Origin of the sequence: Pseudomonas sp. A-R-19 (genome assembly GCF_019956575.1) — a bacterium.
Taxonomy (GTDB): domain Bacteria; phylum Pseudomonadota; class Gammaproteobacteria; order Pseudomonadales; family Pseudomonadaceae; genus Aquipseudomonas.
Map to the genome: position 1 here is coordinate 1 of NZ_JAHBDR010000043.1, position 93,570 is coordinate 93,570.

Genomic DNA, 93,570 nt, shown 5'->3' on the forward strand with positions numbered 1-93,570 from the left:
AAGAAGACACGGATTGATCAAACGAACTATGATTTTTCATGGACTCGCCCTCGCTGTCGTTGGCTGTTTAGACTGCCACCGTGGCGCATTGACGCCTCGGCTTGGGCGAGTCCATCCAATTACAAGGTTATCCGTGGGGCCGGAATTGGCTGGGCGCCACACCACTCCAGCGCACAAACGCATGCCGAAAACTCGCGGTCTCGCTGAAGCCCAACGCTTCGGCAATCTGATAGATCGGCAGTTGATCTTCGCAGAGCATTTGCTTGGCCTGCTCGAAGCGCAGTTCGTCGAGCAGTTCCTGGTAGCTGCAGCCCATGTCCTTGAGATGCCGGCGCAAGGTCCGCGCCGAGCAATTCATCTGTTCGGCCAGGCCCTCCAGCCCAGGCGCGGCATTCAATTGCGCACTGAGCAATTGCCGGATTCGCCCCAGCCAGGCCTGGCGCCCGGTGAACTCAAGGTTCTGCTTGCGGCAACGCTCGGCCATGGCTTGATGGGTAATCGCGTCAGCGAGCGGCAACGGTTGATCGAGCCAGCGCCTGTCGAAGGCGAAGGCATTGTTCGGTGCGCCGAAGTGCAGCGGACAGTCGAAGTGCTGGGCGTAGCTCGCTTCGTAGTCGGGCGCGGCATGTTCGAAGCGTGCGGCAACCAGGGGCAAGGGATGGCCGAGCAGATCGTCACAGGTGACTTTCAGCGACACCAGGCAGAACTCGGCATTGAACACCGCCATGGCCGGGCTCTCGCGGTAGTCGGCGGCAGCGAACCAGACGCGCTCGCCGTCGTCCTCCAGGCTCAGCTCGAAAAGTGTTCCCAGCAGCGCCGGATAACGCATCGCCAGCCGCAAAGCGTCACCGAAGGTGGCACTGGTGAGCAGTGCGTAACCGAGGATGCCGTAGCAGGAAACGTGCATCCGCCGACCCAGCTCCAGGCCGATGTCGCGCTTGAGCGCAACGGCATTGGCGCAGACCTGCATTTCCTGGTTGGTGGTGATGCGCGTGTCGGCGCGGTTCAAATCTGCCGTACTGATGCCGCTGCCAGCCAGGAGCGCTTCGCTCGACAGGCCTTCATCCTTGAAGGCGTTGAGCACCAGGGAGACAGCGTTGAGGGTGGTGAGGTGGGAGTGGAGCATGAGGACTTCCAGCCTTGGGATGGCTGGAGCGCAGCAAGTTACATGCCGGGCGAGGGACCTGTAGGAGCGGGCCCGCGATAGCGGTTGTTCATTCAACATTTGCGTCGACTGACCTGACGCCTTCGCGAGCAAGCCCGCTCCCACAGGAGGTGTGTGGTGTCAGATGAGTTCGCCGCAGAGATCGAGTTCGATCAGGCGTCGAACCTCCGCGACATCAAGTCCTGCACCCAGCAACCCATGCAATTTGCCGAAAGCCGCTTCACGGGTCATGCCGCCACCGGACAACACGCCCTCACGGCGCAAGCGACTGCCAGCTTCGTAAACGTCCAGTTCAACGCCGCCTTCATGGCATTGCGTGACTGCCACCACCACAACGCCCTTGTCCCGCGCACGCCCGAGGCTGGCGAGAAACGCAGGGTTGTCGCTCGGGCCGGTGCCGCTGCCGTAACACTCCAACACCAGGCCCTGAATGCCACTGTCGAGCAGGCCATTGAGGATCCCGGCGCTGATGCCTGGAAATAGCGGCAGCACGGCGACATTCGCCAGTTGTCTAGGTTGGTTGTAATTCAGTTGCGTTGGAATCGAAGTCGCTTTCACGCCACCGCCCTGACGCTCCAGGCGCTTGAACGGATGCCGACCAAAACTGCGTACCTTCGCGCAACGAGTCGGGTCGAGCAATTCGCCGTGGAAGTACAAATGCACACCCGGCGCCAGTCCTTGTCCCAAGGCAACCAGCGCGCCGCCAAGGTTTTCCCAGGCATCGCTGTCGGTCACGCCGGCCGGCAGCATCGAACCGGTAAAACACACGCGGGCATGCAGCCCCAACAGTTGAAAACTCATGGCCGCGGCGCTGTAGGCCAGGGTGTCGGTGCCGTGCAGGATCAGCACGCTGTCGCAACCTTGCACTTCAATCGCATCAACGACGGCTTCACGCAGCTGCTGCCAGTACGCTGGGGTCATGTTGGCGCTGTCGATCAACGGCGACATCTCGCGAAAGCGCCACTGCGGCACCACCAGTTCGGGTTGGCTGTGCAGGTATTCGCGCATCCGCGCTTCGAAACCGGATGCCGGGGCCAGGCCATTGGCGCTGGCCTGCATGCCGATGGTGCCGCCGGTGTAGAGCACCATGACGTGCTGGGCGGCAGGGTAGGTCGGGGCATTCATGGGCGGTTCTCCAAAAAACTATGACGGCTTGTGTCCGAGCATGACGCCGGTTGCAAGTTGTGTCACGCCGGGCGCAGGGGATGCGCCCGGTTTTTACCGATCAGCGTTGCGCTGCGGTCACGCCTGCCGGGGCAGCTTCAGCCTTGGCGGCTGGTGCTGGCGGGTTCGCCGGCCAGGCTTTCAGGTCCAGATCAAGATCCGGGAATTTGCTCGAATCGAATACCGGTGTGGTGATGCCAGCGGCACGCTGGTCATCGTAGTCACGCAGGATGCGCATGCCGACCTTGAACAGCAGGAACAGCGCGATCAGGTTGACGAATGCGAGCATGGTCATGGTGATGTCGGCGAAGGCGAACACGGTGCCGAGGTTCTCGATGGCGCCCCAGAAAATCAGCACCAGTACCAGTGCGCGATAGCCCATCAGGGCCTTGCGGTTTTCACCGATCAGAAAGCGCAGGTTGCTCTCGCCCAGATAGTAGTTGTAGAGGATCGAGGTGAACACGAACAACGCCAGGGCCACGGAGATGAACATCCGCCCCCAGTCACCGACCACGGCGGCCAGCGAGTTCTGGGTCAGGGCAATGCCGTCGCCTTCGAAGCCAGGGGTGTAAAAGCCGGAGAGCAGGATCAGCAACGCGGTGCAGGTGCAGATCACGAAGGTGTCGAGGAACACGCTGAACGCCTGGACCACGCCTTGCGCCACCGGGTGTTCGACCGACGCTACCGCTGCCACGTTCGGCGCACTGCCCAGGCCCGCTTCGTTGGCAAACACGCCACGCTTCACGCCCATGACAATGGCGCTGCCGATCAGGCCACCGAAGGCCTGGTCCAGACCGAAGGCACTCTTGACGATGGTCATCAGCATGCCCGGCACATGGTCGAACTGCAGCACGATCACGTAGAGGGTCACGCCGATGTACACCAGGGTTTTCACCGGCACCAGCAGGTCAGCGACCTTGGCGATGCGCTTGATCCCGCCGATGAATACCAGGCCCAGCAACACGGCCAGACCGATGCCGGTGTAAGTGGTGTCGAGGCCGAACGCGTTGTTCAACGAGTGCGTCACAGCATGGGCTTGCAGGCCGTTGAAGGCGAAGCCGAACGTCACCAACAGAAGGAACGCCATCAGCATGCCCAGCCAGCGTTTTTGCAGGCCGTGCTGGATGTAATAGGACGGGCCGCCACGGAAGGTGCCGTCGGAATCGCAGCGCTTGTAAAGCTGGCCGAGGGAACATTCGAAGAAGCTGCTGGACATGCCGACCAGTGCGGTCACCCACATCCAGAACACTGCACCGGGGCCACCGAGGGTTACGGCAATACCAACGCCGGCAATGTTGCCTGCACCGACGCGGCCAGCGAGGCTGAGCATCAAGGCCTGGAACGAGCTCAGTTGCCCGGCACTGCTTTTGAGGCTGTCGCGGAACACCGCGAACATGTGGAAGAAGTGACGCAGTTGAACGAAACGCGAGCGGATCGTGAAGTAGCTACCGAGCCCGACAATGAGCACGATCAGTACTTTCCCTGAGAGGAAGTCGTTAATGACTTCGAGCATGGATTATTCCTCGCTGTTTTTTTATGTAGGCAAATGCTGGCCGGACAGACACATCGAGTTACACCCGCTGGCGCACGGCACAACAGGCGGATCGAAGTTCGTCCCGGTTTCATATCGCGGGTTTGTTATTAGTTCGGGTTTCGCATGGGTTGTGGTCTCGCTACCGACGACCGCTCACGCGAAGAGGGGCGGCACTATACCGATGACAGTACCGTCCGTCTGCACGATTGTGGTGCGTGCGGTGAAGCGAAGCCTTTGAAACACCTGACATTTTTGCTGTCAGGCTATGCGGGAACTGCTCTTGGTGGGAGCGGGCTTGCTCGCGAAAGCGGTGTATCAGACACATCATTGTTGAATGTGCCGCCGCCTTCGCGAGCAAGCCCGCTCCCACATTGGTCAGCCCCCAGACATACGGTTCTCAGGATCAAACAGTTAAAAAAAAGGGCCTGGAGAGTGATCTCCAAGCCCTCAAAAGGTGAGAGGTGTCTAGTCCCTCGACCTGGTGAGCGGTGCTACAAGTAACGCGTCGGGTTATGCCTTCAGAGGCACCAGGCGCGGAGCAATCATGTTTTCCGGGCGCAGGATGTCGGCGAGCATGGCTTCGTCGAGCAGACCTTCTTCGCGCACCAGTTCCAGCACACCGCGGCCGCTTTCAAGAGCGAGGCCGGCGATGCGGGTGGCGTTTTTGTAGCCGATGTACGGGTTCAGCGCGGTGACCAGGCCGATCGAGTGCTCGACCAGTTCACGGCAGCGTGCTTCGTTGGCAGTGATGCCGACGATGCAGTGCTCGCGCAGCATGTCCATGGCGCGTTGCAGCAGGCGGATCGAGTCGAAGATCTTGAAAGCGATCAGCGGCTCCATCACGTTCAACTGCAGTTGGCCGCCTTCGGCTGCCATGGTCAGCGCCAGGTCGTTACCGATGACCTGGAATGCAACCTGGTTAACAGCTTCCGGGATCACCGGGTTGACCTTGCCTGGCATGATCGAGCTGCCTGGCTGACGCGCCGGCAGGTTGATTTCGTTGATGCCGGTGCGTGGGCCGCTGGACAGCAGGCGCAGGTCGTTGCAGATCTTCGACAGCTTGACCGCGGTGCGCTTGAGCATGCCGGAGAACAGCACGAAGGCGCCCATGTCGGAAGTCGCTTCGATCAGGTCGGCCGCCGGTACCAGCGGTTGACCGCTGATCAGTGCCAGACGCTGTACCGCCAGCGCTTGATAACGCGGGTCGGCGTTGATGCCGGTACCGATCGCGGTGCCACCCAGGTTCACTTCAGTCAGCAGTTCCGGGGCCAGCGTCTTCAGGCGAGCCAGGTCTTCGCCCATGGTGGTGGCGAAGGCACGAAATTCCTGGCCGAGGGTCATCGGCACGGCGTCTTGAAGTTGGGTACGGCCCATTTTCAGGACGTGATCGAATTCTTTGCCCTTGGCCGCGAACGCTTGAATCAGGCTGTCGAGGCTGGCCAGCAGGGTGTCGTGACCGAGCAACAGACCCAGGCGGATCGCCGTCGGGTAGGCGTCGTTGGTCGACTGCGCCATGTTCACGTCGTCGTTCGGGTGCAGGTACTGGTACTCGCCTTTCTGGTGACCCATTGCTTCCAGAGCAACGTTGGCGATCACTTCGTTGGCGTTCATGTTGGTGGAGGTACCGGCGCCGCCTTGAATCATGTCGACCACGAACTCTTCGTGGAAGTCGCCGCGGATCAAACGCGCACAGGCTTCGCTGATGGCAGCGTGCTTGGCTTCGCTCAGGTGACCCAACTCACGGTTGGCGTCAGCGGCGGCCTGTTTAACCATGGCCAGGCCGACAACCAGTTTCGGGTAATGCGAAATCGGAACGCCCGAGAGGCGGAAGTTATTCACCGCTCGCAGGGTCTGGATACCGTAATACGCTTGAGCCGGTACTTCGAGGGCGCCAAGCAGGTCATTTTCTGTGCGGAATGATGCAGCGGAGGACATGATAGAAATCATCTCAATATGGACCCGGTCTGTGCCGGAAGGTTGTGAATGCTAGGCTTGTGCAGAATTTTGGGCCAATGCTGTTAAACACTAGGCTATGCACATTCGGCATAATGCCCGTGTGACGCCGGCCTGACGGCGAGCGTGTGACCTAAATTGGTGCGTGTCCGGGAGGACGTGATGAATCTGGAAAGCAAATGGCTCGAGGACTTCAGTGCCCTGGCCGCCACCCGCAGCTTCTCCCAGGCAGCGGAACGACGCTTTGTGACGCAACCGGCGTTCAGCCGGCGAATCCGCAGCCTGGAGGCGGCGCTGGGGCTGACCCTGGTCAATCGCTCGCGCACGCCGATCGAACTGACGGCGGCGGGACAATTGTTTCTGGTCACCGCACGCACCGTGGTCGAGCAGCTCGGCGAAGTGTTACGCCATCTGCATCACCTGGAAGGCGGCCAGGGCGAAGTGATGCAGGTCGCTGCGGCGCACTCCCTGGCGCTGGGTTTCTTTCCGCGCTGGATCGCGCAGTTGCGCAACGAAGGCTTGAATATTGCCACGCGACTGGTGGCGACCAACGTCGGCGACGCCGTGCATGCATTGCGTGAAGGCGGCTGTGATTTGATGCTGGCGTTCTATGACCCGGACGCGGCGATGCAAATGGACCCGGAAATCTTCCCCTCGCTGCACCTTGGCCACACTGAAATGCTCCCAGTGTGTGCCGCCGATGCCGACGGCAAGCCGTTGTTCGACCTGGAAGGCGAGGCCAGCGTGCCGCTGCTGGCCTACAGTGCCGGCGCGTTTCTCGGCCGTTCGGTGAACATGCTGTTGCGCCAACGGGCACTGCGCTTCACCACCATCTACGAAACCGCCATGGCCGACAGCCTGAAAAGCATGGCCCTGGAGGGGTTGGGCATCGCCTGGGTGCCGCAATTGAGCGTGCGTGCCGAACTGGCGCGTGGTGAGTTGGTGGTCTGCGGCGGCCCGCAATGGCATGTGCCGCTGGAGATTCGCCTGTATCGCTGTGCGTTGGTGCGCAAGGCGAACGTGCGGTTGTTGTGGCGCAAGCTCGAAGGGGGCGCAGCCCAAACGCCTACAGGACTGTAGGCGCCGGCTTGCTGGCTATCCAGACGCCGCCGGTCTGCCTGACACGGCACGTCGCCTGGTTCGCCAGCAAGCCGGCTCCTACGGGGATTTTGGGTGGATTTGATTGACCTTGCGGTCAATAAAACCGGCGCTTTGCGCCGTATGACAGATGGTCGCCACAGGGGCTGTTTATCTGCTTCTTTGAGGTATACTGCGCGGCCTTCGGCCGGTTACGACTGGCCATAATTCGTACAATCAAGCCACGCATCCTGCGTGGCTTGTTGTTTTTTGATGCGCCTGCGGGCGCCCAGAGAGAAGAGGCACGACGATGAGTGCACTGGTTGGCGTGATCATGGGCTCCAAGTCCGATTGGTCCACCCTTAGCCACACCGCCGATATGCTGGAAAAGCTCGGCATCCCCTACGAGGTGAAAGTGGTTTCTGCCCACCGCACCCCGGACCTGCTGTTCCAGTACGCCGAAGAGGCCGAGGCACGAGGCATCGAGGTGATCATCGCCGGTGCCGGTGGCGCGGCTCACCTGCCAGGCATGTGTGCAGCCAAGACCCACCTGCCGGTGCTGGGCGTACCGGTACAGTCGGCAATGCTTTCGGGCGTCGACTCGCTACTGTCTATTGTGCAGATGCCAGCAGGCATTCCGGTCGCCACCCTGGCCATCGGCAAGGCCGGCGCGATCAACGCAGCGCTGCTGTCGGCAAGTATCCTTGGCGCCAAGCACCCGCAGTTCCACGAGGTGCTGAAAACCTTCCGTGCCGAGCAGACAGACAGCGTCCTGGACAATCCAGACCCACGCATCGCCTGAGGTTGTTGACGATGAAGATCGGTGTAATCGGTGGCGGCCAACTGGGTCGCATGTTGGCGCTGGCGGGCACTCCGCTGGGCATGAACTTCGCTTTCCTGGACCCGGCACCGGATGCTTGCGCAGCCGCGTTGGGCGAACACCTGCGCGCCGATTACGGCGATCAGGATCACCTGCGTCAACTGGCCGATGAAGTCGATCTGGTGACCTTCGAGTTCGAAAGCGTTCCGGCGGAAACCGTCGCGTTCCTGTCGCAATTCGTTCCGGTCTACCCGAGCGCCGAAGCGCTGCGCATCGCCCGCGATCGCTGGTTCGAGAAGAGCATGTTCAAGGACCTGGGGATTCCTACCCCGGCGTTCGCGGATATCCAGTCCCAGGCTGACCTGGACGCCGCCGTGGCTTCCATCGGCCTGCCGGCAGTGCTCAAGACCCGTACCCTGGGTTACGACGGCAAGGGCCAGAAAGTCCTGCGCACCCCTGAAGATGTAGTCGGCACCTTCGCCGAGCTGGGCAGCGTGGCTTGCCTGCTGGAAGGCTTCGTGCCGTTCACCGGTGAAGTCTCGCTGATCGCCGTGCGTGCCCGCGACGGTGAAACCCGCTTCTATCCGTTGGTGCACAACACCCACGACAGCGGCATCCTCAAGCTGTCGGTGGCAAGCACCGATCACCCGTTGCAAGCCCTGGCTGAAGACTACTCCAGCCGTGTGCTCAAGCAGCTGGATTACGTCGGTGTGATGGCGTTCGAGTTCTTTGAAGTCGACGGTGGCCTGAAGGCCAACGAAATTGCCCCGCGCGTGCACAACTCCGGTCACTGGACCACTGAAGGCGCCGAGTGCAGCCAGTTCGAAAACCACCTGCGGGCGGTTGCCGGTCTGCCGTTGGGTTCGACGGCCAAGGTTGGTGAAAGCGCGATGCTCAACTTCATCGGCAAAGTGCCAGAGACCGAGAAGGTCCTGAACATCGCCGATTGCCATCTGCATCACTATGGCAAGGCGTTCAAGGTCGGCCGCAAGGTCGGTCACGCCAACCTTCGTTGTGCAGACCGCGAGACCCTGGCGGCCCAGATTCTCAAGGTTGAAGCACTGATCGCCGAATAGTTTTATCCGGCAACGGCGGAACCTTCGGGTTGCGCCGTTCTCTCATGGCAGGTTGCGAAAGTCTGACTAGGCTTTCAAATAGCTATTTCATTGAGAGGGGAATGCCATGGGAATTATCGGAACCATCTTTATTGGCTTGATCGTCGGCCTGCTGGCGCGGTTCCTGAAACCGGGCGATGACAGCATGGGCTGGATCATGACGATCCTGCTCGGTATCGGCGGTTCGCTGGCGGCCACTTACGGCGGTCAAGCCCTGGGCATCTACCAGGCTGGTCAAGGTGCTGGCTTCATCGGTGCGCTGGTAGGCGCGGTGGTGCTGCTGGTGATCTACGGCCTCGTCAAAAAGAACTGATTGAAGCGACAAAACCCTCTCTGCGCGGCGCGCGGGGAGGGCTAGAATGCTCGGCGTTTCCTGTTCTTCCCTTTACCGAGCACCTTCATGCGCCGTCTTTTGTTGACTCTTGTTTTACTGGGTACAGGCTTTGCCCATGCCGGCGAACTGCCGGAAACCGACTGGCTCGAATTGATGCCCAAGTCGGACCAGAAGGCCCTTGAGGCCATGCCTGAAATCGACCACAACTCCCCTGAGGCCAATGGCACTTTCACCGACAAAGGTGGGATGAAGCAGGCCAAAGGCTTGCCGGCGGTGATGTATTCGACCAAGACCGTTGCGTCGATGAACGACAGGAACATCCGCATTGGCGGTTACCCGGTGCCGCTGGAGTCCGACGCCAAGGGCCGCAGTACCTTGTTCTTCCTGGTGCCGTACCCGGGTGCCTGCATCCATGTGCCACCGCCGCCGCCTAACCAGCTGGTTCTGGTGCGCTATCCAAAGGGCCTGAAACTGAACGATATCTACACGCCGCTGTGGGTCACCGGCACGCTGAAAGTCGAGAAGGTCAGCAACGACCTGGCCGATGCGGCGTATGCACTGGATGCGCAGAAGGTGCGGGTGGTGAAAGAGTCAGACTTGTAGAGATGCAAATGTGGGAGCGGGCTTGCTCGCGAAGGCGGTGTAACAGCCAACGATGATGTTGAATGTTATGGCCCCTTCGCGAGCAAGCCCGCTCCCACATTGGTTTTGTGGCGTTGATTAGAGCGGCTTGCTACCGACGCTCACGCTCAGCGTATGGTTGGCACCTGGTTTCAGGTTCACCACATCACCCATCACGTTCGCCGTCTCGATGCACAGCATGCGCTGCCAACCGTCGTCCGCCATGTCGCTGAACGCGGCGGCGCGGTCGGTCCATGGGTTCCAGATAACCGCCGTACGCGAACCACTGCTGGTCAGTACGATGCGCCGTTCCCAAGCCGGATCGACGATGCTCAGTTGCGACGGGGCATCGAGGTAGATGCGGTCGGTCTCGCCGGTAAAACGCAGGTCACCGGTCTGGGTGACGGTTTTCCAGTTGTCCAGGGTTTCGATGTAGTTGAGACCGTCCACGCCTTCGACGTGCACATCGCGCACATCGCTGACGGCAAAATAACTGTGCAGCGCCTGGCTTATGCTGACGGCTTCAGCGCCCCGGTTGTGGCTGGTCAGGTGGATATGCAATTGCTCGTCGAGGCGAATGCTCAGCTTCAAATCCACCTGGTGCGGCCAGCCGGGAAAGCCGCCTTCGGGGTAGGGCAGGAGGAATTCGACCTTCAGGCTTTCGCCCTCGGCTTCGATGCCGCCCAGTTCCCAATCCATCGCTCGCACAAAACCGTGGGCCGACGGCGCTTCATTGCTGACGCGCATCGCCTGAACGCTTTGCGGATTGCGCTCAAACACGCCGAACCACGGCCAGCACACCGGCACGCCGGCACGGATGCTCTTGCCGGTCTTGAATACAGCCTCGTCGTTGAGCCAGATCAGCGGCGGCTGACCTGCCAATTGATAGCTGAGGATGTGCGCACCTTGCTGGGCCACCAGTAATTCGGCCTGACCGTGGCGGATACGCCAGCAGTTCAGTTCATCCAGTTTTACGGCTTCAACATTGGGCGTGCTCATGGGACAGCTCTCGATCAGTAACGTGGACGACTATCGACCACAAAACGGCTACCAGGTTTAAAAGCTTTTTATCGAGCCCGGGGCGGAACCGAGCGGGTGCGGCCACTGCCGTCGATGGCAACGAACACAAAGACCGCTTCGGTTACTTTACGCCACTCGCTGGACAGTGGATCGTCGCTCCAGACCTCGACCATCATCTTGATCGAGCTGCGGCCGATTTCCAGGGCCTGGGTATAAAAGGAAAGCTGAGCGCCCACTGCCACCGGAACCAGAAACGCCATGCGGTCGATCGCAACGGTGGCAACACGCCCACCGGCGACCTTGCTGGCCATCGCGGTGCCTGCCAAATCCATCTGCGCCACCAGCCAGCCGCCGAAAATATCGCCAAAGCCGTTGGTTTCGCGAGGGAGCGCGGTGATTTGCAGGGCCAGGTCGCCTTGCGGGATCGGATCTTCTTGTTCGAGCTCTATCATTCCGGGGGTGCCTCTGACCCGTGACTCTTCGTTGGTATTGCTGGTGGTAGCCGTCTTCGGGAAAAACGATTCAGCACCGAACATACTACGTTCGTCACGTTTTCCATCAGGCGCCTAAAGGGAAACTCTGCGAAATCGCCTATGAACCTGACAGGCGCTTTCGCACAGCAACCCCTCAAAAACCGGAGCAAGGTTTGAGTATATCGGTCGGTAGACTCCGCGACGACCGTCCGGTTCTCATTTTGACCGTCAAAAACGCACCTCTATGTGCTTTTTCGAACAATTTGCTATCGTGCCGGACCTGCCCAAACCTCCGCCAGCGTTGTTGAGGTTGCAGATCCGACTATAAGAGAAGCCCTTGCCATGACCACAGCGCCCTCGAGCATCGCGCAGCCAGACCAACCCGCACGTCCGCTGACCCGCAACGACTACAAGACTCTATCGCTGTCTGCCCTGGGCGGCGCGCTGGAGTTCTACGACTTCATCATCTTCGTGTTCTTCGCCACGGTGGTGGGCAAGCTGTTCTTCCCGGCGGACATGCCCGAGTGGCTACGCCTGATGCAGACCTTCGGCATCTTCGCTGCCGGCTACCTGGCGCGGCCGCTGGGGGGCATCGTAATGGCGCACTTCGGCGACCTGCTGGGCCGCAAGAAAATGTTCACCCTGAGCATTTTCATGATGGCGGTGCCGACCCTGATCATGGGCTTGCTGCCGACTTATGCGCAGATCGGCATGTGGGCCCCCATCCTGTTGCTGTTGATGCGGGTGATCCAGGGCGCCGCCATTGGGGGTGAAGTGCCGGGGGCGTGGGTCTTTGTTTCCGAACACGTGCCGCAGCGGCATGTCGGCTACGCCTGCGGCACCCTGACCAGCGGTCTGACGGCGGGTATCTTGCTCGGCTCTCTGGTCGCCACGGCGATCAACAGCCTCTATACCCCGGTGGAAGTAGCGGATTACGCCTGGCGGATTCCGTTCCTGCTGGGTGGCGTATTCGGTCTGTTCTCGGTGTACTTGCGTCGCTGGCTGCACGAAACCCCTGTGTTCGCCGAACTGCAACAGCGCAAGGCCCTGGCCGAAGAAGTGCCGCTGCGCGCGGTACTGCGTGACCATCGTGGTGCCATCGCCATTTCGATGCTGCTGACCTGGCTTCTGTCGGCCGCCATCGTGGTGCTGATCCTGATGACCCCGACCGTGTTGCAGACGGTCTATCACTTTTCGCCAACCACGGCCCTGCAGGCGAACAGCGTGGCGATTGTATTCCTGAGTTTTGGTTGCATCATTGCCGGCGCACTGGCCGATCGCTTCGGTGCGGGACGCGTCTTCGTGATCGGCTGTACCGCGTTGCTGGCCAGTTCCTGGACCTTCTATCACAGCCTGGCTGACCATCCTGACTGGCTGTTCCCGATGTATGCCCTGACCGGTCTGCTGGTCGGCACCATCGGCGCGGTGCCCTATGTGATGGTCAAGGCTTTCCCGCCGGTGGTGCGTTTCAGCGGGCTGTCGTTCTCCTACAACGTCGCCTACGCGATTTTCGGCGGCCTGACGCCGATGATCGTCAGCCTGTTGCTCAAGGAAAGTCCGATGGGGCCTGCCTATTATGTGGCGGTGCTGTGTGGAGTCGGGATTCTGGTGGGGGCTTATCTCTGGAAGAAGGGCCGTTGATCGAGTCCTGAGTCGATCGTACTGACGCTATCGCGAGCAAGCCCGCTCCCACATTCGACCGCAATCCAGCTTGAGTGTGGGAGCGGGCTTGCTCGCGAAGGACGCGCCGCGAAACATCTTGTAGAACGCGAATACTGGCCTTTCATCCAATTGTCATATTTCAGCCATAGAGTGTTCACACGGCCTGCTGATACTTGGCCCCGAATAACACACCCTATCTGCTAGGAGTAAGGCATGAAACTGAAGCGTTTGATGGCGGCAATGACTTTTGTCGCTGCTGGCGTTGCGACTGCCAACGCGGTTGCCGCTGTTGACCCTGCTATCCCGAGCTACACCAAGACCACTGGTGTGTCGGGCAACCTGTCCAGCGTTGGTTCCGACACCCTGGCCAACCTCATGACCCTCTGGGCCGAGAATTACAAGAAAGAATACCCGAACGTAAACATCCAGATTCAGGCCGCTGGCTCCGCCACCGCGCCACCTGCGCTGACTGAAGGCACCTCCAACCTGGGCCCGATGAGCCGCAAGATGAAGGACACCGAACTGGCTGCCTTCGAGCAGAAGTACGGCTACAAGCCAACCGCTATCCCGGTTGCCGTGGACGCCCTGGCCGTATTCGTACACAAGGACAACCCGATCCAGCACCTGACCATGGAACAGGTCGACGCGATCTTCTCCTCGACTCGTCTGTGCGGCGCCAAGACCGAAGTCAAAACCTGGGGTGACCTGGGCGTGACCGGTGACCTGGCCAATAAGCCGGTGCAACTGTTCGGTCGTAACTCGGTATCCGGCACCTACGGCTACTTCAAGGAAGAAGCCCTGTGCAAAGGCGACTACAAGCCAAACGTCAACGAACAACCAGGTTCGGCTTCGGTCGTGCAGTCGATCAGCTCCTCGCTGAACGGTATCGGTTACTCGGGCATCGGCTACAAGACCGCTAGCGTGAAAACCGTTGCTCTGTCGAAGAAAGGCAGCACCGAGTTCATCGAAGACACCGAAGAAAACGCCCTGAACGGCAAGTACCCGCTGTCCCGTTTCCTCTACGTTTACGTCAACAAAGCCCCGAACAAGCCTCTGGCCCCGCTGGAAGCCGAGTTCGTGAAGCTGGTTCTGTCGAAACAGGGTCAGGAAGTTGTAGTGAAAGACGGTTACATCCCACTGCCAGCCAAGGTTGCTGCAAAAGCACTGGCTGACCTGGGTCTGGCGGAAGGCGGCGCTGAAGTCGCAAAAAAGTAACAAATTGAGTCCGGGTTAATCCCGGACTCTGTAGGAGCCGGCTTGCCGGCGATGGCATCACCGCGGTGAACCTGTCGGACCGAGTCGACAGAATCGCCAGCAAGCCGGCTCCTACGCCCCCCAAATTTTCGCTCCGCTGCCGGTTCCACCGGGCGGCGGATTTGTTGCGTCACTGCACTGTCATCTTTCTGTCATACAGGATCGCTAGGGTGTGCGAATGAATGATCTGGCCAATTCCACAATGACTACTAATCCCCCCAAGCGAATTGACTTCAATACGCCTGAGCTACAACGCAAGCGTCGCATTCGCGCGCTCAAGGATCGCTTCACCCGCTGGTACGTCCTCATCGGCGGCCTGGCGGTGCTGGCAGCCATCACACTGATCTTCTTCTTCCTCGCCTACGTGGTTGCGCCGTTGTTCCAGGGTGCCAGCCTGACTGCGAAAGATGCGATCACTCCAGCCTGGATGCAGGATTCCGGCAAGCCGCTGATGATCTCCCTGGAAGAGCAAAACCAGGTGGCGATGCGGGTTTCCGACAAGGGCCAGGCTCTGTTCTTCGATATCGACAGTGGCGCCGAACTCAAGCGCGTCGATTTGCCTGTTCCGGCCGGCACCACCGTCACTTCCATCGGCGAAGACCAGCCAGGTCATCCGCTGGTGGCCGTGGGCCTGTCCAACGGTCAGGCGCTGGTGTTCCGTCACACCTATAAAGTCAGCTACCCGGAAGGCAAGAAAACCATCACCCCGGCCGTCGAGTACCCGTACGGCGAAGCGCCAATCGCGGTGAACGAAGCCGGTGGTGCGCTGGAGCACGTCAGCCTCAACGCCAACGATTCGACCTTGATGCTGGTCGGCTCCACCGGTTCGCAACTCAATGTTCTGTCGCTGACCAGCGAAGAGAACATGATGACCGGCGAAGTCACCAACGAGCAGAAGCGCATCGACCTGCCGCAAATGACCGAGCCGGTGAAGAACATCTTCGTCGACCCGCGCCAGCAGTGGCTGTATGTGGTCAACGGGCGTGCCCAGGCGGACGTGTTCAGCCTGCGCGACAAGAGCCTCAACGGTCGCTACAAATTGCTTGAAGACGGTGAAGCGCAAGTCACCGCCAGCACCCAACTGGTGGGCGGTATCTCGCTGATCATCGGCGACTCCAAAGGTGGTCTGGCCCAGTGGTTCATGGCTCGCGACCCCGATGGCGAGCAACGCCTGAAGCAGATCCGCACCTTCCAGATGGGCACCACGCCGATCGTTGAAATCACTGCCGAAGAACGCCGCAAGGGCTTCGTGGCCCTGGACGCTTCCGGCAAGCTTGGCGTGTTCCACAGCACTGCCCACCGCACCTTGCTGGTGGAGCCGGTTGCTGAAGGCCAAGGCGTTTTCGGTCTGTCGCCTCGCGCCAACCGCGTGATCGTGGAAGCCGGCGGCAAGCTGCACCCGCTGCTGCTCGACAACCCGCACCCGGAAGTTTCGTGGAGCGCGCTGTGGAGCAAGGTCTGGTACGAGAACTACGACGAGCCTAAATACGTCTGGCAATCGACCGCCGCCAACACCGACTTCGAACCCAAGCTGAGCCTGTCGCCGCTGACCTTCGGTACCCTGAAAGCCGCGTTCTACGCCATGCTGCTGGCCGCTCCACTGGCCGTTGCCGCGGCGATCTACACCGCGTACTTCATGGCCCCGGGCATGCGCCGCAAGGTCAAGCCGGTGATCGAGTTGATGGAAGCGATGCCAACGGTGATCCTCGGCTTCTTCGCCGGTCTGTTCCTTGCGCCGTATGTGGAAGGGCATTTGCCGGGCATCTTCAGCCTGTTGATGCTGCTGCCGATCGGCATTCTGGTGGCGGGTTTCGCCTTCAGTCGCCTGCCTGAATCGATCCGCCTGCGAGTGCCGGATGGCTGGGAAAGTGCGCTGCTGATTCCGGTGATCCTGTTCGTGGGCTGGCTGTCGCTGTACATGAGTCCGTTCATGGAGAACTGGTTCTTCGGCGGCGACATGCGCATGTGGATCTCCCACGACCTGGGCATCACCTACGACCAGCGCAACGCATTGGTAGTGGGTTTGGCCATGGGCTTCGCGGTCATCCCGAACATCTACTCCATCGCCGAAGACGCCGTGTTCAGCGTGCCACGCGGCCTGACCCTGGGCTCCCTGGCCCTCGGTGCCACGCCGTGGCAGACCATGACCCGCGTGGTGATCCTCACCGCCAGCCCGGGTATCTTCTCGGCGCTGATGATCGGCATGGGCCGTGCGGTCGGTGAAACCATGATCGTGTTGATGGCCACCGGTAACACCCCGGTCATGGAAATGAACCTGTTCGAAGGCCTGCGCACCTTGGCCGCCAACGTCGCGGTGGAAATGCCGGAGTCGGAAGTCGGCGGCAGCCACTACCGCGTGCTGTTCCTCTCGGCGCTGGTGCTGCTGCTGTTCACCTTCGTCATGAACACCCTCGCGGAACTGATTCGTCAGCGTCTGCGCAAGAAATACTCGTCGCTTTAAGAAAGGTAGAAGTCTGTGAAACAGAACTCCCTGAAAGGATGGTTCAAGAGCGGCGCCCCCGGCGTCTGGATCAGCGGTGGCGCGGTGTCCATCGCGGTCATCATGACCATTGGCCTGCTGGCAGTGATTGCCGTGCGCGGCCTGGGTCACTTCTGGCCGGCGGATCTGATCCACGCCAGCTACGACGTGCCGGGCCAGGCCAATCACCTGGTCATCGGCGAAGTGGTACAGAAAGAAGAAGTACCCCGTGCCCGCTTGAAGAGTGCCGGCTTGCCGGTACCTGAGCAGGGTCCGGAGTTCATGACCCGCGAGCTGATCAAGGTCGGCAACCGTGACCTGAACGGTAACGACTTCACCTGGATCGTCGGCGAGTGGCTGACCAACCAGACCACGCCGCCGGAGCTGATGGCCATCGAGCGTCGCGAGTGGGGCAACTTCTACGGCTACCTGGTCAACGTCAAACAGGACGGCAAGGTCATCGCCGAGGGCGAGGCTGCCTGGCCTGAGCTACAAGCGCGGATCAACCGTGTGAGCGGGCTCGCCGCCCAGCTCAAGTCGCTGGAAAAGACTGACATCGGTGCGATCAACGCCGGTCTGGAACGCATCCGCCTGCACGGTCGCAAACTGGAACTGGAAGGCAAGCTCGACGCCACCGCACAAGCGGACATGGAGTCCGAGCGCGCCGAACTCAATGCCCGTTATCAGGACGTCGAAGCGCGTCTGAGCGATCTGCATGCGCAGTTCAATCGCGATGCGCTGACTGCCCGCGACGCCAACGGCAAAGAGATTGAAATCGGTCTGGGCAAAGTGGTTCACGCCTACCAGCCGAACGCGATGAGCACTTTCACCAAAGTCGGTTTCTACTTCAGCAAGATCTGGGAATTCCTGTCGGACGACCCGCGTGAAGCGAACACCGAAGGCGGGATTTTCCCGGCGATCTTCGGCACCGTGATGATGACCCTGATCATGGCGATGATCGTCACCCCGTTCGGCGTGCTGGCAGCGGTGTACCTGCGTGAATACGCCAAGCAGAACACCCTGACGCGGATCATCCGTATCGCGGTGAACAACCTGGCGGGCGTTCCGGCGATTGTTTACGGCGTGTTCGGCCTGGGCTTCTTCGTCTACGTACTGGGTGGTTCGGTCGACCGCTTGTTCTTCCCGGAAGCGCTGCCCGCACCGACCTTCGGTACACCCGGTCTGCTCTGGGCCTCGCTGACTCTGGCGCTGCTGGCGGTGCCGGTGGTGATCGTGGCTACCGAAGAAGGCCTGGCGCGTATCCCGCGCACCGTACGTGAAGGTTCGTTGGCCCTCGGCGCGACCAAGGCTGAAACCTTGTGGAAGATCGTCATCCCGATGGCCAGCCCGGCGATGATGACCGGCATGATCCTCGCCGTGGCTCGCGCCGCTGGTGAAGTGGCGCCGCTGATGCTGGTGGGTGTGGTGAAGCTGGCGCCGTCGCTGCCGGTGGACGGTAACTACCCGTACCTGCACCTGGACCAGAAGATCATGCACCTGGGCTTCCACATCTATGACGTCGGCTTCCAGAGCCCGAACGTCGAGGCCGCGCGGCCGCTGGTGTACGCCACGGCGCTGCTGCTGGTGCTGGTGATCGCGACATTGAACCTGTCGGCGGTGTACATCCGTAACCACCTGCGCGAGAAGTACAAGGCGCTGGACAGCTGATCAACACCGAACTGTAGGAGCCGGCTTGCTGGCGAAGGCATCACCACGGTGAACCTGCGGGACCGAGTTGCCTGCATCGCCAGCAAGCCGGCTCCTACAAGGAAAGAATTGTGTAACCCGCAGGCTCGGCCTGTGGCAACCGAACCGAATTTGTTAGCACAGGGAGCCTCCCATGCAGCACGAAGCACATACCCACGGCATCAACATGTCCGCCCTGGGCCGCGACAAGCAGAGCCTGAGCCTCGAGCAGGAAACCGTGGCAATCGAAGTGCCGGGCCTGAGCCTGTTCTACGGCGAAAAACAAGCGCTGTACGACGTCAGCATGAACATCCCGAAACAGCGCGTGACGGCCTTCATCGGCCCGTCCGGCTGTGGCAAGTCGACGCTGCTGCGTACCTTCAACCGCATGAACGACCTGGTGGATGGCTGCCGTGTCGAAGGCGAGATCAACCTGTACGGCAACAACATCTACCGCAAGGGCGAGGATGTGGCCGAGCTGCGTCGTCGCGTCGGCATGGTTTTCCAGAAGCCGAACCCGTTCCCCAAGACCATCTACGAAAACGTGGTCTACGGTCTGCGTATCCAGGGCATCAACAAGAAGCGCGTCCTCGACGAAGCTGTCGAGTGGGCACTCAAAGGCGCGGCGCTGTGGGACGAGGTCAAGGACCGTCTGCACGAGTCGGCACTGGGCCTGTCCGGTGGTCAGCAGCAGCGTCTGGTGATCGCCCGCACCATCGCCGTCGAGCCGGAAGTGCTACTGCTCGACGAACCGTGCTCGGCACTCGACCCGATCTCCACGCTGAAAGTCGAAGAGTTGATCTACGAACTGAAATCGAAGTTCACCATCGTCATCGTGACCCACAACATGCAACAAGCCGCGCGGGTTTCCGACTACACGGCGTTCATGTACATGGGCAAACTGGTGGAGTTCGGCGACACCGATACCCTGTTCACCAATCCGGCGAAGAAGCAGACCGAAGACTACATCACTGGTCGCTACGGCTAGGAAGCTGTTGTTGCTCACTCAACTGACGCTGCGGTCCACCGCACCTTACCGGACGCTCCAAGGACGCCAACATGATTAGTAAAGAAGGCCTTACCCACCACATCTCCGCGCAGTTCAACGCTGAGCTCGAGGAAGTGCGCAGCCACCTCCTGGCCATGGGCGGGTTGGTCGAGAAGCAGGTCAACGACGCGGTGACCGCGCTGATCGAGGCCGACTCCGGCCTGGCCCAGCAGGTACGCGAGATCGACGACCAGATCAACCAGATGGAACGCAACATCGACGAAGAATGCCTGCGCATTCTGGCCCGTCGTCAGCCGGCAGCATCCGACCTGCGGCTGATCATCAGCATTTCCAAATCGGTGATCGACCTGGAGCGCATCGGCGACGAAGCGACCAAGATCGCCCGTCGCGCCATCCAGCTGTGCGAGGAAGGCGAAGCGCCGCGTGGTTACGTCGAAGTGCGCCATATCGGTGACCAGGTGCGCAACATGGTCCGCGATGCACTGGACGCCTTTGCCCGTTTCGACGCCGAGCTGGCGTTGTCGGTGGCGCAGTACGACAAGATCATCGACCGCGAATACAAGACCGCCCTGCGTGAGCTGGCCACCTACATGATGGAAGATCCGCGTTCCATTTCGCGGGTTCTGAGCATTATCTGGGTACTGCGTTCGCTGGAGCGTATCGGCGACCACGCTCGCAACATTTCGGAGCTGGTGATTTATCTGGTACGCGGCACGGACGTGCGGCACCTGGGTCTCAAGCGCATGAAGGAAGAAGTTGAAGGAACCAGTGGCGAAACCGCTAATGTTCCGGGCAAAACTGACGATAAGTAAGGTTGCCCAAGTAAAGCGCCCGGCCTATTGGCCGGGCGTTTTTGTTTGCGGCAGACGAATTCGAAAAGCAGCACCCGTGAACGAAAAGTCCGGCGTGACTGAAGGTTTTTGGCAATGTGCCATCAGCAAGGCGGTATGCTGGCCGGGATTTTTTAAAGGGGTGGTGGATGAGTAAGGTCAGTGTGTTGGTCGTGGACGACGCGTCGTTCATCCGTGACTTGGTGAAAAAGTGCCTGCGCAATTATTTCCCGGGCATGCGGATCGAAGATGCGATCAACGGCAAAAAGGCTCAGGCCATGCTGGCCAAGGAAGCCTTCGACCTGGTCCTGTGCGACTGGGAAATGCCGGAAATGTCCGGCCTGGAACTGCTGACCTGGTGTCGTGAGCAAGACAACCTCAAGGCCATGCCTTTTGTGATGGTGACCAGCCGTGGCGACAAGGAGAACGTCGTCCAGGCGATACAGGCCGGAGTATCCGGCTATGTCAGCAAGCCGTTCACCAACGAGCAACTGATCACCAAGGTCAAGCAGGCGCTGCACAAGGTCGGCAAACTCGACGCCTTGATCAGCGTAGCCGCGACCAAGACCCCCCCTGCATTCGCCAACGACTCCCTCGCCGCCTTGACCGCTGGCAAGGCGCCCGTTGCCACGCCAACGGCCGCACCCGCACCGTCCAAGGGCTTGCTCAACAGCCCTCCGGTCAAGGCGCCTGCAGCCTCTTCGAATCCCGCCAGCGGCCGTGGTCAGGGTCAACTGCGTTTGCCGAACGGCATCCAGCAATGCGTGATCAAGGCCTTGAGCCTCAAGGAAGCCCTGTTGGTGGTCAAGCGTACCGAGACCCTGCCGCAGATCCTCGACAGCGCCGTGCTGGACCTGGAGCAGGGCGACAATGCCGAAATCGCCCGTCTCAATGGTTACCTGCACGCCGTCGTGGCCCACGAGCCGAAGCCCGACAGCGACTGGCTGCAATTGACCTTCCGCTTTGTCGACCAGGATGCACAGAAGCTCGATTACATCTCGCGCCTGATTGCGCGGGGGACGGCGCAGAAGCACTTTATTCCTGGCGCGTAATCCAGCGTCGTCTGTCAGTCCGTCTTCGCGAGCAAGCCCGCTCCCACATTTGAAATGCATTCCAATGTGGGAGCGGGCTTGCTCGCGAAAGGGCCCTCCTTGCGACCGCACATCTGCTGAACACCTTTTCTGAAACATCTGTCGACTACCCGGGTCCATTGCAGCTGCTAGGCTCCATCTCAAGTTTCACTCGACAGAATTCATCCCCATGTTCACGCGAATGCTACTTTTTTGTGGTCTGTGCATGGCCGCCGCTTCGGCGACGGCCATGACGATCTACAAGTCCACCGATGCCAATGGCGTGGTCTCCTACAGCGACTTCCCCACCAGCAAAAACTCCAAGCTGTTTATTTTTCGCGATGGCATGGTCGAGCACCTTGAGCGCCAGGTGCGCCTGGTCATCATGAAGAAGAACGGCGTGGACAGCGTGTACGTGCGCAATGACCTGTATGCGCCGGTCGAGGTCGAACTGAGTTTCACCGGGGTGAAGAACGCCAGCGGGGTGCCGGGGCGTACGATTCGGCGCGTGATACCGCAACGCACCAGCGTTCGCCTGGCGCAACTCACGGCGAAAAACGCCGGAACGCCACTCGCCTACGTTCCGAAGTTCAATTACTCCCTGGGTGACCCCTCAGGGGTCGCCGTGGGCTATCGCTACCCCTTGCCCTGGCGTGGCGGGCCGTTTCGGATCAGTCAGGGCGCCAACGGGCCTTACAGCCACTTTGGGCCCAAGAGCCGTTACGCCATCGACATTGCGATGCCTGAGGGCACACCGATCATTGCCGCGCGAGGCGGTGTGGTGGTGAAAACGGAAAATCGCCAGAGCGGGCGCGGCACCGATGCATCCGGCAATTTCGTGCGGGTGCTGCACGATGACGGGACCATGGGTGTTTATCTGCACCTGAAGAAAGGCTCGGTCTGCGTTCGGGAAGGTCAGCGGGTAACGGTGGGCAGTGCGTTGGCGTTGTCCGGTAACACCGGCAACAGCACCGGGCCGCATTTGCACTTCGTGGTGCAGCGCAATACCGGGCTGGGGCTGGTGTCGATTCCGTACCAGTTCAACCAGCCAGTCAGCGCACTGCCCAACTTTGCGTTGGGCAGTAGGAGCCGGCTTGCTGGCGATGAACGATAACGCGGTATCACAGAGTTACCGCAACCCCGTTTATTCACACATACCAGCTTACGACTGCTGCGCAGCCGAGCGGGGGCAAGCCCCCTCGCCACAAGAGCTCGCCACCACAACCGCAATCAATCGAGCATCAACACCTTGGCCAGGACAATCTTCGGCCCTTTCATCTTCTTGATGATGATTCGCAGGCCTTCGACTTCCAGCACTTCTTCCTCTTCGGGTACGCGCTTGAGGCTCTCGTAGACCAGTCCGGCCAGGGTTTCGGCTTCGACATGGTCGAGGTCGATGCCCAGCAGTCGCTCAACCTTGAACAGCGGCGTATCGCCCCGCACCAGCAGCTTGCCCGGCTGATACGCGAGGATCCCGCGTTCGGCCTTGCGGTGTTCGTCCTGGATGTCGCCTACCAGCACTTCCAGCACGTCTTCCATGGTCAGGTAGCCGATGATGTTGCCGTCGGCCTCTTCGACCACGGCGAAGTGCGAGCCGCCCTTGCGGAACTGCTCCAGCAATTGCGACAGCGGCATGTGCCGGGATACGCGCTCCAGCGGGCGGGTCAGTTCAGCCAGGTTGAACGACTCGGGAATGTGGTCCAGCGCCGCCAGTTCCAGCAGCAGGTCCTTGATGTGCAGCAGGCCGACGAACTCCTGGCGCTCGCTGTCGTATACCGGATAGCGGCTGAACTTGTGGCGACGGAACATCGCCAGGATCTGCTTGAGCGGTGCGTTGAACTCCAGGGTTACCAGGTCTTCGCGGGAATTGGCCCAGTCGACCACTTCCAGCTCACCCATTTCCACCGCCGAGGCCAATACACGCATGCCTTGGTCGCTCGGGTCCTGGCCACGGCTGGAGTGCAGGATCAGTTTCAGCTCTTCACGGCTGTAGTGATGCTCGTGGTGCGGGCCAGGTTCACCTTGGCCGGCAATGCGCAGGATGGTGTTGGCGCTGGCGTTGAGCAGGTAGATGGCCGGGTACATGGCCCAGTAGAACAGGTACAGCGGCACGGCGGTCCACAGCGACAGCAATTCTGGTTTGCGGATCGCCCAGGATTTCGGGGCCAGTTCGCCGACCACGATGTGCAGGTACGAAATGATGAAGAACGCGGTGAAGAACGAGATGCCCTTGACCACTTCGGCCGACTCGACGCCGACCGCGCTCAACAGCGGCTCAAGAATATGGGCAAACGCGGGTTCACCGACCCAGCCCAGGCCCAGGGAGGCGAGGGTGATACCCAGTTGGCAGGCCGACAGGTACGCATCGAGCTGACTGTGCACGGTGCGCAGGATGTGTCCGCGCCAGCCGTTTTTGTCAGCAATGGCCTCGACCCGGGTCGAGCGCAGTTTGACCATGGCAAATTCCGCCGCAACGAAAAATCCGTTGAGCAAAACCAGGATCAGAGCAAAAAGAATCATGCCGAAGTCGGCGAAAATTGTAGCGAGGGTCAAGCCAGGGGAAGGGTCCATGATGGAGTTTTGCGGGTTCCGTGTATTCGAAAGGGAAGTAGTAACCGCGCCTGAAAAGGCAGGCACAAGTCAGCCAATGTAGCGGCTGACTGAGTGATTGCCTAGTGGCGCATGCTGGCCGGTATCAATCAGTGGTGCTGATAACCCGGGATTTGGTGACCTGAGCCGGGGCAAAGTGGCAGGTAAAGGTACTGCCGTGGCCCGGTACGCTGCTGATTTCCATCCGTGCCCGATGTCGTAACAAAACGTGTTTGACGATCGCCAGCCCCAGGCCGGTGCCGCCGGTGTTGGAGTTGCGGCTGGAGTCGACGCGGTAGAAGCGTTCGGTCAGGCGGGGCAGGTGTTTGTTATCGATGCCGATCCCGGAATCCTGCACGCTCAGGTGCGCTCCCTGGTCATCGCCCCACCAGCGAATGCGGATGTTGCCTTCGGCCGGGGTATATTTCACCGCGTTGAACACCAGGTTGGAAAACGCGCTGCGCAACTCCGCCTCGCTGCCCTTGAGCAGAATCGTCGGGTCGGCTTCCAGGGTAATTTTCTGGTTTTTCTGGCCGGACAACTGTTGCGCGTCGCTCTTGATCGATTGCAGCAAGCCGTCGATCGGTACCGGCTGGTTGTCCGACGGATAATCGGTGGCTTCCAGCTTGGCCAGCAGCAACAGGTCGTTGAGCAAGGTTTGCATGCGCCCACCTTGTTGCTGCATCTGCTGCAAGGCCCGGATCCAGCGCGGGTTCACCTCGTCGACGTTATCGAGCAGGGTTTCCAGGTAGCCGCAGATCACCGTCAGCGGAGTGCGCAGTTCATGGGAGACGTTGGCGATGAAGTCTTTGCGCATCTGTTCCAGCTGATGGATGCGCGTCACATCGCGCACCAGCATCAAGTGTTCGTTGTTGCCATAACGGGTGATGTACAGCTGGATGCGCACGCGGTCGTTGGTCGGCGAGGGGATTTCCAGCGGCTCGGCGTAACTGTCTTGCTCGAAGTATTCCTTGAAGCGCGGATGGCGCACCAGATTGGTCACCGGTTGGCCGCTGTCCTGTGGCGTCTTGAGGCCCAGCAGGGTTTCGGCGGCACGGTTCCACCATTCCAGGTTGCCGTCGCTGTCGAGCATGATCACTGCGTCTTTCAGCGCGGCGGTGGATTCCTGAACCCGGTCGATCACCGCTTGCAGGCGCCCGCGTACCCGTTGGTCGCGGCGTTGCAGGTGGTAGATGCTGTCGAAGACCTCGCCCCACAGGCCGAAGCCGTCGGGTGGCGCTTCATCGGGTTTGTGCAGGCGCAGCCACTCGTGCAGACGCAGCAATTGCTTGAGGGTCCAGGCCAGGTAGAGACCCAGGCCTGCGGCGAGGCTCCAGCCGTAGTAGCCGGTGATCAGGCCGATCACCAGGCAGGCGGTGACCAGCAGCAGCATGTGGCGAATCAGGGTGCCATGCCAGTTTTGGTTCACGAAAAAAATACGTCCTTGAGAGTGGAACCACTGCGATCATCAGGCCTTGGTTGAGAACCGGTAGCCGGTGCCGCGCACGGTTTGTACCAGATTTTCGTATGCATCGCCGAGGGCTTTGCGCAGGCGTCGAATGTGCACGTCGACCGTGCGCTCTTCGACATAGACGTTGCCGCCCCAGACCTGATCCAGCAACTGCCCACGGGTGTAGGCGCGTTCCTGGTGGGTCATGAAGAATTGCAGCAAGCGGTATTCGGTCGGGCCCATCTCGGCAGGTCGGCCGTCGATGGTCACGCGGTGGCTGATCGGGTCCAGCAACAGGCCGCCGACTTCGATTGGCGCTTCGCCATCGGTCGGACCGGCGCGGCGCAGCACGGCTTTCAGGCGCGCTACCAGCTCACGTGGGGAAAACGGTTTGGTGATGTAGTCGTCGGCGCCGACTTCCAGGCCCTGGATCTTGTTGTCCTCTTCACCTTTGGCGGTGAGCATGATGATCGGGATGTCCCCGGTCAGTTCATCGCGCTTGAGACGACGGGCCAGTTCGATGCCGGACGTGCCGGGCAGCATCCAGTCGAGCAGGATCAGGTCCGGTTTGCGGTCGACGATAATGGCGTGGGCCTGCTGGGAGTTTTCAGCCTCCAGGCAGTCATAGCCGGCCATTTCCAATGCTACGGCGATCATTTCGCGAATAGGCGCTTCGTCGTCGACGATCAGAATGCTCCTGCCAACCATGCCTTTAATCCTCTTGTCATTTAACTGTCTTGCGCCGCATTAGATAACGGAATTATTGCAGTCGTGTGACAGTATTTTAGTCGGCCGGCGATTGACTGGATCCTGGGCTAAGCTCTAAGTCCGAATCCTGACAACCACAAAAGGAAGGTTTCAAATGACTCTACACTCGCAATCCTTCAAGGCTCTGCTGTTGGCCGCTGCCCTGGCATTGCCTTCGATGGCCTTCGCCGCCGAACCGGGCATGATGAAAGACGGCATGATGACCGACCACAAAGGGATGACCCTGTACACCTTCGACAAGGACGCGGGCGGCAAGTCGATGTGCAACGGCGACTGCGCCAAGTACTGGCCGCCAATGATGGCGCCGGCGGGTGCCAAGGCCGAAGGTAAATGGACAGTCGTCAAGCGTGACGATGGCTCGATGCAATGGGCCTATGGCGGCAAGCCGCTGTACTACTACGAGGACGACAAAAAACCCGGAGACATGACGGGTGACAAGAAAAAAGACGTCTGGCACGTCGTTCACGAGCATATGTAACGGTTGTAGCCTGCCGCACCAGATCGCTGCCTTCGTTGCTCTGCAGGAGCTGCTGAAGGCGGCGAACTTTTTGATGCTTCAACGCAACGCGTAATCCAGCACAATCCCGACGAAAATCGCCAAACCCGCCCAGTGATTGTGCAAAAACGCCTTGAAGCAGCGCATGCGGTCCTTGCCGCGGGTGTACCAGAACTCCCACGCAAAGCAGCCCGCCGCCACTAGTAATCCGAGGTGGAACCAGCCACCCAGGTCGAACTTCGAACCCGCCAGCAACAGGCAACCCAGCGCCAGCCCTTGCAGAGTCAGGATGATCACCCGGTCTGCATCGCCAAACAGAATTGCCGTGGATTTCACCCCGATCTTCAGGTCGTCATCGCGGTCAGTCATCGCGTAATACGTGTCGTAACCCACGGTCCACATCAGGTTGGCGATCCACAGCAGCCACGCGACTGCTGGCAGTTCACCGGTTTCTGCGGTGAACGCCATCGGCATGCCCCACGAAAACGCCATGCCCAGAACCACTTGCGGGTAATAGGTGTAGCGCTTCATGAACGGATACGTAAACGCCAGCGCCAAGCCGCCGAATGACAGCCAAATGGTCGCGGCGTTGGTGCACAGCACCAACAGGAAGCTCACGCCCATCAGCAGCGCGAAGAACACCAACGCCTCTTTCGAGCTGATTTTACCGGCGGCCAAGGGCCGTTGCGCGGTGCGTTTGACGTGGCCATCGACCTTGCGGTCCGCCCAGTCATTGATCACGCAACCGCCAGCGCGGGTCAGCACCACGCCGAGGACGAAAATCACGATATTGGCCAGGGACGGTGAACCCTTCCCGGCAATCCACAGCGCCCACAGCGTCGGCCACAGCAGCAAGTAAATGCCGATCGGCTTGTCCATGCGGGTCAACTGAATGAAGTCCCAGGCCCGAGGGTTCAAGCGGTTCAAAGACTTGAGCAGGCTTTGGTACATCAACGGTTCTCCGATTGGGCGCGGACAGCGTTCCACAGGGTCGGCAGGAAAATTTCGGCCACCAGCACGCTCAGTGCGCCACGGTCAAAGCGTGAACGGCGACCCCATAACTCCGGCGCCTGCACCTCGCCCGGCAGCCACGCTTGAGGGTAATGACACACCTCGATGGCCCGGCGCTGAAAGGCCTGATCGCAAAACAGCAGTTCTCCCAACGAGCGGCTACCCAATTCGTCCATGTGCAAGCCATCACCCTGCAATGCACTGCGTGCCGCAACGCTGCGGGCAAACACCAAGGCTTCACCATGACCGCGCAAATATACCTCGCGGACCCAGCCCTCGCTGCCTTCGGCCAGGTCCAGCGCTGCACATTCGTCGGCGCGCAACGGCTGCCAGCCTTCGAACAACGGCGTGACGCTGAAGGCATCATTCGTCAGGTGAATAAGGCGCCTGGTCAGCGAGCCATTATCGAACAGCCAGTCGAGGATAGACGTGTCGGGGAGGGGCGTCAGCTGGCTTTGAGGGAGCCAGAGCGCGGGCATGGAGGGGGATTCTGTGTGTTGCACAATGAGTCATTATTGGCAGCAAAGGAGGCGGCGAGCTTAACATGTCAGCCGCTGATTTTGATTGAAATGGCCCGCCGTTGCGCCGAACAGACTTGCATCTGACCGGCCCCATCAGTACAAAACGCCCTGAGCCGGACGGCAGCGCTGCAACCATCGACCGTTCGCGCCGGCAAAACGCCTGAACCCTGAGGAAGTACCTGAATGAAAAAGTGGCAATGTATCGTCTGCGGCCTGATCTACAACGAAGCCGACGGTTGGCCGGATGACGGCATTGCGCCGGGAACTCGCTGGGAAGATGTCCCGGCAGACTGGCTGTGCCCGGACTGTGGTGTGGGCAAAATGGATTTCGAAATGATCGAAATCAACTAATCCAGAACAAGAGGAGTAAGGAATGAACGCACCTGTGGTCATCGTGGGGACCGGGCTGGCCGGCTACAACGTCGCCCGTGAGTTTCGCAAGCTGGACAGCGAAACCCCGCTGCTGCTGATTACCGCCGATGACGGGCGCTCCTACTCCAAGCCGATGCTCTCCACCGGTTTCGGTAAAAACAAGGATGCCGACGGCCTGAGCATGGCCGAACCCGGCGCCATGGCCGAACAACTCAAGGCGGAAATACGCACCCACACGCGCATCAGCGGCATCGATCCGGGTCACAAACGCCTGTGGATCGGCGAAGAAGCGGTGGCCTATCGCGACCTGATCCTGGCCTGGGGCGCCGAAACCGTGCGCGTGCCCATTGAAGGTGATGCGGCAGACTGCGTCTTCCCGATCAACGACCTCGAAGACTACGCACGCTTTCGTGCGGCGGCGGCCGGCAAGCGTCGCGTGTTGTTGCTCGGCGCCGGCCTGATCGGCTGCGAGTTCGCCAACGACCTGACCCTGGGCGGCTACGAAGTGCAACTGGTTGCACCGTGCGAACAAGTCATGCCGACCCTGTTGCACCCGGCGGCAGCGGCGGCGGTGCAGGCTGGCCTGGAAAGCCTTGGTGCGCGCTTCCACCTCGGGCCGGTGCTCAATCGCCTGCAGCGCGTGGCGGACGGCCTCGAAGCGCACCTATCCGATGGCCAGGTGATCCCTTGCGACGTGGTGGTCTCGGCCATTGGCCTGCGTCCACGCGTTGACCTCGCGGCTGCGGCCGGTCTGCAGATCAACCGCGGCATCGTGGTCGACCGGCACCTGAAAACCTCCCACGCCAACATCTACGCCCTTGGCGACTGTGCCGAGGTCGACGGGCTGAATCTGTTGTATGTCATGCCCCTGATGAGCTGTGCGCGAGCGCTGGCGCAAACCCTGGCTGGCAACCCGACCGCCGTCACCTATGGCCCGATGCCGATCACCGTCAAAACCCCGGTCTGCCCGTTGGTGGTGTCCCCGCCGCCACGAGGCGCAGAGGGCATCTGGACCGTCGAAGGGCAGGGCGCCGACATCAAGGTTCTATGCCGTGATGCCGCGGGCAAGCTGCTCGGTTACGCACTCACGGGTGCCGCCGTAATGGAAAAACTGGCCCTGAACAAAGAGCTTCCGGCCCTGCTGGCATAAATACCGGTCGTTCTGTCGGAATCACCCCTCTTTTGCCCCAACAAAGGCCGCGCCGATACTGGCGCGGCTCGTCACTGCGTGCCATCCTCACTCCCGTCTGCCGCAGAGTAGAGCACCTGCGGCGCTTTTGGCGCTGCTCCGCAGAGAGCAGCACGGACATAACAACAACAAACCGTCAAAGGGGCTTCACTCATATGCGTAAACCAGACCTCGCTGCAGCCATTGCTGAAAAAGCAGACCTCACCAAAGAACAAGCCAACCGCGTTCTCAACGCCGTACTTGAAGAAATCACCGGTGCCCTGCACCGCAAAGACAGCGTGACGCTGGTAGGCTTCGGCACCTTCCTGCAACGCCATCGCGGTGCCCGCACCGGCAAAAACCCGCAAACCGGCGAGCCCGTCAAAATCAAGGCCAGCAACACCGTTGCGTTCAAGCCAGGCAAATCGTTGAAAGACAGCGTTAATCCGTAATACGTATTCACCTCCCGCGTAGCGGGGGAGTGGAATAAAAAATGGGCACGCCAACCAGGGTTGGGTGCCCATTTTTTGTGGGGTTAACAGAATTCGTTGAAATCCGCCTCCCTGAAATCTGGCTTAAAGGTCTGAAAAACTGTAGGGCTTAAGTTCGGTAATTTGAGACAGCAGGAGCAGATGCTCCACCGCCTTCACCTTCTCTAGATGATCGAGGGTGTCCGGGCCGCCGAACATCAGCGCTGGAACAAAGCCGTACATTTCGTCGTGGCGTAGGGTGCCGAGCTTTTTCTTTGCGGGTTTGAACAGGTCGCCATAGTCGTTGGAGTCGACATTCCTGGAAAGCAGAAAACCTTGTAGTTCTCTGTCCATCTCTTCACTCGTAATTTCGAAATTACTAAAAACACATCGAGAAAGCACGCTAGTTATTTTAAGAGAGGCTCCCGTTTTTTCACCCCAGAGGTACAAGTCGCCAAATGCGCTACGAGCAATCAAGTGGTAAGCATCACGCTCTTCATATTTCGTGCCTACAAGCCAAGACGCAACTACCCCATCGTATTCCTGGGGGTTCACTATCCAAAAAATGCCGTCACCGTAACCGCACCAGCCGTGTTCGGCCCAGTATTCCAATAACTGATTGGGTCGCTTGCCTCTATAGCGCTCGATACTTGACGCTGGGACTTCCTGTCGATCAACAGGTCCGCCAAATTTCTCTAAAAACCGGGCAAATATTTTGTCCACGCGAAACCTTCTCTTTTTAAGCATCAGCTCACTGATCGGTAATTTCATTGAGATCTGCTTCCTGATACCAGCCTTAAAGGTCTGAGAAACTATAGGGCTGAAGCTCGGTGATCTGAGACAGCAGGATCAGATGCTCCACCGCCTTCACCTTCTCCAGATGATCGAGAGTATCCGGGCCGCCGAACATCAGCGCTGGAACAAAACCGTACATTTCGTCGTGACGCAGGGTGCCGAGCTTTTTCTTCGCGGGTTTGAACAGATCGCCATAATCGTTGGAGTCCACTTCGATCGACAACAGGAAGGCCTGAAGCCCCTTACCCATTTGCTCTCCTGTGTATATAGACGTGTGTGTGGCGTAACGAGAAAGGTGGCTTGTTATATCGAGGGAGGCTCCCGTTTTTTCACCCCAGAGGTACAAATCGCCAAAGGCGCTGCGAGCAATCAGGTGGTAGGTATCAATGGCTTCAAACTTCGTCCCCTCAAGCCAGGACGCTACGACCCCTTCGTATTCCTGAGGATTCACTATCCAAAAAATCCCATTGCCGTAACCACACCAGCCGTGCTCGGCCCAGTACTCCAGCAATTGATTGGGCAGCTTGCCCCTGTAGCGTTCGATACTTGAAACCGGTACTTCTTGACGATCAATGGGCCTGCCAAGCGTCTCCAAAAAAACGGAAAATGTCTCATCCATTCTTTTTCTCCTTAACATTTATGAAGATTGACATTGAGATATGTTTGCCCACGTAAAGGCGTTGGTACTGCTTCCGCAGCATTTTTTAAACTTGCAACTTTTGGTCTCCACTGAGGGCCAATACTGGAGTTGACTTGTCGATCACCGAAGTCCGCAATGATATCTTTGCCGCCGGCACTCAAATCAGGATTATGCAGCCCCGCAAGGTTTGACATTGTTTCCTTGGCTTTTTTTATACTCTCTGCTTTCGCCGCTTTGGCACCCATCGTTTGCAAAAATTCTTCGTTGAACCGTCTTTGCAGGTTGGTTTGTAAAGTGTTGCGAGCCTGCTTGGCAGCCGCTCGGCTACGCTTCACCGGATTGGCAATATTCTCCAGATACTCATCAACCGTCAGCCGATTCAGCCCGTCCTCTTGCCCCTTCAACTGCCGCTCGAACTCTCCGATTTTAGACGCCGGCATCTTGTCCGCTTTGAAGCATTCGACTTTATGAAGCGGCATGGCGTTCGGTTTGTCACGAGGCGCATCTTTGTCTTTTCCAGATGGACGATTTGCTGGCGGCGCAGGCTCCTGCGGGCCGAGTGCACCTCTGCGCGGCTCTGCGGTTTGCAGGTCTGGTCGTTTTTTCAGTGCATCTTCATGCTTGAGCATCCATTCGCCCAGCCGTGCCCCTTTGGAGCTTGCTCGCATTTCCTGGGCGAGGACATTTGCATTACCTCGGCCACGCGTAATGTAAGCGACGATGGCTCCCAGCAGCAGGACGACAACCTCCACATGCCCCAATGCGATCTGATGGGCGGCCCTACCTTGGGCAGAAGAATCGTCCTGGCGGAACGGGTTCATCCCTCTCTCGCCGCGAGGGCCGTTCGACGCGATGTTGATGCCATGCAGGTAATACTCGCCAATGCGCGGCAAACCCTCGACGAAAAACTCAGCGACGGACGTCAGACCAAGTATCCCTAATATCCAGGTGCTGACTTGCAATCCCATTGCGGCGCCAGCGGCACCCATGGGAATGGCACCTGCCCCTCCGAGGAATGCGCCTACTCCCGCACCAATTGCTCCTCCGGTCAGCACACTGCCGGCGACGATCATTGCCATTTGTGTAACGACATCGATCAGCTCGTTGAGGATGCTGGAGATGTCGATGTCAGAGAAGCGTTGCCTCAACAAGCGACCTGCTTCCCACTCGGCGTGGATGAACGCAGTCCTGACGCTTTTGATTCGGCGGATGTTGAGAGAGAGGGAGGGGGCGGGCTCGTTGAAATGCGTGCGAAAGCTGGCTCCTCCTTGGTAACCCATTTCATGGGTTATACGGTTTTCAATGTCGTGCCACGTGGGCACGAAGCGCCATAAAAGCATTCGATTGTCTCCCTGACAATTCGCCCGTTAGTGGACCAGTAACTCCGGTGTCCATGACCGAAATACGCTAACAAGAAATTGGAGGGGGTGATGTAGGAAGACTCTCCTGCAACGGTCAGAAACTTCCTGCATTTCAGAATGTTGCATGTCCAAAAGAGGGAGCCAAGCTGGCACTTGGGTGTTTTCCCAGAGTCGTGGCACGTGGGATTTGATGTCGATCAATGTGATGCGCAGTCAAAGAAAACCCCGATTGCTGGTGACATCAAACGGGTTTGTTTTTCTGCTTTGCGAGTCAGATGATTCTGCTTTTTTGCTGGGTGAGAATCGCCGCCATTTCCGGTTCGTCCAGATGATCCAGTGCTTGCTCTACTAGTAAATGCGCGCCGTCAGCCATGCGACTGATCGCCAGGGCAACCGAACGGCATGAGCCGTCTACATCATCGGCCAGGTCAGCGGCGATGACGCTGATGGAGAGCAGATCTTCTGAGGCGTTGGCCAGAAGTGCTTCAGTGTTGATGTGAGGACAGACGCTGAAGAGTTGGCCGTTGCGTTTCGGTTGTTTCTGTTTGGCTTGGGGGGTGTGGTGGTTGAAGGTGCATTCGACCGCTTCATTGGTCACTTTGGAATTGGGAGATTCGCAGGGGGATGTGGCTTCGTTGTCAGGGGGGTTGGGTGTTGGTTTGAACATGGATGTCGCTTCCTGGAATTAAGAGGCTGGCACCGTTTCGCTTTGCACTTCGAAAGAGGTGGCAGCTGTGCGTTGGTGTGCAAGACCGGTCCAGGTGCCCGGCAGACCCGAAGGTCTCCGACGCACAGCCGCCATAACGATCCGCGAGCATAGGAAAACGCTCGGTGAATTGCCATCAACGATGTGCACCTGAATCGGACTTGCACGTCCGAATCACCGATTTTGCGGTGACTTAAAGAGGTTATCGGTACCGTTCAAAATCGCCTAGTTCACGCATGCCCCGGCGTTGCGAAGGAAATGTCCGAGAAGTCTGCGAGGTGCAAGATCAAAAGATCGCAGCCTTCGGCAGCTCCTACAGGAATGTGTTTCTACAGGTGTAGGAGCGCCACGGGATGCATTCCCACGCATGAGCACAGGCGCATCTTGGGATTGATGAGCGTTACTTATTAGCAGATTGCCCGATGAAAAATCCGACATTGCTGGCAGTGTTCAGGTTTGTTTTTGTTCGGTACTGAGCCAGCCAGCGGCGCTTGTATTTTAGTGGACACCGCATGCCGTTCACTTTGCCGCCCGACTCCGGATTATTCTAAATGGGTCTTACCAACTGACAGTTATGACAGTTAAAAGGGGTCGGCCGATGTTTTATAAAAGAGTCTCTTTAAACATTGGCAAGGTGACCGAAATGATCTCGAACGCTGCAACTGCAAAGGCTTTGATCCCTCTGACAATCCCGGCGCCAATCAAGACTCTCTTTGACGACATTTCATTTGCGCGTGTGGCGGCCGTGCATATTTCAGCGGCCACGGGCACGCCGGTGACGATCGAGGACACGGTAACGCAGGACATGTTGGATAAAGTGACGGTGTTGCGAGTGATGAGCGGGGACCCGATAAAAATCACCAGCCTGCGAGGTATTGGGCATCTGCGCAACTTGCAGGACGTGATGATAGAAAAACAATTTGTCACTCGTCTGCCTGAAGACTTCGGGACATTGGCAAAGTTGACGTCAGCGTACTTCGTCAACAGCGCACTCAAATCAATTCCAGACTGGGTCGGAAATCTCACAAGCCTGATCAACCTGAACCTGAGTTCTCAATCGCCGCTGGGCATTATGAGAGGTGGTATTCCAGAGTCGATCGGTAACCTGACAAAACTGGAACGCTTCGACGTGGGCAATAACAATAACCTGTGCGGCAAACTGCCGGATTCCTTTGCCAGGTTGACCTCCCTCAAAGACCTGTTGGTTCAGAGCAACGGGTTTGAAGACCTGACCGTCTTGAATGCCATGCCTTCGACCACCACCCTCAATGTCCGCAATCAAGCCTTGGGCACTTTTGAGTTGGGCAATGTGGCGCAAAACAGTTTGCTGCCCATCAGGCTGCCGGAAATATTTGTGCAGGCCCAGACGCCGGGTGACGTCCTGTATCAGCAGGGCGGTGTCGATATCGTGGGTAGTCCAGGTGCGTATCTGGATGAAAACCGGCGCTATGTGCATTTGCCGACCAACACTCTTGGCGCGTCCGAGGTGATGCTGGCTATTCATGGGCGGCTGACCAATGTGAGTTATCGCTACATGGTGACCGCGTAACGGCCAACCGGCCTTCTGGCTATGCGAATGAAGTGACCTGACATAAGCCGTGCGCAGGAACGCGACAGAGCCTTCCGCGCACGGATCTTTAACCTGGCAGGGGCGTCGGAGAGTGTCATGGTGAGTGAATTTGTCGGGTTCTTGATGGGGTCGACGCTCCTGATAATGTGTAAGCGCCTGGAAAAACACAGCCTTCGGAAGTCTCGCGTGCAGAAGCTTCGTCAATGACTTGGTAGTCATCAGCGTCAAAAATTGCAGCATCTTCTCCGAAATAAAGCAGATGGTGGCGTTCTATGTTTTAGCCGTTACACTGCCCTCGCCGTTTATTTTTCTTTCGAGGCTGTGCGCATGAAATTTCGTTTTCTGCTGTGGATGCTGGGTTTGTTGATGGGTAAGGCCAGCCGGACCAATCCGGCGTTTCAGCAGCAGTTGGGCGACAAGGACCTGGTGTTTCAGCTGCAAACCCTGGACGGGAAGGTGGCTCGGCATTTCGGCGTGAAGGACCAGCGCATCACCAGTCACTCGGGTGTGCATGCCGAGCCTGCGTTTGCGATTGCCTTCAAAGATGCGGCTTATGGCTTTGCCACGATGCAGGCGAAGAACAAGCAATTGGCATTCATGACGGGGATTCAGGATAAGTCGATCCAGATCAAGGGCAACCCGGCGCTGGTGATCTGGTTCCAGGGGCTGACCAAGTATTTGAAGCCGAAGAAGGCGTAGGAGCGAGCTTGCTCGCGAGAAACTCAAGTACCCCGCGTTTATCCAGGATGCACGCGTCATTGTTGACGACCTTCGCGGGCAAGCCCGCTCCTACAGCATTCATGTGATCCCTGTAGGAGCGTGTCTTGCCCGCGGTGCTTTTCAGCCTTGAGTGAATTGCGAGGCCAGTTCGCGCAGCAGCACTTCGGCTTCCAGAACCTTGCTGACCACGTCGTTGGCTTTTTCACGGCTCAGGCCGAGGCGTTCCAACAGTTCGTCCGGGATGTCTTCGTCCGGGCCGGAGCCGATGCCGCGGCTGCGCAGCAGGCGTACCGACAGGCACACCAGGTTCGGGTACTCAGCGAAGTCGCCGTCGTAGTGTGGATCGTGCTGGAAGCGCAGGGCGGTGGCCAGTTCTTCGGGCATGTCCCAGTAACGCATCAGCCACGAGCCGATCTGTTCCCGGCTGATGCCCAGCAGGTGTTGTTCCACAAAGCTGTGGCACAGGTGCGGGTTGACCTCCAGGTGGCGGCAGATCAGCGAGAAGTGCGGCGGGAACACGTGGGCCAGCAGCAGGTAGCCGAAGTTGTGCAGCAGGCCGGCCAGATAGGTCAGGCCGGCTTCCGGTCGCTGGGCGCGAGGCATGGCGCGGGTCAGGCCTTCGATGACGGCTGCGGTATAGATCGATTGCTGCCAGTACGGCGTGGAGTGTTGCGGGTGGTCCTTGGGCAGGCTCAGGGTTTTACCCAGGGCCAGGCCCAGCGCCAGGTTGATCACCAGGTCGAAGCCCAGCACGCGGACGATGGCGTCTTCCACTGAGCGGATCTTGCCCGGCGAGGCGTAGTACGGAGATGCCGCCCAGCTCACCACTTGTGCAGCCAGCGCCGGGTCGGTTTCGACCACGCCGGTGATGTCGTCGATGGTGGCGTTGGGGTCGACACGCAGCTTGATGATTTTCTGTGCGGTTTCAGCCAGCGGCGGAATTTCGATGGTCGCTTCCAGTCGTTGCTGGATGCGTCGTGCGGTGAATGCTTGAACGGCCTGGGTGATTTCCTGGCGGTCATCATCGGGGCGATCAAGGTTCGGGCGAATGCTGCTCAGGTTTTCGCCAAAATTGGCGGCACTGGCCTTGGTCAGCATGGTCGTCTTGAAGTCTTCGCTGGAGATTTCCAGCAGCACGCCCGGCTCACCGGAGTTGATCAGCAACTTCGGCTCGCGCAGCAGGCTTTCGTCGTACAGGCACGGTGAACTGGTCAGCGCGGGCAGGCCTGGCAGCAAGCTGAGATTGTGCTTGCCGAGCATTTTCGTCAGGCGTTCGGTCGGTACGGCGGTGAGGCGGCGACCGGTGAGTTCAGTGAGACGATTGAGGTCCAGCAATTGGCTCTGCGGGAACAGCACCATCAGTGCGCCTACGCTGTCATCGAGTAGAACGGCCTGCACTTTGCGCGCGGCATTGAGGCCGTGATGGTCCAGCACTTCTTCGTAGGCGATGCCCAACTTGCCCAGCATCAGCCGAATAACCGACGGAGCGTGCGGGGTGTCGGGTGCGAAGGCAACTTCGGTCATGGTCTGTATCCGTACTTAAACAATTGCAGGAGTATAACCAGCTTGCTTGGGGCCACGCCTCAGAAACTGTGACGGTTGTCACACTTGACCGTATTGTTGGCCATGACGCAGCCAGCGGTCGAGTAGCGGGCTGACATGAGTCGGCCAGCGCTCGAGCAATGCCTGGGCGGCATCCCGTACGGCGGGCAGCAGATCGGCATCGCGCATCAGGTCGGCGACCTTGAACTGAAGCAGGCCGGTTTGCCGGGTACCAAGCATTTCGCCGGGACCGCGCAATTCCAGGTCTTTTTCGGCGATGACGAAACCATCGTTGGTTTCACGCATGATGCCCAGGCGCTGGCGGCCGATCTGCGACAGCGGCGGATGGTAGAGCAGCACGCAATGGCTGACGGCGCTGCCCCGGCCGACGCGGCCGCGCAACTGGTGCAGTTGCGCCAGACCCAGGCGTTCGGGGTTCTCGATGATCATCAGGCTGGCGTTGGGCACGTCCACGCCGACTTCGATCACCGTGGTCGCGACCAGCAGTTGCAGGTTGCCGGCCTTGAATTCGGCCATCACCGCGGCTTTTTCCGCAGGTTTCATGCGGCCGTGGATCAGTCCGACCTTCAACTCGCCGAGGGCGGCGGTGAGGTCTTCGTAGGTGGTTTCGGCGGCCTGGCAGGTCAGCTCTTCCGACTCTTCGATCAGCGTGCATACCCAATAAGCCTGACGCCCTTCGGCGCAAGCGCTACGCACCCGTTCGATGACTTCGACCCGCCGGGTGTCGGTGATCAGTACGGTGTTGACCGGAGTTCGGCCGGGGGGCAATTCGTCGAGGATCGAGGTGTCGAGATCGGCGTAGGCACTCATCGCCAGCGTGCGCGGGATCGGCGTGGCGGTCATGATCAGTTGATGCGGGCACATGCGCCCGCCGACGCCTTTCTGCCGCAAGGCCAGGCGCTGCTGCACGCCGAAGCGGTGCTGTTCGTCGATGATCACCAGCGCCAGGTTCTTGAATTGCACTTCCTCCTGGAACAGCGCGTGGGTGCCGACCACCATCTGTGTACCGCTGGCGATTTGCTCCAGCGCGGCCAGGCGGTTCTTGCCCTTGAGCTTGCCGGCGAGCCACGCGACTTCGATGCCCAGCGGTTCGAGCCAACGCTTGAAGGTGATGAAATGCTGCTCAGCGAGAATTTCGGTGGGCGCCATCAAGGCGACCTGATAACCAGCTTCCAACGCTTGCAGTGCAGCGAGCGCGGCGACCACGGTTTTACCGGCGCCAACGTCACCCTGGATCAGTCGCAGCATCGGTTCGTGCTGGCTGAGGTCATAAGCGATTTCGTTGCCGACCCGTTGCTGGGCACCGGTCGGGTTGAAGCCGAGATTGGCCAGGTACTTGGCTGGCAGTTGCGTGGCCTTGGGCATCGCTGGCGCGCGCAGAGAGCGCATGCTTTCGCGCAGGCGCTGTTGTGACAGTTGATGGGTCAGCAGTTCTTCGAAGGCCAGACGGTGCTGCGCCCAATGGTGACCGAGGGCCAGTTCATCGACGTCGGCATCGGCGGGCGGGTTGTGCAAATAGCGGATCGCATCGGCCAGCGGCGCCAGTTGGTAGTCCCGGGCCAGTTCGTTCGGCAGCCAATCGGGCAGGCTGCTGGGACCGAGGAGGGTGAGGGTCTGCATGCACAACTGGCGCAAGCGCTGTTGGGTCAGGCCTTCGGTGAGCGGGTAGACCGGGGTCAGGGTTTCATCCACCGGCGGCGGTTCGTCGCCAGTGATTGCGCGGTATTCCGGGTGGTAGATCTCAAGCCCCGAAGCACCAGGCCGTGCCTCGCCGTAGCAGCGAATCCGCGTGCCGCGCTTGAGGCCTTCTTTCTGCGCGTTGCTGAAATGGTAGAAGCGCAAGCTGAGCCCGCCGGTACCGTCCTGCAAACGCACCACGAGGCTGCGCCGACGACCCATGACCACATCGGCACCGCTGACGGTGCCTTCGATGACCGCATCCTGACCGGGTCGCAATGCGCCAATCGGGACAACACGGGTGCGGTCCTGGTAACGCAGCGGCAGGTGAAACAACACGTCCTGGAGGTTCTCCAGGCCGACCTTGGCCAGTTTCTCGGCCATGGCTTCACCGACACCCTTGAGTGCCGTCACCGACACTTGCGACAACTCGCTCATGACTGTTGCTTAGCCCGCAGCGACTTGCGCCGCTGGCTTGGCCACCGAGCAAAGACGAATGGAGTCAGCGAGGATTTCAATCGCTTTCGGGCGCGGGAAGCTGGCGCGCCAGGCAATGGCCACGGTGCGGAAAGGCACCGGAGCCGAGAGTGGGCGCACTTCGATTACGCCGGGAGCGTAGTGATGGCTGTCGACCGCCGACAACGGCAGGATAGAAATACCCAGACCAGAGGCGACCATGTGGCGGATGGTTTCCAGGGAGCTGGATTCCACCGTGGTGTGCTTGGCACCATCGTTGCCTTTGGTCAGGGTCGGGCAGGCCTCCAGTACCTGGTCGCGAAAGCAGTGGCCTTCGCCGAGCAGCAGCAGGCTCTTGTCGTTGAGCAGGCTGGCGTCGATGGACTCTTTTTGTGTCCACGGGTGCTGGGCCGGCATCAGCACGTAGAACGGCTCGTCGTAGAGTTGCAGGGTCAGCACGTCGGCTTCATTGAACGGCAGGGCGATGATGATCGCGTCGAGTTCGCCGTTGCGCAGTTTGTCGCGCAGCACGTGGGTGAAGTTTTCTTCGATGTACAACGGCATCTGCGGGGCGACCCGGTGCAGTTGTGGGATCAGGTGCGGGAACAGGTAGGGTCCGACGGTGTAGATTGCGCCGACTTTCAGCGGGGCGGTCAGCTGGTTCTTGCCGGCCTGGGCCAGTTCGCGGATGCCCTGGGCTTGTTCCAATACCTTTTGCGCCTGGGCGACGATGCCTTCGCCGACCGGAGTCAGGCGCACGGCGCTTTTGCTGCGCTCGAAAATCAGCACACCGAGTTCGTCTTCAAGCTTTTTCACGCCCACCGACAGGGTCGGCTGACTGACGTGGCAACGCTCGGCCGCATGGCCGAAGTGCTGCTCTTGGGCGAGGGTAACGATGTAGCGTAATTCTGTGAGGGTCATAGCAAGCGTCCATGAAGTTGCGGGCCAAGCATACCGGCTGCAATCGATAGACGCACGTTATCAGACTGGGTACGTCGAGTGACACCGGGCAATGCCGGTTTGCCGCTGGTAGATAAGCAAAAGGCACCTTTCGGTGCCTTTTTGGCTTGGCGCACAACCCTGTGGGAGCGGGCTTGCTCGCGAAAGCGGTGCTTCAGGCAACATCAATGTCGAATGATTTACCGTCTTCGCGAGCAAGCCCGCTCCCACATTTTTAGCGTCTGCGCTTTTCCAGCGAATACACAAACGGTGCAACGATTTCGATGGAGCCATTGGTCAGCATGTCGGCCGGTGGCTTGGGCAGCGGTTGGGCGCGGCGGATCATTTCCAGGGTGGCCCGGTCCAGATCGGCAGTACCCGAGGCGCCTACCAGCTCAAACGACAGCACATTGCCTTCGGCGTCCACGACGAAACGCAGACGGTTCATGCCTTCCTTGCCCCGCGCCTGTGCACTGGCCGGGTACTTTTTGTACTTCTGCAGGTGCGCCAGCAACGTGCCTTGCCAGCTGGCCTTGGCCGCCAGTTGAGCTGGCGAAGGGCCGGGCGCAGGCTGGGCGGATTTCTGCGTTGGCGCCTGAGTCTGCTGCGTTTCGGCAGGTTTCTCTTCGGCCGGTTTTTCCTTCGGCGGATCAGGTTTCTTCTCTACCGGTTTGGGCGGCTGCGGCTTCGGCTTGGGTTTGACCGGCTTTGGCACGGCAATTTCAGCTTTCGGCGCTTCAGCGAGCTTGGGTATCGGCAGTTCTTCAACCGGGGCCGGTGGCTGCGGCGGGGTGACGACCTTCGGCGGAGCAGGCGGTGGCGGGGCTGGAACCGGTGCCAGTTCGACCAGCATTGCCTGGGGAGGCAATTCGATGGGTGGACGGGCGGACCAGTTCAGCGCCAGCGCAATGGCCAGCGCGTGAACGCCCAGCACCACGGCCAGGCTACCGCTGTAACGCGTCAGCTTATGGCGCGTCGTGATCATTTCTTGACTGCCGACTCGAGACCGACCAGACCCACTTTCAGGTAGCCGGCAGAGCGCAGGTTATCCATCACGCTCATCAGGTCACCGTAATCCACACCTTTGTCGGCCTGGAAGAAGATCGTCGTGTCTTTCTTGCCCTGGGTCCTGGCGTCGAGCGTGGCGCCAAGTGCTTCAGCCTTCACTTCGTCTTCGCCGAGGAACAGGCGCTGGTCAGCCTTGACGCTGAGGAACACCGGTTTCTCTGGCCGCGGCGCCGGTTTGGCGGTCGAGGCAGGCAGGTCGACCTTGATGTCCACGGTGGCCAGCGGAGCGGCCACCATGAAGATGATCAACAGCACCAGCATCACGTCGATGAACGGCGTGACGTTGATTTCGTGGTTCTCGGCCAGATCGTCGTCTGCGCCTTCTTTCAAATGCAGGCCCATGGCCGATTACCCCACTTTCACCATGTGCGGTTGCGAGCTGCGCTCAGGCTGGTGGTCGAGGTCGCGGCTGACCAGCAGCAGGACCTGTGCCGACGCGTCGGACACCTGGGCTTTGTAACCGGCGATGGAGCGGGCGAAGACGTTGTAGATCACGACCGCAGGAATCGCGGCAACCAGGCCCAGAGCGGTGGCCAGCAGGGCTTCGGCGATGCCGGGAGCGACGACGGCGAGGTTGGTGGTCTGGGTTTTGGCGATGCCGATGAAGCTGTTCATGATGCCCCACACGGTGCCGAACAGGCCGACGAACGGCGCGGTGGAACCGATGGTAGCCAGCACGCCAGTGCCACTGCTCATGTTGCGGCCACAAGCGGCGACCAAGCGCTCCAGACGGAAGCTGACGCGTTCCTTGATGCCTTCTTTCTCGCGGCTGTTAACCGACAGGCGCATCTCTTCGAGAGCGTCGTGTACCAGCAGGTTGGCAAGGGTGCCTTCCTTCGCCGCCGTGGCGCTGGCTTCCTTAAGGGAAGCGGATTTTTTCAGTTGGGCGATTTCACCACGCAGGCGACGCTTGGCGCCCATCAGCTCAAGGCCCTTGGCGATCCAGATGGTCCAGGTGATGATTGAGGCGATGGCCAGGCCGATCATCACGATTTTCACGATGATATCGGCATTCTGGTACATGCCCCACGGCGACAGGTCATGGGCCATGCCCAGGGTGTTGTCGGCTTCGAGGACTTCAGGAACGTCTTCACCCAGGGTTTCTGCCGGTGCTGCCTGGGCAGGGTCGGTCGCGGCCGGAGCAACGGCCGGGGCGGCGTGGTCGGCCGGGGCAGGTGCTGCGGCGGCTGGAGTCGCTGGCGCCTGGGCGTCGGCGAAAGCGGCGACTGGCGCGAGCATCAGGCTGAGGAGCAGGGCGGCCACTGCGCTCCAGGCGCGAGGTCGTTTGGTTGGCGAAGCGGGGAAATGATTGCGTGTCATGCTGGCCGGACCTGAGAGAATAAACGGGTGATGTTCTTCCAGGCCTCGAAGGGCCGAGAACAAAAGTGGCGCGTATTATTGCAAGTAATTCTTGTTAACAGAAGTAATAGAGTCTCTTTTTTTCCTGCATTGCTAGCCGCCTGTCTATTGCCGGCGCTAGTCTCTGCCTTTGCGATGGGAGTTTTCTGATGTCTGCGCCTACTGTTTTGATCGCCGGCTGCGGTGATGTCGGCAGCCGCCTGGCCACACAACTGCTGGCGGCAGGGTGGGAGGTTCATGGTCTGCGACGCGATGTTTCACGCCTGCCCGAGGGCGTCATCGGCGTTGCCGGTGATTTGTTCAACAAGGACTGCCCGGCCACCTGGCCGATCGGCGCCGTGGATTACCTGGTGTATTGCGCGGCGGCCACCGATCACGACGAGGCCGGTTACCAGGCTGCCTATGTCCAGGGACTGGAGCATGTGCTGGAGTGGCTGAACGACTACGGGCAGGTGCCCAATCGCCTGCTATTCGTGTCCAGCAGCAGTGTTTATGGGCAGCAGGAAGGCGAATGGGTCGACGAAGCTTCGCCGGCGGTGGCGGGGGGTTATTCCGGACGTGTGATGCTCGAAGCCGAGCAACTCGCGCTCAAGAGCGGTATCCCGGCCAGTGTTGTGCGTTTGACCGGCATTTACGGCCCCGGCCGCGAATGGCTCCTGACCCAGGTGCGCCGGGGTTATCGCGTAGCGGTCGAGCCACCGTTGTATGCCAACCGGATTCATGCGGACGATGCCGCAGGGTTGATGGCTTGCCTGCTTGAGGCGGATCGACGTGGCGTGGCGCTGGATGATGTCTACATCGGTGTCGATGACGAGCCGGCAGCGCTGGCGGATGTGGTGGGCTGGTTGCGCGGGTATCTGGGTGTGACCGAATGGGACGACGAAGCCACTGTGCGTCGTACGGGTAGCAAGCGTTGCAGCAATGCGCGGGCGAAGGCCTTGGGCTGGACGCCGAAGTACCCGAGTTTTCGCGAGGGGTATGCGGCGATTCTTGAGGGGCGCTGCTGACGTTCAGGCACTCGGAAGCAACTGTGGGAGCGGGCTTGCTCGCGAAGGGGGCGCAACATTCAACATCTCTGTTGGCTGTTACACCGCTTTCGCGAGCAAGCCCGCTCCCACAGGGGGTTGTGCGTTGCTTACTGCTTCTCAAGCAACCACTTGCGCTCACCCGGGGTGAACGAGGGCATCTCGTCTGCCTGTGCCGTGTTCACGGCCTGGAAAATCTCCAGCTCCTTTCCCTTGCGCGCAAAGATCCAGGCGTTGCCCTGGCCATTGAGTTGCAGCCACATGTTGTCATTGCCGCCGCTCATGGATGCGCAATCGCCTGCCAGGCACAGCGCATAGCGATCGCTACCCGGCAAGCCGGTCACCTGGCCGTCGGCCTGGAATTGAACCGTGCTGCCTTCGCCGGGGCCGCTGGCGATAGTCCAGCCGCCGCCCAGGTAGGCTGAATACAGTGCGCGTTCGAAACTGGCACCGATCGGAGCGCCCTCGGGCGCCGGGATCTGAGTGCGGTCGAAGACCTGTTCGGGCTCGTTGTCGCTGGCGGCCTGGCTCAATTGCTTGCCGTCACGCTTGAGCTCGCTGGCCGAGCTGCCATAAAAGTCGACTTTCCAGGCGCCGGATTCTTCACCCGAAAGCTTGCCGTCGACGTTTTCAAAACCGTTGGTGTAGCGGGCCTGACCGGCCTTGGTGTTGATGTCCCATTCCAGGTTCGGGCCATAGGCCTGGAGCGCTTCGCGCAGGGGGACGCCCTTGGCGGCAGCATCGATCGCCACCTGGTTGATCCAGGTGCCGCTGATATCACGGTCCGCAGGGTTGCTGGCACATCCGCCCAGGAGCAGGGCGAGCAGCGAGAGAGCAAGCGCGTTGCGCATGGTGGAATCCTTTCAAGCTTCTTTACAGCAGAGCAGTCGGCGCAGCCCCGGGCTGCGCCGTACGCATTACTCGATGACCAGGATGGCATCCATTTCAACCTGCGAACCCTTAGGCAGGGCTGCTACGCCGATGGCGGCGCGGGCAGGGTAAGGCTGGTCGAAGTACTTGCCCATGATCTCGTTGACTTTGGCGAAGTGGCTCAGGTCGGTGAGGAAGATGTTCAGCTTGACGATGTCCTTGAACGAGCCGCCGGCGGCTTCAGCCACGGCCTTGAGGTTCTCGAACACCTGGACGGTCTGGGCTTCGAAGCCTTCAACCAGTTCCATGGTTTTTGGGTCCAGGGGAATCTGACCCGACATGTAAACGGTGTTGCCAGCCTTGATCGCCTGGGAGTAAGTACCGATGGCGGCCGGGGCCTTGTCGCTGGTGATAACAGTCTTGGTCATGTAGGACTCCTTGTAAGGTCGGGATTAGGCGCGCATGCGGGTGATGCGAGTCACCCCGGTCAGGGCGCGCAGTTTCTTGATCACGCGGGCCAGGTGCACGCGATCGTGCACGCTGACCACCAACTGGACCACGCTGATGCGACCATCGCGTTCGTCCATGCTGATTTTCTCGATGTTGCCGTCGGCGGCGTTAACGCTGCTGGCCAGCAGGGCGATCAGGCCGCGCTGGTGTTCCAGCTCGACGCGCAGCTCGACGTTGAATTCGCCGGTGACATCCTTGGCCCACGAGAGCTGGATGCATTTTTCCGGGTTGTGACGGATTTCGCTGATGTTGCGGCAGTTGTCCAGGTGCACGACCATGCCTTTGCCCGCGGACAAGTGGCCGACAATCGGGTCGCCCGGGATCGGCGTGCAGCACTTGGCGTAGCTGAGCACCAGGCCTTCGGTACCGCGAATCGCCAGCGGGCCTTCCGGGCTCGGCAGTTGTTCGCCTTCGCCGAGCAGTCGGCGAGCCACCACGTAGGCCATGCGATTGCCCAGGCCGATGTCTTCGAGCAAATCTTCGATCAGTTCGAGGCGGTATTCGACGAGCATGGCCTTGACGCGCTCGGCCGGGATTTTCTCCAGCGAGCTGTCGAAACCGTTGAGAACCTTGTTCAGCAGGCGTTCGCCGAGGTTGATGGACTCGGAGCGGCGTTGCAGTTTCAACGCGTGACGAATATGTGTGCGTGCCTTGCCGGTGACCACGAAGTTGAGCCAGGCCGGATTCGGCCGCGCGCCGGGAGCGCTGACAATCTCGACCGTGGAGCCGCTTTGCAGCGGTTCGGACAGCGGTGCGAGACGGCGATTGATCCGGCAGGCAATGCAGCTGTTGCCGACGTCGGTGTGCACCGCGTAGGCGAAATCGACCGCCGTGGAGCCCTTGGGCAGCTCCATGATCCGGCCTTTTGGCGTGAACACGTAGACCTCGTCCGGGAACAGGTCGATCTTCACGCTCTCGATGAATTCCAGCGAGTTGCCGGCGCGTTGCTGCATTTCCAGCACGCCCTTGACCCACTGGCGGGCGCGGGCATGAGTGCCTTTTGGCTGCTCGTCGCCGCTGGATTTGTACAGCCAATGGGCGGCGATGCCGTTGTTGGCCATCTCTTCCATTTCGCGGGTGCGGATCTGGATCTCGATCGGAACGCCATGCATGCCGAACAGCGTGGTGTGCAGCGACTGATAGCCGTTGGCCTTGGGGATCGCGATGTAATCCTTGAAGCGCCCCGGCAGCGGTTTATATAAGTTATGTACAGCGCCAAGCACGCGGTAGCAGGTATCGACCTTGTCGACGATGATCCGGAACGCATAGACGTCCATGATTTCGTTGAAGGCCCGGCGCTTGCCGCGCATTTTCTTGTAGATGCCGTAGAGGTGTTTCTGGCGACCGCTGACCTCGCCCTGGATGCCGTCGATGGCCAGGCAGTGGCTCAAGGACTCTTCGATCTTGTTGACGATTTCCTTGCGGTTGCCCCGGGCGCGTTTGACCGCCTGGTAGATCCGCGCGGAACGCATCGGGTGCATGGCCTTGAAGCCGAGGTCTTCGAACTCTATGCGGATGGCGTGCATGCCCAGCCGGTTGGCGATGGGCGCATAGATTTCCAGGGTTTCTTTGGCGATGCGGCGGCGTTTTTCGCCGGACAGCACTTCCAGCGTGCGCATGTTGTGCAGGCGGTCGGCCAGCTTGACCAGGATCACGCGAATGTCGCGGGCCATGGCCATGGCCATTTTCTGGAAGTTTTCGGCCTGGGCTTCGGCCTTGGTCTCGAAGTTCATCTGGGTCAGTTTGCTGACCCCGTCGACCAGTTCGGCCACGGTTTCGCCGAACTGCGCTTGCAGCGCTTCCTTGGCAATCCCGGTGTCTTCGATCACGTCATGCAGCATGGCCGCCATCAGGCTCTGATGGTCCATATGCATGTCGGCAAGAATATTGGCCACGGCAAGAGGATGCGTGACGTACGCCTCACCGCTACGGCGGCGTTGGCCGTCGTGCGCTTGTTCGGCGTAGAAATACGCTCGGCGGACCAGGTTGACCTGGTCATTGCCGAGGTAGGTCGATAAGCGATCGGCGAGGGCGTCTATGCTCGGCATGATGTCTCCTGCCGTAAGCTTTTATCCCGCGCCGTGCTACGTCGACCAGGCATAGGCTTAGACGGCCTCGTTGGACTCGTCCTCGAAAGCAGCAAAAAGCGGTTCATCTTCAACGATTTCGGCTTCGGCGATAGCTGCGTAGTCGATCAGGCCTTCAGCGATTTCGCGCAGGGCAACAACGGTAGGCTTGTCGTTTTCCCATGCTACTTTCGGCTCTTTGCCGCCGGTGGCCAATTGACGGGCACGCTTGGTAGAGAGCATGACCAGCTCAAAGCGGTTATCCACGTGTTCTAGGCAGTCTTCAACGGTTACGCGGGCCATGGTCTTCCTCGTAGCAAATGCAATATGCGCGCTGCCCGGATGGGCGAGCGGACTCAACAGTTTAAAAAATCACCAGCGATTAGGGAAGCGCTGATTTTTTGACCAAGCCCTTCAACGCGCTGCAAGTGCCAATGTAAAGCCCTTGCAGCGGTTTTGGGAAGAGCTGATTAACCGAGCAATTCAGCCAGCAATTTGCCGTGACGCTGCTGCTGACGCTTCTGGATCAGCTGATTGGCGCGGAAAATCGCCTTCAGATCGTGCAGCGCGTGGGCGAAATCGTCGTTGATGATCAGGTAGTCGTAGTCGACGTAGTGGCTCATTTCGCTGACGGCTTCGCGCATCCGGCCGTCAATGACTTCGTCACTGTCCTGGCCGCGGTTGGTCAGACGCTGGTGCAGGGCCTGCAATGACGGCGGCAGAATGAAGATCGAGCGGGCCTGGGGCATCAGCTTGCGTACTTGCTCGGCGCCTTGCCAGTCGATTTCCAGAATCAGGTCGTGGCCTTCGTCCAGGGTCTGCTGCAGGTGGCTTTGCGAGGTGCCGTAGAGGTTGCCGAACACTTCGGCGCGCTCGAGGAAGTCCCCGTGCTCGATCATCTTCACGAACTCGCTGCGGTCGACGAAGTGATAGTTCACGCCATTCACTTCACCGGGGCGCATGGCGCGGGTGGTGTGGGAGACCGAGACGCGGATCTCCGGATTGGCGTCGGTCAGGGCCTTGACCAGGCTGCTCTTGCCCGCGCCCGAAGGGGCGGAAATGATGTACAGGGTGCCAGTGCTGTGGGTCATGTCGGGGTTGCCTTACTCAATATTCTGCACTTGTTCGCGCATCTGCTCGATCAACACCTTGAGGTTGACCGCAGCCTGGGTGCTGCGCGGGTCGAAGGCTTTGGAGCCCAGTGTATTGGCTTCGCGGTTGAGTTCCTGCATCAGGAAGTCCAGGCGCCGACCGGCAGCGCCGCCGGATTTGAGCACCCGGCGAACTTCGATGATGTGAGTGCTCAGGCGATCCAGTTCTTCGGCGACGTCGCTTTTTTGCGCGAGCATGACCATTTCCTGCTCCAGGCGCTGCGGGTCCATCTCGGCCTTCATGTCGGCGAAACGGTCGAGGACTTTCTGGCGCTGGGTGGCGAGCATCTGCGGGACCAGTTCGCGCAGGGTCACCACGTCCTCTTCGATGGAGCTCAGGCGCTCGTTGATCAGCCGCGCCAGCTCTGCGCCTTCGCGCTCGCGGCCGGCCTTCAGCTCTTTGAGGCCCTGATTGAACAGTGCCAGCGCTTCGGCGTTCAAGGCTTGCGGGTCGCTGGCGTCGCCTACCAGTACGCCGGGCCAGGCCAGGACTTCCAGAGGGTTCAGCGCTGCCGGGCTTTTGATCAGGCTGGCGATGGTTTCGGCGGCGGCGACCAGTTGCGCGGCGCGCTCCTGATCGATTTGCAGCGCCTTGCCGGTGTTTTCTTCGGTGAAACGCAGGGTGCATTCGAGCTTGCCCCGCGATACGCCCTGGCGCAGGGCTTCACGAACAGCCCCCTCGAGGTCGCGAAAGGACTCCGGCAGGCGCAAGTGGGGTTCCAGGTAGCGGCTGTTGACCGAGCGCAGTTCCCAGCTCAGGGTGCCCTGGACGCCGGCGTTTTCGACGCGGGCGAAGGCGGTCATGCTGTGCACCATGGCGGTACCTCGCAAGGCAGATCGGCGCAGAACCGTGGTTCCGGGAATCCGATATCAATGAATTAAAGCCGACTGGCAGCAAAGGCGCAGGATTGTAGCGCAGTGGCGCGGGTGCGCCCAAACACACGGTGTGACAAAGAGCGGCAAGCCCGCGCTGGCGTGCGGTGCAGAGCCTTCGGTCGTCGGCGGAATTTTTTAGAAGTGCCCAGTGACGGCCGTCGGCTCTATAATGCTCCGCAGTTTTCCGTCCCCAGTACAGGTACTCCCTATGATACGTCCAAGTGGTCGCGCTGCCGATCAGCTCCGCTCGATCCGCATCACCCGCAACTACACCAAACACGCCGAGGGTTCTGTGCTGGTCGAGTTTGGTGATACCAAGGTCATCTGCACCGTCAGCGTTGAACCGGGCGTACCGCGTTTCCTGAAGGGCCAGGGCCAGGGTTGGTTGACGGCCGAGTACGGCATGCTGCCGCGCGCTACCGGCGAGCGTAACCAGCGTGAAGCCAGTCGTGGCAAGCAAGGCGGCCGCACCCTGGAAATCCAGCGCCTGATCGGTCGCTCCCTGCGCGCTGCGCTGGACATGTCCAAGCTGGGCGACGTTACCCTGTACGTCGACTGCGACGTGATCCAGGCTGACGGTGGCACCCGCACGGCGTCGATCACCGGCTCCATGGTTGCGCTGATCGATGCCTTGAAAGTCATCAAGAAGCGTGGCGGCCTGAAGGGCGGCGACCCGATCAAGCAGATGATCGCTGCGGTTTCCGTGGGCATGTACAAGGGGGAGCCTGTGCTCGACCTCGACTACCTGGAAGACTCGGCCGCCGAGACCGACCTGAACGTGGTGATGACCAGCGCTGGTGGCTTCATCGAAGTCCAGGGCACTGCCGAAGGCGCGCCGTTCCAGCCTGAAGAACTGAACGCCATGCTTGAGCTGGCGAAGAAAGGCATGAACGAGATCTTCGAACTGCAAAAGGCCGCATTGGCCGACTGACCGGACTGCTCCAGGCAAGGAGGACACCATGAGTGACGAACAACTGCCGCTGCCCACGCCGAGCCAAGAGGTGCGTCAGTGGGCGATGTTCTGTCACCTGTCCGCCCTGCTGGGGATCTGGATTCCGTTTGGCACGATCATTGGCCCGCTGATTCTCTGGCAAATGAAGCGCGAGATGGACCCGTTCATCGATGCCCAGGGCAAGGAGGCGCTGAATTTTCAGATCACCGTCGCGATCGCCTCGGCTATCTGCTTCCTGTTGATGCTGTTGATTATCGGGTTCTTCCTGTTTGGCCTGATCGCAATCGGTGCGCTGGTGCTGACGATCATTGCCGGGGTGAAGGCCAATGAAGGGCAGCCTTATCGGTATCCGTTCACCTGGCGATTGATCAAATAAACAGCGAAGTTCCCTTGTAGGAGCGAGCTTGCTCGCGATGGTCGGTCAGATACATTGATGTCGACTGACACACCATCGCGAGCAAGCTCGCTCCTACAGGAAAGCAAATCGCCCACAAAAAAGCCGACATTGCTGTCGGCTTTTTTGTGTCTGCGAAACGACGCTTAAATGGTCAGCGTCCAGTCGTAGTCCACGATCAGCGGCGCGTGTTGCGAGAACCGCGGCTGGCGTGGCAGGCGTGCGCTGCGTACGAAGCGGCGCAGGCCCGGGGTCAGCAGTTGATAGTCGAAGCGCCAACCGAGGTTGAGCATCTCCGCCTGTTCGTTGTCCGGCCACCAGCTGTACTGGTCGCCTTCACGGCTGACTTCCCGCAGGGCGTCGACATAACCCATGTTGCCGACAATCTCGTCCATCCAGGCACGTTCAGGTGCCAGGAAGCCCGGGGATTGCTGGCTGTCGCGCCAGTTCTTGATATCCAGCTTCTGTTGCGCCACGTACAGCGAGCCACAATAAATGTACTCGCGACGCTTGCGTCGCTGTTTATCCAGATAACGGGCGAAGTCGTCCATTAGCTTGAACTTCTGGTTCAAGTCTTCATCGCCGTTCTGCCCCGAAGGGAGCAGCAAGGTCGCGATGCTGACCTTGTCGAAATCGGCTTGCAGGTAGCGCCCGTAGCGGTCGGCCGTCTCGAAACCGAGACCGCTGATGACAGCCTTCGGTTGCAGCCGCGAATACAAAGCCACGCCACCTTGGGCGGGGACTTCGGCATCGCAGGCATAAAGGAAGTATCCATCCAGTTGGAAGGCTGGATCGTCCAGTTCAAAGGCGGAGGCGCGGGTGTCCTGCAGGCAGATGACGTCGGCATTCTGTGCCTGCAGCCAACTGAGCAAACCACGCTCGACTGCAGCCTGAATACCATTGACGTTCACACTGATGATCCGCATAAATGGCCCCAAAAATCGCGTGCGTGTATGATACACGGCGTCAAGCTAATTAGCTAAATCCGTGGTATTTGGGGTTTTTTCATGCAAGCGTATCAGCGCGATTTCATCCGTTTTGCCATCGATCGCGGCGTTTTGCGCTTCGGTGAGTTCACCCTGAAGTCCGGGCGCACCAGTCCTTACTTCTTCAATGCCGGCCTGTTCAACTCGGGTTCGGCCCTGGCGCAGCTGGGTCGTTTCTACGCCGCCGCCATTGCCGAGAGCGGTATTCCTTTCGACGTGCTGTTTGGCCCGGCCTACAAGGGCATCCCTTTGGCGGCGACCACCGCCGTGGCCCTGGCCGAGCATCACAACCGTGACCTGCCATGGTGCTTCAATCGCAAGGAAGCCAAGGCCCATGGCGAAGGCGGCAGCCTGGTCGGCGCACCACTGACCGGCGACGTGTTGATCATCGACGACGTGATCACCGCCGGCACCGCGATTCGTGAAGTGATGCAGATCATCGCCTCCCAGGACGGCGCCAAGGCCGCCGGTGTACTGATCGCCCTGAACCGTCAGGAGCGAGGCAACGGTGAGCTGTCGGCCATCCAGGAAGTCGAGCGTGACTTCGGCATCCCGGTCATCAGCATTGTGTCGCTCAACCAGGTGCTGGAATTCCTCGCTGACGATCCGCAGCTCAAGCAGCATCTGCCTGCCGTGGAAGCGTACCGCGCCCAGTTCGGCGTTTAATCGCTATTCCCTGTGGGGCGCTTGTGTGGCGAGGGAGCTTGCTCCCGCTGGGCTGCGCAGCAGACCCAAGAATGTTGTGAGCGCTGCGCACTCAAGCGGGAGCAAGCTCCCTCGCCACAAAAAAACAGCTTTCCATAGAGAATACGGCGCAAAAAAAGACCCCGCTCAGCCAGGCCGAGCGGGGTCTTTTTTGTATGCGCTAGCGCTTAAGGACGCTTGCGATTGCTGATCAGGGTGCCCACGCCGGTATCCGTGAAGATTTCCAGCAGGATCGCATTCGGTACACGACCATCAATGATCAGCGAGCTGCCCACGCCGCCCTGGACCGCTTCCAGTGCGCAACGGATCTTCGGCAGCATGCCGCCGTAGATGGTGCCGTCGGCGATCAGATCGTCAACCTGCTGGGTCGTCAGGCCGGTCAGGACCGTCCCTGACTTGTCCATCAGGCCGGCAATGTTGGTCAACAGCATCAGCTTCTCGGCTTTCAGCGCTTCGGCGACTTTACCGGCCACCAGGTCAGCGTTGATGTTGTACGACTCGCCGTTGGCGCCGACGCCGATGGGCGCGATCACCGGAATGAAATCACCCTTGACCAGCAGGTTCAGCAGGTCGGTATTGATCCCGACCACTTCGCCCACGTGGCCGATGTCGATAATTTCCGGGGTGGTCATCTCCGGGGTCTGGCGAGTAACGGTGAGTTTCTTCGCACGAATCAGCTCGGCATCTTTACCGGTCAGGCCGATGGCGCTGCCGCCATGACGGTTGATCAGGTTGACGATGTCCTTGTTGACCTGGCCGCCCAGGACCATTTCCACCACGTCCATGGTCGCAGCGTCGGTGACGCGCATGCCGTCGACGAAGTGGCTTTCGATCGACAGACGCTTGAGCAGGTCACCGATTTGCGGGCCGCCGCCGTGAACCACCACCGGGTTGATGCCCACGGCCTTCATCAGCACGATGTCGCGGGCGAAGCCGGTTTTCAGCTCCTCGCTTTCCATCGCGTTGCCGCCGTATTTGATCACCAGGGTCTTGCCGACATATCGGCGGATGTAAGGCAACGCTTCGGACAGGACCTTGGCGGTGTTGGCGGCGGCTTCGCGTTCGAGGGTCATTCAGGGCTCCGGGTGAATCAGAACGGTAGTTGGAGATCAGGTGCAACACGCTTCAACTGGACTTTGAATACGTCCTTGATGCGCTGCAATTCAGCCTCGTCATCGGCCTCGAAACGCAGCACCAGCACCGGCGTGGTGTTGGATGCGCGTACCAGGCCCCAGCCTTTGGCGTAGTCGACTCGCACGCCGTCAATGGTGGTCAGGTCGGCGCCTGCGCCCCACTGCGCATCGTGCAATGCATCAATGATGCTGAATTTGCTCTCTTCGGTCACATGGATATTGATTTCCGGCGTAGAAATATCGTTCGGGAAGGTCGCAAACAGCTCTTCGGCCGAAGATTTTTCCTTGCTGAGGATTTCCAGCAACCGCGCGGCGCTGTAAATACCATCGTCGAAACCGAACCAGCGCTCCTTGAAGAAGATGTGCCCGCTCATTTCGCCGGCCAGCAGGGCGCCGGATTGTTTCATTTTCTTTTTGATCAACGAGTGACCGGTCTTCCACATCAACGACCGGCCGCCGTACTCCTTGATCAGTGGAATCAGGCGGCGGGTGCATTTGACGTCGAAGATGATCTCGGCGCCGGGGTTGCGCGCCACCACGTCACGGGCGAACAGCATCAGCAGGCGGTCCGGGTAGACGATGCTGCCGGTGTTGGTCACCACGCCGACGCGGTCGCCATCGCCGTCGAAGGCCAGGCCGATGTCTGCGTTGGTTTCCTTGACCTTGGCGATCAGGTCCACGAGGTTTTCAGGCTTGCCCGGGTCCGGGTGGTGGTTCGGGAAGTTGCCATCCACTTCGCAGAACAGCGGGATGACTTCGCAGTTCAGCGCTTCGATCAATTGCGGGGCGATCACGCCGGCCGCGCCGTTGCCGCAGTCGACGACCACTTTCAGGCGACGGGCCAGCTTGATGTCCTGGACGATTTCGTTGTTGTAGCGCTCGAGGATCTCGACCTGGGTGATGCTGCCCTGGCCGCTGCTCAGGTCGTTGGTCTTGAGGCGGTCGTGCAGGGCCTGGATCTGTTCGTTGGCCAGGGTGTCGCCAGCAATGACGATCTTGAACCCGTTGTAGTTCGACGGGTTGTGGCTGCCAGTGAGCATCACGCCGGATTTGCCGGCGAGTACGTTGGCGGCGTAGTAGAGCGCCGGCGTCGGGACCAGGCCGACATCACTGACGTGGCAGCCGCTGTCGGCGATGCCTTTGATCAGTTGCGCGACCAGTTCCGGGCCGGACAAGCGGCCGTCGCGACCGACGCAAACGTTCGGTTCGCCCTGGGCCAGGCTTTGGGAACCGACAGCGCGGCCAATCCAGTAAGCAGTTTCAGCGTTCAGGAATTCCGGGACGGTGCCGCGGATGTCGTAGGCGCGGAAGATACTGTCAGGGAACTTGGGTGCGATTTTGGCCGGGGTGTTCATCTGTGGAAATGCTCCATCTCGAAAGTGGCTGGACAGGCCGCCGATTCATTCGGCAACAGGTTCAAACTGAAGGGTATGACGGCGTTTTCCACAGAGAGTTCGTGGTGTGAAAGGGCCATGACGCCCCCGGCGGCAAGGGTTTGGCCGGGCAATGCCTTGATTTCCGGAGCTAAACCTTGCAGATGACAATTTGAATTTTGTGGTGAGAGAGCAGGCCCCGCTCACCACAATGCATCGCTCTCGAATCAACGAGTACCGGTATGGCCGAAGCCACCAGTGCCACGCTCGGTTTCAACAAACTCTTCAACCATCTCGAAGTGAGCCTGCACCACCGGCACCAGCACCAGTTGCGCCAGGCGCTCACCGACCGGCATGGTGAATTCGGTCTGGCCGCGGTTCCAGCAGGAGACCATCAATGGGCCCTGGTAGTCGGAGTCGATCAACCCCACCAGGTTGCCCAGAACGATGCCGTGCTTATGGCCCATGCCGGAGCGCGGCAGAATCAGCGCCGCCAGGTTCGGATCACCGATATAGACCGACAGGCCGGTGGGGATCAGCACGGTTTCACCCGGCTTGATCACGGTGTCCTGTTCCAGCATGGCGCGCAGGTCGAGGCCGGCGGAGCCTGGTGTGGCGTATTGCGGCAGCGGGAATTCGGTACCGATGCGGGGGTCGAGGATCTTGGCTTGCAAAGCGTGCATGTAAATTAAACCTGGTTCAGACGTTCGGCGATAAAAGTGATCAGCTGGCGAGCAATCTTGCTCTTGCTGGTCTGGGCGAAAAGTGTGGCGTGAAGCTCACGGTCGATGACGCTGCAGGCATTTTCTTCGCTGTTGAAGCCAATGCTCGGGTTGGCGACGTCGTTGGCGACGATCAAATCGAGGTTCTTGTCTTTCAACTTGCGCGCAGCGTAATCGAGCAGGTTTTCGGTCTCGGCGGCGAAACCGACACTGAACGGACGGTCGGGACGGGTGGCGATGGTGGCCAGGATGTCCGGGTTACGCACCATCTGCAGCAACAAGCCGTCGCCGTTCGTAGGATCTTTCTTGAGTTTCTGTGGGGCGACGACTTCCGGGCGGTAATCCGCGACGGCTGCCGAGGCGATGAACAGGTCGCAAGGGATCGCCGCTTCGCAGGCGGCCAGCATGTCGCGGGCGCTGACCACGTCGATGCGGGTAACGCGATCCGGGGTCGGCAGGTGCACGGGGCCGGTGATCAGGGTCACGCGGGCACCGGCTTCCACGGCGGCTTCGGCCAGGGCAAAGCCCATTTTCCCGGAGCTGTGGTTGGTGATGTAGCGCACCGGGTCGATGTTTTCCTGGGTCGGGCCGGCGGTGATCAGCACGTGTTTGCCGGTCAATGCCTGACGCTGGAAGCAGTCGGCGGCGCATTGGGCGAGGTCAGTGGCTTCGAGCATGCGGCCCATGCCGACGTCGCCACAGGCCTGGCTGCCGGAGGCCGGGCCGAAGCTCTTCAGGCCGCGACTTTCAAGGAGTTGCAGGTTGGCCTGGGTCGCCGGGTCGCGCCACATGGCCTGGTTCATGGCCGGGGCAACGGCGACTACGGCGTCAGTGGCCAGCACCAGGGTTGTCAGCAGGTCGTTGGCGATACCTTGGGCCAGACGGGCGATCAGGTCCGCCGTGGCGGGGGCGATCAGCACCAGATCGGCCCATTTGGCCAGTTCGATGTGGCCCATGGCCGCTTCGGCCGCCGGGTCCAGCAGGTCCAGGTGGACTGGGTGCCCGGACAGGGCCTGCATGGTCAGCGGGGTGATGAACTCTGCACCGCCCCGGGTCATGACCACGCGCACTTCGGCGCCCTGATCGATCAGGCGGCGAACCAGGTCGGCGCTCTTGTAGGCAGCGATACCGCCGCCGACGCCCAGAACAATGCGTTTCCGATACAGCCGCTGCATAGGCCTGCCTTTCAATTCGTTGGTGACATACGTGGCGAAACCCCCTCCCCAGGATGAATTCGCCCGCAAAAAAGATGGGCTACGATATCACAGCGACCGCTACGGAACAGCGGCGCCCACAGACAGGGAGGTGCTATGAGTATTCGCGATTGGCCGGCGGCGGAGCGGCCGCGGGAGAGGTTGCTTGAACAGGGCGCGGGAAGTCTTTCGGACGCCGAATTGCTGGCGATCTTTTTACGTACAGGCGTGGTAGGTAAAAGCGCTGTGGATTTGGCGCGACACCTGTTGAATCAGTTTGGCAGCCTGCGTTTGCTGCTTGAGGCCGATCAGGAAACGTTCAGCAAGCAGTTGGGGCTTGGGCCGGCGAAATTTGCACATTTGCAGGCTGCGCAAGAAATGAGCAGGCGTCATCTGGCCGAGCGTGCGCGCCAAAAATCGGCCCTGGAGAATCCTCACGCGGTTCGCGAGTACCTGAAGTCGATGCTGCGCCACGAGCCACACGAGGTGTTCGGTTGCCTGTTTCTCGACTCCAGGCACCAAGTACTGGCGTTTGAGACGCTGTTTCGCGGCTCTATCGACAACACCAGCGTACATCCGCGAGAGGTGGTCAAGCGCGCCTTGGCCAACAACGCAGCGGCATTGATCCTCTGTCACAACCATCCATCGGGCAGCCCCGACCCCAGTCAGTCCGACCGGGTGTTGACCAAGCGCCTGCAAAAGGCTCTGGAGTTGATTGACGTGCGGATCCTCGACCATTTCATCATCGGTGACGGCGACCCGTTGTCGATGGCTGAGTATGGGTGGATGTAGCGCATGGCCCCTGTAGGAGCGAGCTTGCTCGAGATAAGCCCGAGAGCGCTGCGGGGTGTCTGGCTTCCCGCGTTATCGTTCACGACCATCGCGAGCAAGCTCGCTCCTACAGGGTTTTGTGTTGAGGTGGATTACTTGAAGTTCACCTTCGAGTAATCCTGCCGGCCAAACGGGCTGACCGAGTACCCCTCGACATCCTTGCGCGTCAGGGCGAAGGCCGTCGGGTGGGCCAGCGGTAGCCACAGCGCCTGCTGCTGGATCTGCGCCTGGGCCTGCTCGTAGAGCTTGCTGCGCACACCTTGCTCGCCGGTGGTCTTGCCAGCGCTGATCAGCTTGTCCAGGTCCTGGTTGCAGTAACGGGCGAAATTGGTCCCGGACTTGACCGCGGCGCAGGAAAACTGCGGCGTGAGGAAGTTGTCCGGGTCACCGTTGTCGCCGGCCCAGCCCATGAACAGCAAGTCGTGTTCACCAGCCTTGGCGCGGCGGATCAGCTCGCCCCATTCGATCACGCGGATTTCGGCCTGAATGCCGATTTCCGCGAGGTCGGACTGCAGCAGTTGAGCGCCGAGGCTTGGGTTGGGATTGAGCAGGCTGCCGGAAGGGCGGGTCCAGATGGTGGTCTGGAAGCCGTCCTTGAGCCCGGCCTTGGCCATCAGCGCCTTGGCCTTGGCGATGTCATGCGGATAACCCGGGAGGCTTTTCGCGTAGCTCCAGGTGTTCGGCGGATACGGACCGTTGGCCGCTTCTGCGGTGTCTTCGAACACCGCTTTGACGTAATTGGCCTTGTCGAAGGCGAGATTGATGGCCTGACGCACTTCTGGCTTGTCCAGCGGCGGATGCTGGCTGTTGATGCCGACGAATGCGGTCATGAACGCGTCAGTCTTTTCGACTTTCAGGGTCGGCTCTTTCAGCGCTTCCTGTACGTCCAGGGGCTTGGGTGACAGGGCGATCTGGCATTCATTGCGACGCAACTTCTGCAAGCGTACGTTGGCGTCCGGCGTGATGGCAAAGATCAACGGATCTACGGAGGGTTTGCCGCCGAAGTAGTCGGGGTTGGCTTTGTAGCGAACCGAGGCGTCCTTCTGGAAGCGGGTGAATACGAACGGCCCCGTGCCGATAGGTTGGCTGTTGAGTTTTTCCGGCGTGCCAGCCTTCATCAGTTTGTCGGCGTATTCGGCCGAATAGATCGAGGCAAAACCCATGCTCAGGGTCGCCAGGAAGGTCGAGTCCGGGTGGTCGAGGGTGAAGCGCACGGTCTGCGGGTCAAGAGCGTCGATCTTCTTGATCAGTGCAGGCAACTGCATCGATTGCGCATGGGGGAAGCCACTCTGGGCGACTTTGTGCCACGCATTGGCCGGGTCGAGCATGCGGTCGAAGCTGAAAATCACGTCTTCGGCGCTCAGGTCCCGCGCTGGGGTGAAGTACTCGGTGCGATGGAATTTCACCTGCGGGTGCAACTTGAAGACATAAGTCAGGCCGTCGGGGCTGACTTCCCAGCTGTCGGCGAGGCTGGCGACCACCTTGCCGCTGGCCGTGTCGAAGTCCACCAGGCGGTTCATCAGCACATCGGCCGAAGCGTTGGTGGTGGTCAGCGAGTTGTACTGCACCACGTCGAACCCTTCAGGGCTTGCCTCGGTGCAGACGCTCAAGGCGGCAGCAAAGGCCTGTGGGCTCAGCAGGAGCGGGGCGAGCAACAGCGGTAGGGCAGCGAGGCGCATGGTCGGTTCCTTTACAGATCGAAGGCCCATCTGCAAGTGCAGTCTGGAAAAGTCTTACCCTAGTGGGCTCTTTTGCAAATGACTATCCCCTTTTTCATTTTGAGGTGACTATAGGCGCCTGATTTTGCTGTGCGGCGGTTGTGCAAAACCCCGGATTGACTCGATGACCGATTCTCTGCGACGAGCGGTCGGCATCGACGATAGCCTTTGTCCAAGGCGCTCGGAGCCCGGAAAACGGGGTTTTTGTGAATTCAACGCACACCGAATGTTGTTGCTCTCCAGTCTTTCTGGTATAAAGCAGCGCTCTTTTCTAGGGGCCCGGTTCCTTCACTGTAGGTGTAGCCGGTAAGACCCTTAAAGAAACGCGGCGCCTGGCGCCAAATGACTGAGAGATTAAGCGGCCAACCCATGCCGGGTTGGGCATGTGGTTTTAGAGGGCTGAGGCATGTCTAGAGTCTGTCAAGTTACCGGTAAGGGTCCGGTGACTGGGAATAACATTTCCCACGCAAACAACAAAACCCGTCGTCGTTTCCTGCCGAACCTGCAGCATCACCGCTTCTGGGTTGAAGAAGAGAAACGTTTTGTGCGTCTGCGCGTATCTGCCAAAGGCATGCGCATCATCGACAAGCGTGGCATCAGTGTCGTGCTGGCCGAACTTCGTCGCGATGGCAAGGTTTAAGGGAGCTAATCATGCGTGAATTGATTCGTTTGATTTCGAGCGCCGGTACTGGTCACTTCTACACTACCGACAAGAACAAGCGTACTACTCCGGACAAAATCGAGATCAAGAAATATGATCCGGTTGTTCGCAAGCACGTGATCTACAAAGAAGGCAAAATCAAGTAATTGATTTTTCCCTCTTACGAAAAAGGCCCGTATCGCGAGATACGGGCCTTTTTTGTTGCCTGTGGGTTTTGCGGGGCTTCTTAGGACGCCTTCGCGGGCAAGCCCGCTCCCACAGGGGGATACATTCCAAGTGTGGGAGCGGGCTCGCTCGCGAAGAGGTCGGTCGCCGCTACAAGGTTCTTCAGGCCTTCTGTTCGAACGCCACGTAAATCTTGCGGCATGTCTCCAGCACTTCCCAGGTGCCCTTGAACCCGGCAGGGATCACGAAGCGGTCGCCTGCGCGCAGGGTCTTGGCATTGCCGTCGTTGTCACGCAGCACCGAAACCCCTTGCTGGATCTCGCAGTACTCGTGCTCGGTGAAATTCACCGTCCACTGCCCGACTTCACCTTCCCATACGCCAGCGTTCAACTGGCCACAAGGACTGTTGTAGTGGTTGTAGACCGCTTGCTCCGGGTCACCCTTGAGCACTTTGGCCGGGTCTGGGCGGTAGCGTTCGGCGGCGGTGGTAGCCTGGCTGAAGTCGACGACGTTCTGGATGTTCATTGTTGTTATCTCCCCGTGATTGCGGCGCGAGTGGTGGATGTCCCCAAAGTCTATGTTTATTAAAATGAACATCGCAAGGCCGTTTGCCGGCGTTATGTCAAATATATTGAAACATTAGGGGTGGCTGGTTTAGGGTGACGGTTGCCTTGGGCCGAAAAGCAGGCTGGCCGGGCAGAATTCCTGACAGCGCCCGCGAAGAACGCGGGTGTCGTATTCAATAAGAGGAGGACACTCGCATGACCACCCTGACCCGTGCCGACTGGGAACAACGTGCCCGCGACCTGAAAATCGAAGGCCGCGCCTATATCAATGGCGAATACACCGACGCCGTCTCCGGCGAGACCTTCGAGTGCATCAGCCCGGTTGATGGCCGTCTGCTGGGCAAGATTGCCAGCTGTGACGCCGCCGACGCCCAGCGCGCCGTGGAAAACGCCCGCGCCACTTTCAATTCCGGTGTCTGGTCGCGCCTGGCGCCGACCAAGCGCAAATCCACCATGATCCGTTTCGCCGGCCTGCTGAAACAGCACGCCGAAGAGCTGGCCCTGCTTGAAACCCTGGACATGGGCAAGCCGATCAGCGACTCCCTGTACATCGACGTTCCCGGCGCGGCGCAAGCCTTGAGCTGGAGCGGCGAAGCCATCGACAAGATCTACGACGAAGTCGCTGCAACCCCGCACGATCAGTTGGGCCTGGTGACCCGTGAGCCGGTTGGTGTGGTCGGCGCCATCGTGCCGTGGAACTTCCCGCTGATGATGGCGTGCTGGAAACTCGGTCCTGCGCTGTCCACCGGTAACTCGGTAATCCTCAAGCCGTCGGAAAAATCGCCGCTGACCGCCATCCGCATCGCTGAACTGGCTGTCGAAGCCGGCATTCCGAAAGGTGTGCTGAACGTGCTGCCAGGTTACGGTCACACCGTCGGCAAGGCCCTGGCCCTGCACAACGACGTCGACACCCTGGTGTTCACCGGTTCGACCAAAATCGCCAAGCAGCTGCTGATCTACTCCGGCGAGTCGAACATGAAGCGTGTCTGGCTCGAAGCCGGCGGCAAGAGCCCGAACATCGTGTTCGCCGATGCGCCGAACCTGCAGGACGCTGCCGAAGCGGCTGCCGGTGCCATCGCCTTCAACCAGGGCGAAGTCTGCACCGCCGGTTCGCGCCTGTTGGTGGAGCGTTCGATCAAGGATAAATTCCTGCCGCTGGTGATCGAGGCGCTGAAAACCTGGAAGCCGGGCAACCCGCTGGACCCGGCGACCAATGTTGGCGCGCTGGTCGACACCCAGCAGATGAACACCGTGCTGTCCTACATCGAGTCCGGTCATGCCGATGGCGCCAAGCTGGTGGCCGGTGGCAAGCGTACGCTCCAGGAAACTGGCGGCACTTATGTTGAACCGACGATTTTCGACGGTGTGAGCAACGCGATGAAAATCGCCCAGGAAGAAATCTTCGGCCCGGTACTGTCGGTCATCGCATTCGATAGTGCCGAAGAAGCCATCGCGATCGCCAACGACACGCCGTACGGCTTGGCCGCGGCTGTGTGGACTGCCGACATTTCCAAGGCTCACCTCACCGCCCGCGCACTGCGTGCCGGTAGCGTGTGGGTCAACCAGTACGATGGCGGCGACATGACCGCTCCGTTCGGTGGCTTCAAACAATCCGGCAACGGTCGCGACAAGTCGCTGCACGCGTTCGACAAGTACACCGAGCTGAAGGCGACCTGGATCAAGTTGTAAGCTCGCGAAGGAGGCCTGCCGAATAGCAGGCCTCCCGAACGACACAGATCCCTTGTGGGAGCGGGCTTGCTCGCGAAGGCGGTGTATCAGCCAACGTTGATGTTGGATGTGATGGCCTCTTCGCGAGCAAGCCCGCTCCCACAATGTTTTGTGGCGTCTGTAAAACAATAATTATCCACAGGAGCGTGGAACATGCGTTGGGCGACTTATTTCGCCGTTTTGGCCTCTGTCTTGAGTGTTGGCCTGGCCCTGGGTGTCAGCATGCCGCTGGTGTCGTTTCGCCTGGAAAGCTGGGGCTACGGCTCGTTTGCCATTGGTGTGATGGCGGCGATGCCGGCCATCGGCGTCCTGTTGGGGGCGAAGATTTCCAGTCATCTGGCGGCGCGATTCGGCACGGCCAATCTGATGCGCCTGTGTCTGTGGGCCGGGGCGGTTTCGATCGGTTTGCTGGCGCTGTTGCCGAGCTATCCGATCTGGTTGGTCTTGCGGCTGATGATCGGGGTGATCCTTACCCTTGTATTCATCATCGGTGAAAGCTGGATCAATCAACTGGTGGTCGAGGAGTGGCGCGGGCGGCTGGTGGCGCTGTATGGCAGCAGCTACGCGCTGAGTCAGCTGGCCGGGCCGGTGTTGCTGGGCTTCCTTGGCACCGGGCACGATTATGGTTTTTGGGTTGGCGTCGGTTTGCTGATGGCTGCTCCGTTTTTGTTGCTGGGCCGCAGTGGTGCGCCGAGCAGCGAGGCCAGCAGTGTGACCCTGCGTGATTTGCTTGAATTCTGTCGTGGCCTGCCCGCGATTGCCTGGGCGGTGTCGCTGTTCGCTGCGTTCGAGGCCATGATCCTGACGCTGTTGCCGGTCTATTGCCTGCGCCAGGGCTTCACCACGGAAATCGCCCTGGCGATGGTCAGTACGGTGGTGGTTGGCGATGCGGTGCTGCAATTGCCAATTGGTGCGTTGGCCGATCGCTTGTCACGCCGGGCGTTGTTTACGGGCTGCGCGGCTGTCTTGCTGCTGTCGAGCCTGGCGATTCCAATGCTGATCGACACGCTTCTGATCTGGCCTCTGTGGGTGTTGTTCGGCGCCAGTGCTGGCGGGTTGTTCACCCTGTCACTGATCCTGATTGGCGAGCGTTATCGCGACGACGCACTGGTGCGCGCCAACGCGCATATTGCACAGCTGTGGGGGATTGGTTGCCTGGTCGGGCCGCTGCTTGCGGGCGCCGGCAGCCAGTGGATCAGCGGCCATGCGTTGCCGTTGCTGATGGCGGTGGGGGCCTTGGGCGTGTTGATCGTGGTGTCGCGGCAAGGGGCATTTGGCACGGCTCAGCCGGCTTAGCGACGAGCGCGGAGTCTGTGGCGAGGGGGCTTGCCCCCGTTCGGCTGCGAAGCAGTCGTAAAAGCAAACAACCCTGTAAGTCAGGCAAATGCGATTGCAGGGTTTGGCACTGCTGCGCAGCGCAACGGGGGCAAGCCCCCTCGCCACAAAAGCCCTGCTGACCCGGGATTACAACATCTTCTCCAGCCCAACCGTGTTGCTCAGCCAGGCATTGAAGCGCCGCCACCAACTCCCTGGCTCCTTGGTCAGGGTGTGCATTTTTCCGTCGTCTTCAGTGGTCCAGGCGATCTGATCGTTTTCCAGCTCCACCTGATAGCTCAGGGCTGGCGCCATACCCTGCAGCGCCAGTTCGCGGACCCGTGCGGCCAACTCCGGGCTGTCCACCAGCACGCCGACTTCGGTGTTCCACAGTACCGAGCGCGGGTCGAAATTGAATGAGCCAATAAAGGATTTCTGCTGGTCGAAGATCATCGCCTTGCTGTGCAGGCTGGAGTCAGAGCCGTGATAGGAACTACTGGAAAACAGGTGCGGCCCGCTACCGCTGCCGCCTCCCTCGCCGGGTTGGCGACGCAGTTCGTAGAGCTTCACGCCGTGCTCCAGCAGCGCCCTGCGATAGGGCGCGTAACCACCGTGTACCGCCGGCACGTCCGTGGCTTCCAATGAGTTGGTCAGCAAACTTACCGAGACGCCAGCGTCGGCGCGCCCGGTCAGGTACACCAGCCCCGGTTGGCCGGGCACGAAATAAGCAGAAATCATGATCAGCTCTTTGCGGACGCCGTCGAGTTCAGGTGCCAGTTGGGTAGTCAGCAGCAGTTGCGGATCGGGCTCGCCCTTGGCCAATACCTTGCTCGGCGCATCCCACAATGCCTGGTTCCAGGCCCAGATCAGCTCGCGGCGCCAGATGTCCAGGCGCGGATGCGTGGTGAAGGTCATCAGGTGCTTGTAGAGCGCGTGATTCTGTTTGCGCGTTTGCGCCAGGGACTCTTCCAGTCGGATCCGGGTGTCTTCCAAGTCCTGGGGCGTGGGTTTACTCGACAGGAACTCGTCGATCGGCTTGCTCAGGGCACTGTTCCAGTACTGGTCGAAACTGTGCCCGAGTTGCTCGGCAACCGGGCCGACACCGAGCAGGTCGATGTCAGTGAAGTTCATGTTGGGCTCGGCATCGTAATACTCGTCCCCCAGATTGCGCCCGCCGACGATGGCCATGCTGTTGTCCGCCAGCCAAAGCTTGTTGTGCATGCGCCGATGTTGTTGCGACAGATTGAACAGCCGGCCCATGGTGCGCGTCACGCCGGTGCTGCGGCCAAGGTTCAGCGGGTTGAACACGCGAATCTGGATCTGCGGGTGCGCGGCGAGGGTGGCGATGACCCGGTCCAGGCCATCGCTGGTGGTATCGTCGAGCAGAACCCGCACCCGCACGCCCCGATCGGCGGCCTTGAGCAGCTCCTCGATCAACATGCGTGTGCTGATGCCGTCGTGCACGATGTAGTACTGCAAGTCGAGGCTGCTTTGGGCGTTGCGGATCAGTTCGGCGCGGGCGGTGAAGGCCTCGGTGCTGTCCGATAGCAGGCGAAAGCCCGATTGTCCTTTGTAGGGTGCGGCTTGCGCCTGTACCGAACGGCCGAAGGCGGAATCTGAGGCCGGCAGCGCCTGGCTCGGTTCACGTCGAGCGTCGAGGCTGGAGCAACCGCCCAGGAACACGGCGAGTAGCAGAAGAGCAAGCAGGGGCTGTTTGACTCTCACGTGGGATCGTTCCGTTTGGCGGCGCAGATAGGCATATGGACGCTGATCCCCGAATAAAAGTCAGTCGCTGAGCTGATCGGTTTCCGCCAGCAGTTTGATCGCTGCCGCGCCGACCTTGCGCACCGCTTCTTCGATCTGCGGTGTTGGTTTGGCAGCGTAGTTCATGCGCAGGCAATTACGGTATTTGCCCGAGGCGGAAAAGATGCTGCCCACGGCAATCTGTACGCCCTGGTCGTGCAACGCACGATTCAGTTTCAGGGTGTCGAAGCCGTCCGGCAGTTCGACCCACAGCATGAAGCTGCCTTGCGGGCGACTGGCACGGGTGCCGGCCGGGAAGTAGCGGGTTACCCAATCGATCATCATGTCGCGATTGCGCTGGTATTGCGTGCGCATCCGCCGCAAATGCGGTTCGAAGTGCCCGCCCTTGAGGAACTCGGCGATGGCGATCTGCGGTTGTGGCGCGGTGGAGCCGGTGCTGATGTATTTCATGTGCAGCACCCGTTCCAGATAACGGCCGGGCGCGACCCAGCCGATACGCAGGCCTGGCGCCAGGGTCTTGGAAAACGAACTGCACAACAGGACGCGACCGTCCTCGTCGAAGGACTTGATCGTGCGCGGGCGCGGATAGGTATAGGCCAGCTCGCCATACACATCGTCCTCGATGATCGCCACGTCAAACCGCTGTGCAAGCGTCAACAACGCGCGTTTGCGCGACTCCGGCATGATGTAGCCCAGCGGGTTGTTGCAGTTGGGGGTCAACTGTATGACCTTGATCGGCCATTGCTCCAGGGCCAGCTCCAGCGCTTCGAGGCTGATACCGGTCAGCGGATCGGTGGGGATTTCCAGGGCTTTCATGCCCAAGCCCTTGAGGGTCTGCATGGCGCCGTGGAAGCTCGGCGAGTCCACCGCCACAATGTCCCCCGGCTCGCAAATTGCGCGAACGCTGGTGGACAGTGCTTCATGGCATCCAGTGGTGACCACCAGATCGCTGGCACTCAACTGGCAGCCGGAATCGAGCATCAGGCGAGCGATTTGTTCGCGCAGTTCGAGGTTGCCGTGGATGTTGTCGTAATACAGACCGGGCATGTCCTGCCGCCGGCTGATTCGCGCCAGGTCGCGCAGCAGCGGCTTCATGGTCGGGCTGGTGATGTCCGGCATGCCGCGCCCGAGTTGCACCACGTCTTTGCGCGGCACGGCGCGAATCAGTTCCAGCACCTGATCCCATTGAGAGATGTCCACCGGGCGTTGGGCCGGGCGACCGACCGCCGGCAAATCCGGCAGTTCGCGGCTGGCGGGAACAAAGTAGCCGGACTTGGGCCGTGGCATGGCCAACCCACTGTCTTCCAACATCCGATAGGCCTGCTGCACCGTGCTCAGGCTGACGCCGTGTTCGACGCTCAGCGCCCGAACCGAGGGCAGCCGGTCACCGGGGCGATAGAAGCCCTGTTCGATACGTGTGCCGAGCAACTCGGCGAGGTTGACGTAAAGGGTCATGGTGCAGCCTCGATAGAGGGGATTCGGTTAACCAGTACAGATCGGGCAAAAAATCGGGATTCAGTGACGGAATCGGTAAATCTGTATGGATTTAATACAGGCTCTTTGAATCTGTAATGCTTTTTCACGCCCATGCATCATGGAACCTCTGGCTACCCAAGTAAACAGGAGCATCCAAGATGAACGGTTTGAGCGATGTGCGGCTGACGTTACACAGTCAGGAACTGGCGGCAGGGCAAACGGACACTGCACGCAATGTGCCTATGGGCAATGCGTCGTCCGGTCTGGGCCGCTGGGATCTGTTCTGGCGTCGGCTGCATACGCGCAAGGCGTTGCTGGCGCTGACGGCCGATCAGCTCAAGGATATCGGGCTGACGCGGGAACAGGCGCAGGAGGAGGGACTGAAGCCTTTCTGGCGGACCTGATTTTGTTGGCGTTCTTTCGGGCCTCTTCGCGGGCAAGCCCGCTCCCACAGGGGATTTGTGTGCCTCTGTGGGAGCGGGCTTGCTCGCGAAGGCGTCAGTTCTGACACCGCCAATCCTTCAGACCAACTCTTTAAGCCGATGCCACAACATCCCCAACGCCAGCAACGGCGAGCGCAAATGCTTGCCGCCGGGGAAGGTGATGTGCGGCACTTTTGCGAACAAATCAAAACCACCACTGTGCTGACCGCTGATGGCTTCGGCCAGCAGCTTGCCGGCCAGGTGCGTAGCATTCACGCCATGACCGGAATAGGCCTGGGCGTAATACACGTTCGGCTGGTCGTGGAGTCGTCCGATCTGCGGCAGGCGGTTGGCGCCGATGCCGATCATGCCGCCCCATTGATAGTCGATCTGCACCCCGGACAGCTGCGGGAAGACCTCCAGCATTTTCGGACGCATATACGCGGCGATGTCTTTCGGGTCGCGACCCGAATAATGGCAGGCGCCGCCAAACAGCAGGCGCCGGTCCGCCGAGAGCCGGTAGTAGTCCAGCGCCACCCGCTGGTCACAGACCGCCATATTTTGTGGCAGCAGGGCGTGGGCCAGTTCTTCGCTCAGTGGCTCGGTGGCAATGATGTAGCTGCCGGCAGGCAGGACTTTGCCGCTGAGTTGCGGGTTGAGGTTGTTGAGGTAGGCATTGCAGCCCAGCACCAAAGTTTTGGCGCGCACCGAGCCCCCGGCGGTATGGACCTTGACCTCGGGGCCATAATCGATGCGGGTCGCGGCTGATTGCTCGAACAACCGAACACCCAGTCGTTGTGCCGCGGCCGCTTCGCCCAGGGCCAGGTTCAGTGGGTGCAGGTGCCCCGAGCCCATGTCGATCAAGCCACCGACATAACGCGTGGAGCCGACCACGGTGTGCATCTCGTTGGCTTGCAGCAAGCGTGTCTCGTAGCGGTAACCGAGGCTGCGCAGCTCATCGGCGTCTTCGGCGAAACCTTCAAGGTCACGGGGCTTGTTGGCGAGATCGCAGTAACCCCAGGTCAGGTCGCAGGGAATCTGGAAGCGCTCGACCCGTTGCCGGACGATCTCCACGGCTTCCAGGCCCATGAGCTTCATCTGCCGTACGCCTTCGACGCCGATGATGTTGGCAAATTGATCGAGGCCGTGGCCAACGCCGCGAATCAGCTGCCCGCCATTGCGTCCACTGGCACCCCAGCCGATTTTGTTGGCTTCAAGCAACACCACGCTGAGGCCGCGCTCGGCCAGCTCAAGCGCCGTGTTCAACCCCGAAAAACCGCCACCCACCACACAGACATCGGCCAGCACTTCGCCCGCGAGCGCGGGGTGCTCGGGCTGCGGCAGGCTGCTGGCGGCGTAATAGGAAGCGGGGTGGTTCGCAGCAGGCTGTTGAGCACGGGCAATCATGTGCGTGATCCTGGTTCTGATGTTTAGAAAATTTGACGGAGCATAAGCCGGACCTTCCCGGACGGGCAACATTGGTCGGTTGCTGCTGTCTGGATCGGGGCTTTTGCGTCAGAATCCCGTTCTATTTCGCTATCGGTCACCGCTGCAATGAGTTGCAACAGCCAGACAATCCGCACCTTGCGCCAACAGATTCCCTCGTTCGAGTGCGTCCCCGGCTGCCATGACTGCTGCGGGCCGGTGACCACCTCGCCGGAAGAAATGTCGCGCCTGCCGCGCAAGACCCGCGCCGAGCAGGATGCCGCCATGGAAGAGCTCAACTGTGTGCATCTGGGGCCCGATGGCTGCACTGTGTATGGCGAGCGGCCGCTGATCTGCCGGTTGTTCGGCACCACCAAGACCCTGCCGTGCCCCAATGGGCGCGGGCCGGTGGAGTTGATTCATCCGCGGGTGGAGAAGCAGGTGTTCGAGTATATGGCTTCGAACCGGCAGGTGTTGGTTTAAGAAAGACCGAGTCGCCTGCCTTCGCGAGCAAGCCCGCTCCCACATTCGATCCTCAGTGAACTCAGAGTTTGTGTTCGACACTGATCCACTGTGGGAGCGGGCTTGCTCGCGAATGCGTCTGAACAGACACCGCCAATCTCAATCCGGAATCGGTAACGTCAGGCTCTCCTTCACCTCTTCCATCACGATATAGCTCTTGGACTCGCGCACGTGGGGCAGCTTGAGCAGGATGTCGCCCAGCAATTTGCGGTACGAGGCCATCTCGGAAATCCGCGCTTTCACCAGGTAGTCGAAATCCCCTGACACCAGGTGACACTCCAGCACATGGGGCAATTTCAGCACCGCACGTCGGAACTCTTCGAAAGTATCGCCGGACTTGTAGTCCAGGCTGATCTCGACGAACACCAGCAGACTACCCTTCAGGTGCTGCGGATTGAGCCGGGCGTTGTAGCCCATGATGATCCCTTCGCGCTCCAGACGCCGGACCCGCTCAGTACAGGGCGTGGTCGAGAGCCCGACCTTTTCTCCTAGTTCCGTAAAGGAAATCCGCCCGTCCGCTTGCAGGATCCGCAGGATGTTGCGGTCGATCTTGTCCAGCTCACGTTTGGTCTGAGTGTTGGTACGCATAGGGGATGCGCCTCCGTGAAAAGGGTTTTTGCCGAGAATTGTCGCCAAATATAGGCGCTTATATAGTGAAAAGCACTGGCAAATCTTTTTTACACTGCGCGCATCTAAAGCTCTGATAACAAACGTCAGCGGTCAGCCGCGATGAGGGATATGAAAATGCGCGTCATGGTCTTGGGTAGCGGCGTCATCGGTACCACCAGTGCTTATTATCTGGCCCGTGCCGGGTTTGAAGTGGTGGTTGTGGACCGGCAGCCGGCTGCTGCCATGGAGACCAGTTTCGCCAACGCCGGGCAGGTCTCGCCGGGTTATGCCTCGCCGTGGGCCGCGCCGGGTGTGCCGCTCAAGGCCATCAAGTGGCTGCTGCAGCGTCACGCGCCCCTGGCGATCAAGGCCACGGCCGACATCGACCAGTACCTGTGGATGGCACAGATGCTGCGCAACTGCACCGCTAGCCGTTACGCGGTGAACAAGGAGCGCATGGTTCGTCTGTCCGAGTACAGCCGTGACTGCCTCGACGAACTGCGCGCCGAAACCGGCATTGCCTACGAAGGCCGCAGCCTTGGTACGACCCAACTGTTCCGCACCCAGGCTCAACTGGACGGCGCCGCGAAGGATATCGCCGTGCTGAAAGAGTCCGGCGTGCCGTTCGAACTGCTCGACCGCGAAGGTATTGCCCGCGTTGAACCGGCGCTGGCCAGCGTCACGGACATCCTCGCCGGTGCCCTGCGCCTGCCGAACGACCAGACTGGCGACTGCCAGATGTTCACCACCAAGCTTGCCGAGATGGCCGCGAACCTCGGTGTGCAGTTCCGTTTTGGTCAGGACATTCAGCGCCTCGACTTCGCCGGTGACCGCATCAACGGTGTATGGATCGACGGCAAGCTGGAAACAGCCGACCGCTACGTGCTGGCTCTGGGTAGCTACTCGCCGCAACTGCTCAAACCGCTGGGCATCAAGGCGCCAGTGTATCCGCTCAAGGGCTACTCCCTGACCGTGCCGATCACCAACCCGGCGATGGCTCCGACTTCGACCATTCTCGACGAGACCTACAAGGTTGCGATCACCCGTTTCGACAACCGCATCCGCGTTGGAGGCATGGCTGAAATCGCCGGTTTTGACCTGTCGCTGAACCCGCGTCGGCGCGAAACCCTGGAGATGATCGTCAACGATCTTTATCCTCAGGGCGGCGATCTGGCCCAAGCCGATTTCTGGACCGGCCTGCGTCCAACCACGCCGGATGGCACGCCGATTGTCGGTGCCACCCCGTTCAAGAATCTGTTTCTGAACACCGGTCACGGCACGCTCGGCTGGACCATGGCCTGTGGCTCTGGTCGCTTGCTGGCTGACCTGATGGCGAAGAAAAAGCCGCAGATCAGCGCCGAAGGCCTCGATATTTCCCGTTATGGCAACAAAATCCAGGAGTCTGCAAAGCATGTCAGTCCAGCGCCAGCTCACCAATGAGCGCATGAGTCAGATCGTCACCCATAACGGCACGGTTTACCTGGCCGGGCAAGTTGGCGACGACTTCAACGCCGGGATTGAACAGCAGACCCGCGACGTGCTCGCCAATATCGAGCGCTTGCTCGATCTGGCCGGGACTGACAAACAGAATCTGCTTTCGGCGACGATCTACCTGAACGACATCGAGGCGCACTTTGCCGGCATGAATTCGGTGTGGGACCAGTGGCTGCCAAAAGGCACTGCCCCGGCCCGTGCCACCGTCGAAGCGAAGATGGCCAAGCCGAGCATCCTGGTCGAGATCTCCATCGTCGCCGCGTTGCCGTAAGATTTAACGATCCCTCTCCCGGTGCTGTTGGCGGTTCACGCCGTCAGCCAGCACCGGTTTTTCTTCCCGATAACCCGACCAGAAGTCTGCCGCCATGCGTCCTGCCCGTGCCCTGATCGACCTTCAAGCCCTGCGCAACAACTACCGAGTCGCCCGTGAGCTCACGGGGGCCAAGGCCCTCGCGGTGATCAAGGCCGATGCCTATGGCCATGGCGCGGTGCGTTGCGCCCAGGCGCTGGAAGCCGAGGCGGACGGGTTTGCCGTGGCCTGCATCGAAGAGGCGTTGGAGCTGCGAGCGGCGGGCATCCGTGCGCCGGTGCTGCTGCTGGAAGGTTTTTTCGAAGCCGATGAGCTGGCGCTGATCGTCGAGCATGATTTCTGGTGCGTGGTGCATTCGCTGTGGCAACTCGAAGCCATCGAGAAAGCCTCGTTGAGCAAACCGATCACTGTGTGGCTGAAACTCGATTCGGGCATGCACCGCGTGGGGCTGCATCCGGCGGATTATCAGGCGGCCTATCAACGGCTGCTGGCCAGTGGCAAGGTCGCGAAAGTGGTGCTGATGAGTCACTTTGCCCGCGCCGACGAACTGCACGAACAGGCAAGCAGCGAACAGGTGGCGGTATTTGAAGCGGCGCGCAAGGGCTTGTCCGCCGAGGTCAGTCTGCGCAACTCGCCAGCGGTGCTCGGTTGGCCGCAGATTCCGAGCGATTGGGTGCGCCCGGGCATCATGCTCTATGGCGCTACACCCTTCGAAGAAGCCAACGAAGTGGCCTCACGCCTGCAACCGGTCATGACCCTGGAGTCGAAAGTGATCAGTGTGCGCGAGCTGCCGGCTGGCGAACCCGTCGGTTACGGCGCCAAATTCATCACCCCTAAACCGATGCGCATTGGCGTGGTGGCCATGGGTTACGCCGACGGCTATCCGCGTCTGGCACCGACCGGCACGCCGGTACTGGTTGCCGGGCAGCGCAGCCAACTGATCGGTCGGGTATCGATGGATATGCTCTGCATCGACCTGACCGATGTGCCGCAGGCCGGTCTCGGTTCGACCGTCGAGTTGTGGGGCAAAAACATCCTCGCCAGTGATGTAGCCATAGCCGCCGGCACGATTCCTTATCAGATTTTCTGCAACCTGCGCCGAGTGCCACTGCTCTATTCCGGGGCTTAGTGCGCAAGGCTTGAGACCGGAAGTCGCCTCGCTGAGCAGGATTCAGGTCAAGGTGTTGTAAATACTGAACGCTGTCGCCATGATAACGCTCACTATTCCAACAATCTGAATCCTGGAGGCGCAAGCTTTGGACGTCGGTGAACGACTGCAATCCATCCGTAGGCTCAAAGGCCTTTCCCAGCGTGAGCTCGCCAAACGGGCGGGTGTCACCAACAGCACCATTTCGATGATCGAAAAGAACAGCGTGAGCCCTTCGATCAGTTCGCTGCGCAAGGTGTTGGGCGGGATTCCCATGTCCATGGTCGAGTTCTTTTCCGAAGAAATCCTGCAGGAAAAACCGACCCAGATCGTCTACAAGGCCAACGAGCTGATCGATATTTCCGATGGCGCCGTGACCATGAAACTGGTCGGTCGGGCGCACCCGAGCCGGGCTATCGCATTCCTCAATGAAATCTATCCGCCAGGCGCCGACACCGGTGACGAGATGCTCACCCATGAGGGCGAGGAGACCGGCATCCTGGTCGAAGGAAAGCTGGAACTGGTGGTCGGTCTCGAAACTTTTGTCCTCGAAGCTGGCGATAGCTACTACTTTGAAAGTACCAAGCCACACCGTTTCCGAAATCCGTTCGATGCGCCTGCGCGACTAATCAGCGCAGCCACGCCGGCGAATTTCTAAGTAAAGAGGCGTCCTGCCAGTATCGCAGAGGCGCCCAGGCTGTTTTTCCGTCGCGGCCTAAGACCCCTCCGACTTTGGGGTTGTTTCAGTGCGACGGGCTTACCGCTATACTTGCGCCCGCCTGCGAACCGTGGCCGTAGGCGTGACTAGCCACCATTGAGGGTGAACGCGTGAACCTAATTATGAAAATGCTGGCTGCACCAGCAACCGTATTGGCCCTATGGGCTGTCAGTGTCAGCGCTCAAGCTGCGACCAACGACGATATTGCCAAACGCCTTGAGCCAGTCGGCCAGGTTTGTGTTCAGGGTAAAGAATGCAAGGGCATGGAGGTTGCCACTGCCGCCGGCGGCGGTGGCGGTGCGAAAACCCCGGATGAAGTGATTGCAAAACATTGCAACGCTTGCCACGGTTCAGGCCTGTTGGGCGCACCGAAAATCGGTGATGCCGCTGCCTGGAAAGAGCGTGCCGACCACCAGGGCGGCCTCGACGGCATCCTGGCCAAAGCCATTACCGGTATCAACTCGATGCCGCCTAAAGGCACCTGCGCCGACTGCTCCGATGCCGAGCTCAAAGGCGCCATCCAGAAGATGTCTGGCCTGAAATAAGCCTGAGTCTTCCCGCTAAAAAGCCGCTTCCGAGCGGCTTTTTTGTGCCCGCGGTTTCAATGAACACCGCCGCCCACCTGTAGGAGCGAGCTTGCTCGCGATGAGTTTGAATGCGCCTCGGGGTGTCAGGTTCTATGCGTTATCGTTGACGACCATCGCGAGCAAGCTCGCTCCTACGGTTTTTATAGGCTGTTCATTGCAGCAAAGACCCGGCAAGCTCGGTCCAGGCCCAAGTCATGGAACGTGAGGGAGGAAGCGATGGTGCAGTTGTGTTCTATCGAGCAGGCGGTCGATGACGTCCTGGCGCGGTTGCCGGACCACATTCACATGGGGCTGCCCTTGGGGCTGGGTAAACCCAACCCCTTCGTCAATGCGCTCTACCGGCGCGTTGCGCAGCTGCCCGAGCGGCGCCTGACGATCTACACCGCGCTGTGCCTGGGCCGTCCGCCCTTAGGCGACGGCTTGCAAAAACGCTTTCTAGAACCCTTTGTCGAGCGGGTTTTCGATGATTATCCAGAGTTGGATTTCCTCGCCGACCTGCGTCGCGATACGCTGCCAGGCAACATCCACATCCAACAGTTCTTCATGCAGCCCGGCAGCCTGCTCAACAGTGCCACGGCGCAGCAGGATTACGTCAGCAGCAACTACAGCCATGCAGCCCGGGACATCAACGCCGCCGGGTTGAACCTGGTGGCGCAAATGGTCGCCAGCCATGCCGAACATCCCGACCGCTTGAGCCTCAGCTGCAACCCGGACATCACCCTCGACCTGTTGCCGATGATCGCCAGGCGCCGCGCCGCCGGAGAAACCATCCTGATGGTCGGCCAGGTGCATAACGATCTGCCGTACATGCCCGGCGATGCGGAACTGGGTATCGATACCTTCGACCTGCTGATCGACCAGAAGGACAACACCACGCTGTTCTCCACACCGAACATGCCGGTGGGCTGCCAGGACCATTTCATCGGCCTGCATGCCAGCACACTGGTGCGTGACGGTGGCACGTTGCAGATCGGCATCGGCTCCATGGGCGATGCGCTGACGGCGGCGCTGCTGGCGCGACAAGCCGACAGCGACGCTTACAAGGCGTTGCTGGCCGAGGTGAACCTCAGCCAGTGGGCGCAACTGATCGAGCGCGAAGGCGGCATCGAACCCTTCGCCACAGGCCTGTATGGCTGCAGCGAAATGTTCGTCAACGGCTTGTTGGTACTGGCGGATGCCGGGATCGTGCGGCGCAAGGTTTACCCGGACGTGACGACCCAACAGCAGGCCAATGCCGGAACACTCGACGAAGCCGCGCAAACCGACGGCATCTCGGTGCATGGCGGCTTCTTTCTCGGGCCGCGCAGTTTCTATGAACGCCTGCGCGAGCTGCCGCAAAGCAAGCGGCTCGAATTCAACATGACCCGCATCAGCTACATCAACGAGCTTTATGGCCAGGAAGAGCTCAAGCGCTTGCAGCGTCTGGATGCGCGGTTCATCAACACCGCGTTCACCGTGACCTTGCTCGGTGCCGCTGTGGCGGATCAACTGGAAGATGGGCGTGTGCTCAGCGGTGTCGGCGGGCAGTACAACTTCGTGGCTCAGGGGCATGCGCTGCAAGGCGCGCGCTCGGTGTTGATGCTGCGCAGCTGGCGCGAGTCCGCCGGCGACGTCAGCTCGAACATCGTCTGGGAGTACGGGCACTGCACAATCCCCCGGCACCTGCGGGACATCGTGGTCACCGAATACGGCATTGCCGATCTTCGCGGCAAAACCGATGCGGCGGTGATCGAGGCTTTACTCAATATCAGCGACTCGCGATTTCAACTGGGACTGATCGAGCAGGCGCAGAACGTCGGCAAACTGCCGAAGGATTTCCGTCTCGATCCACGTTTTACCGAGAACAATCCACAACGATTGCAGGCGATTCAGGCGCGACATCCGCAGCTGTTTCCAGAGTATCCACTGGGTTGTGATTTCACCGAGGTCGAGCGGGATGTGTTGCGGGCGCTGAACTGGCTCAAGAGCAAGTTCAAACTGAGCGAGGTGCTGGAGCTGGGCAAGGCTGCGCTGGATGCGCCGCCGGCGACAGCGTTCCCGGAGCATCTGGAGCGCATGCAGCTGAGCAATCCGGAAGGGCTGAAGGAGGATTTGTATCAGCGGTTGCTGCTGACCGGCCTCAAGGCCACTGCGCAATAACAGCCAATACAAGGTAAATGTGGGAGCGGGCTTGCTTGCGAAAGCGGTGTATCAGTAAAAAAATATGTCGACTGACACTACGCATTCGCGAGCAAGCCCGCTCCCACACTGGTTTGCGGTGTGGCGGCTTACTCGATAAAGGTCACGACACCACCGGCCAGCGATTTCACGCGGGCCAGCGACTCTACGCGATAACCCTGCGAATCCAGTTCCGCCCGGCCGCCCTGGAACGACTTCTCGATCACGATGCCCAGGCCTGCCACGGTAGCGCCGGCCTGCTTGATGATCGAGATCAGTGCCTGGGACGCCTTACCGTTGGCCAGGAAGTCGTCGATGATCAGCACGCGGTCGCTGCTGGTCAGGTGGCGCGGGGAGATCGCCACGGTGCTTTCGGTCTGCTTGGTGAACGAGTACACGGTCGCCGACAGCAGGTTCTCGGTCAGGGTCAGGGACTGGTGCTTGCGGGCGAAAATCACCGGCACGCCGAGGTTCAGACCGGTCATGATCGCCGGGGCAATGCCCGAGGCTTCGATGGTGACGATCTTGGTGATGCCCGAATCCTTGAACAGCGTGGCGAATTCGTCGCCGATCAGCTTCATCAGGGCCGGGTCGATCTGGTGGTTCAGGAAGGCGTCGACCTTCAGGACCTGGTCGGAAAGCACGATGCCTTGTTCGCGGATTTTCTGGTGCAGGGCTTCCATGAAGCTGTCCTCTGTTGGCGCCTTGTGCGCCCTAAGGTTTTAAAAAAGTGGTCAATTCTAGCGCTTTAACATCGCGCGTATATCCGCCAATGCGTTGTTGCCCCGCACGGCTTTGACTTCGGTCGGTGTGTCGTCGTTGCCTTCCCAGGCCAGATCGTCCGGTGGCAGCTCATCGAGGAAGCGGCTCGGCGCGCAATCGATGATTTCGCCGTACTGCTTGCGCTTGGCTGCGAAGGTGAAGGCCAGGGTCTGGCGCGCGCGGGTAATGCCCACGTAGGCCAGGCGGCGCTCTTCTTCGATGGTGTCGGCTTCGATGCTGGAGCGGTGCGGGAGGATTTCCTCTTCCATGCCCATGATGAACACGTAGGGGAATTCCAGGCCCTTGGAGGCGTGCAGCGTCATCATCTGCACACCTTCGGCGCCGTCTTCCTCTTCCTGCTGACGTTCCAGCATGTCGCGCAGGACGAGTTTGCCGATGGCGTCCTCGACGGTCATTTCGCCTTCTTCGTCTTTCTCCAGGGTGTTCTTCAGCGCCTCGATCAGGAACCAGACGTTACCCATGCGGTAGTCGGCGGCCTTGTCGCTGGAGCTGTTGGTGCGCAGCCAGTTCTCGTAGTCGATGTCCATGACCATGCTGCGCAGCGCGGAGATCGGGTCTTCGCCGGCGCACTGCTCACGTACCCTGTCCATGAAGCGCTTGAAGCGCGACAGGCGATCGGTGAAGCGGCTGTCCAGATGCTCGCCCAGGCCGATTTCGTCGGTGGCGGCGTACATCGAGATTTTGCGCTCGGTCGCGTAGTTGCCGAGCTTCTCCAGCGTGGTCGAGCCGATCTCGCGGCGCGGCACGTTGATCACCCGCAGGAAGGCGTTGTCGTCGTCCGGGTTCACGATCAGGCGGAAGTAGGCCATCAGGTCTTTCACTTCCTGACGACCGAAGAAGCTGTTGCCGCCCGACAGGCGATATGGCACCTGGTGATGCTGCAATTTCAGCTCGATCAGCTTGGCCTGGTAGTTGCCGCGATAGAGGATCGCGAAATCACTGTACGGGCGGTCGGTGCGCAGGTGCAGGCTGAGGATTTCCATGGCCACGCGCTCGGCCTCGGCGTCCTCGTTGCGGCAGCGGATCACGCGGATCTCGTCGCCGTGGCCCATTTCACTCCACAGCTGCTTTTCGAATTCGTGGGGGTTGTTCGAGATCAGTACGTTGGCGCAGCGCAGGATGCGGCTGGTGGAGCGGTAGTTTTGCTCCAGCATCACCACTTTCAGGGACGGGTAGTCCTCCTTGAGCAGCATCAGGTTTTCCGGGCGCGCGCCACGCCAGGCGTAGATCGACTGGTCGTCGTCGCCCACCACGGTGAACTGGTTGCGTTTGCCGATGAGCATTTTCACCAGCAGGTATTGGCTGGCGTTGGTGTCCTGGTATTCGTCGACCAGCAGGTAACGCACCTTGTTCTGCCACTTTTCCAGGATGTCGGCGTGCTCTTCGAAGAGCTTCACCGGCAGCAGGATCAGGTCGTCGAAGTCCACCGCGTTGAACGCCTTGAGCGTGCGCTGGTAGTGGGTGTAGACGATGGCGGCGGTCTGTTCCTTGGGATTGCGCGCGTTTTCCAGGGCCTGGGCCGGCAGGATCAGGTCGTTTTTCCAGGCGCCGATCATGTTCTTGATCTCGTCGACACCGTCGTCGCCCGAGTATTCCTTCTGCATGATGTCGGTCATCAGGGCTTTGACGTCAGTCTCGTCGAAGATCGAGAAGCCCGGTTTGTAGCCCAGCCGCACGTGTTCCTTGCGGATGATGTTCAGGCCCAGGTTGTGGAAGGTGCAGACCGTCAGCCCGCGACCTTCACCGGCACGCAGCAGGGTGCCGACCCGTTCCTTCATTTCGCGGGCGGCCTTGTTGGTAAAGGTCATGGCGACGATGTACTGGGCGCGAATGCCACAGTTCTGGATCAGGTGCGCGATTTTGCGCGTGATCACGCTGGTCTTGCCGGAGCCTGCACCGGCGAGCACCAATAGAGGGCCGCCGACGTAGTTCACGGCTTCTTGCTGCCGGGGATTGAGTCGGGACATACGTAAATTCAGGAGTCAGTCACGAAATGGGCCGGCATTTTAACAGGCTCAGCGAATTGTGCTGCTCTGTCCGACTTGTGACGTACCACGCTATCTGTAATTGCCGGTTTTGTTACTTTCACGCAGGATGCGCAACGAATCTGCGGCTAATGTTCGTAATTCCAGATACAAAGGGCTCGTTTTGATAGCTGATGTCATTGTCATTAGTTATCGGGACGGCATAATGCCCGTCGCCTACATCTTTGCAGAGTCTAGGGAGCTAGCTTGTCTACGCCTGTCGAACCCTTGCGTTTGCTGCTACTGGCCGAAGAGCCAGCGTGGGCAGCGTTGTTGCGCGAGTGTCTGGCTCCTATGGGGAGCTCGGCCGTGCTCATCAGCGCGCCGAGTTGGGAGTCGGTCAGCAGCCTGTTCGATGACAACCGCAGCGCGGTGTTATTGACCATCCCGCAACTTCAACCGGCGCCGGGCCGTTGTAGCCTGCCGACGGTGTTGCTGCTCGACCATGAGCCACTGACCCCGCCCGACGGTGTGAGCGACTGGCTGGTGCGCGACCATCTCGACCCCGGCATGTTGCGCCGTTGCCTGCGCCATGTACGCGAACGTGGCGTTTTGGAAAACACTCTGCAACGCCTGGCCGAGCAGGATCCACTGACCGGCATCGCCAATCGCCAGGGCTTCCAGACCCTGCTGACGGCGCGACTGGCGGAAAACGACGGTCGTGGCCTGGCCCTCGGTCATCTTGATCTCGATAATTTCCGTTACGCCAACGACGCCCTCGGCCATCAGGCCGGTGACCGCCTGATCCTGCAAGTGGTGGCGCGGCTCAAGAGCCAGCTCGAGGCCGGCGATCAACTGGCACGCCTGGGCAGCGATGAATTCGCGCTGCTGATCGACACCCGCCGTGCTCCCCAGCGGGCCGAGTGGATGGCCGAGCGCATCAGCGAAGCATTGGCCGAACCTTATTGGGTCGATGGCGAAAGCCTGCTGATCGGTTCCAGCCTGGGCATTGCCCACGCCCGGGCCCAGGCCGGTGCGGATCCGCTGATGTGGCACGCGCATATCGCCATGCAGCAGGCCAAAAGCACCCAGGGCTGCACCTTTCACATTTTCAACGAACGCATCAACCGCAATGCCCGCAGCATCGCCGACCTCGAAACCGAGCTGCGCCGGGCGTTGCGTCGCGATGAGCTGGAATTGCATTACCAGCCACGCCTGAACCTCGAAGACGGGCAGATCGTCGGCCTCGAAGCCCTGGTGCGCTGGCGCCATGCCGAGCGCGGCTTGTTGCCACCGAGCGAATTCGTGCCGTTGGCCGAGCAAAGCGGTTTGATCGTGCCGCTGGGCTACTGGGTGATTTCCCGGGCCTTGCGCGACATGCAGGCGTTGCTTGAGCTGGGTTTACCGCCGCTGCACATGGCGATCAACCTGTCGTTCCGGCAATTCCAGGACAGCCAGTTGCTGTCGACCCTGAGCCGCCTGATTGCCGAACGTGGCGTCGAGGCGCAGTGGCTGGAGTTCGAGCTGACCGAAACCGCAGTCATGCGCCGCAGCGATCTGGTCAAGCAGACCATGGACGCCCTCGGTCGTCTCGGTGTGCGTTTCTCCCTCGACGACTTCGGTACCGGCTTCTCGTCTTTCGTTCACCTCAACAGCCTGCCGATCACCTTGCTGAAAATCGACAAGAGCTTTGTCGGCGGCATGGAACAGCGTGAGGAAAACCGAAAACTGGTCCACGCGATGATCAATCTGGCGCACAACCTCAACCTTGAGGTGGTTGCCGAAGGTGTGGAGACGCCGGAGCAACTGGATCTGTTGCGTGGGTTTGAATGCGATCAGGTGCAGGGATACTTGATCAGCAAGCCATTGCCGCTGGCCGAGCTGGTGGAGTATCTGATGTTTGGCTCCGGCGAACAGCCGGCACTGGAAATCGTCAGCTAAGGCGCCACAAATCCTCTGTAGGAGCCGGCTTTTGTGGCGAGGGGGCTTGCCCCCGTTGGGTCGCGAAGCGGCCCCTTACCCTGCAACCGAGCTCTGTCAGGTACATCGCATTTTCTGGTTTTGCGGTTGCTGCGCAACCGAACGGGGGCAAGCCCCCTCGCCACAGGGCCAGCTCCTACAGGGATTTCATTGGGGTTGAATGGCTTCGAATCGTTCCGCTTGCGGCTCCCGCCGAATCATCCGCTTCATCTTCCACTCAAACCCCAGCGTCAGGCTCACCGCCGCGCACGCCAGCCCCAGCGCCAGGCCCCACCAGACACCCGTCGGCCCCCAGTTCAGGTGGAACGCCATCCACCACGCCGCCGGAGCGCCGATCAGCCAATAACACCCCAGACCCACCAGGAACGTGGTCTTGGCATCCTTGAGGCCGCGAATGCAGCCCATGGCGATGGTTTGCACGCCATCGAACAGCTCGAACCAGGCCGCCACCGCCAACAGGCTCACGGCCAAATTGATGACGTCGCGGAACGCCGGGTTGTTGTGGTCGAGAAACAGGCCGACCAACTGGTTCGGCAGCAGCCAGAAGACCATGGCGAAACAGAGCATCGCCGCCGCCCCGAAGGCAATGCCGACCCGCCCGGCAAGCCGCGCATCCAGCAGTTGCCCGGCGCCGTAATGCTGACCGATGCGCATGGTGATCGCGTAGGAGATACCCGCCGGAACCATGAACGCCACCGAGACGATTTGCAGGGCGATCTGGTGCGCGCCCAGCTGCGTGCTGCCCATGGTGCCCATGCACAGCGCGGCGAAGGCGAACAGCCCGACTTCCACTGCGTAGGTGCCGCCAATCGGCAGGCCCAGGCGCCACAGCTCCTTCAGGTACTGGCGGTTGAGCCGCGACAGGCCCTTGCGCAGCGGATAGGCCTCATAAGCCGGGTGCCGACGAATGTGCCACGCCAGCGCCAGGGCCATGAGGTTGGCGACAACCGCCGTGACCAGCCCGATGCCCATCAGCCCCAGTTTCGGCAGGCCGAACATTCCGGTAATCAGTGCATAGTTGAGCAGGAAGTTGGCCACGGTGCCGCCCAGGCTGATGACCATCACCGGCGTCGCACGACCAATGGCGCTGGTGAATCCGCGCAGGGCCATGAAGCTCAGGTAGCCGGGCAGGGCGAACGGCAGGAAGATCAAGAACTGCCCGGCCATCTGGACGTTGCTTTCGGTCTGGCCGAACAGCAGCAGCACCGGTTTGAGGTTCCACAACAGCAAACCGGCGACCAGCGCCATCAGCCATGCCAGCCACAACCCGGCCTGGGTCAGCCGGGTAGCCCCGACGATATCGCCGGCACCCTGACGGATCGCCACCAGGGTGCCGACCGCCGCGATCACGCCGATGCAGAAAATCGACACGAACGAATAGGTCGCCGCGCCGAGGCCGCCACCGGCCAGCGCCTCGGGACTCAGGCGCGCCATCATCAGGGTGTCGGTGAGGACCATCAGCATGTGCGCCAACTGCGAGGCAATCAGCGGCCCCGCCAGCCGCAGGATGGCCCAGAGTTCAGTACGTGCTGGATGCTGCATGGTCATCACGCTCGATTATCAAGGGAAACAGGAAAGCACCGATTCTCGGCGCTTTGCGGGGTTTGCACAAAGGGATAAAAAGGATGGATGGCATGATTCAAACTCATGCTGGAGAGTTTCTGCTAGGGTGGGCAAACCCTGTTGTAGGAGCTTTCCGAATGTCCCGTCGTCTTCCTCCCTTGTATGCCCTGCGCGCATTCGAAGCGGCGGCGCGGCACAGCTCGTTTACCCGTGCGGCCGAAGAGCTGTCGATCACCCAAAGTGCGGTCAGCCGGCATATTCGTACGCTTGAAGAGCATTTTGCCTGCCGCCTGTTTCATCGCAGTGGCCGCAACCTGCAATTGACCGAGTCGGCGCGCTTGCTGCTGCCGGGCATTCGCGAAGGTTTTACCGCCCTTGAGCGCGCCTGCAATACCTTGCGCGCCGAAGATGACATCCTGCGCATGAAAGCCCCGTCGACCCTGACCATGCGCTGGTTGCTGGCGCGCCTCAGCCGCTTCCGTCATCTGCAGCCGGGCAACGAAGTGCAATTGACCAGTGCGTGGATGGACGTCGACTCGGTGGATTTCAACGACGAACCGTTCGACTGCGCCGTACTGTTGGGTAACGGCCATTTTCCCCCGGACTGGGAGGCGAGTTACCTGTTTCCCGAGGAATTGATCCCGGTCGGCGCGCCCAACCTGCGGGACGACCAGCCTTGGGATGTCGAGCGCCTGGCCAATACCGAGTTGCTGCACCCGACGCCGGACCGGCGTGACTGGCGCAACTGGCTGGAGCGCATGGGCCTGGCCGAACAGGTGTCGCTCAAGGGCGGCCAGGTGTTCGATACCCTGGAACTGGGCATGATTGCCGCCGCCCGAGGCTATGGCGTGTCCATGGGCGATCTGCTGATGGTGGCCGAGGATGTGGCCCAGGGCCGCTTGAGTTTGCCCTGGCCGACCGCCGTCGCCAGTGGCGAGTGTTATTACCTGGTCTGGCCGAAAACCCGGCCCGGCGGCGAGCGCATGCGCCGGCTCAGCGACTTTCTGCAAAACGAAGTCCGGTCCATGGAATTGCCGGATGTCGTGCATCTGAGCTGAAACGATGAAGCCGCCGCAATGACGGCTTCAGGCTATCTCCTGGTGAGTGACTCGAGTATTCAGCTTCGCCGCTGAAAATTTGCTGATTGGACCTTCGTTCAGGTCCCTGTATTCCACAGCGGGCTTGCGGCATGAGGTTGACTACCGATCAATTGTCTTTCTAGGCATTTCTCGACTTTTACGCTTGCTGAAACGTTTCATCCTGTCTATAAAAATGGCACAACTCCAAGAAAGGCTATTTTCATGAACCCGCTCAAACTCTTCGTTGCCCTCAGCGCACTGTCCGCTGCCTCCCAAGCCCTGGCATGGGATTACGTCCTGCTCGACACCAACAAAGCCGCCCAGAACTGGCAAATCACCAGCCAGCAACTCGGCGTAAAAACCGACAAGCCTTTCAGCGTGACCCTGCGCACCTTGCACGGCGGTCGGCAGGAAGGCGTCAGCATCGTCGATATCGATAACGGCACGATGAAACTTTCGGTAGTTCCAACTCGCGGCATGAACGTCCTGCTGGCCTCGGTCGGTAACGTGCGCATGGGTTGGGATTCGCCAGTCAAGGAAGTGGTCAATCCGTCTTTCATCGAGCTCAACGGCCGTGGTGGCCTGGGCTGGCTGGAAGGCTTCAATGAACTGGTCACCCGCTGCGGCTACGAATGGGTCGGCCACCCCGGCATCGACAACGGCGAACTGCTGACCCTGCACGGTCGCGCTGCCAATATTCCGGCCAACAAAGTCACCCTGCACGTCGATGAAAAACCGCCGTACGCCATCAGCCTGCGCGGCGAGCTGAAAGAGCAGGCTTTCAAGAAAGTCGACTTCTCGGTCGCGACCGAACTGGTCACCGAGCCCGGCAGCGTAGTTTTCGCCCTCAACGACACCCTGACCAACAACGGCGACTATCCGAAGGAATACCAGGCGCTGTATCACAGCAACTTCAGCACCCCATTCCTGGAGCAGGGCGCCCGCTTCGCCGCGCCGGTGAAACAGGTGTCGCCGTTCAACGATAAAGCCAAAAGCGATTTGCCGGACTGGCAAACCTATCGCGGACCGACCAAGGACTATGACGAAACGGTTTACAACGTAGTGCCGTACGCCGATGCCAAGGGCGATACGTTGACCGTCCTGCATAACAAGGCCGGTAGCCTGGGCGTCTCGGTCGGTTTCAACACTCAAGCACTGCCCGTGTTCTCCCTGTGGAAAAACACCGATACCCAAGGGCAGGGCTATGTCACGGGGCTTGAGCCAGGCACGAGTTTTTCCTACAACCGCCGGTATCAGCGGCCACTGAACCTGGTGCCAATGATTGGGCCGAAGGAGCAGAAGCAGTTCCGCATCAGCTACGCCTTGCTGGCGGATAAGACCGCTGTGGATAAGGCGCTGAAGCAGGTAAGCGAGATTCAAGGTGGGCGGGAGACTGAGGTGCGGCAGACGCCGTTGGTTGATCTCAGCAAGGGGTGATTTTCGCCATCTTTTCGAAAAACCGCTTATTGGTCGAAAAAACACTTACAAATTTGAGCTACTGGCTTGTTGGCCGATATTGCAGCGCTTCGGCCAAGTGCTCGCGTCTGATCTCATCGACTTGTTCAAGGTCCGCAAGAGTGCGCGCTACTTTGAGCAGTCGATGGGCCGCTCGCAGTGACAAGGTCAGTCGTTCACACGCCGTCTCCAGCCAGGTTTCGTCTGTTGTGGATAATTTGCAGTGTCTGCGCAGGCCCGGCAAGTCGAGAAAGGCATTGGCACAGCCTTGGCGCTTTTGTTGCCGTTCTCGTGCATCGGCAACCAACTTGGCGGCGGTGGCAGTGTCGTCGCCGGCTTTTAACGCAGGATTCAATGCCGTGGCTTCGCGAGCAACCGTCAGGTGCAGATCAATACGATCCAGCAGTGGCCCCGACAGTTTGTTGCGATAGCGCTGAACCATGTCCGGCGTACAGGAGCAACGGCCACTCGGTTCGCCAAGATATCCACAGGGGCAGGGATTCATCGCGGCGACCAGTTGAAAGCGCGCCGGGAAGCGTACGCGGTCCTTGGCGCGGGAAATCACGATGTGGCCGGATTCCAGTGGCTCTCTCAACACCTCCAATACCTTGCGATCAAATTCCGGGAGTTCATCGAGGAACAGCACGCCATGGTGAGCGAGGGTGATTTCGCCCGGTTGTGGTTTCGAGCCACCGCCCACCAGTGCCGGTCCTGAGGCGGAATGGTGTGGTTGTCGGAAGGGGCGCTGTGGCCAGTGGCTCAACGGCACACAACTGGCGACTGACTGAATCGCCGCGACCTCCAGTGCTTCACTCTCGGCCAGGGGTGGCAACAGCCCTGGCAATCGGCTCGCCAATAGCGTCTTGCCTGTACCCGGTGGCCCGCTGAACAGCAGGTTATGTGCACCCGCTGCCGCAATCAGCAGCGCGCGTTTGGCCGCCATTTGCCCCTGAACTTCATTCAAGTCGGGGTAGGGTTTGTTGGCGTAGAGCAAACCGTTGGAAACGTAAGGCTCGATGGGTGTGTGTCCGTTGAAATGCGCCACAGCCTGCAATAGATGGTCAACCGCGATGACCTTCAACCCTGACGCCAGACAGGCCTCTTCGGCATTCGCCTGCGGTACCATCAGCCAGCGCCCGGCCTTGCGTGCCGCCAGCGCCGCCGGCAACACCCCTCGAACCGCCCGCACCGCACCTGACAGCGCCAGTTCCCCCAAGCACTCCACGTCATCCAGTGTCAGCGTCGGCACCTGCACGCTGGCCGAGAGAATTCCCAGGGCAATCGCCAGATCGAACCGCCCGCCATCCTTGGGCAAATCCGCGGGCGCCAGATTCAACGTGATCCGTCGCGCCGGAAATTGCAGTCCCGAATTGATGATCGCGCTGCGCACCCGATCCTTGCTTTCCTTCACCGCCGCCTCGGGCAGGCCGACCATGGTCAGCGACGGCAAACCATTGGCCAGATGGACTTCAACGGTAACGGCTGGCGCCTCCACGCCGACCTGGGCGCGGCTGTGGACGATGGAGAGGGACATGGTCGTTCCTTGAGCTGACGTTAGACCGCTTCCTGCGGTTGAGTGAAGGGTAGTCGGGTAGCGAAGTAATGTCGGTGCAGAGTGGGTAGGAATGTTCGCAGGATGTTGCGAGAGTGCGAAGGGCAAAGTATTTTCCTCTGTGATGAGGGAGCAAGCTCCCTCGCCACAGCTATTGCAATGCACGAGTGGATTCAAAAATTATCGAATGGTTGGAGCGATTTATTTGGAAGATGTCGTGTTGTCAAACAAACTACTGCCCGTCAGCACATTACTTAAGAAGCTTTCGATATCCAACTTGTTTTTGCCTTCTGCAGTATGCGTGAAATAGTTGAAGTCCAAATCAATCCACCCCTGCAGTTTTGTTTCATAGTTATCGGGATACTGTGCTCGCTCAACTAAGGGAAGTTCCTTGTAATGATCAAGGACGCTTTGGAAGAATTTGGTGAGTTTTCCGGTGCTGTTATATTCATATTCTGCTTCGGCCACCACTTTCTGTCGCCATGCAAATTCTTGCTTGGCTGATTCTTCCAATGCTGCCCGCCTTTCATTGACGGTAAAGGTGCCGCTGTCATCGTAAGTAATTAAAGCAAGCTGATCCCTGGGCATCCCCGAAAACGGGTTCTTTCCGAGCCCGTTTGTATACTTTGTCGCATTTTTGGCGCGCGCTAATAATTCGGCATTGTCTGTGTCGGGAACTTCAGAGTCGTGTTTTAATTTGTTGCCAGTATAATGACCGCTGTCCAACTCGTTGAATGTGTTTTTAGCCATCCCACTCAGTTCCGTTCTAGTTAGGCGTGCATCCCGGGCCTGTGCACGTACTGAGGCTTCGCTCAATTGGCTAGCTAGCGTGGAAACGGTACTACTATCTAGTGCGTTGCCAATTGGGCCTTGGAGTGTATTTTGGCTCACGCCTTGGTTTTTGCCGGGAGTCTCTGTCAATTTTTTTGTTTCAGCTGGTGCTTGGCTGCTGCTAGTTGAAAAATTGTTTAGTGAATTAACCATTTTGTTGCCACTCCCTGTTCGATGACTAAAACATGATAGGTTGCCTAATGACTGTTGATGCTTTAGCAAGATTTTACAAGCCGCTTAAGGCCCGCTACATACTTTACTTCATTGTAATTACTACTGACCAAGCATAGGTGGACGGATTTGTTTTAGTTACTTTTATGGTGCAGGTCGCCCCACCACTAGGCGTGGCCGTATTATTCCATTTTGGAATTTTGCTTGCGCCAAAGCCAAGGGTGGTCACAAATGTCGCTAAATAAACACATTCCTTGTTGCCGATTTGATATCGTAAATTAGCATGGTTGTAATTAGGTGATATCTGGCTTTGTATGTCGTACGTATCCGAGCTTTTTGCAGTCACGGACGCTTGTGGAGTAGGTGATGCGTTTGCTTTCGTTATAGCTTCGTTGTTCGTTATGGGAGTATACGTAGCAGTCTGTGTTCCAAGGTTCTTGAATATGACTGTAACAGGCGGCCCAGCAACCGCTGAACTTATGTGAAATGCAGTCAATGCGAAAGCGACAATTAAAGACTTGGATGTTTTCATGGGTGTTGCTCCTTGTGGTGTTGGTAACAGTATTCCATTTAAAAAGTTGTGCTCATTACAAGCTATTATCTAAGCTATGTAACATGGACTTAAATTTTTCAAGCGGATTGGTGAACCGGAGCCTGCGGAAATGCCGGCAGGCCCGAAGGTTTTCCATGCACGGCCATCATTCGAGAAAGGAATAAATCACTGGTTCGAACGTGGTCACGGTGCGTCGGGTGCTGCTCGAGTCGCCAAACCCGTTGCTGACTAATTAACTGGGAGTGAGCTTAGGAACCGGAGCTTTGCGGCGCAATCGGACGGGGAATGAGATCTTCGTAGGAAGTTGCCGGGATTCTTGCGGGCTTGAATGCCGTAGCCTGCGGCAATTCCTACAGGTCAATCTGAAGGTCGTTTCGGCTTTATCGCGAGCAGTCTCGCCCCAAGTAGATCTTCGATCTCCACCGGGTAATCGCCTGGAAGCGTTGAATGTCGACACCTACGGTGAACGACATCGTGCTCCAGCGTCAGGGTGTCAGTGCTGATATGGCTCTGAGGTTATCTATCTGTCTGGACACTCCCCCGGAATTCTGGCTGAACCCCCACGCCAACGCGTGGGGTTTTTATTCAAAATGCGTTAAGCATCTTTGCGGCTCTTTTCCACCAAGGCGCACTGATAGCAGGCCTTGAAGTCTCCTGGTCAGGCAGCATCTGCGGCACATCCTGCAACCGAATCCACGACTGGTTGTTCCAGTGCAGCAGGCTCAACGACATTTCCGGCCAGTTGAGCAGGCTCAGTTGCGGGCGTTCGATTGTAGTGGGGTATAGGGCGTCTCGCAGGGCGGGGACGACTTCGTGGGTGAGCCATTCACGCAGAGCTCGGTACTCGGGGCAGTAGTGGTAGACCAGTAATGTGTAGACGCCGGATTCGCTGATCAACAGGATGTTTTCGATGTGACCGTGGATGAGGGTTTTGGCTGTTTGGTATTGGTCGGGATCGAGTTTTCGGACGGCGCGTTCGTCGAGGTAGAGGCGCAGGAGGCGGCCGAGGTCACGGGCGCTGAACCAGGGTTGGTTTTGTATTAGGAGGGCGTGGAGGTGGAGTTTGTGGCGGGTGAAGGCGTGAGGTATTAGATAATTTTCGTCCATCGAGCAGTACCCAAATTCGCATGAAGGAAACTGCCGCTGATCGTCGCCAAACGAAAAGGGTGGCAGCTGTGCGCGGGTTGGCGAACCGGTGCATGCGAAAAACCGGCAGACCCGAAGGTCTCCCACGCCCAGCCGCCATAATTCGAGAAGGGAATAATGCCCAGTATCGAACGTGGTTGCGGTGCGTCAAATGCTATCCGGGTCGCCAAACCCAGTGCTGAATATTCAGCCGAGATGAGCTTAGGAACCGGGGCTTAGCGACGCAATCGGACGGCGGTGTGATGTTTGTAGGACGTTGCCGGGATTTTTGCGGGGCTTAGGATCAAAAGATCGCAGCCTTCGGCAGCTCCTACAGGGGGCTGTGTTTCGAATCAGGATTGATGAGTTACTCGGTCGGCGGATTCAGCTTCGCCTCAAGCTCCGCCACCTTCGCCTCAAGGCTCTCCAGCCGCGCCCGCGTGCGCGCCAGTACAACCATCTGACTATCGAATTCTTCCCTGCTCACCAGATCCAGTTTGCTGAAGCCGCTTTGCAGCAACATTTTGAACTGGCTTTCGATTTCGGCTTTCGGCAGGGGCGTATCGCCGCTGAAGAGGCGGGAGGCGGTGCCGGTGAGGGCGTCGAGGAAGTCTTTTGGCGCGAGCATGGGCAATGTCCTGGAAACAATGACGGGCAGTGTATCACGCGGTGTCTATAGTCATTTGCGCGGGCCAGGGGTGCACGGTTTTCGCGCATTGGGACGGACGGTATCGCACCGTTGTTGTGCGTAACGTGCAGGGTGTTGTCGCGAAGTATCCACCATCCACCGGTAACGGCTTGAAAACAGTCATTTTTGTGGAGATGGCAAGCTTTCTGCTTAGATGCTGGTGACCCATGCACTGATGCAGTCGCTGTGACGAATGCAGTGCGCCAGGCGAAACGCGGGGAGTGTTTCGCAGGAGCGGTTAGCTGGCGTCGGACGGGCAGGTAAGGCCGACGATGCGTTACAAAGCCAGGCACTGCGCTTAGACTTGAGACGGGTTTGTTTTCCTGGGGCAAGTCCACCAATTCGGGAGAGAGTTTTCATGAAGCTAGTCACTGCCATCATCAAGCCGTTCAAGTTGGACGACGTACGCGAGTCGCTGTCCGAGATCGGCGTGCAGGGCATTACCGTCACTGAAGTCAAAGGCTTTGGCCGGCAGAAGGGTCACACCGAGCTGTATCGCGGCGCGGAGTACGTGGTCGATTTCCTGCCCAAGGTGAAGATCGACGTCGCCATCGACGACAAGGATCTGGACCGGGTAATCGAGGCCATCACCAAGGCTGCCAACACCGGCAAGATCGGTGACGGCAAGATCTTCGTGGTCAATCTGGAACAGGCGATTCGCATCCGTACCGGCGAAACCGATACCGACGCTATCTAAGCCGCCACAAACCCAACGCCCCAGGAGAAAACAATATGACTCTGCGTAAATTCGCAGGGCTAGGAGCCCTGTTGTCCATCGTAATGCCCAGCCTTGCTTTGGCGGCAGACGAAGTGGCGGCCCCAGTCCTCAACTCCGGCGACACCGCCTGGATGTTGACCTCGACAGCCTTGGTGCTGTTCATGACCATTCCCGGCCTCGCGCTGTTCTACGGCGGCATGGTTCGGTCGAAAAACATTCTTTCCGTGATGATGCAGTGCTTCGCCATTACCGGTCTGATCAGCGTCCTGTGGGTCATTTATGGCTACAGCATCGCGTTCGACACCACGGGCATGGAGCAGGGCGTCGTCAACTTCAACTCGTTCTTCGGCGGCATGGGCAAGGCATTCCTCGCCGGCATCACGCCAGCCAGCCTGACCGGTCCTGCGGCGCTGTTCCCGGAAGCGGTGTTCGTCACCTTCCAGATGACCTTCGCCATCATCACTCCTGCGTTGATCGTCGGCGCCTTCGCCGAGCGGATGAAGTTCTCCGCGATGCTGGTCTTCATGGGCATCTGGTTCACCCTGGTCTACGCGCCGATTGCGCACATGGTCTGGTCCGGTAACGGCGGCCTGATGTGGGACTGGGGCGTTCTGGACTTCGCTGGCGGCACCGTTGTGCACATCAACGCCGGTGTGGCCGGTCTGGTTGCCTGCCTGGTACTGGGCAAGCGCAAAGGCTTCCCGACTACGCCGATGGCGCCGCACAACCTTGGTTACACCTTGATGGGCGCGGCCATGCTGTGGGTTGGCTGGTTCGGCTTCAACGCCGGTTCCGCCGCTGCGGCCAACGGCACCGCCGGTATGGCGATGCTGGTGACACAAATCGCTACCGCTGCTGCGGCGCTGGGCTGGATGTTTGCCGAGTGGCTCACCCATGGCAAACCTAGCGCACTGGGTATCGCTTCGGGCGTGGTTGCCGGTCTGGTGGCAATCACCCCGGCTGCGGGCACCGTTGGCCCGATGGGCGCGTTGGTAATCGGTCTGGCTGCTGGCGTGGTGTGCTTCTTCTGCGCCACCACCCTGAAGCGCAAACTCGGCTATGACGACTCCCTGGACGCCTTCGGCGTACACGGTATCGGCGGTATTCTCGGCGCGATCCTGACCGGTGTGTTCGCCGCGCCGTCCCTGGGTGGCTTCGGCACCGTGACCGACATCGCCGCACAAGTATGGATTCAGTGCAAAGGCGTGGGCTTCACAGTGATCTATACCGCGATCGCCACGTACATCATCCTCAAGGTGCTGGATATGGTCATGGGGCTGCGCATCAACGAAGAAGAAGAGGCGGTCGGCATCGATCTGGCGCTTCACAACGAACGCGGCTACAACTTGTAAGCACGCGCATAAAAAATTGCCCGGCTTGCCGGGCATTTTTTTGTCTGAAATTTGTCATCGAAGGCTGAGCTGAAAGGTTTTTTCCTACAGGTTTTGCGATGTTTGCGTCGGGTGTTTTTGTGCGGTCGAAGGCTTACAAGATTCAAGGAATATTAGGGCCTTTGTTTTTTCCCAGAGCGCGCTAGAATGCGCCCCGAACGTGCGGAGAACTGTATGTGGCAACAGACTCTGATTACCTTGCGGGCGAGGCCCCGGGGCTTTCATCTGGTAACGGACGAGTTACTCGCCGGCCTGCCTGAACTCAAGGCGTGTCGGGTCGGTCTGTTGCATTTGTGGCTGCAGCATACCTCGGCGTCGTTGACCATCAACGAGAACGCCGATCCGGCGGTACGTCGCGACTTCGAACGGTTTTTCAATCGTCTGATCCCACAAGGAACAGACGGCTATGAGCATAACGACGAAGGCCTGGACGACCTCCCGGCGCACTTCAAGGCCAGCGTGCTTGGCTGTCAGCTCAGTTTGCCGATTTCGGCAGGCCGGTTGGCGTTGGGGACCTGGCAAGGCGTTTACCTGGGCGAGCACCGTGATCATGGCGGTGCCCGTAAAGTCCTCGCCACCGTGCACGGTGAAGAGGCATAACCGCTGGTCAGCAGCGGCTGTTGATTTTTTTCCGGCAGCCTTCGACAGAGGGCAAAGCTGGGCTATAACTAATCTGCTTTTCGCAAGTCATGAGGTAGAACATGAGCGACGATGATCTGGAAAACGACGACCTCGAAGTAGGCGACGACGACGAAACCGAAGAAGGTCTGGAAGCAGCGGCGGAAGACGTCGCTGAAGACGATGGCGGTGATGCGCCGGCTCCGACCGCCAAAGGCAAGGCCAAGGCAGCGGTGTCGGTCGATGAGCTGCCGAGTGTCGAAGCCAAGAACAAGGAACGCGATGCTCTCGCGCGGGCCATGGAGGAGTTTTTGGCCAAAGGTGGCAAGGTGCAGGAAGTGGAGGCCAATGTGGTCGCCGATCCTCCTAAGAAACCGGACAACAAGTACGGCAGCCGGCCTATCTGAGGCTGCTACCCGCTTGCTGAAAAAGCCCGCCGTCGCTGCGGGCTTTTTCATGCCTGGAACAAAAATTTCGGATGAGCACAATCCACTGTGGGAGCGGGCTTGCTCGCGAAGGCGTCGTGTCAGCCAGCATCAATGTCGACGCTGTCTCTTATACACA

General features: G+C 59.8%; 88 protein-coding genes and 2 pseudogenes. 44 read left to right on the forward strand and 46 right to left on the reverse strand.

Annotated elements, in window-relative coordinates:
* Nucleotides 1-127: 127 nt before the first annotated feature.
* From KGA88_RS09375 to KGA88_RS09390, 4 genes are all read right to left on the reverse strand, one after another.
* A complete protein-coding gene (locus KGA88_RS09375; protein ID WP_110658591.1) occupies nucleotides 128-1,126 on the reverse strand; it encodes an AraC family transcriptional regulator in 999 nt (332 codons plus the stop codon).
* A gap of 159 nt (nucleotides 1,127-1,285) precedes the next feature.
* The gene (locus tag KGA88_RS09380; RefSeq protein ID WP_223590380.1) at nucleotides 1,286-2,290 is read right to left on the reverse strand and encodes an asparaginase; all 1,005 of its coding nucleotides are present in this window, start codon (nucleotides 2,288-2,290) and stop codon (nucleotides 1,286-1,288) included.
* A 100-nt stretch (nucleotides 2,291-2,390) separates the two neighbouring features.
* Nucleotides 2,391-3,842 carry an alanine/glycine:cation symporter family protein gene (locus KGA88_RS09385; protein ID WP_110658589.1) on the reverse strand — a complete coding sequence of 484 codons (1,452 nt, stop codon included), beginning with the start codon at nucleotides 3,840-3,842 and terminating at the stop codon, nucleotides 2,391-2,393.
* A 531-nt stretch (nucleotides 3,843-4,373) separates the two neighbouring features.
* Entirely contained in the window at nucleotides 4,374-5,798 is a 1,425-nt protein-coding gene (locus KGA88_RS09390) for an aspartate ammonia-lyase (protein WP_034152112.1), read from the reverse strand.
* Between the two features lie 180 nt (nucleotides 5,799-5,978).
* Between KGA88_RS09390 and KGA88_RS09395 the strand changes: the two genes are divergently transcribed.
* The 5 genes from KGA88_RS09395 to KGA88_RS09415 all read left to right on the forward strand — a co-directional run bounded on the left by KGA88_RS09395 (nucleotide 5,979) and on the right by KGA88_RS09415 (nucleotide 9,765).
* Nucleotides 5,979-6,896, forward strand: a complete 918-nt coding sequence (locus tag KGA88_RS09395; protein ID WP_103395970.1) for a LysR substrate-binding domain-containing protein — start codon at nucleotides 5,979-5,981, stop codon at nucleotides 6,894-6,896.
* A gap of 307 nt (nucleotides 6,897-7,203) precedes the next feature.
* Nucleotides 7,204-7,695, forward strand: a complete 492-nt coding sequence (gene purE / locus KGA88_RS09400; protein WP_008030713.1) for a 5-(carboxyamino)imidazole ribonucleotide mutase — start codon at nucleotides 7,204-7,206, stop codon at nucleotides 7,693-7,695.
* An 11-nt stretch (nucleotides 7,696-7,706) separates the two neighbouring features.
* The gene (locus KGA88_RS09405; RefSeq protein WP_223590382.1) at nucleotides 7,707-8,789 is read left to right on the forward strand and encodes a 5-(carboxyamino)imidazole ribonucleotide synthase; all 1,083 of its coding nucleotides are present in this window, start codon (nucleotides 7,707-7,709) and stop codon (nucleotides 8,787-8,789) included.
* A 106-nt stretch (nucleotides 8,790-8,895) separates the two neighbouring features.
* The gene (locus KGA88_RS09410) at nucleotides 8,896-9,141 is read left to right on the forward strand and encodes a GlsB/YeaQ/YmgE family stress response membrane protein (RefSeq protein WP_007928514.1); all 246 of its coding nucleotides are present in this window, start codon (nucleotides 8,896-8,898) and stop codon (nucleotides 9,139-9,141) included.
* Nucleotides 9,142-9,228: 87 nt separating this feature from the next.
* Nucleotides 9,229-9,765 (forward strand): DUF3299 domain-containing protein, encoded by a 537-nt coding sequence (locus KGA88_RS09415; protein WP_223590385.1) that lies wholly within the window; start codon nucleotides 9,229-9,231, stop codon nucleotides 9,763-9,765.
* A 117-nt stretch (nucleotides 9,766-9,882) separates the two neighbouring features.
* Here the strand turns inward: KGA88_RS09415 and KGA88_RS09420 are convergent, their stop codons facing one another.
* On the reverse strand, nucleotides 9,883-10,782 hold the full coding sequence (locus KGA88_RS09420) for a D-hexose-6-phosphate mutarotase (RefSeq protein WP_110656994.1): 900 nt from the start codon (nucleotides 10,780-10,782) through the stop codon (nucleotides 9,883-9,885).
* Nucleotides 10,783-10,850: 68 nt separating this feature from the next.
* Entirely contained in the window at nucleotides 10,851-11,255 is a 405-nt protein-coding gene (locus KGA88_RS09425; protein WP_007942704.1) for an acyl-CoA thioesterase, read from the reverse strand.
* Nucleotides 11,256-11,618: 363 nt separating this feature from the next.
* Here KGA88_RS09425 and KGA88_RS09430 point away from each other — a divergent pair, with 363 nt between their 5' ends.
* The 8 genes from KGA88_RS09430 to KGA88_RS09465 all read left to right on the forward strand — a co-directional run bounded on the left by KGA88_RS09430 (nucleotide 11,619) and on the right by KGA88_RS09465 (nucleotide 22,380).
* Nucleotides 11,619-12,917: an MFS transporter gene (locus KGA88_RS09430; protein WP_223590387.1), complete on the forward strand. Its 1,299-nt coding sequence runs from the start codon at nucleotides 11,619-11,621 to the stop codon at nucleotides 12,915-12,917.
* Between the two features lie 234 nt (nucleotides 12,918-13,151).
* Nucleotides 13,152-14,153 carry a phosphate ABC transporter substrate-binding protein PstS gene (locus tag KGA88_RS09435; RefSeq protein WP_007992839.1) on the forward strand — a complete coding sequence of 334 codons (1,002 nt, stop codon included), beginning with the start codon at nucleotides 13,152-13,154 and terminating at the stop codon, nucleotides 14,151-14,153.
* A gap of 217 nt (nucleotides 14,154-14,370) precedes the next feature.
* Nucleotides 14,371-16,653 (forward strand): ABC transporter permease subunit, encoded by a 2,283-nt coding sequence (locus tag KGA88_RS09440; protein WP_110656988.1) that lies wholly within the window; start codon nucleotides 14,371-14,373, stop codon nucleotides 16,651-16,653.
* A gap of 15 nt (nucleotides 16,654-16,668) precedes the next feature.
* The gene (gene pstA / locus KGA88_RS09445; RefSeq protein ID WP_223590391.1) at nucleotides 16,669-18,339 is read left to right on the forward strand and encodes a phosphate ABC transporter permease PstA; all 1,671 of its coding nucleotides are present in this window, start codon (nucleotides 16,669-16,671) and stop codon (nucleotides 18,337-18,339) included.
* A gap of 172 nt (nucleotides 18,340-18,511) precedes the next feature.
* The gene (gene pstB / locus KGA88_RS09450; RefSeq protein WP_015097390.1) at nucleotides 18,512-19,345 is read left to right on the forward strand and encodes a phosphate ABC transporter ATP-binding protein PstB; all 834 of its coding nucleotides are present in this window, start codon (nucleotides 18,512-18,514) and stop codon (nucleotides 19,343-19,345) included.
* Between the two features lie 71 nt (nucleotides 19,346-19,416).
* Nucleotides 19,417-20,178, forward strand: coding sequence for a phosphate signaling complex protein PhoU (gene phoU, locus KGA88_RS09455; protein ID WP_085723630.1), 762 nt, complete (start codon nucleotides 19,417-19,419; stop codon nucleotides 20,176-20,178).
* A gap of 167 nt (nucleotides 20,179-20,345) precedes the next feature.
* Nucleotides 20,346-21,248 carry a response regulator gene (locus KGA88_RS09460; RefSeq protein WP_223590394.1) on the forward strand — a complete coding sequence of 301 codons (903 nt, stop codon included), beginning with the start codon at nucleotides 20,346-20,348 and terminating at the stop codon, nucleotides 21,246-21,248.
* Between the two features lie 208 nt (nucleotides 21,249-21,456).
* Nucleotides 21,457-22,380: a peptidoglycan DD-metalloendopeptidase family protein gene (locus tag KGA88_RS09465; RefSeq protein WP_110656982.1), complete on the forward strand. Its 924-nt coding sequence runs from the start codon at nucleotides 21,457-21,459 to the stop codon at nucleotides 22,378-22,380.
* A gap of 116 nt (nucleotides 22,381-22,496) precedes the next feature.
* Here the strand turns inward: KGA88_RS09465 and KGA88_RS09470 are convergent, their stop codons facing one another.
* The 3 genes from KGA88_RS09470 to phoB form a co-directional block, all read right to left on the reverse strand.
* Nucleotides 22,497-23,837, reverse strand: a complete 1,341-nt coding sequence (locus KGA88_RS09470; protein ID WP_104450297.1) for a hemolysin family protein — start codon at nucleotides 23,835-23,837, stop codon at nucleotides 22,497-22,499.
* A 124-nt stretch (nucleotides 23,838-23,961) separates the two neighbouring features.
* Nucleotides 23,962-25,248, reverse strand: coding sequence for a phosphate regulon sensor histidine kinase PhoR (gene phoR / locus KGA88_RS09475; RefSeq protein WP_263296065.1), 1,287 nt, complete (start codon nucleotides 25,246-25,248; stop codon nucleotides 23,962-23,964).
* A gap of 75 nt (nucleotides 25,249-25,323) precedes the next feature.
* Nucleotides 25,324-26,013, reverse strand: a complete 690-nt coding sequence (gene phoB, locus KGA88_RS09480; protein WP_003229608.1) for a phosphate regulon transcriptional regulator PhoB — start codon at nucleotides 26,011-26,013, stop codon at nucleotides 25,324-25,326.
* 154 nt (nucleotides 26,014-26,167) lie between these two features.
* Here phoB and KGA88_RS09485 point away from each other — a divergent pair, with 154 nt between their 5' ends.
* Nucleotides 26,168-26,551 (forward strand): hypothetical protein, encoded by a 384-nt coding sequence (locus KGA88_RS09485; protein WP_110656978.1) that lies wholly within the window; start codon nucleotides 26,168-26,170, stop codon nucleotides 26,549-26,551.
* Nucleotides 26,552-26,629: 78 nt separating this feature from the next.
* Here KGA88_RS09485 and ubiA read toward each other — a convergent pair whose 3' ends face one another.
* Together ubiA and KGA88_RS09495 are read right to left on the reverse strand one after the other, a co-directional pair.
* Nucleotides 26,630-27,520 (reverse strand): 4-hydroxybenzoate octaprenyltransferase, encoded by an 891-nt coding sequence (ubiA, locus tag KGA88_RS09490; protein WP_110656976.1) that lies wholly within the window; start codon nucleotides 27,518-27,520, stop codon nucleotides 26,630-26,632.
* A complete protein-coding gene (locus KGA88_RS09495; RefSeq protein WP_263296062.1) occupies nucleotides 27,520-28,059 on the reverse strand; it encodes a chorismate lyase in 540 nt (179 codons plus the stop codon). Before KGA88_RS09495 ends, ubiA begins: the two co-directional genes overlap by 1 nt.
* Before the next feature lie 225 nt (nucleotides 28,060-28,284).
* On the opposite strand from KGA88_RS09495, the gene KGA88_RS09500 reads away from it, so the two are divergent.
* From KGA88_RS09500 to KGA88_RS09510, 3 genes are all read left to right on the forward strand, one after another.
* Nucleotides 28,285-28,452 (forward strand): rubredoxin, encoded by a 168-nt coding sequence (locus KGA88_RS09500; protein WP_003177199.1) that lies wholly within the window; start codon nucleotides 28,285-28,287, stop codon nucleotides 28,450-28,452.
* Between the two features lie 22 nt (nucleotides 28,453-28,474).
* The gene (locus KGA88_RS09505; protein ID WP_110656972.1) at nucleotides 28,475-29,623 is read left to right on the forward strand and encodes an NAD(P)/FAD-dependent oxidoreductase; all 1,149 of its coding nucleotides are present in this window, start codon (nucleotides 28,475-28,477) and stop codon (nucleotides 29,621-29,623) included.
* Between the two features lie 194 nt (nucleotides 29,624-29,817).
* Nucleotides 29,818-30,093 (forward strand): HU family DNA-binding protein, encoded by a 276-nt coding sequence (locus KGA88_RS09510; protein ID WP_003195589.1) that lies wholly within the window; start codon nucleotides 29,818-29,820, stop codon nucleotides 30,091-30,093.
* 123 nt (nucleotides 30,094-30,216) lie between these two features.
* On the opposite strand, the gene KGA88_RS09515 is transcribed toward KGA88_RS09510, so the two are convergent.
* The 4 genes from KGA88_RS09515 to KGA88_RS09530 all read right to left on the reverse strand — a co-directional run bounded on the left by KGA88_RS09515 (nucleotide 30,217) and on the right by KGA88_RS09530 (nucleotide 33,574).
* On the reverse strand, nucleotides 30,217-30,834 hold the full coding sequence (locus tag KGA88_RS09515; RefSeq protein WP_223590453.1) for a GAD-like domain-containing protein: 618 nt from the start codon (nucleotides 30,832-30,834) through the stop codon (nucleotides 30,217-30,219).
* Between the two features lie 73 nt (nucleotides 30,835-30,907).
* Nucleotides 30,908-31,525 carry a GAD-like domain-containing protein gene (locus KGA88_RS09520; RefSeq protein WP_110656970.1) on the reverse strand — a complete coding sequence of 206 codons (618 nt, stop codon included), beginning with the start codon at nucleotides 31,523-31,525 and terminating at the stop codon, nucleotides 30,908-30,910.
* Nucleotides 31,526-31,536: 11 nt separating this feature from the next.
* The gene (locus KGA88_RS09525; protein ID WP_223590401.1) at nucleotides 31,537-32,886 is read right to left on the reverse strand and encodes a DUF6861 domain-containing protein; all 1,350 of its coding nucleotides are present in this window, start codon (nucleotides 32,884-32,886) and stop codon (nucleotides 31,537-31,539) included.
* 292 nt (nucleotides 32,887-33,178) lie between these two features.
* Nucleotides 33,179-33,574 (reverse strand): DUF6124 family protein, encoded by a 396-nt coding sequence (locus KGA88_RS09530; protein ID WP_223590404.1) that lies wholly within the window; start codon nucleotides 33,572-33,574, stop codon nucleotides 33,179-33,181.
* Nucleotides 33,575-34,211: 637 nt separating this feature from the next.
* Here KGA88_RS09530 and KGA88_RS09535 point away from each other — a divergent pair.
* Together KGA88_RS09535 and KGA88_RS09540 are read left to right on the forward strand one after the other, a co-directional pair.
* The gene (locus KGA88_RS09535; protein ID WP_223590407.1) at nucleotides 34,212-35,162 is read left to right on the forward strand and encodes a leucine-rich repeat domain-containing protein; all 951 of its coding nucleotides are present in this window, start codon (nucleotides 34,212-34,214) and stop codon (nucleotides 35,160-35,162) included.
* 348 nt (nucleotides 35,163-35,510) lie between these two features.
* Nucleotides 35,511-35,882: a helicase gene (locus tag KGA88_RS09540; RefSeq protein ID WP_223590410.1), complete on the forward strand. Its 372-nt coding sequence runs from the start codon at nucleotides 35,511-35,513 to the stop codon at nucleotides 35,880-35,882.
* A 141-nt stretch (nucleotides 35,883-36,023) separates the two neighbouring features.
* On the opposite strand, the gene KGA88_RS09545 is transcribed toward KGA88_RS09540, so the two are convergent.
* The 6 genes from KGA88_RS09545 to exbB all read right to left on the reverse strand — a co-directional run bounded on the left by KGA88_RS09545 (nucleotide 36,024) and on the right by exbB (nucleotide 42,926).
* Nucleotides 36,024-37,427 carry an aminoacyl-tRNA deacylase and HDOD domain-containing protein gene (locus tag KGA88_RS09545; protein WP_223590413.1) on the reverse strand — a complete coding sequence of 468 codons (1,404 nt, stop codon included), beginning with the start codon at nucleotides 37,425-37,427 and terminating at the stop codon, nucleotides 36,024-36,026.
* Nucleotides 37,428-37,505: 78 nt separating this feature from the next.
* Nucleotides 37,506-39,581 carry an ATP-dependent DNA helicase RecG gene (gene recG, locus KGA88_RS09550; RefSeq protein WP_110656958.1) on the reverse strand — a complete coding sequence of 692 codons (2,076 nt, stop codon included), beginning with the start codon at nucleotides 39,579-39,581 and terminating at the stop codon, nucleotides 37,506-37,508.
* 9 nt (nucleotides 39,582-39,590) lie between these two features.
* Nucleotides 39,591-40,520, reverse strand: a complete 930-nt coding sequence (locus tag KGA88_RS09555) for a hydrogen peroxide-inducible genes activator (protein WP_008047093.1) — start codon at nucleotides 40,518-40,520, stop codon at nucleotides 39,591-39,593.
* 253 nt (nucleotides 40,521-40,773) lie between these two features.
* Complete coding sequence (locus KGA88_RS09560; RefSeq protein ID WP_110656956.1) at nucleotides 40,774-41,523, reverse strand: TonB family protein; 750 nt, start codon at nucleotides 41,521-41,523, stop codon at nucleotides 40,774-40,776.
* Nucleotides 41,520-41,948 carry a TonB system transport protein ExbD gene (gene exbD, locus KGA88_RS09565; protein ID WP_057395886.1) on the reverse strand — a complete coding sequence of 143 codons (429 nt, stop codon included), beginning with the start codon at nucleotides 41,946-41,948 and terminating at the stop codon, nucleotides 41,520-41,522. Before exbD ends, KGA88_RS09560 begins: the two co-directional genes overlap by 4 nt.
* Nucleotides 41,949-41,954: 6 nt before the next feature.
* Nucleotides 41,955-42,926, reverse strand: a complete 972-nt coding sequence (gene exbB, locus KGA88_RS09570) for a tonB-system energizer ExbB (RefSeq protein ID WP_223590415.1) — start codon at nucleotides 42,924-42,926, stop codon at nucleotides 41,955-41,957.
* Between the two features lie 188 nt (nucleotides 42,927-43,114).
* On the opposite strand from exbB, the gene KGA88_RS09575 reads away from it, so the two are divergent.
* Nucleotides 43,115-43,972, forward strand: a complete 858-nt coding sequence (locus KGA88_RS09575; protein WP_110661906.1) for an SDR family oxidoreductase — start codon at nucleotides 43,115-43,117, stop codon at nucleotides 43,970-43,972.
* 128 nt (nucleotides 43,973-44,100) lie between these two features.
* On the opposite strand, the gene KGA88_RS09580 is transcribed toward KGA88_RS09575, so the two are convergent.
* From KGA88_RS09580 to KGA88_RS09605, 6 genes are all read right to left on the reverse strand, one after another.
* A complete protein-coding gene (locus tag KGA88_RS09580) occupies nucleotides 44,101-44,841 on the reverse strand; it encodes a hypothetical protein (RefSeq protein WP_110661907.1) in 741 nt (246 codons plus the stop codon).
* A 66-nt stretch (nucleotides 44,842-44,907) separates the two neighbouring features.
* Nucleotides 44,908-45,288 carry a RidA family protein gene (locus tag KGA88_RS09585; protein ID WP_003229509.1) on the reverse strand — a complete coding sequence of 127 codons (381 nt, stop codon included), beginning with the start codon at nucleotides 45,286-45,288 and terminating at the stop codon, nucleotides 44,908-44,910.
* 24 nt (nucleotides 45,289-45,312) lie between these two features.
* A complete protein-coding gene (gene spoT / locus KGA88_RS09590; RefSeq protein WP_223590417.1) occupies nucleotides 45,313-47,418 on the reverse strand; it encodes a bifunctional GTP diphosphokinase/guanosine-3',5'-bis pyrophosphate 3'-pyrophosphohydrolase in 2,106 nt (701 codons plus the stop codon).
* 57 nt (nucleotides 47,419-47,475) lie between these two features.
* Complete coding sequence (gene rpoZ, locus KGA88_RS09595) at nucleotides 47,476-47,739, reverse strand: DNA-directed RNA polymerase subunit omega (RefSeq protein ID WP_007921129.1); 264 nt, start codon at nucleotides 47,737-47,739, stop codon at nucleotides 47,476-47,478.
* 167 nt (nucleotides 47,740-47,906) lie between these two features.
* Nucleotides 47,907-48,527 carry a guanylate kinase gene (gmk, locus tag KGA88_RS09600; protein ID WP_046038947.1) on the reverse strand — a complete coding sequence of 207 codons (621 nt, stop codon included), beginning with the start codon at nucleotides 48,525-48,527 and terminating at the stop codon, nucleotides 47,907-47,909.
* 12 nt (nucleotides 48,528-48,539) lie between these two features.
* On the reverse strand, nucleotides 48,540-49,403 hold the full coding sequence (locus KGA88_RS09605) for a YicC/YloC family endoribonuclease (protein WP_223590421.1): 864 nt from the start codon (nucleotides 49,401-49,403) through the stop codon (nucleotides 48,540-48,542).
* A gap of 268 nt (nucleotides 49,404-49,671) precedes the next feature.
* On the opposite strand from KGA88_RS09605, the gene rph reads away from it, so the two are divergent.
* Together rph and KGA88_RS09615 are read left to right on the forward strand one after the other, a co-directional pair.
* A complete protein-coding gene (rph, locus tag KGA88_RS09610; protein ID WP_056726850.1) occupies nucleotides 49,672-50,394 on the forward strand; it encodes a ribonuclease PH in 723 nt (240 codons plus the stop codon).
* A 28-nt stretch (nucleotides 50,395-50,422) separates the two neighbouring features.
* Nucleotides 50,423-50,791, forward strand: coding sequence for a DUF4870 domain-containing protein (locus KGA88_RS09615; RefSeq protein WP_103395943.1), 369 nt, complete (start codon nucleotides 50,423-50,425; stop codon nucleotides 50,789-50,791).
* A 164-nt stretch (nucleotides 50,792-50,955) separates the two neighbouring features.
* On the opposite strand, the gene KGA88_RS09620 is transcribed toward KGA88_RS09615, so the two are convergent.
* Nucleotides 50,956-51,735 carry an exodeoxyribonuclease III gene (locus KGA88_RS09620; RefSeq protein WP_003176915.1) on the reverse strand — a complete coding sequence of 260 codons (780 nt, stop codon included), beginning with the start codon at nucleotides 51,733-51,735 and terminating at the stop codon, nucleotides 50,956-50,958.
* An 81-nt stretch (nucleotides 51,736-51,816) separates the two neighbouring features.
* Between KGA88_RS09620 and pyrE the strand changes: the two genes are divergently transcribed.
* Nucleotides 51,817-52,461 carry an orotate phosphoribosyltransferase gene (pyrE, locus tag KGA88_RS09625; RefSeq protein WP_011336558.1) on the forward strand — a complete coding sequence of 215 codons (645 nt, stop codon included), beginning with the start codon at nucleotides 51,817-51,819 and terminating at the stop codon, nucleotides 52,459-52,461.
* Between the two features lie 206 nt (nucleotides 52,462-52,667).
* On the opposite strand, the gene argB is transcribed toward pyrE, so the two are convergent.
* From argB to coaBC, 4 genes and pseudogenes are all read right to left on the reverse strand, one after another.
* Nucleotides 52,668-53,573, reverse strand: a complete 906-nt coding sequence (gene argB, locus KGA88_RS09630) for an acetylglutamate kinase (RefSeq protein ID WP_008047078.1) — start codon at nucleotides 53,571-53,573, stop codon at nucleotides 52,668-52,670.
* Between the two features lie 17 nt (nucleotides 53,574-53,590).
* A pseudogene (locus KGA88_RS09635) lies at nucleotides 53,591-54,967 on the reverse strand (phosphomannomutase/phosphoglucomutase); the annotation flags it as partial.
* Nucleotides 54,968-55,233: 266 nt separating this feature from the next.
* Complete coding sequence (gene dut / locus KGA88_RS09640; RefSeq protein ID WP_007975171.1) at nucleotides 55,234-55,689, reverse strand: dUTP diphosphatase; 456 nt, start codon at nucleotides 55,687-55,689, stop codon at nucleotides 55,234-55,236.
* A 5-nt stretch (nucleotides 55,690-55,694) separates the two neighbouring features.
* Nucleotides 55,695-56,903, reverse strand: coding sequence for a bifunctional phosphopantothenoylcysteine decarboxylase/phosphopantothenate--cysteine ligase CoaBC (gene coaBC, locus KGA88_RS09645; protein WP_223590424.1), 1,209 nt, complete (start codon nucleotides 56,901-56,903; stop codon nucleotides 55,695-55,697).
* Between the two features lie 135 nt (nucleotides 56,904-57,038).
* On the opposite strand from coaBC, the gene radC reads away from it, so the two are divergent.
* A complete protein-coding gene (gene radC, locus KGA88_RS09650) occupies nucleotides 57,039-57,713 on the forward strand; it encodes a RadC family protein (protein WP_223590427.1) in 675 nt (224 codons plus the stop codon).
* Nucleotides 57,714-57,844: 131 nt separating this feature from the next.
* Here the strand turns inward: radC and KGA88_RS09655 are convergent, their stop codons facing one another.
* Nucleotides 57,845-59,431, reverse strand: a complete 1,587-nt coding sequence (locus KGA88_RS09655; RefSeq protein WP_223590430.1) for an ABC transporter substrate-binding protein — start codon at nucleotides 59,429-59,431, stop codon at nucleotides 57,845-57,847.
* 445 nt (nucleotides 59,432-59,876) lie between these two features.
* Between KGA88_RS09655 and rpmB the strand changes: the two genes are divergently transcribed.
* On the forward strand, nucleotides 59,877-60,110 hold the full coding sequence (rpmB, locus tag KGA88_RS09660) for a 50S ribosomal protein L28 (RefSeq protein WP_003177273.1): 234 nt from the start codon (nucleotides 59,877-59,879) through the stop codon (nucleotides 60,108-60,110).
* Nucleotides 60,111-60,121: 11 nt separating this feature from the next.
* Nucleotides 60,122-60,277, forward strand: coding sequence for a 50S ribosomal protein L33 (rpmG, locus tag KGA88_RS09665; RefSeq protein WP_003177274.1), 156 nt, complete (start codon nucleotides 60,122-60,124; stop codon nucleotides 60,275-60,277).
* Between the two features lie 181 nt (nucleotides 60,278-60,458).
* Here the strand turns inward: rpmG and KGA88_RS09670 are convergent, their stop codons facing one another.
* Complete coding sequence (locus tag KGA88_RS09670) at nucleotides 60,459-60,821, reverse strand: cupin domain-containing protein (protein WP_110660332.1); 363 nt, start codon at nucleotides 60,819-60,821, stop codon at nucleotides 60,459-60,461.
* Between the two features lie 236 nt (nucleotides 60,822-61,057).
* Between KGA88_RS09670 and KGA88_RS09675 the strand changes: the two genes are divergently transcribed.
* Nucleotides 61,058-62,551 (forward strand): aldehyde dehydrogenase, encoded by a 1,494-nt coding sequence (locus KGA88_RS09675; RefSeq protein ID WP_007996504.1) that lies wholly within the window; start codon nucleotides 61,058-61,060, stop codon nucleotides 62,549-62,551.
* Nucleotides 62,552-62,743: 192 nt separating this feature from the next.
* Entirely contained in the window at nucleotides 62,744-63,886 is a 1,143-nt protein-coding gene (locus KGA88_RS09680; protein ID WP_110663163.1) for an MFS transporter, read from the forward strand.
* Nucleotides 63,887-64,054: 168 nt separating this feature from the next.
* On the opposite strand, the gene KGA88_RS09685 is transcribed toward KGA88_RS09680, so the two are convergent.
* A complete protein-coding gene (locus tag KGA88_RS09685; RefSeq protein ID WP_223590433.1) occupies nucleotides 64,055-65,629 on the reverse strand; it encodes a phospholipase D family protein in 1,575 nt (524 codons plus the stop codon).
* Between the two features lie 60 nt (nucleotides 65,630-65,689).
* Nucleotides 65,690-67,123 carry a PLP-dependent aminotransferase family protein gene (locus KGA88_RS09690; RefSeq protein ID WP_110662518.1) on the reverse strand — a complete coding sequence of 478 codons (1,434 nt, stop codon included), beginning with the start codon at nucleotides 67,121-67,123 and terminating at the stop codon, nucleotides 65,690-65,692.
* A 179-nt stretch (nucleotides 67,124-67,302) separates the two neighbouring features.
* On the opposite strand from KGA88_RS09690, the gene KGA88_RS09695 reads away from it, so the two are divergent.
* A complete protein-coding gene (locus KGA88_RS09695; protein WP_110662517.1) occupies nucleotides 67,303-67,548 on the forward strand; it encodes a DUF1127 domain-containing protein in 246 nt (81 codons plus the stop codon).
* A 117-nt stretch (nucleotides 67,549-67,665) separates the two neighbouring features.
* On the opposite strand, the gene KGA88_RS09700 is transcribed toward KGA88_RS09695, so the two are convergent.
* On the reverse strand, nucleotides 67,666-68,973 hold the full coding sequence (locus tag KGA88_RS09700) for an NAD(P)/FAD-dependent oxidoreductase (RefSeq protein WP_223590436.1): 1,308 nt from the start codon (nucleotides 68,971-68,973) through the stop codon (nucleotides 67,666-67,668).
* Nucleotides 68,974-69,120: 147 nt separating this feature from the next.
* On the opposite strand from KGA88_RS09700, the gene KGA88_RS09705 reads away from it, so the two are divergent.
* Nucleotides 69,121-69,474, forward strand: coding sequence for a YkgJ family cysteine cluster protein (locus KGA88_RS09705; RefSeq protein WP_110659793.1), 354 nt, complete (start codon nucleotides 69,121-69,123; stop codon nucleotides 69,472-69,474).
* Between the two features lie 138 nt (nucleotides 69,475-69,612).
* On the opposite strand, the gene KGA88_RS09710 is transcribed toward KGA88_RS09705, so the two are convergent.
* The gene (locus KGA88_RS09710; RefSeq protein WP_007975155.1) at nucleotides 69,613-70,101 is read right to left on the reverse strand and encodes an Lrp/AsnC ligand binding domain-containing protein; all 489 of its coding nucleotides are present in this window, start codon (nucleotides 70,099-70,101) and stop codon (nucleotides 69,613-69,615) included.
* A 156-nt stretch (nucleotides 70,102-70,257) separates the two neighbouring features.
* On the opposite strand from KGA88_RS09710, the gene dadA reads away from it, so the two are divergent.
* From dadA to KGA88_RS09740, 6 genes are all read left to right on the forward strand, one after another.
* Nucleotides 70,258-71,562, forward strand: a complete 1,305-nt coding sequence (dadA, locus tag KGA88_RS09715; RefSeq protein WP_110659798.1) for a D-amino acid dehydrogenase — start codon at nucleotides 70,258-70,260, stop codon at nucleotides 71,560-71,562.
* Nucleotides 71,534-71,887: a RidA family protein gene (locus tag KGA88_RS09720; RefSeq protein WP_110659794.1), complete on the forward strand. Its 354-nt coding sequence runs from the start codon at nucleotides 71,534-71,536 to the stop codon at nucleotides 71,885-71,887. The genes dadA and KGA88_RS09720 overlap by 29 nt, the downstream gene beginning before the upstream one ends.
* Before the next feature lie 94 nt (nucleotides 71,888-71,981).
* A complete protein-coding gene (gene alr, locus KGA88_RS09725; protein ID WP_110659795.1) occupies nucleotides 71,982-73,055 on the forward strand; it encodes an alanine racemase in 1,074 nt (357 codons plus the stop codon).
* Nucleotides 73,056-73,182: 127 nt separating this feature from the next.
* A complete protein-coding gene (locus tag KGA88_RS09730; protein WP_007975150.1) occupies nucleotides 73,183-73,731 on the forward strand; it encodes a cupin domain-containing protein in 549 nt (182 codons plus the stop codon).
* Nucleotides 73,732-73,913: 182 nt separating this feature from the next.
* The gene (locus KGA88_RS09735; RefSeq protein WP_110659796.1) at nucleotides 73,914-74,336 is read left to right on the forward strand and encodes a c-type cytochrome; all 423 of its coding nucleotides are present in this window, start codon (nucleotides 73,914-73,916) and stop codon (nucleotides 74,334-74,336) included.
* Between the two features lie 258 nt (nucleotides 74,337-74,594).
* Entirely contained in the window at nucleotides 74,595-76,517 is a 1,923-nt protein-coding gene (locus KGA88_RS09740; protein WP_223590438.1) for an acetyl-CoA hydrolase/transferase C-terminal domain-containing protein, read from the forward strand.
* Nucleotides 76,518-76,645: 128 nt separating this feature from the next.
* Here KGA88_RS09740 and KGA88_RS09745 read toward each other — a convergent pair whose 3' ends face one another.
* Together KGA88_RS09745 and rep are read right to left on the reverse strand one after the other, a co-directional pair.
* Entirely contained in the window at nucleotides 76,646-77,218 is a 573-nt protein-coding gene (locus KGA88_RS09745) for a xanthine phosphoribosyltransferase (protein WP_008022089.1), read from the reverse strand.
* A 57-nt stretch (nucleotides 77,219-77,275) separates the two neighbouring features.
* Nucleotides 77,276-79,285 (reverse strand): DNA helicase Rep, encoded by a 2,010-nt coding sequence (gene rep / locus KGA88_RS09750; protein ID WP_095943382.1) that lies wholly within the window; start codon nucleotides 79,283-79,285, stop codon nucleotides 77,276-77,278.
* Nucleotides 79,286-79,549: 264 nt separating this feature from the next.
* Between rep and KGA88_RS09755 the strand changes: the two genes are divergently transcribed.
* On the forward strand, nucleotides 79,550-81,223 hold the full coding sequence (locus tag KGA88_RS09755; protein WP_223590441.1) for a putative bifunctional diguanylate cyclase/phosphodiesterase: 1,674 nt from the start codon (nucleotides 79,550-79,552) through the stop codon (nucleotides 81,221-81,223).
* A gap of 186 nt (nucleotides 81,224-81,409) precedes the next feature.
* Here the strand turns inward: KGA88_RS09755 and KGA88_RS09760 are convergent, their stop codons facing one another.
* Complete coding sequence (locus tag KGA88_RS09760) at nucleotides 81,410-82,804, reverse strand: NorM family multidrug efflux MATE transporter (RefSeq protein ID WP_223590443.1); 1,395 nt, start codon at nucleotides 82,802-82,804, stop codon at nucleotides 81,410-81,412.
* A gap of 158 nt (nucleotides 82,805-82,962) precedes the next feature.
* Between KGA88_RS09760 and KGA88_RS09765 the strand changes: the two genes are divergently transcribed.
* Nucleotides 82,963-83,883: a LysR substrate-binding domain-containing protein gene (locus KGA88_RS09765; RefSeq protein WP_110660031.1), complete on the forward strand. Its 921-nt coding sequence runs from the start codon at nucleotides 82,963-82,965 to the stop codon at nucleotides 83,881-83,883.
* Between the two features lie 243 nt (nucleotides 83,884-84,126).
* Entirely contained in the window at nucleotides 84,127-85,341 is a 1,215-nt protein-coding gene (locus KGA88_RS09770; protein WP_223590445.1) for an aldose 1-epimerase family protein, read from the forward strand.
* 58 nt (nucleotides 85,342-85,399) lie between these two features.
* Here the strand turns inward: KGA88_RS09770 and KGA88_RS09775 are convergent, their stop codons facing one another.
* The 3 genes from KGA88_RS09775 to KGA88_RS09785 form a co-directional block, all read right to left on the reverse strand.
* Entirely contained in the window at nucleotides 85,400-86,893 is a 1,494-nt protein-coding gene (locus tag KGA88_RS09775; RefSeq protein ID WP_110660029.1) for a YifB family Mg chelatase-like AAA ATPase, read from the reverse strand.
* Nucleotides 86,894-87,112: 219 nt separating this feature from the next.
* Nucleotides 87,113-87,895, reverse strand: a complete 783-nt coding sequence (locus KGA88_RS09780; protein ID WP_223590448.1) for a hypothetical protein — start codon at nucleotides 87,893-87,895, stop codon at nucleotides 87,113-87,115.
* A 103-nt stretch (nucleotides 87,896-87,998) separates the two neighbouring features.
* Complete coding sequence (locus KGA88_RS09785) at nucleotides 87,999-88,445, reverse strand: hypothetical protein (protein WP_223590450.1); 447 nt, start codon at nucleotides 88,443-88,445, stop codon at nucleotides 87,999-88,001.
* Between the two features lie 468 nt (nucleotides 88,446-88,913).
* Here KGA88_RS09785 and KGA88_RS09790 point away from each other — a divergent pair.
* Nucleotides 88,914-89,024, forward strand: a pseudogene (locus KGA88_RS09790) (addiction module antidote protein, HigA family); the annotation flags it as partial.
* Nucleotides 89,025-89,051: 27 nt separating this feature from the next.
* Here the strand turns inward: KGA88_RS09790 and KGA88_RS09795 are convergent.
* On the reverse strand, nucleotides 89,052-89,573 hold the full coding sequence (locus KGA88_RS09795) for a Bro-N domain-containing protein (RefSeq protein WP_110660027.1): 522 nt from the start codon (nucleotides 89,571-89,573) through the stop codon (nucleotides 89,052-89,054).
* 385 nt (nucleotides 89,574-89,958) lie between these two features.
* A complete protein-coding gene (locus KGA88_RS09800; protein ID WP_046038993.1) occupies nucleotides 89,959-90,219 on the reverse strand; it encodes an accessory factor UbiK family protein in 261 nt (86 codons plus the stop codon).
* A gap of 418 nt (nucleotides 90,220-90,637) precedes the next feature.
* Here KGA88_RS09800 and glnK point away from each other — a divergent pair, with 418 nt between their 5' ends.
* The 4 genes from glnK (at nucleotide 90,638) to sutA (ending at nucleotide 93,413) form a co-directional block, all read left to right on the forward strand.
* On the forward strand, nucleotides 90,638-90,976 hold the full coding sequence (gene glnK / locus KGA88_RS09805; protein WP_002555808.1) for a P-II family nitrogen regulator: 339 nt from the start codon (nucleotides 90,638-90,640) through the stop codon (nucleotides 90,974-90,976).
* Between the two features lie 35 nt (nucleotides 90,977-91,011).
* A complete protein-coding gene (locus KGA88_RS09810; RefSeq protein ID WP_110660026.1) occupies nucleotides 91,012-92,349 on the forward strand; it encodes an ammonium transporter in 1,338 nt (445 codons plus the stop codon).
* A gap of 213 nt (nucleotides 92,350-92,562) precedes the next feature.
* Nucleotides 92,563-92,988 carry a secondary thiamine-phosphate synthase enzyme YjbQ gene (locus tag KGA88_RS09815; RefSeq protein ID WP_008015517.1) on the forward strand — a complete coding sequence of 142 codons (426 nt, stop codon included), beginning with the start codon at nucleotides 92,563-92,565 and terminating at the stop codon, nucleotides 92,986-92,988.
* 101 nt (nucleotides 92,989-93,089) lie between these two features.
* A complete protein-coding gene (sutA, locus tag KGA88_RS09820; protein ID WP_095943368.1) occupies nucleotides 93,090-93,413 on the forward strand; it encodes a transcriptional regulator SutA in 324 nt (107 codons plus the stop codon).
* The last annotated feature ends 157 nt before the right edge of the window (nucleotides 93,414-93,570 follow it).

Bases quoted from the DNA above. Each gene is read 5' to 3' on its own strand.
- KGA88_RS09375 (WP_110658591.1), bottom strand. From the start codon at position 1,126: ATGCTCCACTCCCACCTCACCACCCTCAACGCTGTCTCCCTGGTGCTC.
- KGA88_RS09380 (WP_223590380.1), bottom strand. From the start codon at position 2,290: ATGAATGCCCCGACCTACCCTGCCGCCCAGCACGTCATGGTGCTCTAC.
- KGA88_RS09385 (WP_110658589.1), bottom strand. From the start codon at position 3,842: ATGCTCGAAGTCATTAACGACTTCCTCTCAGGGAAAGTACTGATCGTG.
- KGA88_RS09390 (WP_034152112.1), bottom strand. From the start codon at position 5,798: ATGTCCTCCGCTGCATCATTCCGCACAGAAAATGACCTGCTTGGCGCC.
- KGA88_RS09395 (WP_103395970.1), top strand. From the start codon at position 5,979: ATGAATCTGGAAAGCAAATGGCTCGAGGACTTCAGTGCCCTGGCCGCC.
- purE (WP_008030713.1), top strand. From the start codon at position 7,204: ATGAGTGCACTGGTTGGCGTGATCATGGGCTCCAAGTCCGATTGGTCC.
- KGA88_RS09405 (WP_223590382.1), top strand. From the start codon at position 7,707: ATGAAGATCGGTGTAATCGGTGGCGGCCAACTGGGTCGCATGTTGGCG.
- KGA88_RS09410 (WP_007928514.1), top strand. From the start codon at position 8,896: ATGGGAATTATCGGAACCATCTTTATTGGCTTGATCGTCGGCCTGCTG.
- KGA88_RS09415 (WP_223590385.1), top strand. From the start codon at position 9,229: ATGCGCCGTCTTTTGTTGACTCTTGTTTTACTGGGTACAGGCTTTGCC.
- KGA88_RS09420 (WP_110656994.1), bottom strand. From the start codon at position 10,782: ATGAGCACGCCCAATGTTGAAGCCGTAAAACTGGATGAACTGAACTGC.
- KGA88_RS09425 (WP_007942704.1), bottom strand. From the start codon at position 11,255: ATGATAGAGCTCGAACAAGAAGATCCGATCCCGCAAGGCGACCTGGCC.
- KGA88_RS09430 (WP_223590387.1), top strand. From the start codon at position 11,619: ATGACCACAGCGCCCTCGAGCATCGCGCAGCCAGACCAACCCGCACGT.
- KGA88_RS09435 (WP_007992839.1), top strand. From the start codon at position 13,152: ATGAAACTGAAGCGTTTGATGGCGGCAATGACTTTTGTCGCTGCTGGC.
- KGA88_RS09440 (WP_110656988.1), top strand. From the start codon at position 14,371: ATGAATGATCTGGCCAATTCCACAATGACTACTAATCCCCCCAAGCGA.
- pstB (WP_015097390.1), top strand. From the start codon at position 18,512: ATGCAGCACGAAGCACATACCCACGGCATCAACATGTCCGCCCTGGGC.
- phoU (WP_085723630.1), top strand. From the start codon at position 19,417: ATGATTAGTAAAGAAGGCCTTACCCACCACATCTCCGCGCAGTTCAAC.
- KGA88_RS09460 (WP_223590394.1), top strand. From the start codon at position 20,346: ATGAGTAAGGTCAGTGTGTTGGTCGTGGACGACGCGTCGTTCATCCGT.
- KGA88_RS09465 (WP_110656982.1), top strand. From the start codon at position 21,457: ATGTTCACGCGAATGCTACTTTTTTGTGGTCTGTGCATGGCCGCCGCT.
- KGA88_RS09470 (WP_104450297.1), bottom strand. From the start codon at position 23,837: ATGGACCCTTCCCCTGGCTTGACCCTCGCTACAATTTTCGCCGACTTC.
- phoR (WP_263296065.1), bottom strand. From the start codon at position 25,248: ATGCTGCTGCTGGTCACCGCCTGCCTGGTGATCGGCCTGATCACCGGC.
- phoB (WP_003229608.1), bottom strand. From the start codon at position 26,013: ATGGTTGGCAGGAGCATTCTGATCGTCGACGACGAAGCGCCTATTCGC.
- KGA88_RS09485 (WP_110656978.1), top strand. From the start codon at position 26,168: ATGACTCTACACTCGCAATCCTTCAAGGCTCTGCTGTTGGCCGCTGCC.
- ubiA (WP_110656976.1), bottom strand. From the start codon at position 27,520: ATGTACCAAAGCCTGCTCAAGTCTTTGAACCGCTTGAACCCTCGGGCC.
- KGA88_RS09495 (WP_263296062.1), bottom strand. From the start codon at position 28,059: ATGCCCGCGCTCTGGCTCCCTCAAAGCCAGCTGACGCCCCTCCCCGAC.
- KGA88_RS09500 (WP_003177199.1), top strand. From the start codon at position 28,285: ATGAAAAAGTGGCAATGTATCGTCTGCGGCCTGATCTACAACGAAGCC.
- KGA88_RS09505 (WP_110656972.1), top strand. From the start codon at position 28,475: ATGAACGCACCTGTGGTCATCGTGGGGACCGGGCTGGCCGGCTACAAC.
- KGA88_RS09510 (WP_003195589.1), top strand. From the start codon at position 29,818: ATGCGTAAACCAGACCTCGCTGCAGCCATTGCTGAAAAAGCAGACCTC.
- KGA88_RS09520 (WP_110656970.1), bottom strand. From the start codon at position 31,525: ATGGATGAGACATTTTCCGTTTTTTTGGAGACGCTTGGCAGGCCCATT.
- KGA88_RS09525 (WP_223590401.1), bottom strand. From the start codon at position 32,886: ATGCTTTTATGGCGCTTCGTGCCCACGTGGCACGACATTGAAAACCGT.
- KGA88_RS09530 (WP_223590404.1), bottom strand. From the start codon at position 33,574: ATGTTCAAACCAACACCCAACCCCCCTGACAACGAAGCCACATCCCCC.
- KGA88_RS09535 (WP_223590407.1), top strand. From the start codon at position 34,212: ATGTTTTATAAAAGAGTCTCTTTAAACATTGGCAAGGTGACCGAAATG.
- KGA88_RS09540 (WP_223590410.1), top strand. From the start codon at position 35,511: ATGAAATTTCGTTTTCTGCTGTGGATGCTGGGTTTGTTGATGGGTAAG.
- KGA88_RS09545 (WP_223590413.1), bottom strand. From the start codon at position 37,427: ATGACCGAAGTTGCCTTCGCACCCGACACCCCGCACGCTCCGTCGGTT.
- recG (WP_110656958.1), bottom strand. From the start codon at position 39,581: ATGAGCGAGTTGTCGCAAGTGTCGGTGACGGCACTCAAGGGTGTCGGT.
- KGA88_RS09555 (WP_008047093.1), bottom strand. From the start codon at position 40,520: ATGACCCTCACAGAATTACGCTACATCGTTACCCTCGCCCAAGAGCAG.
- KGA88_RS09560 (WP_110656956.1), bottom strand. From the start codon at position 41,523: ATGATCACGACGCGCCATAAGCTGACGCGTTACAGCGGTAGCCTGGCC.
- exbD (WP_057395886.1), bottom strand. From the start codon at position 41,948: ATGGGCCTGCATTTGAAAGAAGGCGCAGACGACGATCTGGCCGAGAAC.
- exbB (WP_223590415.1), bottom strand. From the start codon at position 42,926: ATGACACGCAATCATTTCCCCGCTTCGCCAACCAAACGACCTCGCGCC.
- KGA88_RS09575 (WP_110661906.1), top strand. From the start codon at position 43,115: ATGTCTGCGCCTACTGTTTTGATCGCCGGCTGCGGTGATGTCGGCAGC.
- KGA88_RS09580 (WP_110661907.1), bottom strand. From the start codon at position 44,841: ATGCGCAACGCGCTTGCTCTCTCGCTGCTCGCCCTGCTCCTGGGCGGA.
- KGA88_RS09585 (WP_003229509.1), bottom strand. From the start codon at position 45,288: ATGACCAAGACTGTTATCACCAGCGACAAGGCCCCGGCCGCCATCGGT.
- spoT (WP_223590417.1), bottom strand. From the start codon at position 47,418: ATGCCGAGCATAGACGCCCTCGCCGATCGCTTATCGACCTACCTCGGC.
- rpoZ (WP_007921129.1), bottom strand. From the start codon at position 47,739: ATGGCCCGCGTAACCGTTGAAGACTGCCTAGAACACGTGGATAACCGC.
- gmk (WP_046038947.1), bottom strand. From the start codon at position 48,527: ATGACCCACAGCACTGGCACCCTGTACATCATTTCCGCCCCTTCGGGC.
- KGA88_RS09605 (WP_223590421.1), bottom strand. From the start codon at position 49,403: ATGGTGCACAGCATGACCGCCTTCGCCCGCGTCGAAAACGCCGGCGTC.
- rph (WP_056726850.1), top strand. From the start codon at position 49,672: ATGATACGTCCAAGTGGTCGCGCTGCCGATCAGCTCCGCTCGATCCGC.
- KGA88_RS09615 (WP_103395943.1), top strand. From the start codon at position 50,423: ATGAGTGACGAACAACTGCCGCTGCCCACGCCGAGCCAAGAGGTGCGT.
- KGA88_RS09620 (WP_003176915.1), bottom strand. From the start codon at position 51,735: ATGCGGATCATCAGTGTGAACGTCAATGGTATTCAGGCTGCAGTCGAG.
- pyrE (WP_011336558.1), top strand. From the start codon at position 51,817: ATGCAAGCGTATCAGCGCGATTTCATCCGTTTTGCCATCGATCGCGGC.
- argB (WP_008047078.1), bottom strand. From the start codon at position 53,573: ATGACCCTCGAACGCGAAGCCGCCGCCAACACCGCCAAGGTCCTGTCC.
- dut (WP_007975171.1), bottom strand. From the start codon at position 55,689: ATGCACGCTTTGCAAGCCAAGATCCTCGACCCCCGCATCGGTACCGAA.
- coaBC (WP_223590424.1), bottom strand. From the start codon at position 56,903: ATGCAGCGGCTGTATCGGAAACGCATTGTTCTGGGCGTCGGCGGCGGT.
- radC (WP_223590427.1), top strand. From the start codon at position 57,039: ATGAGTATTCGCGATTGGCCGGCGGCGGAGCGGCCGCGGGAGAGGTTG.
- KGA88_RS09655 (WP_223590430.1), bottom strand. From the start codon at position 59,431: ATGCGCCTCGCTGCCCTACCGCTGTTGCTCGCCCCGCTCCTGCTGAGC.
- rpmB (WP_003177273.1), top strand. From the start codon at position 59,877: ATGTCTAGAGTCTGTCAAGTTACCGGTAAGGGTCCGGTGACTGGGAAT.
- rpmG (WP_003177274.1), top strand. From the start codon at position 60,122: ATGCGTGAATTGATTCGTTTGATTTCGAGCGCCGGTACTGGTCACTTC.
- KGA88_RS09670 (WP_110660332.1), bottom strand. From the start codon at position 60,821: ATGAACATCCAGAACGTCGTCGACTTCAGCCAGGCTACCACCGCCGCC.
- KGA88_RS09675 (WP_007996504.1), top strand. From the start codon at position 61,058: ATGACCACCCTGACCCGTGCCGACTGGGAACAACGTGCCCGCGACCTG.
- KGA88_RS09680 (WP_110663163.1), top strand. From the start codon at position 62,744: ATGCGTTGGGCGACTTATTTCGCCGTTTTGGCCTCTGTCTTGAGTGTT.
- KGA88_RS09690 (WP_110662518.1), bottom strand. From the start codon at position 67,123: ATGACCCTTTACGTCAACCTCGCCGAGTTGCTCGGCACACGTATCGAA.
- KGA88_RS09695 (WP_110662517.1), top strand. From the start codon at position 67,303: ATGAACGGTTTGAGCGATGTGCGGCTGACGTTACACAGTCAGGAACTG.
- KGA88_RS09700 (WP_223590436.1), bottom strand. From the start codon at position 68,973: ATGATTGCCCGTGCTCAACAGCCTGCTGCGAACCACCCCGCTTCCTAT.
- KGA88_RS09705 (WP_110659793.1), top strand. From the start codon at position 69,121: ATGAGTTGCAACAGCCAGACAATCCGCACCTTGCGCCAACAGATTCCC.
- KGA88_RS09710 (WP_007975155.1), bottom strand. From the start codon at position 70,101: ATGCGTACCAACACTCAGACCAAACGTGAGCTGGACAAGATCGACCGC.
- dadA (WP_110659798.1), top strand. From the start codon at position 70,258: ATGCGCGTCATGGTCTTGGGTAGCGGCGTCATCGGTACCACCAGTGCT.
- KGA88_RS09720 (WP_110659794.1), top strand. From the start codon at position 71,534: ATGTCAGTCCAGCGCCAGCTCACCAATGAGCGCATGAGTCAGATCGTC.
- alr (WP_110659795.1), top strand. From the start codon at position 71,982: ATGCGTCCTGCCCGTGCCCTGATCGACCTTCAAGCCCTGCGCAACAAC.
- KGA88_RS09735 (WP_110659796.1), top strand. From the start codon at position 73,914: ATGAAAATGCTGGCTGCACCAGCAACCGTATTGGCCCTATGGGCTGTC.
- KGA88_RS09740 (WP_223590438.1), top strand. From the start codon at position 74,595: ATGGTGCAGTTGTGTTCTATCGAGCAGGCGGTCGATGACGTCCTGGCG.
- KGA88_RS09745 (WP_008022089.1), bottom strand. From the start codon at position 77,218: ATGGAAGCCCTGCACCAGAAAATCCGCGAACAAGGCATCGTGCTTTCC.
- rep (WP_095943382.1), bottom strand. From the start codon at position 79,285: ATGTCCCGACTCAATCCCCGGCAGCAAGAAGCCGTGAACTACGTCGGC.
- KGA88_RS09760 (WP_223590443.1), bottom strand. From the start codon at position 82,804: ATGCAGCATCCAGCACGTACTGAACTCTGGGCCATCCTGCGGCTGGCG.
- KGA88_RS09765 (WP_110660031.1), top strand. From the start codon at position 82,963: ATGTCCCGTCGTCTTCCTCCCTTGTATGCCCTGCGCGCATTCGAAGCG.
- KGA88_RS09770 (WP_223590445.1), top strand. From the start codon at position 84,127: ATGAACCCGCTCAAACTCTTCGTTGCCCTCAGCGCACTGTCCGCTGCC.
- KGA88_RS09775 (WP_110660029.1), bottom strand. From the start codon at position 86,893: ATGTCCCTCTCCATCGTCCACAGCCGCGCCCAGGTCGGCGTGGAGGCG.
- KGA88_RS09780 (WP_223590448.1), bottom strand. From the start codon at position 87,895: ATGGTTAATTCACTAAACAATTTTTCAACTAGCAGCAGCCAAGCACCA.
- KGA88_RS09785 (WP_223590450.1), bottom strand. From the start codon at position 88,445: ATGAAAACATCCAAGTCTTTAATTGTCGCTTTCGCATTGACTGCATTT.
- KGA88_RS09795 (WP_110660027.1), bottom strand. From the start codon at position 89,573: ATGGACGAAAATTATCTAATACCTCACGCCTTCACCCGCCACAAACTC.
- KGA88_RS09800 (WP_046038993.1), bottom strand. From the start codon at position 90,219: ATGCTCGCGCCAAAAGACTTCCTCGACGCCCTCACCGGCACCGCCTCC.
- glnK (WP_002555808.1), top strand. From the start codon at position 90,638: ATGAAGCTAGTCACTGCCATCATCAAGCCGTTCAAGTTGGACGACGTA.
- KGA88_RS09810 (WP_110660026.1), top strand. From the start codon at position 91,012: ATGACTCTGCGTAAATTCGCAGGGCTAGGAGCCCTGTTGTCCATCGTA.
- KGA88_RS09815 (WP_008015517.1), top strand. From the start codon at position 92,563: ATGTGGCAACAGACTCTGATTACCTTGCGGGCGAGGCCCCGGGGCTTT.
- sutA (WP_095943368.1), top strand. From the start codon at position 93,090: ATGAGCGACGATGATCTGGAAAACGACGACCTCGAAGTAGGCGACGAC.